The organism is Stappia taiwanensis (assembly GCF_014635285.1).
GTDB lineage: Bacteria > Pseudomonadota > Alphaproteobacteria > Rhizobiales > Stappiaceae > Stappia > Stappia taiwanensis.
Genome location: NZ_BMCR01000011.1, coordinates 57,672 through 147,368, shown reverse-complemented (window position 1 = coordinate 147,368; position 89,697 = coordinate 57,672). Strand labels below are relative to the sequence as shown.

Annotated in this window: 94 protein-coding genes and 2 tRNA genes (1 of these 96 cut by a window edge); 37 read left to right on the top strand and 59 right to left on the bottom strand. The window is 66.9% G+C overall.

Annotation, left to right across the window (positions count from 1 at the left end):
* The 6 genes from IEV83_RS19555 to IEV83_RS19530 form a co-directional block, all read right to left on the bottom strand.
* Positions 1–425 (bottom strand): electron transfer flavoprotein subunit beta/FixA family protein (locus IEV83_RS19555; protein ID WP_188478621.1); only part of this gene is annotated, 425 nt, incomplete at its 3' end.
* Positions 426–670: 245 nt separating this feature from the next.
* Positions 671–1,363: a rhomboid family intramembrane serine protease gene (locus tag IEV83_RS19550; RefSeq protein ID WP_181761046.1), complete on the bottom strand. Its 693-nt coding sequence runs from the start codon at positions 1,361–1,363 to the stop codon at positions 671–673.
* A 39-nt stretch (positions 1,364–1,402) separates the two neighbouring features.
* On the bottom strand, positions 1,403–1,984 hold the full coding sequence (locus IEV83_RS19545; RefSeq protein WP_181761047.1) for a cob(I)yrinic acid a,c-diamide adenosyltransferase: 582 nt from the start codon (positions 1,982–1,984) through the stop codon (positions 1,403–1,405).
* 25 nt (positions 1,985–2,009) lie between these two features.
* Positions 2,010–2,207: a twin transmembrane helix small protein gene (locus IEV83_RS19540; RefSeq protein WP_181761048.1), complete on the bottom strand. Its 198-nt coding sequence runs from the start codon at positions 2,205–2,207 to the stop codon at positions 2,010–2,012.
* Between the two features lie 48 nt (positions 2,208–2,255).
* Positions 2,256–3,134 (bottom strand): SDR family NAD(P)-dependent oxidoreductase, encoded by an 879-nt coding sequence (locus tag IEV83_RS19535; protein ID WP_181761049.1) that lies wholly within the window; start codon positions 3,132–3,134, stop codon positions 2,256–2,258.
* Between the two features lie 104 nt (positions 3,135–3,238).
* Positions 3,239–4,483: a ubiquinone biosynthesis hydroxylase gene (locus tag IEV83_RS19530; protein WP_181761172.1), complete on the bottom strand. Its 1,245-nt coding sequence runs from the start codon at positions 4,481–4,483 to the stop codon at positions 3,239–3,241.
* A gap of 208 nt (positions 4,484–4,691) precedes the next feature.
* Here IEV83_RS19530 and tesB point away from each other — a divergent pair, with 208 nt between their 5' ends.
* Positions 4,692–5,558 carry an acyl-CoA thioesterase II gene (gene tesB / locus IEV83_RS19525; RefSeq protein WP_181761050.1) on the top strand — a complete coding sequence of 289 codons (867 nt, stop codon included), beginning with the start codon at positions 4,692–4,694 and terminating at the stop codon, positions 5,556–5,558.
* Between the two features lie 48 nt (positions 5,559–5,606).
* Here tesB and IEV83_RS19520 read toward each other — a convergent pair whose 3' ends face one another.
* Together IEV83_RS19520 and IEV83_RS19515 are read right to left on the bottom strand one after the other, a co-directional pair.
* Complete coding sequence (locus tag IEV83_RS19520; RefSeq protein ID WP_209003255.1) at positions 5,607–6,839, bottom strand: CobW family GTP-binding protein; 1,233 nt, start codon at positions 6,837–6,839, stop codon at positions 5,607–5,609.
* A gap of 37 nt (positions 6,840–6,876) precedes the next feature.
* Positions 6,877–8,274 (bottom strand): D-alanyl-D-alanine carboxypeptidase family protein, encoded by a 1,398-nt coding sequence (locus IEV83_RS19515; protein ID WP_209003254.1) that lies wholly within the window; start codon positions 8,272–8,274, stop codon positions 6,877–6,879.
* Positions 8,275–8,671: 397 nt separating this feature from the next.
* Between IEV83_RS19515 and IEV83_RS19510 the strand changes: the two genes are divergently transcribed.
* The 10 genes from IEV83_RS19510 to acs all read left to right on the top strand — a co-directional run bounded on the left by IEV83_RS19510 (position 8,672) and on the right by acs (position 17,248).
* Positions 8,672–9,541: an urease accessory protein UreD gene (locus IEV83_RS19510; RefSeq protein ID WP_181761051.1), complete on the top strand. Its 870-nt coding sequence runs from the start codon at positions 8,672–8,674 to the stop codon at positions 9,539–9,541.
* A gap of 16 nt (positions 9,542–9,557) precedes the next feature.
* Positions 9,558–9,860, top strand: a complete 303-nt coding sequence (locus IEV83_RS20310) for an urease subunit gamma (RefSeq protein WP_181761052.1) — start codon at positions 9,558–9,560, stop codon at positions 9,858–9,860.
* A gap of 12 nt (positions 9,861–9,872) precedes the next feature.
* Positions 9,873–10,178, top strand: a complete 306-nt coding sequence (locus IEV83_RS20305; protein ID WP_181761053.1) for an urease subunit beta — start codon at positions 9,873–9,875, stop codon at positions 10,176–10,178.
* Positions 10,179–10,210: 32 nt separating this feature from the next.
* Positions 10,211–10,633, top strand: coding sequence for a lysozyme inhibitor LprI family protein (locus IEV83_RS19500; RefSeq protein WP_308683748.1), 423 nt, complete (start codon positions 10,211–10,213; stop codon positions 10,631–10,633).
* 46 nt (positions 10,634–10,679) lie between these two features.
* Entirely contained in the window at positions 10,680–12,392 is a 1,713-nt protein-coding gene (gene ureC / locus IEV83_RS19495) for an urease subunit alpha (RefSeq protein ID WP_181761054.1), read from the top strand.
* A 67-nt stretch (positions 12,393–12,459) separates the two neighbouring features.
* Entirely contained in the window at positions 12,460–13,068 is a 609-nt protein-coding gene (locus IEV83_RS19490; protein WP_181761055.1) for a glutathione S-transferase family protein, read from the top strand.
* Positions 13,065–13,589: an urease accessory protein UreE gene (locus IEV83_RS19485; RefSeq protein ID WP_181761056.1), complete on the top strand. Its 525-nt coding sequence runs from the start codon at positions 13,065–13,067 to the stop codon at positions 13,587–13,589. Before IEV83_RS19490 ends, IEV83_RS19485 begins: the two co-directional genes overlap by 4 nt.
* The gene (locus IEV83_RS19480; protein WP_181761057.1) at positions 13,567–14,310 is read left to right on the top strand and encodes an urease accessory protein UreF; all 744 of its coding nucleotides are present in this window, start codon (positions 13,567–13,569) and stop codon (positions 14,308–14,310) included. The genes IEV83_RS19485 and IEV83_RS19480 overlap by 23 nt, the downstream gene beginning before the upstream one ends.
* Positions 14,311–14,395: 85 nt before the next feature.
* A complete protein-coding gene (gene ureG / locus IEV83_RS19475) occupies positions 14,396–15,019 on the top strand; it encodes an urease accessory protein UreG (RefSeq protein ID WP_181761058.1) in 624 nt (207 codons plus the stop codon).
* A gap of 291 nt (positions 15,020–15,310) precedes the next feature.
* Positions 15,311–17,248: an acetate--CoA ligase gene (gene acs, locus IEV83_RS19470; protein ID WP_181761059.1), complete on the top strand. Its 1,938-nt coding sequence runs from the start codon at positions 15,311–15,313 to the stop codon at positions 17,246–17,248.
* A 125-nt stretch (positions 17,249–17,373) separates the two neighbouring features.
* Here the strand turns inward: acs and IEV83_RS19465 are convergent, their stop codons facing one another.
* From IEV83_RS19465 to IEV83_RS19420, 10 genes are all read right to left on the bottom strand, one after another.
* Complete coding sequence (locus tag IEV83_RS19465; protein WP_181761060.1) at positions 17,374–18,759, bottom strand: TadE/TadG family type IV pilus assembly protein; 1,386 nt, start codon at positions 18,757–18,759, stop codon at positions 17,374–17,376.
* Positions 18,760–18,970: 211 nt separating this feature from the next.
* On the bottom strand, positions 18,971–19,528 hold the full coding sequence (locus tag IEV83_RS19460) for an HNH endonuclease (protein WP_181761061.1): 558 nt from the start codon (positions 19,526–19,528) through the stop codon (positions 18,971–18,973).
* A gap of 253 nt (positions 19,529–19,781) precedes the next feature.
* The gene (gene leuC / locus IEV83_RS19455; protein WP_181761062.1) at positions 19,782–21,194 is read right to left on the bottom strand and encodes a 3-isopropylmalate dehydratase large subunit; all 1,413 of its coding nucleotides are present in this window, start codon (positions 21,192–21,194) and stop codon (positions 19,782–19,784) included.
* Between the two features lie 394 nt (positions 21,195–21,588).
* Positions 21,589–22,881, bottom strand: a complete 1,293-nt coding sequence (locus IEV83_RS19450) for a TRAP transporter large permease (protein WP_181761063.1) — start codon at positions 22,879–22,881, stop codon at positions 21,589–21,591.
* An 18-nt stretch (positions 22,882–22,899) separates the two neighbouring features.
* Positions 22,900–23,397, bottom strand: a complete 498-nt coding sequence (locus IEV83_RS19445; RefSeq protein ID WP_181761064.1) for a TRAP transporter small permease — start codon at positions 23,395–23,397, stop codon at positions 22,900–22,902.
* Entirely contained in the window at positions 23,394–24,407 is a 1,014-nt protein-coding gene (locus IEV83_RS19440) for a TRAP transporter substrate-binding protein (RefSeq protein ID WP_181761065.1), read from the bottom strand. Before IEV83_RS19440 ends, IEV83_RS19445 begins: the two co-directional genes overlap by 4 nt.
* A 41-nt stretch (positions 24,408–24,448) precedes the next feature.
* Complete coding sequence (locus tag IEV83_RS19435) at positions 24,449–25,987, bottom strand: class I adenylate-forming enzyme family protein (protein ID WP_181761066.1); 1,539 nt, start codon at positions 25,985–25,987, stop codon at positions 24,449–24,451.
* Positions 25,987–27,258, bottom strand: coding sequence for an acyl-CoA dehydrogenase family protein (locus tag IEV83_RS19430; protein WP_181761067.1), 1,272 nt, complete (start codon positions 27,256–27,258; stop codon positions 25,987–25,989). Before IEV83_RS19430 ends, IEV83_RS19435 begins: the two co-directional genes overlap by 1 nt.
* On the bottom strand, positions 27,255–28,046 hold the full coding sequence (locus IEV83_RS19425; protein WP_181761068.1) for an alpha/beta fold hydrolase: 792 nt from the start codon (positions 28,044–28,046) through the stop codon (positions 27,255–27,257). Before IEV83_RS19425 ends, IEV83_RS19430 begins: the two co-directional genes overlap by 4 nt.
* Positions 28,043–29,089 carry a 2,5-dihydroxypyridine 5,6-dioxygenase NicX family protein gene (locus tag IEV83_RS19420; protein WP_181761069.1) on the bottom strand — a complete coding sequence of 349 codons (1,047 nt, stop codon included), beginning with the start codon at positions 29,087–29,089 and terminating at the stop codon, positions 28,043–28,045. Before IEV83_RS19420 ends, IEV83_RS19425 begins: the two co-directional genes overlap by 4 nt.
* Positions 29,090–29,223: 134 nt before the next feature.
* Between IEV83_RS19420 and IEV83_RS19415 the strand changes: the two genes are divergently transcribed.
* The 7 genes from IEV83_RS19415 to IEV83_RS19385 all read left to right on the top strand — a co-directional run bounded on the left by IEV83_RS19415 (position 29,224) and on the right by IEV83_RS19385 (position 36,095).
* Positions 29,224–29,715 carry a flavin reductase family protein gene (locus IEV83_RS19415; protein ID WP_209003253.1) on the top strand — a complete coding sequence of 164 codons (492 nt, stop codon included), beginning with the start codon at positions 29,224–29,226 and terminating at the stop codon, positions 29,713–29,715.
* Positions 29,712–30,155, top strand: a complete 444-nt coding sequence (locus tag IEV83_RS19410) for a MarR family winged helix-turn-helix transcriptional regulator (RefSeq protein WP_181761071.1) — start codon at positions 29,712–29,714, stop codon at positions 30,153–30,155. The genes IEV83_RS19415 and IEV83_RS19410 overlap by 4 nt, the downstream gene beginning before the upstream one ends.
* A gap of 371 nt (positions 30,156–30,526) precedes the next feature.
* On the top strand, positions 30,527–30,787 hold the full coding sequence (locus IEV83_RS19405; RefSeq protein ID WP_181761072.1) for a DUF4212 domain-containing protein: 261 nt from the start codon (positions 30,527–30,529) through the stop codon (positions 30,785–30,787).
* Positions 30,788–30,803: 16 nt separating this feature from the next.
* Positions 30,804–32,591, top strand: coding sequence for a sodium:solute symporter family protein (locus IEV83_RS19400; protein ID WP_181761073.1), 1,788 nt, complete (start codon positions 30,804–30,806; stop codon positions 32,589–32,591).
* Positions 32,592–32,691: 100 nt separating this feature from the next.
* Entirely contained in the window at positions 32,692–34,542 is a 1,851-nt protein-coding gene (locus IEV83_RS19395) for a DUF294 nucleotidyltransferase-like domain-containing protein (protein ID WP_181761074.1), read from the top strand.
* A gap of 67 nt (positions 34,543–34,609) precedes the next feature.
* Positions 34,610–35,122 carry a hypothetical protein gene (locus IEV83_RS19390; RefSeq protein WP_181761075.1) on the top strand — a complete coding sequence of 171 codons (513 nt, stop codon included), beginning with the start codon at positions 34,610–34,612 and terminating at the stop codon, positions 35,120–35,122.
* A gap of 34 nt (positions 35,123–35,156) precedes the next feature.
* Positions 35,157–36,095, top strand: coding sequence for an Acg family FMN-binding oxidoreductase (locus IEV83_RS19385; RefSeq protein ID WP_181761076.1), 939 nt, complete (start codon positions 35,157–35,159; stop codon positions 36,093–36,095).
* 36 nt (positions 36,096–36,131) lie between these two features.
* Here the strand turns inward: IEV83_RS19385 and IEV83_RS19380 are convergent.
* From IEV83_RS19380 to hemC, 5 genes are all read right to left on the bottom strand, one after another.
* A tRNA-Thr gene (locus tag IEV83_RS19380) sits at positions 36,132–36,207 on the bottom strand.
* 204 nt (positions 36,208–36,411) lie between these two features.
* Positions 36,412–38,268, bottom strand: a complete 1,857-nt coding sequence (locus IEV83_RS19375) for a heme biosynthesis protein HemY (protein WP_181761077.1) — start codon at positions 38,266–38,268, stop codon at positions 36,412–36,414.
* Positions 38,269–38,383: 115 nt separating this feature from the next.
* Positions 38,384–40,291: a COG4223 family protein gene (locus tag IEV83_RS19370; protein ID WP_181761078.1), complete on the bottom strand. Its 1,908-nt coding sequence runs from the start codon at positions 40,289–40,291 to the stop codon at positions 38,384–38,386.
* A gap of 104 nt (positions 40,292–40,395) precedes the next feature.
* A complete protein-coding gene (locus IEV83_RS19365; RefSeq protein WP_181761079.1) occupies positions 40,396–41,094 on the bottom strand; it encodes a uroporphyrinogen-III synthase in 699 nt (232 codons plus the stop codon).
* Between the two features lie 13 nt (positions 41,095–41,107).
* The gene (gene hemC / locus IEV83_RS19360) at positions 41,108–42,097 is read right to left on the bottom strand and encodes a hydroxymethylbilane synthase (protein ID WP_280633832.1); all 990 of its coding nucleotides are present in this window, start codon (positions 42,095–42,097) and stop codon (positions 41,108–41,110) included.
* Between the two features lie 87 nt (positions 42,098–42,184).
* Between hemC and tsaD the strand changes: the two genes are divergently transcribed.
* The 11 genes from tsaD to leuB all read left to right on the top strand — a co-directional run bounded on the left by tsaD (position 42,185) and on the right by leuB (position 51,624).
* Complete coding sequence (tsaD, locus tag IEV83_RS19355; RefSeq protein ID WP_181761081.1) at positions 42,185–43,309, top strand: tRNA (adenosine(37)-N6)-threonylcarbamoyltransferase complex transferase subunit TsaD; 1,125 nt, start codon at positions 42,185–42,187, stop codon at positions 43,307–43,309.
* Complete coding sequence (locus IEV83_RS19350; RefSeq protein ID WP_244628254.1) at positions 43,309–43,821, top strand: NUDIX hydrolase; 513 nt, start codon at positions 43,309–43,311, stop codon at positions 43,819–43,821. The genes tsaD and IEV83_RS19350 overlap by 1 nt, the downstream gene beginning before the upstream one ends.
* On the top strand, positions 43,818–44,819 hold the full coding sequence (locus tag IEV83_RS19345) for an NAD(P)H-dependent glycerol-3-phosphate dehydrogenase (protein WP_181761082.1): 1,002 nt from the start codon (positions 43,818–43,820) through the stop codon (positions 44,817–44,819). The genes IEV83_RS19350 and IEV83_RS19345 overlap by 4 nt, the downstream gene beginning before the upstream one ends.
* A gap of 116 nt (positions 44,820–44,935) precedes the next feature.
* Positions 44,936–45,223 carry a YciI-like protein gene (locus IEV83_RS19340; protein ID WP_181761083.1) on the top strand — a complete coding sequence of 96 codons (288 nt, stop codon included), beginning with the start codon at positions 44,936–44,938 and terminating at the stop codon, positions 45,221–45,223.
* A gap of 1 nt (position 45,224) precedes the next feature.
* Positions 45,225–45,647, top strand: a complete 423-nt coding sequence (locus IEV83_RS19335; RefSeq protein ID WP_181761084.1) for an EVE domain-containing protein — start codon at positions 45,225–45,227, stop codon at positions 45,645–45,647.
* Positions 45,644–46,300, top strand: coding sequence for a class I SAM-dependent methyltransferase (locus IEV83_RS19330; protein ID WP_181761085.1), 657 nt, complete (start codon positions 45,644–45,646; stop codon positions 46,298–46,300). Before IEV83_RS19335 ends, IEV83_RS19330 begins: the two co-directional genes overlap by 4 nt.
* Positions 46,301–46,468: 168 nt before the next feature.
* Positions 46,469–47,638: a M20 aminoacylase family protein gene (locus IEV83_RS19325; RefSeq protein WP_181761086.1), complete on the top strand. Its 1,170-nt coding sequence runs from the start codon at positions 46,469–46,471 to the stop codon at positions 47,636–47,638.
* Between the two features lie 111 nt (positions 47,639–47,749).
* A complete protein-coding gene (locus tag IEV83_RS19320) occupies positions 47,750–48,544 on the top strand; it encodes an AlbA family DNA-binding domain-containing protein (protein WP_181761087.1) in 795 nt (264 codons plus the stop codon).
* Positions 48,541–49,311 (top strand): sulfite exporter TauE/SafE family protein, encoded by a 771-nt coding sequence (locus IEV83_RS19315; RefSeq protein ID WP_181761088.1) that lies wholly within the window; start codon positions 48,541–48,543, stop codon positions 49,309–49,311. Before IEV83_RS19320 ends, IEV83_RS19315 begins: the two co-directional genes overlap by 4 nt.
* Positions 49,312–49,348: 37 nt before the next feature.
* Positions 49,349–50,305 carry a threonine/serine dehydratase gene (locus tag IEV83_RS19310; protein ID WP_181761089.1) on the top strand — a complete coding sequence of 319 codons (957 nt, stop codon included), beginning with the start codon at positions 49,349–49,351 and terminating at the stop codon, positions 50,303–50,305.
* Positions 50,306–50,514: 209 nt separating this feature from the next.
* On the top strand, positions 50,515–51,624 hold the full coding sequence (leuB, locus tag IEV83_RS19305) for a 3-isopropylmalate dehydrogenase (protein WP_181761090.1): 1,110 nt from the start codon (positions 50,515–50,517) through the stop codon (positions 51,622–51,624).
* Between the two features lie 41 nt (positions 51,625–51,665).
* Here the strand turns inward: leuB and IEV83_RS19300 are convergent, their stop codons facing one another.
* The 5 genes from IEV83_RS19300 to IEV83_RS19280 form a co-directional block, all read right to left on the bottom strand.
* A complete protein-coding gene (locus tag IEV83_RS19300) occupies positions 51,666–51,875 on the bottom strand; it encodes a Trm112 family protein (protein WP_181761091.1) in 210 nt (69 codons plus the stop codon).
* A 74-nt stretch (positions 51,876–51,949) separates the two neighbouring features.
* A complete protein-coding gene (locus tag IEV83_RS19295) occupies positions 51,950–52,633 on the bottom strand; it encodes an LON peptidase substrate-binding domain-containing protein (RefSeq protein ID WP_181761092.1) in 684 nt (227 codons plus the stop codon).
* Positions 52,634–52,723: 90 nt separating this feature from the next.
* Positions 52,724–53,725, bottom strand: coding sequence for a thioredoxin (gene trxA / locus IEV83_RS19290; protein WP_181761093.1), 1,002 nt, complete (start codon positions 53,723–53,725; stop codon positions 52,724–52,726).
* 114 nt (positions 53,726–53,839) lie between these two features.
* Positions 53,840–54,361 carry a prolyl-tRNA synthetase associated domain-containing protein gene (locus IEV83_RS19285; protein WP_181761094.1) on the bottom strand — a complete coding sequence of 174 codons (522 nt, stop codon included), beginning with the start codon at positions 54,359–54,361 and terminating at the stop codon, positions 53,840–53,842.
* The gene (locus IEV83_RS19280; protein ID WP_181761095.1) at positions 54,304–54,621 is read right to left on the bottom strand and encodes a hypothetical protein; all 318 of its coding nucleotides are present in this window, start codon (positions 54,619–54,621) and stop codon (positions 54,304–54,306) included. The genes IEV83_RS19285 and IEV83_RS19280 overlap by 58 nt, the downstream gene beginning before the upstream one ends.
* Positions 54,622–54,668: 47 nt before the next feature.
* On the opposite strand from IEV83_RS19280, the gene IEV83_RS19275 reads away from it, so the two are divergent.
* Positions 54,669–54,743 (top strand) — tRNA-Gly (locus IEV83_RS19275).
* 246 nt (positions 54,744–54,989) lie between these two features.
* On the opposite strand, the gene IEV83_RS19270 is transcribed toward IEV83_RS19275, so the two are convergent.
* From IEV83_RS19270 to IEV83_RS19205, 14 genes are all read right to left on the bottom strand, one after another.
* Positions 54,990–56,270 carry a TRAP transporter large permease gene (locus tag IEV83_RS19270; protein WP_181761096.1) on the bottom strand — a complete coding sequence of 427 codons (1,281 nt, stop codon included), beginning with the start codon at positions 56,268–56,270 and terminating at the stop codon, positions 54,990–54,992.
* Positions 56,271–56,282: 12 nt separating this feature from the next.
* A complete protein-coding gene (locus IEV83_RS19265) occupies positions 56,283–56,765 on the bottom strand; it encodes a TRAP transporter small permease (RefSeq protein WP_181761097.1) in 483 nt (160 codons plus the stop codon).
* An 84-nt stretch (positions 56,766–56,849) separates the two neighbouring features.
* A complete protein-coding gene (locus IEV83_RS19260) occupies positions 56,850–57,830 on the bottom strand; it encodes a sialic acid TRAP transporter substrate-binding protein SiaP (RefSeq protein WP_181761098.1) in 981 nt (326 codons plus the stop codon).
* A gap of 101 nt (positions 57,831–57,931) precedes the next feature.
* On the bottom strand, positions 57,932–58,771 hold the full coding sequence (locus IEV83_RS19255; RefSeq protein ID WP_181761099.1) for a fumarylacetoacetate hydrolase family protein: 840 nt from the start codon (positions 58,769–58,771) through the stop codon (positions 57,932–57,934).
* A 31-nt stretch (positions 58,772–58,802) separates the two neighbouring features.
* Positions 58,803–59,531: an SDR family oxidoreductase gene (locus IEV83_RS19250; RefSeq protein WP_181761100.1), complete on the bottom strand. Its 729-nt coding sequence runs from the start codon at positions 59,529–59,531 to the stop codon at positions 58,803–58,805.
* Between the two features lie 10 nt (positions 59,532–59,541).
* The gene (locus IEV83_RS19245; RefSeq protein ID WP_244628253.1) at positions 59,542–60,729 is read right to left on the bottom strand and encodes a UxaA family hydrolase; all 1,188 of its coding nucleotides are present in this window, start codon (positions 60,727–60,729) and stop codon (positions 59,542–59,544) included.
* The gene (locus IEV83_RS19240; protein WP_181761102.1) at positions 60,722–61,045 is read right to left on the bottom strand and encodes a UxaA family hydrolase; all 324 of its coding nucleotides are present in this window, start codon (positions 61,043–61,045) and stop codon (positions 60,722–60,724) included. The genes IEV83_RS19245 and IEV83_RS19240 overlap by 8 nt, the downstream gene beginning before the upstream one ends.
* Positions 61,046–61,053: 8 nt before the next feature.
* Positions 61,054–61,722 carry an RraA family protein gene (locus tag IEV83_RS19235; RefSeq protein ID WP_181761103.1) on the bottom strand — a complete coding sequence of 223 codons (669 nt, stop codon included), beginning with the start codon at positions 61,720–61,722 and terminating at the stop codon, positions 61,054–61,056.
* On the bottom strand, positions 61,715–62,044 hold the full coding sequence (locus IEV83_RS19230; RefSeq protein ID WP_181761104.1) for an L-rhamnose mutarotase: 330 nt from the start codon (positions 62,042–62,044) through the stop codon (positions 61,715–61,717). Before IEV83_RS19230 ends, IEV83_RS19235 begins: the two co-directional genes overlap by 8 nt.
* A gap of 29 nt (positions 62,045–62,073) precedes the next feature.
* Entirely contained in the window at positions 62,074–63,183 is a 1,110-nt protein-coding gene (locus IEV83_RS19225) for a mandelate racemase/muconate lactonizing enzyme family protein (protein ID WP_181761105.1), read from the bottom strand.
* Positions 63,184–63,186: 3 nt separating this feature from the next.
* Complete coding sequence (locus IEV83_RS19220; RefSeq protein WP_181761106.1) at positions 63,187–64,278, bottom strand: ABC transporter ATP-binding protein; 1,092 nt, start codon at positions 64,276–64,278, stop codon at positions 63,187–63,189.
* A gap of 3 nt (positions 64,279–64,281) precedes the next feature.
* Positions 64,282–65,127, bottom strand: a complete 846-nt coding sequence (locus tag IEV83_RS19215; protein ID WP_181761107.1) for a carbohydrate ABC transporter permease — start codon at positions 65,125–65,127, stop codon at positions 64,282–64,284.
* Positions 65,127–66,035, bottom strand: a complete 909-nt coding sequence (locus IEV83_RS19210; RefSeq protein ID WP_181761108.1) for a carbohydrate ABC transporter permease — start codon at positions 66,033–66,035, stop codon at positions 65,127–65,129. Before IEV83_RS19210 ends, IEV83_RS19215 begins: the two co-directional genes overlap by 1 nt.
* Before the next feature lie 123 nt (positions 66,036–66,158).
* Positions 66,159–67,475 carry an ABC transporter substrate-binding protein gene (locus IEV83_RS19205; protein WP_181761109.1) on the bottom strand — a complete coding sequence of 439 codons (1,317 nt, stop codon included), beginning with the start codon at positions 67,473–67,475 and terminating at the stop codon, positions 66,159–66,161.
* A 120-nt stretch (positions 67,476–67,595) separates the two neighbouring features.
* On the opposite strand from IEV83_RS19205, the gene IEV83_RS19200 reads away from it, so the two are divergent.
* The 3 genes from IEV83_RS19200 to IEV83_RS19190 are packed head-to-tail and all read left to right on the top strand — an operon-like array spanning position 67,596 to position 70,209.
* Positions 67,596–68,387, top strand: a complete 792-nt coding sequence (locus IEV83_RS19200) for an IclR family transcriptional regulator (RefSeq protein ID WP_181761110.1) — start codon at positions 67,596–67,598, stop codon at positions 68,385–68,387.
* Positions 68,384–69,388, top strand: a complete 1,005-nt coding sequence (locus IEV83_RS19195) for an aldo/keto reductase (protein ID WP_181761111.1) — start codon at positions 68,384–68,386, stop codon at positions 69,386–69,388. The genes IEV83_RS19200 and IEV83_RS19195 overlap by 4 nt, the downstream gene beginning before the upstream one ends.
* Complete coding sequence (locus tag IEV83_RS19190; protein WP_181761112.1) at positions 69,385–70,209, top strand: amidohydrolase family protein; 825 nt, start codon at positions 69,385–69,387, stop codon at positions 70,207–70,209. Before IEV83_RS19195 ends, IEV83_RS19190 begins: the two co-directional genes overlap by 4 nt.
* Positions 70,210–70,239: 30 nt before the next feature.
* On the opposite strand, the gene IEV83_RS19185 is transcribed toward IEV83_RS19190, so the two are convergent.
* From IEV83_RS19185 to IEV83_RS19160, 6 genes are all read right to left on the bottom strand, one after another.
* The gene (locus IEV83_RS19185) at positions 70,240–71,559 is read right to left on the bottom strand and encodes a TRAP transporter large permease (RefSeq protein ID WP_181761113.1); all 1,320 of its coding nucleotides are present in this window, start codon (positions 71,557–71,559) and stop codon (positions 70,240–70,242) included.
* Between the two features lie 39 nt (positions 71,560–71,598).
* The gene (locus tag IEV83_RS19180; protein WP_181761114.1) at positions 71,599–72,192 is read right to left on the bottom strand and encodes a TRAP transporter small permease subunit; all 594 of its coding nucleotides are present in this window, start codon (positions 72,190–72,192) and stop codon (positions 71,599–71,601) included.
* 81 nt (positions 72,193–72,273) lie between these two features.
* A complete protein-coding gene (locus IEV83_RS19175; protein WP_244628252.1) occupies positions 72,274–73,350 on the bottom strand; it encodes a C4-dicarboxylate TRAP transporter substrate-binding protein in 1,077 nt (358 codons plus the stop codon).
* A gap of 87 nt (positions 73,351–73,437) precedes the next feature.
* The gene (locus IEV83_RS19170) at positions 73,438–75,813 is read right to left on the bottom strand and encodes a xanthine dehydrogenase family protein molybdopterin-binding subunit (RefSeq protein ID WP_181761115.1); all 2,376 of its coding nucleotides are present in this window, start codon (positions 75,811–75,813) and stop codon (positions 73,438–73,440) included.
* Positions 75,807–76,316, bottom strand: a complete 510-nt coding sequence (locus IEV83_RS19165; RefSeq protein WP_181761116.1) for a (2Fe-2S)-binding protein — start codon at positions 76,314–76,316, stop codon at positions 75,807–75,809. The genes IEV83_RS19170 and IEV83_RS19165 overlap by 7 nt, the downstream gene beginning before the upstream one ends.
* Positions 76,309–77,184 (bottom strand): FAD binding domain-containing protein, encoded by an 876-nt coding sequence (locus IEV83_RS19160; protein ID WP_181761117.1) that lies wholly within the window; start codon positions 77,182–77,184, stop codon positions 76,309–76,311. The genes IEV83_RS19165 and IEV83_RS19160 overlap by 8 nt, the downstream gene beginning before the upstream one ends.
* A 129-nt stretch (positions 77,185–77,313) precedes the next feature.
* Here IEV83_RS19160 and IEV83_RS19155 point away from each other — a divergent pair, with 129 nt between their 5' ends.
* Positions 77,314–77,976 (top strand): TetR/AcrR family transcriptional regulator, encoded by a 663-nt coding sequence (locus tag IEV83_RS19155; protein ID WP_244628251.1) that lies wholly within the window; start codon positions 77,314–77,316, stop codon positions 77,974–77,976.
* A gap of 234 nt (positions 77,977–78,210) precedes the next feature.
* On the opposite strand, the gene IEV83_RS19150 is transcribed toward IEV83_RS19155, so the two are convergent.
* The 3 genes from IEV83_RS19150 to IEV83_RS19140 all read right to left on the bottom strand — a co-directional run bounded on the left by IEV83_RS19150 (position 78,211) and on the right by IEV83_RS19140 (position 80,349).
* Positions 78,211–78,870 (bottom strand): SRPBCC family protein, encoded by a 660-nt coding sequence (locus IEV83_RS19150; protein WP_181761118.1) that lies wholly within the window; start codon positions 78,868–78,870, stop codon positions 78,211–78,213.
* A 115-nt stretch (positions 78,871–78,985) separates the two neighbouring features.
* The gene (locus IEV83_RS19145) at positions 78,986–79,696 is read right to left on the bottom strand and encodes a 4'-phosphopantetheinyl transferase family protein (protein ID WP_181761119.1); all 711 of its coding nucleotides are present in this window, start codon (positions 79,694–79,696) and stop codon (positions 78,986–78,988) included.
* The gene (locus IEV83_RS19140; protein WP_181761120.1) at positions 79,693–80,349 is read right to left on the bottom strand and encodes a DNA-3-methyladenine glycosylase family protein; all 657 of its coding nucleotides are present in this window, start codon (positions 80,347–80,349) and stop codon (positions 79,693–79,695) included. The genes IEV83_RS19145 and IEV83_RS19140 overlap by 4 nt, the downstream gene beginning before the upstream one ends.
* 99 nt (positions 80,350–80,448) lie before the next feature.
* Here IEV83_RS19140 and gluQRS point away from each other — a divergent pair, with 99 nt between their 5' ends.
* The gene (gluQRS, locus tag IEV83_RS19135) at positions 80,449–81,324 is read left to right on the top strand and encodes a tRNA glutamyl-Q(34) synthetase GluQRS (protein ID WP_181761121.1); all 876 of its coding nucleotides are present in this window, start codon (positions 80,449–80,451) and stop codon (positions 81,322–81,324) included.
* Here the strand turns inward: gluQRS and IEV83_RS19130 are convergent.
* Complete coding sequence (locus IEV83_RS19130) at positions 81,319–82,272, bottom strand: AEC family transporter (RefSeq protein ID WP_181761122.1); 954 nt, start codon at positions 82,270–82,272, stop codon at positions 81,319–81,321. The genes gluQRS and IEV83_RS19130 overlap by 6 nt on opposite strands.
* 231 nt (positions 82,273–82,503) lie before the next feature.
* On the opposite strand from IEV83_RS19130, the gene IEV83_RS19125 reads away from it, so the two are divergent.
* Complete coding sequence (locus IEV83_RS19125; RefSeq protein ID WP_181761123.1) at positions 82,504–83,652, top strand: ATP-binding protein; 1,149 nt, start codon at positions 82,504–82,506, stop codon at positions 83,650–83,652.
* A gap of 28 nt (positions 83,653–83,680) precedes the next feature.
* On the opposite strand, the gene IEV83_RS19120 is transcribed toward IEV83_RS19125, so the two are convergent.
* The 7 genes from IEV83_RS19120 to ccmA form a co-directional block, all read right to left on the bottom strand.
* On the bottom strand, positions 83,681–84,568 hold the full coding sequence (locus IEV83_RS19120; RefSeq protein WP_181761124.1) for a cation diffusion facilitator family transporter: 888 nt from the start codon (positions 84,566–84,568) through the stop codon (positions 83,681–83,683).
* A gap of 167 nt (positions 84,569–84,735) precedes the next feature.
* Positions 84,736–85,461, bottom strand: coding sequence for a DUF1223 domain-containing protein (locus IEV83_RS19115; protein ID WP_181761125.1), 726 nt, complete (start codon positions 85,459–85,461; stop codon positions 84,736–84,738).
* Positions 85,462–85,604: 143 nt separating this feature from the next.
* A complete protein-coding gene (locus tag IEV83_RS19110) occupies positions 85,605–86,210 on the bottom strand; it encodes a DsbE family thiol:disulfide interchange protein (RefSeq protein WP_181761178.1) in 606 nt (201 codons plus the stop codon).
* 8 nt (positions 86,211–86,218) lie between these two features.
* A complete protein-coding gene (ccmD, locus tag IEV83_RS19105; RefSeq protein ID WP_181761126.1) occupies positions 86,219–86,413 on the bottom strand; it encodes a heme exporter protein CcmD in 195 nt (64 codons plus the stop codon).
* The gene (locus IEV83_RS19100; protein ID WP_181761127.1) at positions 86,410–87,168 is read right to left on the bottom strand and encodes a heme ABC transporter permease; all 759 of its coding nucleotides are present in this window, start codon (positions 87,166–87,168) and stop codon (positions 86,410–86,412) included. The genes ccmD and IEV83_RS19100 overlap by 4 nt, the downstream gene beginning before the upstream one ends.
* A 69-nt stretch (positions 87,169–87,237) precedes the next feature.
* The gene (ccmB, locus tag IEV83_RS19095; RefSeq protein WP_209003370.1) at positions 87,238–87,909 is read right to left on the bottom strand and encodes a heme exporter protein CcmB; all 672 of its coding nucleotides are present in this window, start codon (positions 87,907–87,909) and stop codon (positions 87,238–87,240) included.
* Positions 87,906–88,532 carry a heme ABC exporter ATP-binding protein CcmA gene (gene ccmA, locus IEV83_RS19090; protein ID WP_181761180.1) on the bottom strand — a complete coding sequence of 209 codons (627 nt, stop codon included), beginning with the start codon at positions 88,530–88,532 and terminating at the stop codon, positions 87,906–87,908. Before ccmA ends, ccmB begins: the two co-directional genes overlap by 4 nt.
* A 403-nt stretch (positions 88,533–88,935) precedes the next feature.
* Here ccmA and acnA point away from each other — a divergent pair, with 403 nt between their 5' ends.
* Positions 88,936–89,697, top strand: partial view of an aconitate hydratase AcnA gene (gene acnA, locus IEV83_RS19085; RefSeq protein WP_181761128.1) — the start only. Its footprint extends 1,986 nt past the window's final position; only the first 762 of its 2,748 coding nucleotides appear in the window; the start codon lies at positions 88,936–88,938; its stop codon lies off the right edge, out of view.

The window sequence follows — 89,697 nt, the reverse complement described above, 5'->3', positions numbered from 1 at the left end:
AAGGTGCCTTGCGCCCAGCCCAGGAGCGCTGCCAGCATCTGGCCGGTCTGGTTGCAGTCGTCATCGATCGCCTGCTTGCCCAGGATCACCAGGCCCGGCTCTTCCTCGGCAACGATCGCCTTCAGGATCTTGGCCACCGCCAGCGGCTCCGTCGTGGCATCGGTCTTCACCAGGATGCCCCGGTCCGCGCCCATCGCAAGACCCGTGCGCAGCGTCTCCTGCGCCTGCTGCGGACCCACCGAGACCACAACGATCTCCGACGCCTTGCCCGCTTCGCGAAGACGGATCGCCTCTTCAACCGCGATCTCGTCAAACGGGTTCATCGACATCTTAACATTCGCAAGATCAACGCCTGAACCGTCCGACTTCACCCGAACCTTCACGTTGTAGTCAATAACCCGCTTTACGGGCACAAGGATCTTCATCGGTTTTTCAACCTCCCGCTCGATCAACCCGCGCACGCTCGACCGCCATCGCGTTGATCTCTTCCAAAACGCCCGACCGGACGCCCGTTCCCCCTGTCAGGGGGCGTGCGCCCTGCCGCAAGGATACCTGTTTCTGACGGTCGCCGCCCGCAGGTTTCAGCCATCGGGCGGCGACCGTAATGATGCTGCGTTGCGGTGTCAACGGCGCGCTCGGTCACGCCCGAGAGCGTCCCCCGCGCGCCCTTTCAGCCTGCCCGGTCGAACAGCGGCACCCCACGGCGGCGCATCACCACCACCAGCGCCGCCCCGGCCGCCGCGCCAGCCACATGCGCCCACCAGGCGACACCTTTCTCACCATATCCGAGCGCCATCAGCAGCTGAAAACCGATCCAGGCGAGCAGCACCCAGCTCGCCGGCAACCGCAAGGGCACGCGCCCGAGCGCCAGCACCCAGACCCGCACATGCGGATGCAACACCAGATAGGCACCGATCACCCCGGCGACGGCGCCAGAGGCGCCGATCAGCGGGATCGTCGAGGCCGGATCGAGCAGCGCATGGGCAAACCCGGCCGCGGCCGCGCACAGGAGGTAGAACGCCAGGAACCGGAAATGGCCCATGGCATCCTCGACATTGTCGCCGAAGACCCAGAGGAACAGCATGTTGCCGCCCAGATGCATCCAGCTCCCGTGGACGAAGGCATAGCTCACCAGCGACGCTTTTTCCGGAAACACCACAAGGTTCGGAGCAAGATCACGCAGGTCGAACAGCACCGCCGGTATCAGCCCATAGGAGAGGCTTGAGGCCTGCATCGCCGGTTCCGACAACCCGCCCTGCTGAACGAACAGAAACACCAGCACGTTGAGCACGATCAGACCCCAGGTGACATATTGTCGCCGGACATATTCAAGCCCGTTGTGATCATGCAAGGGGATGAACATGCGCCCCGCCTCGTCCTTGGGTCAGCCCTGCCAACCGCATCACCGGTTCTTGCCGGGCACCCACAGCACGTCGCCAGCGCCGCTATCGGCATGATTGACCCAGCGGGCGGCGACGAAGAAGAAATCGGACAGCCGGTTCATGTAAATCACCGCCTGTGGATTGATCGTCTCACGCTCCGCCAGCGCCGTCATCAGCCGTTCGGCCCGCCGCGCCACCGTGCGTGCATGGTGCAGATGTGCCGCCGCCGGCACTCCGCCCGGCAGCACGAAGGAGCGCAGCGGTGACAGATCGGAATTCAACCGGTCGATCTCCGCCTCCAGCGCGCTCACCTGCCCATGGGTGATGCGCAAGGGCTCGTAGCCCAGATCCTCGCCAGTGTCCGGCGTCGCCAGATCGGCTCCCAGATCGAACAGATCGTTCTGGATCCGCGCCAGCACCGCATCGAGATCGGGAAACGCTTGCGCCGTTACCAGACGCGCGAGCCCGAGGATCGCGTTGGTCTCGTCCACCGTACCATAGGCGTCGACACGCGGGTCGTGTTTCACCCGGCGCTCGCCAGAGCCGAGCGCCGTGGTGCCCGCATCGCCGGTCTTGGTATAGATCTTGTTGAGTACGACCATCACCGCCTCCCTAAAGGTTCCCGCGTCACGGCCGGACCCCGGACACATAGAGCAACGCCATCACCAGAACGATGGCCAGGAACTGCAGCCCGACCCGCCAGCGCATCAGGGTCTGCGACCGGGAGGACGAGCCGCCCCGCACCATGTTCCACAAACCCAGCAGCAGCACCACCGCCACCGCCCCGACAGCGAACGGCACGAGCGTCCGCAACACCTCTCCCATCCTTACGTCCTCTCCTGGAAACAAACCATAGGTGCTCAGTCCCGCCGACTACTCTTCGGTGCGCGCGGCACGGCGCAACACATGATCGAAAGCGCGGGTGGGCAGCAGCCGCTTCACCGCCGCCATCACCTTGGTCGGCAGGGTCACCCGGTAGCGCGCACGCGGGCGCGGCGCCTCCAGCGCATGGACGAGCTGTTTGACGACCGCGCTGGCCGGCAGCTTGAACGGTGAGGGCTCGCCCGCACGCATCCGCGCCAGCCGCCGCTCATAGATGGCGCCAAACCGGGACCTGGCGATGCCCTCCGGGCCAATCACCCGCTCGAAATTGGCCAGCGCGTTTTCGGTGAACCGGGTTGCGATCGGTCCGGGCTCGATCAGCGAGACATGAACGCCGGTGCCGGCGAGCTCGAGCCGCAGGGTGTCGCTGTAGCCCTCAAGGGCAAATTTCGAGGCGTTATAGGCGCCGCGATAGGGCATGCCGATGAAGCCGAGGATCGAGGAGCATTGCACGATCCGTCCCTGCCCCTCAGCCAGCATCGCCGGCAGCACCGCCCGGGTCAGCGTGTGCCAGCCGATGAAGTTCGCCTCGAACAATCCGCGCAGCGCTGCGGTCGGCAGGTCCTCCAGCGCTCCGGGAATGGCGTAGGCGCCGTTGTTGAACAGCGCGTCGAGCCGGCCGCCGGAGCGCTCCAGCACCGCGTCTGCCGCCGCCGTGATGCTGTCCTCATCCTCATAGTCGAGACGGAAGCTTTCAAACCCCTTGTCGCGCAGGATCTCCACATCGGCTTGCGCCCGCGCCGTGGCGATCACCCGCCAATCCCGGCCGCGCAGCGCATGGGCGGCCGCCCGGCCGATCCCGGAGGAGCAGCCAGTGATCAGGATGATCCGCTGCGGCTGGTCGCTTACCGCCGTCTCTGACCCGGGCATCACTCCGATCTTCCCCCTCCCGTGCCGAAGTCAGAGTCCCGATCTCCGGAATTCCCCCAGGTCAATCGCTCACAGCCAGGACCTTTCCCGAGAAAGACCCTTCGTCAGATCGGCTGCCCCGTCAACAGGCGGGGCGCCTCTCCCTGAAGCCCTGCCGCCTGGCGGATGAAGAACTTCTTCAGCGACGGCATCCGGTCGACCAGACCGAGCCCCACATCCCGCACGGCGCGAACACCATCCATATCGTTGGAAAACAGGCGGTTCAAGACATCGGTGACGACGCCCATCTGGAAGGTGTCGAAGCGGCGCCAGCGTTCATAGCGCTCCAGCACGTCGAGCGCACCGACATCCTGGCCGAGCCGGCGGGCTTCCACCAGCACCTCGGCCAGCGCCGCCACGTCCTTGAAGCCCAGGTTCAGCCCCTGACCGGCGATCGGGTGAATGCCGTGTGCCGCGTCGCCGGCGAGCGCGAAACGCGGCCGCACGAAACTGCGCGCCAGGGTCAGGCCGAGCGGAAACGCGTGGCGCGGCCCTTCCAGCGTGATCTTGCCCAGATGGTGGCCGAACCGGCGCTCCAGCTCCAGTTCGAAGGTGAAATCGTCGCCCTTGACGAGGCGATCCGCCTCGGCCCGCTTTTCCGACCACACCAGCGACGAGCGGTTGCCCGTCAGCGGCAGGATGGCAAAGGGGCCAGAGGGCAGGAAATGCTCCTCGGCCCGGCCCTGATGCGGACGCTCGTGCCGCACGGTGGTGACGATGCCCGACTGGTCATACTCCCAGCGCACGGTCTGGATGCCGGCCAGATCGCGCAACCGCGAGCGCACCCCGTCGGCCGCCACCAGCAGCCGCGCCCGGCGCCGGGTGCCCGAGGCCAGTTCCACCTCCACCATGCCGGTGCCAACAGCGAAATCCCGCACCCCGTCCGGCGCGATCAACTCCACCCCGAGCGCTTCCGCCCGCCGCGACAGCGCCGCCACCATCTGGCCGTTCGGAACCATATGCGCGAAAGGCTCGCCTTCCTCGACCTCGCCGTCGAAGGTCAGGAACACCGGCCGCACCGCATCGCGCAGCTTCGAGTCGGTGACGATCATCTCCGTCATCGGCTGTGCGTGCGGAGCGATCTCCTCCCAGACGCCGAGCTGGTCAAGCATCCGGCTGGCGGCGGCAGCCACCGCCGAGGCGCGCGGATCGGTTTCCAGCGCCGCGCGTGGCCGCTGGTCGACCACCGCCACCGACATCGCCGGATCCGCCTGTTTCAGCGCCACCCCCAGCGACAGGCCGACATATCCGCCTCCGCCCACCAGCACGTCGAGGGGCGCCGCCATATCGCCTTGCCTGTCGCCCGCCATCTGGTCGCTTGCCATCTGGATGTCCTTTTCATTCCGGCAACGCGCTGCGCTGCTATCTCCTGTCATGTGTCCCACGCCGCCGCGCGATTCGCCCGTCCCGCCCGATGATGACGCGTGACCATACGTCAGTCTTGACTTTTCGTCGCGGGCAACCGCACGGTCCCGGGCGCTCCGTCCCGTTACCTCGAAAAAACAGAGGCCTTTCCCGATGCGTTCAGCCGTCGACGATCTCCTTTCGATACTCGATTTGGAACCGTTGGAACACAATCTATTCCGCGGCATGAGCCCGCAGGCGGGATGGCAGCGGGTGTTCGGCGGCCAGGTGATCGGTCAGGCGCTGGTGGCCGCCTCCCGCACCGTCCCCGAAGACCGGCTGGTACATTCCCTGCACGGCTATTTCATGCGGCCTGGCGATCCGTTGGTGCCGATCATCTACGAGGTCGACCGTATCCGCGACGGCGGCAGTTTCACCACCCGCCGGGTGGTGGCGATCCAGCACGGTCACGCGATCTTTTCCATGTCCGCCTCGTTCCAGGTGGTCGAGGAGGGGCTGGAGCACCAGGCCGACAGGCCGGACGTGCCAATGCCCGAGGACCTTCCAAGCGAAGCGGAGCTGAAGGAAAAATTCCTCGCCGTCGCGCCGGAGAGCGTGCGCAAATACTGGGAGCGGGACCGGCCGATCGAGCTGCGCCCGGTCGATCTGACCCATTATTTCAGCCGCAACAAACTGACCCCGGCCCAGAATGTCTGGGTGCGGGCGAGCGCACCGCTGCCCGATGACAGCCGCATCCACTCCTGCGTGCTCGCCTATGCCTCGGACATGACCCTGCTCGACACCTCGCTGTTCGCCCATGGCACCAGCGTCTTCGATCCGAAGCTGCAGGTCGCGAGCCTCGACCACGCCATGTGGTTCCATCGCCCGTTCCGCGCCGACGAGTGGCTGCTTTATGTCGAAGACAGCCCCTCGGCCTCCGGCGCGCGCGGCTTCACCCGTGGTGCGCTCTATGACCGAGCCGGACGGCTTGTCGCCTCGGTGGCCCAGGAAGGACTGATCCGCGTGCGTTCGGGCAAATGAGCCCAGCGGGGCAGGTCGAAGCGCTGTCCCGCCCCCAATGTCAGGATCCTAGCCGAAGCGGCCGGAAAACCCGGTGATCGCCAGCGGGTTTTCCGCCAGCGCCTGCCGGTCCGGGGTATCGCTGGCGACGCCGCCGGTGAAAGCGGTGAACAGCCGGCGAATGAAGTCTTCCGGCAAATCGCGGGTGATGAACACCAGCCGGGTGCGGCGGTCCGCGTCGGGCCAGGCGTCGAGCCGCACCGGCGGATGGAACACATGCTGCACCCCGTGCAGCACCAGCGGCCGCTCCGGATCCTCCACAGTGTGAACGATGCCCTTCATCCGCAGCAGCTTCGGCCCATGGGCCGAGCGCAACAGGTCGAGGAACATGTCGAGCGCGGCCACCGGCACCGGCGCCTCGCTGGTCAGGGAAAAGGCGCGGATATCCGCCCCGTGCCGGTTGACGTCATGGGCATGGCCGCCATGGCCATGATCATGCGCCTCGCCGTGATGGTGGTGATGCCCGTGATGATGGGGGTGGTCATGGTCATGCGCGTGATCGTGCCCGCCCTGCCCCGCCGCATAGGCTTCCGCGTTCAGCCAGCGCCGCACATCGGCGGTCTTCGTCTCCGGATCGTAAAGGCCTGTGCCGATCAGGGTCGCGACCCCGGCCTCGCCCAGCGCCGCATCGACGACCCGCGCGCCCGGATTGAGCCCGGCGATCCGCCGCCGCAGCGGGCTGGCCGGATCGCGCGCCTCCGCGCCCGCCGCAAGGTCGGTCTTGGTCAGCACGATGCGGTCGGCAACCGCCACCTGCTTGACCGCCTCTTCCTGGGCATCGAGCGTTGCCAGCCCGTTGACCGCATCGACCAGCGTCACCACCCCATCGAGCCGGTAGCGCATCACCAGATAGGGGTGCTGCATCACCGTGTGCAGCACCGGTGCCGGATCGGCGAGACCGGTGGTCTCGATCACCACCCGCGCCAGCCGCTCGGTCCGGCCGTTGTCGACCCGGCGCAGGAGATCTTCCAGCGTCGTCACCAGATCGCCGCGAATGGTGCAGCACAGGCAGCCGGAGGAAAGCTCGATAATGCCCTCGCCGCTGCCTTCCACGAACAGGTGATCGAGCCCGACCTCGCCGAACTCGTTGATGATCACCGCCGTATCGGCCAGCGCCGGATCACGCAGCAGAGCGTTCAGCAGGGTCGTCTTTCCGGCGCCGAGAAAGCCGGTGATCACGGTCAGCGGGATCGGCGGCTTGGGACCGCGCGCGGGCGCGCCGCCGGTGGCAGTTTCGGTCACGTCAGACTCCTTGTATCGGATCGGGTTCGCGCCGGGCTCACGGACGCGGATTGGGCACCGGCACCAGCAACAGTGGCTGGCCGTTGAAGATCGCCCCGGGCGCCGGACCGGCAGCCGCCTTTCCGGCCTTATCCGCCTCCAGCGGCACCAGTGAGGCAGCGGCCGGCCCCAGCGGCTTCACCTTGGGCGTCGGCACATCCACCACGGTGAGGGTCGAGCCGGCCCCGGCGGCCACCGCAGGCGGGGCACTGCCGTTTGGCGTGCCGATGCCGACCGGGATCACCTGCAGCGCTTGCCGGCGCGGCCCGATCACCCGATCCATCACCTTGGCCCAGTCTGTCTTGCCATCGGCCTTGAGCGGCACGCCCTCGGCAGCCGGCGCCGCCATGGCGGGCATCACGCCACGCCGGATGCGCCCGCCCTCGATATCCTCACTGAACAGCGCCATCAGCGGCGAGCGCTTGGCGGTCTTCTTGCCGAAGCGGGCGAGCAACTCTTCCGCCGTCGGGCGAGAGTTGCGCTTGCAGTATTTGTCGGCCGGCGGCCCGCCGGACACGCCGGTGAGCTGCTCGATCGACCGGCCGCGTCGGCTGTCGAACCCCTTGTCGATCAGTTCGCGTGCAATCGCCACCCGTTCCACGCCCGAGGCCGCGCCCAGAATGACGGCGATCACCGTGCGGTTGCCCCGCGTCGCCGACACCGCGACATTGAGGCCCGAATTACAGATGTAGCCGGTCTTCATGCCGTTGGCGCCCGGCACGCGGCGCAGAAACTCGCGATTGGCCGATTTCAACGTGCGCTTGCCGACGCGAATACCGCCGTGGCTGAAATAGCTCCGGTATTGCGGATATTCCCGCCAGATCACCCGCGCGAGCAGAGCCAGATCCCGGGCCGAACTCACCTGCCGATTGTCGGGGAGCCCATGCGGATTGACGAAACGGGTCGCGCTCATGCCCAGCCGACGCGCCTCCGCATTCATCATCGCGATAAACGCCGGTTCCGAACCGCCGATCGCCTCGGCCACGGCCACGGCAACATCATTGGCCGACTTCACCAGGAGCATCTTCAGCGCATTGTCGAGGGTCAGCCGGGTGCCCGGCTTGAAGCCCATCTTGCTGGGCGGTTCCGCGTGGGCATTGGCGGAGATCACGACAGCGGACTTCATGCTCGCGCGGCCAGCGCCAATGGCCCGAAAGGTCACATAGGCGGTCATCAGCTTGGTGATCGAGGCCGGATACCATTGCCGCCGCGCCTGCTTCTGTTCCAGCACCGCGCCGCTTTCCGCATCAATCACGATCCAGGCGGCGACCTCCGCCCGCGCCGGGGCGACCGCCAGCATCGCCGCCAGGCCCAAACCGGCGCAGATGGCCAGCGCGCCGGCACTGCGACGCGCGCCCTGAAGTCGTTCCAGACCTGCCTTCACACTTTTCAGCACGGTGGTTCCGCCCTTCACGCTGTTGCGTTTTAGCTCTGCCCGCTCTCCCTCCTTCTTACCCGATCCAGCCGACAAAATCCAAGAAAGCCGCAAGAAACACCGCACCGACCGGCCGACCGCCCTTCCGGCTCGGCACGATCCATCGTCCTCAGATCGGTGCAAACCCGTTTCACGTAACGGCTTTCGCCCAGAAAAAATGCAACTGCTGGATTTTCAGGCAATCTGGCGACGACTTGGCCGGCCCTACCCCATCGTCGCCCCATCGCCTGCCCAGCCCGCAGGCAGCCCAATTCCCGGTTTCCCGGCCCCTCCCCCTCTCGCGCGGCGAACTGGCCCCGCTCTTGCTTCGTGCCTTCAACGCACCGCAGCACCCATCCACCTACCGGATCAGCCCCCGATGTCCGCCCATCCCACTCCGCGCCCGCAGATCTCACCAAAGGAGGTTCCGACCTCGCCGCAGCTGCAACGGGTCGAGGGACGCGCGCGGGTCACCTTTTGCCGCCACGGCGACCACACCCGCCTCGACCGTCTCGAACAGGGCGGCTCGGCCCGGGTCCGCCTGCCGAAAACCCACACCAGGGTTCCGGTCGCCGTGCTCCTCAACACCGCCGGCGGTCTGACCGGCGGCGACCGGCTGACCTATGACGCGGCGGTGGGGGATGGAGCCCATGCCATCGTCACCACCCAGGCAGCGGAGCGGATCTACCGGCGCCTGTCCGGCACCGCCCGGGTCGACAACCGGGTAACGGTTGGCGCCGACGCACTGGTGGAATGGCTGCCACAGGAGACCATTCTGTTCGACCGGGCCGGCCTTGCCCGTTGCTTTTCCGCCGATCTCGCCCCGGAGGGACGCATGCTGGCGGTGGAAAGCCTGCTGCTCGGCCGTGCCGCCATGGGCGAGAGCGTCCGTCAGCTCACCTTCCGCGACCGTTGGCGCATCCGCCGCGACGGGCGGCTTCTCTTCGCTGAAGACAGCCGCATTGAGGGCGATGCCGCCAACATCCTGTCCGGCCCGGCGACCGCCGCCGGCGGGCGGGCCTTTGCCACCCTGATCGACTGCCGGCCGGATGCGGAAGCGCAGCTTCGCTCCGCCCGCGACCTGGCCCTTGGCCTTGAAGACGGGGACCTTGGCATCGGCGCCAGCGCGCTGCCCGGGGTGCTGATCCTGCGCTTCATCGCTCTGACCGGGCAGGCGCTGCGCGAAGGGTTGATCCGGTTTCTGGAAAGCTGGCGCGCCGCGCCGCTGCCGCGCACCTGGCATTGCTGACAAGGCGGGAGACACCATGCGACTGACACCGAGGGAAAAGGACAAGCTGCTGCTGGCGATGGCCGCCGAGGTCGCGCGCAAGCGGCTGGCGCGCGGGGTCAAGCTGAACCACCCCGAAGCGGTGGCATTGATCTCCGAATTCGTTGTCGAGGGCGCCCGCGACGGGCGCTCGGTCGCCGATCTGATGGCCGCCGGCGGCCGCGTTCTGACCCGCGATCAGGTGATGGAGGGCATCGCCGAGATGATCGACGACGTTCAGGTCGAGGCGACCTTTCCCGACGGCACCAAGCTCGTCACCGTCCATCACCCGATCCGCTAGGAGGAAACCGCCATGATCCCCGGAGAGCTGTTTCCCGCCGCAGGCGAGATCGAACTCAACAAGGGACGCGCCCCAACCGAACTGGAGGTCGCCAACACCGGCGACCGGCCCGTGCAGGTCGGCTCCCACTATCATTTCGCCGAGACCAATCCGGCGCTGTCCTTCGACAGGGAGAGGGCGCGAGGGCTGCGTCTCGACATTCCCGCCGGCACGGCGATCCGCTTCGAGCCCGGCCAGACCCGAAAAATCACGCTGATCCCCTATGTCGGGGATCGCACAATCCATGGTTTCAATGGCAAGGTGATGGGCGCACTCTAGGCGAACGCCCCCTGCCACGAAAGGAACCTTCCGTGATCCGCAAGCTGCCTCTCCTCATCGCCCTTGCCGCCCCGCTGGCCACCCTGGCCGGCGTTCCCGCCAGCGCCCAGCCCAAGGTCAATTGCGCCGACCCGGTCACCCAGATGGAAATGACCTATTGCGCCGAGCTGGACTGGCAGGCCGCCGACAAGAAGCTGAACGCCGCCTATGCCACCGCCATGGCCGCAATGCGCCAGACCGACAGCTATCTCGACGGGTCGATGAAGGGCGCCGCCGATGCGCTCAAGGCCGCCCAGCGCGCCTGGATCCCGTTTCGCGACAAGGCCTGCGCCTCCTATGGCTTTCTCGCCCGGGGCGGCACCATGGAACCGATGCTGATCTACCAGTGCCGCGCCGACCTGACGCGGGAGCGGACGGCGGATCTGAAGGAGCTGGCCACAGGCCTTGGCAACTGACCGGTCGCGGGCCGGCCGGCCCGCGTCCCCCACCCAGGAGACCCTGATGCCCCATATGATGTCCCGCGCCGCCTATGCGGACATGTTCGGTCCCACCACCGGCGACCGCATCCGCCTTGCCGACACGGAACTGATCATCGAGGTGGAGCGGGATTTCACCACCTATGGCGAGGAGGTGAAATTCGGCGGCGGCAAGGTGATCCGCGACGGCATGGGCCAGTCCCAGCGCGGCCGGGCGGAGGGCGCGGTCGATACGGTGATCACCAATGCGCTGATCATCGACCACAGCGGGATCTACAAGGCCGATATCGGCCTGACCGACGGGCGCATCTCCGGCATCGGCAAGGCCGGCAATCCGGACATCCAGCCCGGGGTCGATATCGTCATCGGTCCCGGCACCGAGGCGATTGCCGCCGAAGGCAAGATCGTCACCGCCGGCGCGCTCGATGTGCATATCCACTTCATCTGCCCGCAGCAGATCGAGGAAGCGCTCATGTCCGGGGTGACCACCATGGTCGGCGGCGGCACCGGACCGGCGACCGGCACCAACGCCACCACCTGCACCCCCGGCGCCTGGCACATCGGCCGCATGCTGCAGGCGGCGGACGGCTACCCGATGAACCTGGCCTTTGCCGGCAAGGGCAATGCCTCGCTCCCCGCAGCTCTTGAGGAACAGGTGCTGGGCGGCGCCGCCGCGCTGAAGCTGCACGAGGACTGGGGCACGACCCCGGCGGCCATCGACTGCTGCCTGGCAGTGGCCGATGCCCATGACATCCAGGTAATGATCCACACCGACACGCTGAATGAGTCCGGCTTCGTGGAAAACACCACCGCCGCCTTCAAGGGCCGCACCATCCATGCCTTCCATACGGAAGGGGCCGGCGGCGGCCATGCGCCGGACATCATCCGCCTGTGCGGCGAGCCCAATGTCATTCCCTCCTCCACCAACCCGACCCGCCCCTATACGGCGAACACCATCGACGAGCATCTCGACATGCTGATGGTCTGCCATCACCTCGACGGGTCGATTCCGGAGGATGTCGCCTTCGCCGAAAGCCGGATCCGCCGCGAGACCATCGCCGCGGAGGACATTCTCCACGACATGGGCGCCTTCTCGATCATCGCCTCTGACAGCCAGGCCATGGGCCGGGTCGGCGAGGTGATCATCCGCACCTTCCAGACCGCCCACAAGATGAAGCAGCAGCGCGGACGGCTGACCGGTGAGACCGGCGAGAACGACAATCTGCGGGTGCGGCGCTACATCGCCAAGGTCACCATCAATCCGGCCATCGCCCATGGGCTGTCCGCCCATGTGGGCTCGGTCGAAACCGGCAAGCTGGCCGATCTGGTGATCTGGGACCCCGCCTTCTTCGGCGTCAAGCCGGATCTGGTGCTCAAGCTCGGCAGCATCGCCGCCGCGCCGATGGGCGATCCCAATGCCTCGATCCCGACCCCGCAGCCGGTGCATTACCGACCGATGTTCGCCGGGCTCGGACGCGCGGCGGCCCAGTCCGCCGTGACCTTCGTCTCCCAGGCCGCCCTGGACGATGGCATCAAGGAACGTCTCGGGTTGGAAAAAACGGTGCTGCCGGTCACCGGCACGCGGGGCGGGCTTTCCAAGACGTCGATGATCCTCAACGATGCCCTGCCGACCATCGAGGTCGACCCGGAAACCTATGAGGTGCGTGCCGATGGTGCATTGCTGACCTGCGAACCGGCCACTGTGCTGCCGATGGCACAGCGGTATTTTATGTTCTGACCGACACCGACGCCGGCGGCAGGCATGCCACGTCCTGCCCGCCCCCATTCGCAATGAAAGGACCTTCATGTACACGGTCATCGGATATCCCCGCACACGCGCCATGCGCGTCATCTGGATGCTGGAGGAGCTGGGCGAGCCCTATGAGCTGATCCCGGCCATGCCCCAGAGCAACGAGGTGCGGGCGCTGAACCCCTCCGGCAAGGTGCCGGTGCTGAAGGACGGCGCCTTCGCCATCACCGATTCCGTGGCGATCTGCCAGTATCTCGCCGACAAGCACGGCAAGCTCACCTTTCCCGCCGGAACCCCGCAGCGCGCCCGGCAGGATGGCATCACCCAGTTCGTTGTCGACGAGATCGAGGGCGCGCTCTGGACCGCCGCCAAGAACACCTTCATTCACCCCGAAGAGATGCGCGTGCCCGAGATCAAGCGCGTCTGCCGCATGGAATTCGACAAGGCGATGCAGCTGCTGAAGGAAAAGCTCGGCGGCAACAGCTATGTCATGGGCGAGAACCTCACTGTCCCCGATATCCTGATCGGCCATGCGGTCGGCTGGGCCCGGGTCGCCAAGTTCGATGTGCCAGACACGGGACCGCTTGCCGCCTATTTCGAGCGGCTGCTTTCCCGCCCCGCCTTCCTCCGGGCGATGGCGCGCGGCGAAGAGGCGGTCGCGTGAACCGCGTCGCGGCGATCCTTCCGGCCGGAAGCTGGGAAGGTGCACCGGCCGACAGCATCCTGCTCGACCGGGAAGACCGGCATCGCCGCCGCGCCGTCCTCGACTGCGCCGGCGGCACCCGGGTGCTGCTCGACCTGCCTCAGGCCCGGCATCTGCATCATGGCGACGGCCTGCAACTGGAGGATGGGCGCATCGTCGCCATCCTCGCTGCCGCCGAGGATCTGGTGGAGATCGAAGCGGCAGGCGCGGATGCGCTGGTCCGCATCGCCTGGCATCTGGGCAACCGCCATCTGCCGGTGCAACTGCTGCCCGGCGCCCTGCGCATTCGCCGCGATCATGTGATCGAGGACATGGTCGCCAGGCTCGGCGGGCGGATGACCACGCTGGCCGCCCCGTTCGATCCCGAACACGGCGCCTATGGCGAAGCGGGCGTGCACGGCCACGACGGCCATTCCCACGGCGCGCCCCATCACCCGCCGCATGTCCCCCAGGGCACCCATGACCATCAGCCGGACCGGTGAGACCACCGGCCCGGCCGGCTATCTCTATCCGCTGCTCGCCTGGGTGTCGCCGGCCTTCCCGATCGGCGCCTACACCTACAGCCACGGGCTGGAATGGGCGGTCGAGGAGGGAAGCGTGCGCGATGCCGGGACGCTGGAGGCCTGGCTGCACGATGTGCTGCATCACGGTGCCGGCCGCACCGACGCGATCCTGCTGGCGCGCGGACAGGAGGCCGCCCATGCGGGCGATGCGGACGGTTTTCGCGAGCTGCTCGACCTATCGCTGGCGCTGCAGCCCAGCTCCGAACGGCGGCTGGAAACCACGGCCCAGGGCGATGCCTTCATCGCCGCCATCGCCGCCGCCTGGCCACCGGCTGGCGACGGACCGCCCCAGCGGCTGTTCGCCGCGCTTGCCACCGGACCGCAGGCGATCCCGCGCAGTGGCTGGAGCTACCCGCTGGCGCTGACCCTTGCCGCCGCCGCCTGGCAGATGCCGCCCGGCCCGGTCGTCACCGCCTGTCTTCAGGCCTTCACCGCCAACCTCATTTCCGCCGCCGTGCGCGCGGTGCCCCTCGGCCAGACCGCCGGCCAGAACGTGCAGCAGCGGCTTGCCCCGGCGGTCGCCTCTCTTGCCGATCTGGCGCTGACGGCTCCGGTGGAGGAGATCGGCGGCTGCGCCTTTGCCGCCGATATCGCCTCCATGCGCCATGAAACCCAATACACGCGGCTGTTCCGCTCATGAGCAGGTGCGCCCCTGCCCCGTCCCTCGCGCTTCACCGGCCCCGCGCCGCAACCGACACTCTCAGATCAGCTTCCGGAGGTTTCAGATGATCCATCCAAACGGCCCCTTGCGCGTCGGCATCGGCGGTCCCGTCGGATCCGGCAAGACCGCGCTCATGGACGCCTTGTGCAAGGCGCTGCGCGACCGGTTCCAGCTCGCCGCGATCACCAATGATATTTACACCCGCGAGGATGCGGAGTTCCTGACCCGCTCCGGTGCGCTTCCAGCCGAGCGCATTCGCGGCGTGGAGACCGGCGGCTGCCCGCATACGGCAATCCGCGAGGATGCCTCCATCAACCTGGCCGCCATTGCCGATCTTGGCGCCGCCTTTCCCGACCTCGACCTGGTGCTGATCGAATCCGGCGGCGACAATCTCGCCGCCACCTTCTCCCCCGAGCTCGCCGACCTCACCATCTATGTCATCGACGTCTCCGCCGGCGACAAGATCCCGCGCAAAGGGGGACCGGGCATTACCCGGTCGGACCTTCTGGTGATCAACAAAACCGATCTGGCGCCCCTGGTCGGTGCCTCGCTGGAGGTGATGGACCGGGATGCGGCGATGATGCGCAAGGGCCGCCCCTTCGTCTTCACCAATGTCCGCGATGGCACCGGAGTGGAGAGCGTCACCCGCTTCGTCACCGAACGCGGCGGATTGCGACCGGCGACCTGATGAAAGGCGCGAGGCTGCCCCTTGCGCCGGTCCGGATCGGACCGGCGCGGCCTGCCAGTTCCCGCAGGGCTTTGAAAGCCGGACGTTTTCCAAATCCGGTGCAAAACCTCAGGACCGACTGACGCAGGGTCTTCCGCGCCCGCCCTCGCCCTTCCCTCGGGTAGGATCCCGAACCTACGAAAGAACGAGCGGGTCGCGGTGGACGCGCTATGCCGCGATCCTCATAATGCGCTCGACCATCAGGGCCGGACCGCAAGGCAGCCGGCTGCTATACAATTTGGGAGGGTCCGTATGTCCGAAACACTTTATCCGGTTCCGGCGGACATTGCCGCCGCCGCCTACATCGACGACGCCAAGTATCAGGAAATGTACAAGGCATCGATCACCAACCCGGACGGGTTCTGGGGTGAGCATGGCAAGCGCATCGACTGGATCAAGCCGTTCACGAAGGTGAAGAACACCTCATACGACCCGCACAACGTGTCGATCAAATGGTTCGAGGACGGCACCTTGAACGTCTCGGCCAACTGCATCGACCGGCATCTGGAAACCCGAGGCGACAAGCCGGCGATCATCTGGGAGGGAGATGATCCGTCGGAGCACAAGGTCATCACCTACCGCGAGCTCTATGCGGAGGTGAACAAGTTCGCCAACGTGCTGCACGCCATGGGCGTGAAGAAGGGCGACCGGGTCACCCTCTATCTGCCGATGATCCCCGAGGCGGCCTACGCGATGCTCGCCTGCGCCCGGCTTGGCGCGATCCATTCGATCGTTTTCGGCGGCTTTTCCCCCGACAGTCTGGCGCAGCGGATTTCGGGCTGCGATTCCAAGGTGATCGTCACCGCCGACGAGGGCCTGCGCGGCGGCCGCAAGGTGCCGCTGAAGGCCAATGTCGACAAGGCCCTGGAAACGCTCGACGTCGACAAGGTGGTCGTCGTCCGGCGCACCGGCGGCGACGTGTCGATGACCGAAGGGCGCGACGTCTGGTACCATGAGGAAGCGGAACGGGTTTCCGACCATTGCGAACCGGTGGAAGTGAACGCGGAGGATCCGCTGTTCATCCTTTATACCTCCGGCTCGACCGGACAGCCCAAGGGCGTGCTGCACACCAGCGGCGGCTATCTGGTCTACGCCTCGATGACCCACCAGTATATCTTCGACTGCAAGGACGATGACATCTACTGGTGTACGGCGGATGTGGGCTGGGTCACCGGCCACTCCTACATCGTCTATGGCCCGCTCGCCAACGGTGCCACCACCCTGATGTTCGAGGGCATCCCCTCCTACCCCAGCCCGTCGCGCTTCTGGGATGTGGTCGACAAGCACAAGGTGTCGATCTTCTACACCGCGCCGACGGCGATCCGCGCCCTGATGGGCGCTGGCGTCGAGCATGTGGAGAAGACCGACCGCTCGTCCTTGCGGATTCTCGGCTCGGTCGGCGAGCCGATCAACCCGGAAGCCTGGCAGTGGTTCTACGATCATGTCGGCAACAAGCGCTGCCCGATCGTCGACACCTGGTGGCAGACCGAGACCGGCGGCATCCTGATCACGCCGCTGCCCGGCGCGACCGCCCTGAAACCCGGCTCGGCAACCCGCCCCTTCTTCGGCGTACAGCCGGCGCTGGTCGACGCGGAAGGCCAGATCCTCGAAGGCGCGACCGAAGGCAATCTGGTGATCCTCGACAGCTGGCCGGGGCAGATGCGCACGGTCTATGGCGACCATGAGCGCTTCGTGCAGACCTATTTCTCCACCTACAAGGGGATGTATTTCTCCGGAGATGGCTGCCGCCGCGATGAGGACGGCTATTACTGGATCACCGGCCGGGTGGACGATGTCATCAACGTCTCCGGCCACCGCATGGGCACGGCGGAAGTAGAATCGGCGCTGGTTGCCCATCCCAAGGTGTCCGAGGCCGCCGTGGTCGGCTATCCGCATGACCTCAAGGGCCAGGGCATCTATGTCTATGTCACCCTGATGGATGGCGAGGAGCCGAGCGAAGATCTGGCCAAGGAACTGCGCGGCTGGGTGCGGCAGGAAATCGGCCCGATTGCCTCGCCGGACCTGATCCAGTTCGCCCCCGGACTGCCGAAGACGCGCTCGGGCAAGATCATGCGCCGGATTCTGCGCAAGATCGCCGAGGACAGCTTCGACAATCTCGGCGACACCTCGACCCTGGCCGATCCGGCGGTGGTCGAAGACCTGATCGAGAACCGGCAGAACCGGGCCTGATCCGGAGGGGCGCTGCCGGGGCCATCCCGGCGGCACCGCCACGCCAGCGACCAAACCGACATCGACAAAACCGGTGGGCCCTGCGGTCCGCCGGTTTTTTGTTGCCCCACCGCTTTTGGCAAATGTCAGCGGATCAGGAAGGTGGATTTGATCTGATTGGCGATCTTGGTGAATTCGGCGATCAGCGCCGCGTTGCTGTCGGCCTTGTAGTAATCGGCGGCGGACGAGGCGCAACCGCGCATCAGGGTGTCGGCGCTGGACCCGCTGGCGATCTGAAAGCCGACCGTGATGATCTTGATGCCCGAGGCCTTGATGGCCGTGCACAGCGCCTGCGCCCGATCGTCGGAGGCATTGCTGCTTTGGGCGATCCAGTCGTAATTGGTCCAGTTCACCTTCCGCGGGCCGAACACGGTGTTGAAATTGCCATCGGTCATGATGACGAGATATTTCAGCACGCGCTGATCCGAATAGCTCGCCGGCTTGGAGCCGGTTGGCCACAGCGCAGCCCAGTTGGCCGACAGGGCATACCAGCCCCAGGCGATGCCGGTCTGGCCGGCGGTGTTGCCACGCGCCCGCAGATTGGCAATCTCATAGAGCAGTGTCCCCGACCGTGACGCACTCCCCGGATCGCGTGTCAGCGGCACCAGCGCCGAATCCGGACAGATGTAGCTGCGCGAATAGACCAGGTTGCCATCCCATCTGACGAAGCGTCCGCGCTTGTAGCTGTATTGGTTGGTCCCCGGACCGACTGGCGCGGTGGTGTAGCTGGCATCCGTCGCCGCCTCAGCCCCCGTTCGTTCCGAGACGCAATAGGGAAAGCTCGACCGGCTGGCATTCGCGCCATTGGTCGCCAGCGTTGCCCGGGTCGTGCCGATATTCACCCCGGTGGCATAGGGCACGAGCGCGATCCGCATCTTCTCGTTGCTATCGGCCGTCTCCGGCGGGATCAGGGTGTTGACGAACCCGGCCGCCGCATCCTGTAGCGCTTCGATCTTGCTGCCGCCCATCGAGCCGGTCACATCGACCACCAGCGCCGCTTCAACACTCTTGGGATAGATCGCTTGCGCCGAAACCGCCACCTTCAGCGTATCGGGCCCGAGGCCGGCCAGGTTGATGAAATAGGTCGGCACGCTGGAACTGGCCGACACCTGAACCCGCCGCGCCAGCGGGTCGACCACTGGCGCGTCGACCACCACCTCGACACCGGGAATGAGCGAGCCGGCCGCATTCGCACCGAAATAGGCCGCATAATTGCTATCAAGATACGCCTGGACCTCCGCGGCGGTCATGTTGCGGACCGACAGCTCCCGGGCCACCGCCAGCATCGCCGCATCGAGGCTTTGGGAAATACCCTGTTTCTGATTGATCGCCCGCGCGAAATCGAGCCCCGCGCCGGCAACCACGATCAGAAAGACCAGCACGATCGCCACCAGCGGCAACACCGCGCCGCGCCGGTCGCCGCCAAAACGGCAAACCAGGCGCCGACCGCACCCTGGCCCGGGTTTGTCCATCACACCATCTTCCCTCTTCGCCATGCCACCTGCCACCAGTGTGGCCCGAGCGCGCCCGGCAGGCCTGACCATCGCTACCAGGCGACCTTGCCACAGCACCACTGCCGTAGCGTTAAGATCCCCAACCGGGAGCAGACCGAGTTCGCGAAGAGGTTAATGAAGCACCAACAGGCGAGAGCCAGCGCTCTTTTGCGGACAGATGCTCGCCCGATCACGGCTCCAGTTCGGTGTCCCAGTAGAGGAAGTCGAGCCAGCTGTCGTGCAGGTAGTTGGGTGGGAAGAGCCGGCCATTGCGGTGCAGATCCTGCACCGTCGGCGGGAACGGCATCTGCATCGGCCACATGCCGATCTCGGCACAGGATTTGTTGGCTTTTCTAAGATTGCAGGGGGAACAGGCGGTGATCACATTGGCCCAGGTGGTCTGTCCACCCTTCGAACGGGGCACGAGATGATCGAAGGTCAGTTCGTCGCGGGCACCGCAATATTGGCACTGAAATCTGTCGCGAAGAAAAACATTGAAACGGGTAAAGGCGGGAAAACGACTTGGCTTGATGTAACTCTTGAGACTGACAACGCTCGGAAGCCGGAACTCGCAACTCGGACTTCGGACAACATGGTCATATTCCGAGACGATGTTCACCCGATCAAGGAAAACGGCCTTGACCGCATCCTGCCATGCCCACAGGGACAGCGGATAATAGGTAAGTGGACGATAGTCCGCGTTAAGCACCAGGGCCGGATGAGCACCTGGAGAGACGGCGACGTTCACACCTTCGCTCCTCATGCATAAGTCCGCCGACATCACGCAACGACGTTGCGTCTCCCGACGGCCCCCATAGTGTAGAGCGACAGTGACAGTCTTGTGAAGCCCGCAAAAAAGACAAGCGGGCAGCGGTTTTTTTGCCGCTACCCGCCCCGTTTCTCATGAAAGTCTTGTCTGGCTCAGATCGAAGCCTTTGAAAAACAAACAGTACTTCGATCCGAACCGGCGCCTTTCCGCGTCAGGTCGACGCGGCAACGGCTCAGGCGGTCGGCCAGTCGCGAATATCGACGAAATGACCGGCGATCGCCGCCGCCGCCGCCATTGCCGGCGACACCAGATGGGTGCGGCCCTTGAAGCCCTGCCGACCCTCGAAGTTACGGTTCGAGGTGGAGGCACAGCGCTCGCCCGGCTCCAGCTTGTCGGCGTTCATCGCCAGACACATGGAGCAGCCCGGCTCGCGCCATTCGAAGCCGGCCTCGCGGAAGATCTTGTCGAGGCCTTCGGCTTCCGCCTGCGCCTTGACCAGACCGGATCCCGGAACGACCATGGCGCTGACGCTGTCCTTGACCTTATGCCCGGCGACCACCTTCGCGGCGGCGCGCAGATCCTCGATCCGGCCGTTGGTGCAGGAGCCGATGAACACCCGGTCGATGGTGATATCGGTGATCGGCGTGCCCGCCTCAAGACCCATGTACTGCAGCGCCCGGCGCTTGGAGGCGCGGCGGTTCTCGTCCGCGATCTCTTCCGGATCCGGCACGCACCCGGTCACCGAAATGACGTCCTCGGGGCTGGAGCCCCAGGTGACGATCGGCGGCAGGTTGGCGGCATCGAGCCGGATCTCGCTGTCGAAGGTCGCGCCCTCGTCGGTGAACAGCGTCTTCCAGTAGGCCAGCGCCTGATCCCAGGCAGCGCCCTTCGGCGCCTTCGGCCGACCCTTGATATACTCGAAGGTCTTCTCGTCCGGTGCGATCAGGCCGGCGCGGGCACCAGCCTCGATCGACATGTTGCAGACGGTCATCCGCCCTTCCATGCTGAGCGCGCGGATCGCCTCGCCGGCGTATTCGATCACATGGCCGGTGCCGCCGGCGGTGCCGATCTCGCCGATGATGGCCAGGATGATGTCCTTCGCGGTGACGCCTTCGGGCAATTCGCCGTCGACGGTCACCCGCATGTTCTTGGCCTTCTTCTGGATCAGCGTCTGGGTGGCGAGCACATGCTCCACCTCCGAGGTGCCGATGCCGTGGGCCAGCGCGCCGAAGGCGCCATGGGTCGAGGTGTGGCTGTCGCCGCAGACGATGGTCATGCCCGGCAGGGTAAAGCCCTGCTCCGGCCCGACGATATGAACAACGCCCTGACGCTGGTCGGTCTCGCTGTAATACTCAACGCCGAATTCGCTGGCGTTCTTGGCCAGCGTGTCGACCTGCAGAGCCGATTCCGGATCGTCAATGCCATGGCTGCGATCGGTCGTCGGCACGTTATGGTCGACCACCGCCAGCGTCTTGGCCGGCTGGCGCACCGCGCGCCCGGTCATGCGCAGGCCTTCGAAGGCCTGCGGGCTGGTCACTTCGTGCACCAGGTGGCGGTCGATGTAGAGCAGTGCCGTGCCATCGTCCTGCGTGTCGACGACATGGTCGTCCCAGATCTTGTCGTAGAGGGTTCTCGACGTGCTCATCGGTGTCTCCTTGGGAACAGGGGGAATGCGGGCCGGATGCGCCGGCCGGGGCTCGCGGGCAACTCAGCCGGCGAGCCGCGTTCCGTACGCCGCGCTCAGCCTGGCGTGGAAGCGCGAGGGCAGACGTCGCCGATCCTGCATCACGACGCGCGATGCAAGGCGCGTGGCCTGGAAGGCCCGCCTGTCGCGTGTTGATATGCCCGTGATCCGCATCCGCTCCAAACCTTTGGGTGGATCTATCGCACCCACGCCCTTCAATGGCGCAGAAACGCGATCCGGGTCAAGATTGGAGTTGCCGCAAATGCGCCCTTCAGCCGTCAAACCGGCCTCTCCGACCCGGCAAATCATCGTGATTGACGCCAGAACCGGCACTCCTGCCCCGCGCGCCTTGCCGCTACCGCATCAGGTCCGGCAGGAAGAGGACCAGCGCCGGGACCGCCGCCAGCAAGGCCAGCCGCACCACATCGGCGGCGACGAACGGCAGGATGCCACGGAAGATCGTCGACAGCGGTACGTCCGGCAGCACCGTCTTCAGCACGAAGACATTGAGACCGACCGGCGGGGTGATCAGGCTGATCTCCGTAACCACCACGACGATGATGCCGAACCACACCAGATCGTAGCCGAGCCCGGCCATGACGGGCGCGAAGATCGGCACGGTCAGGAGCACCATCGACAGGCTCTCCAGCACCATGCCGAGGCAGAGATAAACCAGGAGCACCGCCGCCAGGATCGCCCAGGCCGGCAGCTCGGAGGTCCGCGCCAGCTGCGACAGGAAGTCGGGCAAGCCGGCGATGTTGACGAAATTGGAAAAGATCAGCGCGCCGATCAGCACCATGAACATCATGGTCGTCGTCGCCGCCGTATCAGCGAGTGTTTCCAGGAGGGTGCGCAAGGTCAGCCGGCGCCGGGCCAGCGCAATGACGAAGGCGCCGGTGGCGCCGATGCCCGCCGCCTCGGTGGCGGTGAAAATGCCGGCGTAGATGCCGCCAATCACCAAGACGAACAGCGAGAGAATGCCGGCGACCCCGCCAAGCGCCGCGAACCGGTCGCGGTATCCCATGCGCTCAGCGCGCGGCCCCGCCTCCGGACGGCGCCAGCACACCACCTGCACCGCCGCCATATAGCCGAGGACGCCGAGCAGTCCGGGCACGATGCCGGCGATGAACAGCCGGGCGATGTCCTGCTGAGCGGTCACGCCGTAGAGCACCAGAATGACACTTGGCGGAATGAGGATGCCCAGCGTGCCGCCGGCGGCGATCACCCCGCTCGCCAGCCCGTCGTCATAGCGGTAGCGCCGCATCTGCGGCAGCGCCACCTTGCCCATGGTCGCCGCCGTTGCCAGAGAGGAGCCGCACACCGCCGAGAAACCGCCGCAGGCAACCGCCGTCGCCATCGCCAGACCGCCGCGCCGATGCCCCAGCCAGGCATGACAGGCGGCGTAAAGCTCGTCCGACAGCCCGGCGCGCGTCACCAGATTGCCCATCAGCACGAACAGCGGCACCACCGAGAGCGGATAGGACAGGCCGGTATCGAAGGTGGTCTGGCCGACGATGGTCATCGCCGGCTGGAAGCCGAGGATCACCGCAAGGCCGAGACCGCCGACGGCGGCCATCGCCATGGCGATGGGCACGCCGGCAAACATCACGATCAGGAGGATGACAAGGCCGGGAAGCCAGGTTTCCATGGCAGAGAGGTCCAGGTTTCAGCGCCGGAACAGCGCCAGAAGAGCGGCGAGCGCGGACATGGCGGCCAGCACCGCCATCACGGCGGCCACGGGGCCGAGCGGGATCTTCAGATTGACGGTGGTGTCGCCATAATCGGTGAAGTCGACGGCCAGAAGCCCGAGCCGCCAGGCCAGCACCGCCAGCACCAGGAGCATCACCACCCCGGCGAGCACCGCAAGGCCCCGACGCAGCACGGAAGGCAGCCGGCTGGTGACCAGATCGACGGTGACATGCTCGCGGCGAAAGGTGACGATCGGCAGGCCGATGAACACGACCAGCGCCAGCAGCACCTCGGTCAGTTCATAGGCACCGGCGAGCGGCGCGTTGAAGACATAGCGCCCGACCACATCGACAAAGGTGACGATCATCATCGCCAGCAGCAGCAGGGACGCGGCGAGCCGCAAGCCCCAGGCAAGCACTCCGGCAACGCCCTCGGGATCGCTCGACCCCGGGGTTCTGGTAGAAGAGGCGCTCATTCGGCCGCGTCGACTTCCGCCCGCAGCATTTCCAGCGCCGCCTTGCCGTCGATGCCCCGTTCCTGCGCGGCGGCAAGGAAGCCGTCCTCGATGCCGGTCAGCGCCTCGGCCAGTTCCGCCGTCATGGCGTCGTCGGCCTCGGTCAGGGCAACGCCCTTCTCGGTCATCACGGAAAGCCCGGCCTCATCCGCCGCATCCCAGGCGGCGCCTGCCAGCCGTGCCATTGCCTCGCCGGAGACGCTGTCGATCGCGGCCTTGTCCTCATCGGACAGCCGGTTCCAGGTCTTGGCGTTCATGACCACGAAGAAGGAGGTGTTGTAGAGCCCGCCAGGCACCGATACCCCGTGCCGAATGACCTCCTCGATGCGGAAGAACGGAACGGATTCGGCCGGAAACAGGATGCCATCGGCCACGCCATTGGCGAGAATTTCATAGACCTGCGGCGAGGGCGCCGGAACGCCGACCATGCCAAGCCGCTTGGCCACTTCGGCAACGATACCGCCACCGATCCGCATCTTCAGCCCGGCGGCGTCGGCCAGCTTCGCCACCGGTTTGGCGGTGGTGTAGATCATGCCCGGGCCATGGGTGAAGACGGTCAGAACCTTGACGCCCTTGTGCTCCTCCGCCTTGGCGAGCATCGCCTCATGCACCTTCCAGTAGGCGACGGACAGGGCCTCGGCGCTGTCGGACAGGAACGGCCCCTCGACCAGCGGCGTCAGCTTGAAGCGGCCCGGCGTATAGCCGTGCACGCCATAGCCGATATCGGCCGCGCCGGAGCGGATCAGGTCGAACTGAGCCGGCGGCTTGCCGATCGGCGAGGACATGATCTCCACCTTGACCCTGCCGTCCGTTGCCGTTTCCACCTGCTTGCCCCAGGGCGCGAGGATGTCCTTGACGATCGGATGCGAGGGCGGAAGCCAGTTCGAAACCCGCAAGGTGGTGTCGGCAAGAGCCGCCGGTGCCAGGCCAAGCGTGACCGCCGTCGCCAGCGCTGCAATGACTTTCCGCATGAAGTTCCCTCTCCTTGTTATCGTTCCGCGACCGGCGCAAATCAGGCTTTTTTTGTCTCCGTCCCGGATGCAAGCGCATCCTCCGCCATATTTCTTACCCGGTCCAGCCTCACTTTGCCGAGGGCATTTCTCGGCAACTCCTCAACGAAAACAACCGATTTAGGGTGCTTGTAGCGGGCAAGACGGCCGTTGAACCCCTCCAGCACCGCCCGCGCGTCCCGTTCCTGCGGTGCGCGGGCAACCACCACCGCGACGGGACATTCGCCCCATTGCGGGTCCTTGACCCCGACCACCGCCGCCTCGGCCACCTGGGCAAGCTCCCCCAGCACCCGTTCCAGTTCGGCAGGGTAGATGTTCTCGCCGCCGGAGATGATCACGTTCTTCAGCCGGTCGCGAAACCAGAACACACCCCGCGCGTCGATGCTCCCAAGATCTCCGGTGCGAAACCACCCGCCGGTGCGAAAACTCTCCGTTCGTGCCTCCGGCCGGTTCCAGTAGCCTTCGGTGATGTTGGTGCCGCGCAGTTCGATCTCGCCGATCTCGCCGACCCCCGCCGGCTCCCCGTCCCGGGTGATCCGCGCTTCGGTGTGCAGACCCGGCCGGCCAATGGCGCCGAATTCCTCCGCCGCATCCTGCACCCGTTGGTAGATTGCCACCGGACCGGTCTCGGTCGAGCCGTAGATCTGGATCACCGGCACGCCGCGTTCGCAAAACGCCTGCATCAGATGCCGGGGCACATCGGAGGAGCCGGTGGCAATCGCCCGCAAGGAGGACAGATCCGCGTCGCTCCAGCGCGGATGGGCGATCAGCGCCGACAAGGTCGCCGGCACCAGCACTGTGAGGTCGGGCCGCTCGCCGGCAATCGCCTCCAGACAGCTCTCGGGATGGAAACGCTCATGCAACAACACCGTAGCCCCGGCATAGAGCGCCGGTGTGGTCTGGATGTTGAGCCCGCCCACATGGAACATCGGCAGCACGGTCAGCACCAGGTCCCGGCTGGTCATGTCATGCATGTGCAGGGCGTTCAGCGCATTGGCGGAGATTGCCCGCTGGGACAGCACCGCCCCCTTCGGCCGGCCGGTGGTGCCGGAGGTGTAGACGATCAGCAGCGGATCTTCCGCCCCGCCTTCGCCTTCTTCAGCCGACAACCCGGCGCCGCCGGCCAGGAGCGTGGCAAGCCCGCCGGAGCGGGCATCGCTCACATGGACCCGCGGCGCCGCGCCAAGCCCCGCCATCTCCGCCACAGTTGCGGCAAATGCCGGCTGGTGCACCAGCAACGCCGCCCCGCTGTCACGGACCGCATGAGCCAGTTCCGGCGGTGCCAGACGCCAGTTGAGCGGCACCAGGATCGCGCCGAGGCGAGCGGCGGCGAACAAGAGCACCAGCATGTCCGGCGCGTTGGTGCCGAGAAACGCCACCCGGTCGCCCCGGCCGATGCCCTGGGTTCGGGCCAGCCAGTGCGCCGCCCCGCCAATGGCATCGGCGAGCTGTGCATAGGTCAGGTCGCCCGACGCAAACCGGATCGCCGCCTTGTCCGGCGTGAACCGTGCATGGGCCTCGATCCAGCTGTCGATCGACATCACGTGTCGTCTTCCCCCGGCAGGTAAAGGCTCTCCCGGCCGATCCGGTCAAGGCAGATTTCCGCCGTCCAGGGCAGCATCAGCGCGCCGCAACGGCTGTCGCGGTAAAGCCGCTCCAGCGGCAGGGTCTTCAGCATCGACTGGCCGCCGCAGGTGCGAATGGCGAGCTGGCAGATCTCGTTGGCGTTTTCCATCACCGTGTAATGGGCGGCCCAGGCGCGCAGCATCTGTTCGCGCGACGGATCGGGCCCCGCCTCGGTGATCGCCTGGAACCACAGCGCCTTGGTCTGCTCCAGCATCAGGTGCATCTGGGCGACACCCATCTGCTTGGTCGGGAACATCCGCCGCTTGACCGGCGGCAGGCCCGGCCATTCGCCGCGCAGATACTTGACGGTGAAGTCGAACGCCGCCTGGGCAATGCCCATGTAGGTCGGCGACAGGGTCATGAACATGTGCGGCCAGCGGCTCGCTGCCTGATAATAGACGCCGCGCGGCATCAGTTGCTCATCCTCGGAGACGAACACATCCTTGAACAGCAGGGTGCGCGAGACCGTGCCGCGCATGCCCAGCGGATCCCAGTCGCCGACGACCTCTACCCCCTCGGCCCGGGCCGGCACGGCGATATACATGGTGTCCCGGCGCGAAGGCCGCGCCCCCTCCTTCATCTCGCCGCACAAGACGCCGTAGTAGTCCGCGTGACCGGAGAGCGAGGCGAAGATCTTCTTGCCGTTGATCAGCCAGCCGCCATCGACCTTCCGGACACTGGTGGAAAACGGCACCGCGCCGGCCGCCGCCGCGCCGCCCTCGGAAAACGGCTGGGAGTAGATCGCCCCCTCATCGAGAATGCGCGCGTAGTGAACGGCCCGCCGCTCCATGTGCTTGGCGCGCTGCTCCGCCGTCATGTCGAGATCGTCGGTCAGGGCGCCGGTCCACAGGCAGGAACACACATGCATGTTCCAGGTCAGCGCGGTGGAGCCGCAGTAGCGGCCGATTTCCGCCGCCGTCATCATATAGGTGCGGAATGGCGCCCCGTGCCCACCGTTTTCCTTCGGCACGCAGGCGCCCAGCAGGCCCGCCTCATGCATGTCCCGGTAGTTCTCGGTGGGAAAGCGGGCATCGCGGTCGAACTCCGCCGCGCGCGGGGCGAACCGGGCCTTGCCGGTGCGCCGGGCCAGCGCCGTCAACTCCCGCTCCTGATCGGTCAGACGAAACGCATCCGGATCGAAAATCGGGGCATCCAGGTCGAACGTATCTGGGTCGGCGGCGTTCATGATCGGCTCTCCTCCTCCGGCAGGGACGCTAGAAACCCCCGCAAATGATCGGTAAAGACCTCCGGGCATTCCAGCGGGGCGAGATGACCGATGCCGGGCAGCACCACAAGGCGCGCGCCGGCGATCCGTTCGGCCATCTTGCGCATGGTCGGCTCCGGCGCGTTGCGGTCCTCCTCCCCGGCGATCAGCAACGTGGGAACGCAGATCCGGGGGAGATCCGCCCGCCGGTCGAATGTGGCAAGGCAGCGGATCCCCGCGCGGAAGGTGTCGTCCGGCACCCGGCTCATGGCGGCCATGGCCGCTGGCACCGCATCCGGGTGCGCCGCCGACCCGACGAGGCCCGGCACGAACTGCCCGGCGAGCTCCGCCATGGTCCGGCCCGCATCGAGCGGCGCCAGCCGGTCGGCAACGAATTTCTTCTGAAAGGCCCCGTCGCGGCTGCCGAAGGCGGAGGTGGTGGCCGACAACACCAGCGCCCGCACCCGCTCTGGATAGCGGGCGGTGAACTCCTGCGCCACCATACCGCCGATGGAATGGCCGACGATCACCGCTTGGGTCAGCCCCAGCTCATCGAATAGCGCCAACAGCCCGTCCGACAGGCTCTCGAAGCTCATCGACCCGGCAAGCCTGGTGCCGCCGTAGCCCGGCAGGTTCCAGCCGATCACGTCATGGCTGGCCGCAAGACCGGCGAGCTGCGGCGCGAACATCTCAGCGCCCGCACCGATGCCATGCAACAGGATGACCGGCGACCCGCCAGGCGCGGGCCGCACGATCCCGGCCACGCTCACCGCAAATCCTCCACCAGATTGCCGTCCTTCACCACCGGCACCCCGTCGAGCGCGATGGTGCAGCCGCGCACCGGAATGTCGAAATGGCCCTTGGTGTAGCGGCCGGCGAATTCATTGGCGCCGGTGGAGAACAGGAAGTTGCCGGCAAAGGCCCGCACCTCGGTGCCGTTGGTCTCGCGCTGGTCGTACATGGCGAGCGCCTCGTAGCGGGCGCCCTCGTTCATGCCGAACCCCACATGCGACACCGCATAGGCGTCCTTGTCCTTCCAGGCGGCGAAATAGCGCCGGGTCAGCTCCGCGTCCGTTCCCTCGCCGTCGATTGCAGTGACATAATCATCGGCGATGGTGAGCGTGACCGGCCGCTCCAGATAGCGCTTGAAGGTGAGATTGACGTCGCCCGCGTCGAGCACCAGCGTGCCATTGACCTTGCCGGCGGCGGGGAAACTGACCACCAGCCCGGCCGGCCAATGGGCGACGCTGCCCGGCCGGTCGCACCAGCCCCAGACACCGACCGTGCTGGCGCCGTCCATGTCGATTGTCAGATCGGTGCCGGCGGGAGAGGTAACCCGCATGCGCGCCGCGCCCTTGCACAGGGCAATCGCCTTTTTCACCCGCTCCTTGTCGCGCACGGCCGGCACCAGCCGTTCCAGCGCCTCCGGATGCTCGTTGGAGATCATCAAGAGCCGCGCGCCCTGGGCAATGACCTGCGGCAATTCCGGTGCATGCAGCAGCCCATCGACCGTCAGATCGACCACCATGGAACTGGCCGCCAGCCCGGCAATCGCCGCCTCCTGCCCGGTAAGCGCCGAGGAGGCACCGGTGGAGCGCACCGGCACCGGCGCGTCCTGGCGCGGCGTCGGCACCACCACATGAAACACCTTTGCTCCGAGCCGCTGCAACGCCAATTCGGCGAGATGCACATTGAGTTGCCGCGACTGGGTTTCCGACAGGATCGCCACGGTCTCGTTCTCAGTGACCTTGCACAGACGAAACACCGCCGCGAAGGCCTCGATCCACTTGCCCTCAATCCGGTCTGCCAGCATCCACCCCTCCCAATATTACGCGGAACCCCCATTCCGCGCAGGATGCAGAAAGAATTTTGCAGATCGTAGCAATATCATTATTATATGAAAAGGAATATTTTGAACTCTGAACGAACTCGAGGATCCGGATGGCGATGTCGACCGATCACCGCAGCCTGCGCCGCGCATTGGGCCGCTTCGTCACCGGGGTGACGATCGTTACCACCGTCGACGCCTCGGGCCGGCCGCTGGGCCTGACCGCCAATTCCTTCAACTCGGTGTCGCTCGACCCGCCGATGGTGCTGTGGAGCCTTGCCCGCAGCTCGCGAAACATGGCCGCCTTCGAGAACGCCGAGCATTACGCGATCAACATTCTCGCCTCCGACCAGACCGGGCTGTCAAACCGCTTCGCCCGCCCGGCGCAGGATCGTTTCCAAGGTGTCGACTGGCACCTGGGCACCTGCGGCGTCCCGGTGCTGGCCGGCGTCACCGCCGTGTTCGAATGCCGCAACAACACCCGGGTGGATGGGGGCGACCACGTGGTGTTTCTCGGGCAGGTCGAGGCCTTCGACCACGCCGATCGCGAACCGCTGATCTATCATGGCGGCCGCTATGCAACGCCGCACTATGGGATTTCCAGCCCATGAGCACAGAGCACCGGTTCGTCGACGGCTATCTGCTCTATCTTCTGGCCCGCGCCTCCAGCGTCGCCAGCGCCGAGTTTCACGACCAGGTCCGCGCCAGCGGGGTCTCCGTCGCCGTCTGGCGGGTTCTTGCCTCCTTGAAGGGAACCGACGGGCTGACCATCGGCGAGCTTACCAGCAGTTGCCTTGCCAACCAGCCGGCGATCAGCAAGACGGTCGACAAGCTGGTCGGCCAGCAGCTCCTCACCCGCACCACCGACCCCGACGACCGGCGCCGGGTCTGGGTCGAGCTCACCCCGCAAGGGGAAGCCCGGGCAGACGAACTGATTGCGCGCGCCCAGAAACACCAGGACCGGTTGATCGCGGCCATCGGTCTTGAGGAAATCGACACCCTGCGCACCGCCCTCACCCGGTTGATCGACCGCGCCCCGGCCAAGAAGTAGTTTTTCTCGAAAATTCAATGACCTGAATGGGGCTTTCTCCACTCGCCCCTGCGCGACTCCCGGTCCTCTTGTCACTGCCGTATTACCCGAATGTCGCGGTTCGCCCGCTCCGGACTTGCCTGTATTGTCGAGATCATGGTGATGACCGTGCGGCAGTTGCGCGGTCCATTGCTGGCCGGTCGAGCGGAGCGGATCCATCAATCGGCACGTGTGGACAAGGGCGATGACGCATGGCGAGAGGAGCGCCGATTGCGTCGGGCGGATCGGGACCTTGGAAGGTGGCGCCAGCGCTCCCTCCGGCCCAGTCGCCGCAAACCATGCAGATGCCCTTCCCCCCGCGCGAACGGAAAGAACAAAGTGGAGGAAATTGCATGAGCAGCGAAAGTGACTCCGGCCAGGCCTATTGGAAGGCCAATGTGAGCCTGATCCGGAACTGCCTGATCGTCTGGGCGTTTGTCTCGTTTGGCCTGGGCATTCTGTTCCGGCCCCTGCTGACTTCGATCAAGATCGGCGGCAGCGATCTCGGATTCTGGTTCGCCCAGCAAGGATCGATCTACGTCTTTCTGGTCCTGATCTTCTTCTATGCCTGGCGCATGAACGCCATGGACAAGAAGTACGGCGTCGAAGAATAGACCGGGGGGAAATTCGATGGATCTCAGGACACTTACCTATATCGTCGTCGGCGCGTCCTTCGCGCTTTATATCGGCATCGCCATCTGGGCCCGTGCCGGATCGACGAGTGAATTCTATGCCGCCGGCCGCGGGGTTCACCCGGTCACCAACGGCATGGCCACCGCGGCGGACTGGATGTCGGCCGCCTCCTTCATTTCCATGGCCGGCATCATCGCCTTCAATGGCTATGGCGCCTCGCTCTACCTGATGGGCTGGACCGGCGGCTACGTGCTGCTGGCCATGTTGCTTGCGCCCTATCTGCGCAAGTTCGGCAAATACACCGTGCCGGAATTCATCGGCGACCGCTTCTACTCGCAGACCGCCCGCATCGTCGCGGTGATCTGCCTGATCGTCGCCTCGATCACCTATGTGATCGGCCAGATGAAGGGCGTCGGCGTTGCCTTCTCGCGCTTCCTGGAGGTGGATGCCTCCACCGGTCTCCTGATCGGCACCGGCATCGTCTTCATCTACGCCGTGCTTGGCGGCATGAAGGGCATCACCTACACCCAGGTGGCGCAGTATTGCGTGCTGATCCTTGCCTACACCGTTCCGGCGATCTTCATCTCGCTGGCCCTGACCGGCAATGCTCTGCCGCAGATCGGCCTGTTCTCCGACCACGTGGGCAGCGGCCAGCCGCTTCTCGCCACGCTTGACCAGGTGGTGACCGATCTGGGGTTCAATGAGTACACAGCCCAAAGCGGCGATCCACTCAGTGTCCTCAACATGACCCTCTTCACCCTGTCGCTGATGATCGGCACCGCCGGGTTGCCGCATGTGATCATCCGCTTCTTCACGGTGCCGAAGGTGGCCGATGCCCGCTGGTCCGCCGGCTGGGCGCTGGTCTTCATCGCCCTTCTCTACACCACCGCTCCGGGCGTCGGTGCCATGGCGCGGCTCAACCTGATGAACACCATCCAGACCGGCGAGATCGGCGCTCCGGATGGCAATCTTGCCTATGACGAGCGTCCGCGCTGGTTCAAGAGCTGGGAGACCACCGGTCTTCTCAAGTTCGAAGACAAAAACGGCGACGGCCGGATCCAGTACTACAACGACAAGAACGAGGCCTTTAACGCCAAGGCAGCCGAGTTCGGCTGGAAGGGCAACGAAATGGTCAAGGTTGACCGGGACATCATGGTGCTCGCCAACCCGGAAATCGCCAACCTGCCCAACTGGGTGATCGCCCTGGTGGCCGCCGGCGGTCTTGCCGCGGCGCTGTCCACGGCGGCCGGTCTCCTGATGGCCATTTCCTCGGCCGTGTCGCACGATCTGATCAAGAGCATCTACAATCCGAACATCTCGGAAAAGGGAGAGCTTCTGGCGGCCCGTCTGTCCATGGCCGTGGCGATCATGATCGCCGCCTATCTCGGCCTCAACCCGCCGGGCTTCGCGGCACAGGTGGTGGCACTGGCCTTCGGCATCGCCGCCGCGTCCCTGTTCCCGGTGCTGATGCTGGGCATCTTCTCCAAGCGGATGAACTCCAAGGGGGCGATCGCCGGCATGCTGTCGGGTCTGATCATCACCGTGGTCTACATCTTCATTTACAAGGGCTGGTTCTTCATTCCGGGAACCAATATGCTGCCCAACAATGCATCCAACTGGCTGCTCGGCATCTCGCCGGAGGCCTTCGGTGCGGTTGGCGCGATCATCAACTTCGCCGTTGCCTATTTCGTCTCCAATGCGTCGGAAGCCCCGCCGCAGGAGATCCAGGAACTGGTGGAGAGCATTCGCGTTCCCTCCGGAGCCGGGGCCGCCGTCGACCACTAAGGCCGTCGGTCACCGTGACAAGCCTGAACCCCGCCCATGGGCGGGGTTCACCCCTCCCGGACCGGCCTGCCCGATCCGCTTTCCGGCGAAAGGCGCATTCATGACCGCAGATCCGGCCGCGCTGCACAGCTTCATTTCCCGCCATCACCCCTTCGACCTGCTGCCCGCCTCCGCGCTGGACACCCTCTCCGGCCTGCTCGATCCGCAGAGCTATCCGGCGGACGCCGAGATCCTCGACATCGACGCCCCGCTGGACGCGCTGCACATCGTTCGTGACGGCGTGGTCGACCTTTATTCTCCCGAAGGACGGTTGATTTCCCGCTCCGTGCCCGGCGAAATCTTCGCCGCCCGCAGCCTCTTGCGCGACGGTCGGTCCGCCCATCGGGCGGTCGCGGAAAGCGACACCACCATCCTGCGCCTTCCAGTGACCGTGTTTCGCCAGTTGCTGGAGCGCCACCCCTCCTTTGGCGCCTATTTCGACCGGCTGCGCAACACTCCCCAGCGCCGCCCCGCCGCCAACCCCGACAACGGCGCCGCCCTGGGGCTCGCCGAGATCCGCGATGTGATGATGCCTGCACCGGTGATCCTGCCGGCGAACACCAGCGCCAGGGCCGCGGCGGAAGTGATGCGCGACCGGGGCATCTCCTGCGTCCTGGTCGGCGCGAAGGACCACCTCGACGGCATCCTGACCACCAGCGACCTCACCACCCGGGTGCTTGCCGAGGGCCGCGATCCGCAATTGCCGATCGGCGAGGTGGTCACTCCCACGCCCCTGTCCCTGGCCCCGGGAGCCTTGTTGTTCGAGGCACTGCTGGCCATGAGCTCGCACGGCATCGGCCATCTGCCGGTCGTCGATGATGGCCGGCCCATCGGCATCCTGACCCGCACCAACCTCATTCAGCGCCAGTCCCTGTCGGCGGTGGCGATCATTTCCGACATTGGCGGTCTGACCGAGATCGCCGACCTTGCCGCCGTGGTCGGAACGGTGCCGCGCCTGCTTGCCAAGCTCGTCGGCCTTGGCGTCGAGGCGCATCGGATCGGCCATCTGATCACCAGCGTCACCGATGCCCTGACCCGCCGGCTGATCCAGCTGGCCGAGGCCGATCTCGGCCCGCCGCCCGTGCCCTATCTCTGGCTTGCCTGCGGCTCGCAGGGACGGTGCGAGCAGACCGGCGTGTCCGACCAGGACAATTGCCTGATCCTCGACGACGCCTTTGTTCCTGAAGAGCATGACGCCTGGTTTGCTGACTTCGCCCGCTTCGTCAGCGATGGGCTGGACGCCTGCGGCTACTATTATTGTCCGGGCGACATGATGGCGACCAATCCGCGCTGGCGGCAGCCGGTGTCGGTCTGGAAGGGCTACTTCGACGGCTGGATCGCCCGGCCCGATCCGATGGCGCAGATGCTGGCCAGCGTCATGTTCGACCTGCGGCCGATCCATGGCGAGGAAAGCCTTTATGCCGGCATGCACCGCGCGACCCTGGACAAGGCCCGGCGCAACTCGATCTTTCGCGCGCACATGACCGCCAATTCCCTGAAACACACCCCGCCGCTCAGCCTTTTCCGGGGCTTTGCCCTGATCCGCTCGGGCGAGCACAAGCACACGGTCGACCTGAAACACTCCGGTGTCGTGCCGATCGTCGATCTGGCCCGGCTCTATGCGCTGCAAGCAGGGCTCGAACCGGCCAACACCCGCGACCGGCTGATCGCCGCGCGCGACACCCCCGTGCTCAGCCCTTCCGGCGGCAGCGATCTTCTCGACGCCTATGACCTGATCTGCAACATTCGCCTCGCCCATCAGGCGCGGCAGGTGCGCGCCGGCCAGAAACCGGATAACTTCATGGCTCCGAACAGCCTGTCGGAGCTGGAGCGCAACCATCTCCGGGATGCGTTCGGCGTGATCAAGACCATGCAGTCGGCCATCAGCTACGGTCATGCCGCGCTGAGCTGACCGCACGGCCCCGAGCCCCGCACCGCATCCCGACACCGGCGAACAACCACGAAAGACGGCACAGAGCATGATTTTTACCCTGATCGGCACCTTTGTCCTCGGTATCGCCGTTGCCGGCACTTTCATCATCATCAATCGCACCACCGGTCGGCGGATGCCGGGCTGGATCGCCCCCTTCGCCGCCGCCATCGCCATGATCACCTTCACCATCTGGTCGGAATACACCTGGTTCAGCCGCACCGCGCAGGAATTGCCCGACAGTTTCACGGTGACTCAGACCTACGAGACCTCGAACCTGCTGCAGCCCTGGACCTATCTGGTGCCGCGCATCAACCGCTTCGCCGCCGTCGACATTGGCAGCGTGCAGATCAACGCCAAGGCCGCCCGCTATCGCCAGGTAAACCTGCACCTGTTCACCCGGCTGATGCCGCCGCGCGAGTTGCGCCAGGTTTATGATTGCCAGGGCCAGCGGCGCATCGACCTGATGCCGAATGAGACCGTCGACCCGGTCAGCCTGCCCGAGAACGCCTGGGAGCCGGTGGCCGGCGATCTTGCCACCGCCGCCGTCTGCGGCGTTTAAGCGCCAGCACTGACCGGAGCCCGAAAGGGAAGCCATGCCGCCTCGCGACCTGATCGAAGCCCTGCTCCGTCAGGCGGTGCGCGCGCCCTCCAGCCACAACACCCAGTCCTGGGCGTTCGAGCTTCACGCGGACCGGATCGGCCTTTCGGCTGACCCGGCCCGCGCTCTGCCGGAAAACGATCCCGACAATCGTGAACTGACCATCAGCCTTGGCTGCCTGACGATGACCTTGCGCGTGGCCGCAGCCGGCGCCGGGCTTGGCGCGCATCTGGTCAAGACCCCCCGGTTTGATGGCAGGGGGCATCTCGGCAATCTCCATTTCGGCGGTGATCCGGAGGCTGCGCTTGCCCCGCTGACACGTGCGATTGCCACACGGCGCACCCACCGTGGCCGGTATGAGGCCCGGACGCTTTCACCCGATATCCGCGACCGCCTGACCGCCGCAAGCAGCGAAGAAGGAGCATGGCTGGAGCCAATCCTCGACCCGGAGCGGCGCACGGCGGTGGCCTCTCTGGTTGGCGACGGCGACAAGGTGCAATGGGGCAACCGACGCTGGCGGCGGGAACTGGCCACCTGGATGCGCCCCAAAAGCGTCGGCGACGGTCTGACCTTGCCCGCTGCGGCAGTGCCGCTTGCCCGATATCTTGTGCGCCATGTGGATCTTGGCCGGGTGGTTGCCGCCGGCGACCGGAAGCGCGCGGCGACGGCGCCTTTCCTTGCGGTGCTCGGCACGGATGCCAACACCCCATCGGATTGGCTCAAGGCGGGGCAGGCCCTGCAACGCCTGTTGCTGGTCGCCGCAAGCCTTGGTCTGCAGGCCTCGTTTCTCAATCAACCCGTTCAGGTGGCGCCACTGCGGCCAAAGCTTCAGGAGCTTTGCCGGCACAAGGGCGCGGCGCAGATCCTGTTGTGTCTGGGATACCCGCAAGGGGAAAGCCCCGCCGCGCCGCGACGGCCGCTCGCGGAGGCCTGACAGCGAAAGTCTGATCTGAAAGAACGTTTGGGGAAGTGGTGCCGGTGAACGGACTCGAACCGCCGACCCCATCATTACGAATGACGTGCTCTACCAACTGAGCTACACCGGCGCACCAAATCGGGGCGGTAAGGCCCCGTATGTTTCCCTCATCGTTCAAAATCACCGCCCGCAAACCGGTTTGGTCCCGCACGCGAAGAACGACCGAGGTGGCCGCTTGATAGCGGACCGGGCGGCCGGGCGCAAGAGGGTTTTGCGCCTGACCCCATCGGTTTTCACCCGCCGCCGAAAAGGCGCCCGGGCCCCGGGCCGCCCGTCAGTTGAAGAAGCGGAACCCCGGCTTGCGCGGCGCCTCGTCATCCTCCTCCCCCGAGGCCCCATCCGGCCCCGGATCGTCCGGCATGTGCTTCAGCGGAAACTCGATTGGCCGCGAGGCGTCGCCGCCGGCGATCACATCGGCGACCGAGCCCGGTCCCTTCGCCGAAGCTGCCTTGCCCGTCCCGGATTCCGGCGCGGGCTTCGCCTCGTCCCCCACCTTGGCCCCGCCGTCACCGGTCGCCGCCTTCTTCTCCGGCGCGGGCTCCGTGCTCTGCGGCGCCTCGGTCTTCGCAGGCGAAGCATCGCCAGCCGTGGGCTTGGCCTCGGCGGGTTTCTCCATCTCCGTCTTCGCGGTTTCAGTCTTAGCGTCTTCCGCCGCTACATCGGCGCGCTCGGGCTGCGGTGCGGACGTCACGGCAGGCACTTCCGCATCACCGGAGGACTCGTCTTCCGCCTCCGTTGGCGTCGACGGCAGGATCACCAGCGCATCGTCTTCCGCCCCGCCGACCGGCTCGGGCAGTGCTTCCAACAGTGCATCGTCAATCGCCTCAAGCGCATCGCCATGATGGTCGAGGGTTGCCGGCGGCGTGGTCCATTCGAACGCATCGAGCCGCCCATCCACCGGGGACACCGGCGCCCAGGTCTCGCTCACCGCGCCATCCGCGACCCACATGGGATCCGCCGGTGCCCGTACCGCCCGGGCCAGCCATTCGCGCACCCGGCCCCGGTCGCCGTGTTCCTTCTCTTCCAGATCGGCCATCATCAGGAACACCCGCTGGGTCGGCGCATTGCGCAGCGCGCCCTTGAGCTGGGTCCGGGCCAGGGCGAAATCGCCCGCCTCGATTGCCGCCCGGGCCAGCGCCAGCGTGCCTTCCGCGCTATGGGCCCGCAGCGCCGCCAGCGTCTTGACCCGCTTCAGCCGGTCCTGCGCCGAATCGCCGGTGCGCGCATGCGCGTAGGCCTCGGCCAGCTCCGGATGCGGCGTCACCTTCCAGGCCGCCTCGACCACCTTCAGCGCCTTGCGGATATCGCCGCGCCGGGTGGCCAGCCGCGCCGCCAGCACCGCCGCCGGAACCAGCCCCGGCGCGAGGCCCGCCGCCTCGTTGGCCAGCGCCCGCGCGCCGTCCGGATCCCGGTCTTCTTGTTCGAGCGCATGGGCGGTGAGCAGCACCGCCTTGTGCCGGCGGAAGGTCTTCTTGTCGACCAGCTTGGCCGCGTAGTTCTTCTCCAGCGTCTTGATCGCCTCGGCCCAGTCGCCGGCCACCGCCTGATAGCCAAGCACCGCGCGCCCGGCCCAATCGAGACCGGGCACCAGCGCCGCCGCCTCTTCCGCATAGTGGCGCGCCGCCACCGGCTCGTTGAGCCGCTCCGCCTCCACGTAAAGCCCGTGCAGGCCAACCGGACGCAGTGCCGGATCCTCCAGCATCTTCTCGAACCGGGCCCGCGCCTCGTCATGACGACCGGCGAGCTGCGCGGTCTGGGCCAGCAGCAAGGCGCTGGCCGGCTCATCCTTCAGGAGCTTGGCCGCCTCGCCGCCATAGCGGGTCGCACCCGCCGCATCGCCAACGCCCAGCGCCAGCATGCCCTTGGAGAGGGCGGCATAGCCGCGATCCTTGCGCCGCCGGCGCCAGAACCGGCCGAGCAGATCGGGCGAGCGCAGGATGACCAGCACCACGTTCCAGACGATGATCGCCAGCGCCACGAACGCCACCAGCGCCACCGCCGCGGTCATCAGACCGGTTTCGATCCGGTAGCCCTGCCAGTCCAGGGTCAACATGCCGGGACGGTCCGCCACCCAGGCGAGACCGAGCGCCGCGGCAAACACCAGGGCGATGAAAATCAGTACACGTATCATGGCCTTGTTCTCCCCCTGAGGTCACCGACCGCCCGGCGCGTGCCGCGTCCCGGGTGATCCGGCGCACACCGGACATATCTTGGGCTCGGCGGCAACGCCTGCCTTTCGCATTCCCTTAGCCTCCGGATCCGGACAGGGAGGACAGCACCTCCCCGGTCACCTGATCCAGCAGCCGGTCGGCGGCAAGCCGCGCCCGCGCCGCCGCAGCCCAGTCGGCACCGGCCGAGCGAACGTTTTCCGGAAGGCTGTCATAGGCTTCCAGCGCGCCTGCAAGATCGCCCCGGGCGACCCGCGCCTCCATGCGGCCCAGCGCACCCTCTGGCGTTGCTGCATCGCTCTCACCCGGCTGCCGGATCGACACCAGAGAGCGGGCGTTGGACAGGAAGCTGTCGACGAAATCGCCCTGTGCCGGCTTGTCCAGCCGCGCCGTCATCGCCCGCGCCACCGGCGGGAACTCGGCAAGTAGCGCCTGCCGGGTCGCGACACCGGTTTTCGCCACCGCGCGCAGGGCACTGAGGTCGGTGTCCTTCGGCAAGGCCGAGGCGACGGCGGCAAGCTCGGTCTCGAACGGCCTGCTCTGATCGAGTGTCGCCTTCAGCGTCGATACGGCGATGGCGCGGGCGGCGGTTTCCCGCGCGCCGATGCCGCCAAGCTGTTCTTCCAGAGGTGCGAGACGACCCTCCAGGGTGGCAAGCCGTTCGCCAAGCGCCTCGCGCGCCGCGCCCGCTTGATCGCCCAAAGTGGTGACACGGGTGGCCAGGCTGGCCATCTCGCCGGCCCGTTCTTCCAGTTTCGTGCCGAGCGACGCGGTCTTCTCGCCAAGTTCCGTCACCGTCTGCGTCAACCCGGCGAGCGCGCCGCCGGTCTGGTCGAGACGCGCGCCAAGCGGCTCGACGCTGGTTGCCAGCGCCGCGATCCGCTCGCCCTGTTCGCCAAGGCTCTTGCGCATCGCGCCAAGGGTCTTGTCCATTTCCGCCTGGCTCTCCTGCAGGCTGGCCAGCCCGGCGGTTTCGCCGGCCCCGCCGGAGGAGACGAAGCGGCGCAATTCGCCAAGGCCCGCCTCGACCTCAGCCACCCGCGCGGCAAGCTCCTGCGCACCGGCGCCCTCCGCCGACTTCACTGCGGCTTCAAGCGCGGCAACCCGGGTCGTCAGCGCGGTCAGCGCCGTGCCGGTGTCACCGCCCTTGGCCAGCTCCGCAAGCCGATCCTCAAGCCCGGCGATGCGACTTTGCGTGGCCGCGACCTCCGCCTGCATTTCCTGCCCCGCTGGAGCGGAGCCTGTCGGCAGATATCCGCCCCGCTGCAGCCCGTAGGCACCGCCAAGCGCCACCGCACCGCCGGCCAGAGCGGCAATCAGAAGACCGCCGATGCCACTGCCGGATTGCCGTGCTGCCGGCTCTGTCTTGACCGGCTCCTTTGCCGGCGCAGCACCAGAGGATGTCGGTTTTTCGGCAGCGGCTGCACTCTTGTCGTCCTTGGTCGTCTCTGTCTGACCAGCGCCCGCCGCCTTGGGGGAGGACGCCGTGCCGGAGGCAGACGTGCCAGAAGCTGAAGTACCGGAGCCCGGCTTTGTCGAAGCGCCGCTGGCACTGGCCGCCGCACCGGTCGCGGCGGATTGCCCGACGGTCGCAGCCGGTTTCGCAGAAGCGGCCTGAGACGAGGCCTGAGCGCCCGTCGGTTTTGCCGCTGCCGGCTTGTCGCTCGCCGGCTTTTCAGCCGTCGTCTTGCCACCCGCCGCCTTACTGGCTGTCGTCTGGCTGGTTGCCTGGTCAGTGGTCTGGCCGGTGGTCGGGGAGGCGGCCTTGCCCTGAGCCGGCGTTTTGCCTTGGGCCGACGCCGATGCGCCGCGCGCCGCGGCGGCAGCCGTTGTGGAGCCAGAAGCGGTCTTGGCCGCCGCTCCGCCCTTCACTTCCCTAGCCTCCAGGTCGATCGTGACAGGTTTCCGGCCCGAAGCCGAGGCAGCCCCGGGCTTTGCCTTGCCGCTTGCGCCCTTGGAATCCGGCTTCTTGCTGTCAGCAGCCATCGACTGTCTCTCCCTTCCCGGGCGCTCGGCGCCCGCTGTCCATCCTCGCCCGTCCCGGCCCTGCCTTCAGGATCGCCGGTTTCGCAGCGCAAAACAAACCCTGCTTAACATGCAGCGTCAAAAAGCGCGATCAACGCCGCCTCGCTCGGGTTTTCGGCGACCGCCAATGCGCCGAAGGGCCGCAGCGGTGCCCCTGCGTTCTCCGACAGCGCATAGATCCGCAAGGGCGGCGGCGGCCGGTCGAAGCGCCCCAGCACATCGGCCAGCGCCTGTCCGCCCCGCCGCGAATACACCAGCACATGCCGCAGCGCGCCCGAGGTGAGTGCCTCGCGCACCCGCGCGGGCGGATCACCGGCCCGCTCCATGGCGTAGACCTCGCGCATCATGCAGCCAATTCCCGACCGCGCCAGCGCGGCGCACAGATCGCCTGAGCGGTGCCGCCCGGCAAGATAGAGCACCGGCCGCGCGGGACGCGCCATTGTGATCGTCTCGGCCAGCGTGTCCATGGTACCACCGGCAACCGTCACACGCGAACAGCCAGCGGCCTGCGCCGCCGCGCCGCAGGCCGGACCGACCGCGAACACCGGCAGGCCGGCGAGCCGTGGCCAGATCGGACGTGTCTCCATGGCCGCGATCGCCCGCGCGCTGGTCACCGCCAGCGCCCCGAGCCCCTCAGGCTCCGGCCAGTCGGTCACATCCAGATCGAACGGCTCGAACAGCGGCGCAACGACAGGCTCGTGGCCGTGGCGGCGCAAGAGTTCCGCCGTCCGCGAGGCGGCCGGTTCCGGACGTGTGACGAGCACCCGCGCCACCGGGTCAGACCTTGAAGAAATCCGGTCCGCCACGCCGTTTCAGCTCCGCGCCCGCATCCTGGCCAAGGGCCGCCGCCTGCGCCGCCGGCCCCTCACGCTCGGTCTCATGCGCCTCGCGCCCATCCGGCGACAGGATCAGCCCGCGAAACGACAGGGTGTCGCCCTCAAGCCGCGCCAGCCCGCCGATCGGCGTGCGGCAGGAGCCATCCAGCTCGAACAGGAACGCCCGCTCAGCGGCAAGGCAGATTTCCGTCTCCCGGTGATGAATCGGCGCCAGAAACGCCCGCACAGCCTGATCGTCGCCCCGGGCCTCGATGCAGATCGCCCCCTGTCCCACCGCCGGCAGGAACTCCGAGGTCTCGATCACCGAGGTGATCACGTGGGCCATGCCGAGCCGGCGCAATCCGGCATTGGCCAGAAGGGTCGCATCGACCACGCCCTCGGCCAGCTTTTCCAGCCGCCGCTGCACGTTGCCGCGATACATCACCACCTCGATATCCGGCCTGAGGCGCTTGATCATCGCCTGGCGGCGCAGGCTCGACGAGCCGACCACCGCCCCTTGCGGCAGATCCTGCAGCCGCGCGGCCTTGGGCGAGATGAACGCGTCGCGCACATCCTCGCGCGGCAGGAAGGCGACCAGCTCCAGCCCGTCGGGCAGCACCGTGGGCATGTCCTTGGAGGAATGGACGGCGATATCGATCTCGCCCGCCAGCATGGCGTTTTCCAGCTCCTTGGTGAACAGCCCCTTGCCGCCGGCTTCCGACAGAGGCCGGTCGAGAATCCGGTCGCCGGAGGTCTTGATGACGACGATCTCGAACGCTTCTTCGCTCAAGCCGTGGGCGGCCATCAGACGGGCGCGGGTTTCATGCGCCTGGGCGAGCGCCAGCGCGCTGCCGCGCGTGCCGATTCGAAGGATGCGGCCGGCGGGCCAGGCCTCGTTGCCTGCGTCCGGCTGCCCGGATTGTTGCGTGTGCCCGGATTGTTTTGTTTGCAAGGAGATCGTTCCTGGTGTTAGGCGGTGATGTCCGGTAGGCGGAGTGGAATGATAAGCCCTGACCTGTCGTCGGCCGATGCGGCCGGCATGATATCCCAATCGAGCGCCCCGGCGCCACTGACCGTGCTCGGCATCGAGACGAGCTGCGATGAGACCGCGGCCGCCGTGGTGCGTCTTGACGCCGACGGGCGCGCCCATGTGTTGTCCAACATCATACGCTCGCAGGCAAGTGAACATGCGGCATTTGGTGGCGTCGTGCCGGAAATCGCCGCCCGCGCCCATATCAGCCTGCTGGACCGGATCGTCCAGAGCGCCATGGAAGAGGCCGACACCGGCTGGGACGACCTTGATGCGGTGGCCGCCACCGCCGGCCCCGGGCTGATCGGCGGAGTGATCGTCGGCCTGATGACCGCCAAGGCGGTGGCCATGGCCGCCGGCAAGCCGCTGGTGGCGGTGAACCATCTGGAGGGCCATGCCCTCACCGCCCGGCTGACCGAGGATCTCGCCTTCCCCTATCTGTTGCTGCTGGTCTCCGGCGGCCACACCCAGTTCCTGCTGGTGGAGGGCGTCGGCGCCTACCGCCGCCTCGGCTCGACCATCGACGATGCGGTGGGCGAAGCGTTCGACAAGACCGCCAAGCTGCTCGGCCTTGCCTATCCAGGCGGACCGGCGGTGGAACAGGCCGCCGCCGCCTCAGTCGATCCGACCCGTTTTGCCCTGCCCCGGCCGATGCTCGACCGGCCCGGGATCGACATGTCCTTTGCCGGCTTGAAGACCGCCGTGCGCACCACCGCCCACGCCGCCGCGCCGCTGTCCCCGGCCGATGTCGGCGACCTGTGCGCCGCCTTTCAGAGCGCGGTTGCCGATGTCATTGGCGAGAAGAGCCGGCGGGCGCTGTCCCTCTTTTCCGAGGCCTACCCCGACACCCCGCCCGTGCTGGTGGTGGCCGGCGGTGTCGCCGCCAATGGCGCGATCCGCCAGCGCCTGTCGCAGATGGCCAGCGAGGCCGGCGCCCGCCTCGCCGCCCCGCCGGCGCGGCTGTGCACCGACAACGCGGCGATGATCGCCTGGGCCGGGATCGAACGGCTTCGCGATGCCGCCGCCCGGGGCGAGCGCATCGACGACCGCGCCGTGCCGCCGCGCCCGCGCTGGCCGCTCGACGCCAATGCCGCCGCCCTCCTGGGCTCCGGCCGCAAGGGAGCGAAAGCCTGATGGATGCCCGCTTCCTTGAAGGCGTCGTCGTCACGGCCATGCCGGAGCGGATCGACCGGATCAAGCACAAGGCCTATGTCTACCTGACCGTGGGCCGGGATCTCTTGGTCTTCCGCCAGCCGGACCAGCCCTATGTCGGGCTCCAGGTCCCCGGCGGCACCGTCGATCCGGGCGAAAGCCACCTGCAAGCGGCCTTGCGCGAGTTTTCCGAGGAAACCGGCCTCGCCTTGCCGCACGCGCTGGAGCCGATCGCCGAACAGACCGTGTTGTTCGACAACGACCAGGGGCGGGATGTGCATCTGCGCCGCCTCTACCATGCCCGCGCCCCACGCAAGCCGCATGCCTCCTGGGAGCATTTCGAGATGAGCCCCTCCGCCGGCGGCGACCCGATCCGCTTCGAACTGTTCTGGCTGGATATCGCCGAGGCCGCCGCCTCGCTGCCCGCCCGTTTCTTCACCGGCTTTCATGCCCCGCTGCCGGCGCTGTCGGACCGGCTCGGAGCCGGCGCATGAGCGAGATCCGGCGGATTGCCGTTCTGGGGGGCGGCGCCTGGGGAACGGCGCTTGCCCTCGTCGCCGCCCGCGCCGGCCGCGACACCGTGCTGTGGGCACGCGATCCGGCCACCGTCGCCGCGCTCAACGCACGCGGCGAGAACCCGGCCTATCTGCCCGGCCTGACCTTGACCCCGCGTCTTCCCGCCACCTCCGATCTTGCCGAGGCGGTGACCGGCGCCGATGCGGTGCTCTTGGTCACCCCGGCGCAGACCACCCGGACGATGGCCGCCGCGCTTTCCCCGCTGCTCGCCCCGGGAACCCCGGTGGTGCTCTGCGCCAAGGGCATTGAACGCGACAGCGGCCTCCTGCTGACCGACGTGCTTGGCGAAACGCTCAAGGCGGCCCGGCCGGCAATCCTCTCCGGGCCGAGTTTTGCCACCGACGTTGCCGCCGGCCTGCCGACCGCCGTCACCGTCGCCGCCACGGATGGCGCCCTCGCCGACGCCCTGTCCCAGGCCCTCGCCAGCCCGCAGTTTCGCCCCTACGCGGCCACCGACATCGCCGGGGTGCAGATCGGCGGCGCGCTGAAGAACGTGCTGGCCATCGCCTGCGGTGCCGTCGCCGGCAAGAAGTGGGGCGCGAGTGCCCTTGCCGCGCTGACCGCGCGCGGCTTTGCGGAGCTGACCCGCCTCGGCCTTGCCCTTGGCGCCCGGCGCGAGACGCTGACCGGGCTGTCCGGCCTGGGCGACTTGGTGCTGACCTGCGCCTCGCCGCAATCGCGCAATTTCGCCTTCGGCATTGCGCTCGGCGAAGGGGCGACGGTCGCCTCCCTGACCGAGAAGGGGCAGAAGCTGGCCGAAGGGGTCTTTTCCGCCCCCGTCGCCGTGGCGCTTGGCCGCAAGACCGGGGTCGACCTGCCGATCTGCGAGGCGGTGGCCGCCGTTCTGGCGGGCGAGCTCGACCTTGACGATGCGCTGACCCGGCTGATGACCCGGCCGCTCCGGCGCGAGACCTGATCGGCCCGGTTTCCCCATCTTGAAGACCGCGCCGTTCCGTCTATCCTTCCCGCCAGCGGCGATCGCCGATCCGGCGTCCCAGACAGACCGGCGTCCACGACAGACAAGGACCTTCCATGCTCTACGCCTTGATTTGCACCGACAAGCCCGGTGCCCAGCAAATTCGCCTCGACACCCGCGCCGACCATCTCGCCTTCCTCACCGCCATGGGCGACCGGCTGAAGGCCGCCGGACCGTTCCTCGATGACGATGGCGGCATGACCGGCAGCCTGGTGGTGATCGAGGCCGAAAGCCGCGACGAGGCGCTCGCCGTCTCTCAGGAAGACCCCTATGCGCGGGCCGGCCTGTTCGAAACCGTCGAGATCCGGCCCTGGAACTGGGCCCTCAAGAATCCGGAGGCCTGAGGTGCGGTACTGGCTGTTCAAATCCGAACCCGACAAATGGTCGTGGGAGATGCAAAAGGCCAAGGGCGACGCCGGAGAGGAATGGGACGGCATCCGCAACTATCAGGCGCGCAACAACATGCGCGAGATGAAGATCGGCGACCGTGGCTTCTTCTACCATTCCAACATCGGCAAGGAAGTCGTCGGCATTGTCGAGGTTTGCCGCGAGATCCATCCGGACAGCACCACCGACGATCCGCGCTGGGAATGCGTGGACGTGAAGGCCGTGCGCGACATGCCCAAACCGGTCACCCTGGCCGCCGTCAAGGCCGAGCCGCGCCTTTCGGAGATGTCGCTGGTCACCTCCATGCGCCTGTCGGTCCAGCCGGTGACCGCGGAGGAATGGGCCATCGTCTGCGAAATGGGCGGCCTCGACCCGGAATGAGCGCCATCACCGATCCGGTGCGCTTCATTCGCGAGAACACCCGGGTGCACCCGGTCCCGCACGCACCGGAACTCCGCCTCCATCTGGCGGACGAGGCCGTCGCCCTCTGGCAGAAGACCGAGGACGATCTGGGCGAACTCGGCCTGCCGCCACCGTTCTGGGCCTTTGCCTGGGCCGGGGGGCAGGCGCTCGCCCGGTTTGTCCTCGACACGCCGGAGTTGGTCGCAGGCCGCCAGGTGTTCGATTTCGCCACCGGTTCCGGTCTCGTCGCCATCGCCGCCGCCCGGGCCGGGGCGGCCAGCGTTGCCGCCTGCGATATCGACCGCTTCGCCCGCGCCGCCACCGCCCTCAATGCCGAGCTCAACAATGTGCGGATCGACTTCGCCGAGGGCGACCGCCTGAAGGAACCACCACCGCAAGCGGATATTCTGTTCTGCGGCGACGTCTTTTACGAAAAGCCGATGGCCGATCAGGTGCTTGCCTGGCTCGACCCGGTGCTCGCCGCCGGCAGCGAGGTCTATATCGGCGATCCGGGCCGTACCTACCTGCCGACCGACCGGCTGCGCGCTGTCGCCACCTACGAAGTGCCGGTCAACCGCTCGCTGGAGGATCTGGCGATCAAACGCAGCAGCGTCTACCGGCTGCTGGCCTGACCCCCTCCCGATTTGATGGGCCCTGTCCCGTCGCGAACGGGCGAATTGTGCCCGGCAGGCGCCGGGAAGGGCTTGCGCCCGGCCGGTTGTCCGCGTCAGATATACACCTCTCGCCACGCGCCGTTCGGCGCCTGGCGCCAGCCGTCTATCGACTTCACCGGGGACCCCATGCCGACAATCAACCGCTTTGCCGACCTTGCCGAGGAAATCACCGAATGGCGCCGGGATATCCATGCCCATCCGGAGCTGCTCTACGACACCCACCGCACGGCGGAGCTGGTGGCCGACAAGCTGAAGGCCTTCGGCGTCGATGAGATCGCCACCGGCATCGGCCGCACCGGTGTTGTCGGCGTGATCAGGGGCCGCGCCAACGGCTCCGGCAAGGTGATCGGCCTGCGCGCCGACATGGACGCGCTGCCGCTGGAGGAAATCACCGGCAAGCCCTATGCCTCGACCATTCCGGGCAAGATGCACGCCTGCGGCCATGACGGCCACACCGCCATGCTGCTTGGCGCGGCGAAGTATCTGGCCGAAACCCGCAATTTCGACGGCACGGTCATCGTCATCTTCCAGCCGGCGGAAGAAGGTGGGGCCGGCGCCAAGGCGATGATCGACGACGGGCTGATGGACCGGTTCGGCATCCAGGAAGTCTATGGCATGCACAACCTGCCCGGCGCGCCGGTCGGCACCTTCCACATTCGCCCCGGCTCGATCATGGCCGCCGCAGACCGGCTGCAGATCGACATCGAGGGCAAGGGCTGCCATGCCGCCAAGCCGCATGAGGGGATCGACACCATTCTGGTCGGCAGCCACATCGTCCAGGCGGTGCAGTCGATCGCCAGCCGCAACGCCGATCCGCTGAAGTCGGTGGTGGTGTCGATCACCACCTTCAACGCCGGCTTCACCGACAATGTGATCCCGCAGACCGCCACCCTGCGCGGCACGGTGCGCACCCTCGATCCGGATATCCGCGATCTGGCCGAAGCGCGGCTGAAGGCGCTCGTCCCGACCATCGCCGAAGCCTATGGCGCCAAGGCCACCGTCACCTATCGGCGCGACTATCCCATCACCGCCAATCACGCCGACCAGACCGACTTCGCCGTCTCCGTCGCCCGTGACATTGTCGGCAAGGACAATGTCAACACCGACATCGCGCCGACCATGGGCGGCGAGGATTTCTCCTTCATGCTGGAAGAACGGCCCGGCGCCTTCATTTTCGCCGGCAATGGCGACAGCGCCGGACTTCACCACCCGGCCTATGACTTCAATGACGAGCTGATCCCGGTTGGCTGCTCCTATTGGGTCAAGCTGGTGGAAACCGCCATGCCGGCCGCCTGAGGCCAGAACCGACGCGGACCGGGGAAGGCAGAAGGCCACCTCCCCGGTCCGGTGCCTTGACACGGGCGGGCAGGCGGTTTCCATTGCCCACCCATCATCCAAGAGCGGTTCATGGCTCTCCTAAGTTCACGCCTGTCTCTTCTTGTCGTCTACGTGCTTGCCGGCGCGTTGATCGGCATCGTTCTGCTGCATCCGGCGGTGCTGACCATTGTCTGGCTGGAATACCGGGCGATCCAGCCGAATGTCCCCTCGCTGGGGGACTTTCTCACCGACCGGCTGCTCCTGCTGGTAGTGCCCCGGCACCTGCATATGGTGATCGCCTTCGCCTTCGTCGGCGGGCTGATCGGCCTCGGTTTCGGCCTCTTCACCCGTTCCTACCTCGAAACCTCCCGCCGCCTGCGCTTTCTCAGCGCCGCCCATGGCGAGCAGATTCCCGAGTTCATCAGCGGCGGCGAAACCGCCGAGGTGGAATTCAAGTCGACCATGCGCTGGGATCTGAAGGAGCGGAACATCAACAAGGGGCTGGAAACGGTCATCGCCAAGACCATCGCCGGCTTCTTCAATGCCCATGGCGGCCGGCTGCTGATCGGCGTGGCCGACGATGGCACGGTGCTCGGGCTTGAGGCCGACTACGCCACCTTGCGCCATCCCAACCGCGACGGTTTCGAACGGACCATCAACGACATCGTCACCCGCTTTCTCGGCGGCGACCTCTGCCCGGCGATCCAGACCACCTTTACCGTCATCGACGGCAAGGATGTGTGCATGGTGCTGGTCCAGCCGGCGCCGCGCGCGGTCTATCTGAGCGAGGGCGGCAAGCTGCATTTCTATGTCCGCAGCGGCAACTCCACCCGCAAGCTCGATCTGCGCGAGGCCATGGACTACGCCCGGACCCGCTGGACATGAGCCTGGCCGCCTGGCTGCCGCCGGACATGGCGCCAGCCATTGCCCTGTTGCTGATCGCCATCAGCCTGCTGACCTCGGCGCTGTCCGCCGCCCTCGGTCTTGGCGGCGGAATTACCCTGATCGCGGTGATGGCGCAGGTGCTACCGGTGCCCGCGCTGGTGCCCGTCCATGGGGTGGTGCAGCTTGGTTCCAACGCCGGACGGGCGCTTGTCCTGCGCCGCCATGTCAACTGGCCCGCCGCCCTGTGGTTCGCCCTCGGCGGGCTGGCCGGCGCCCTGCTCGGCGGTTCGATCGCCATCACCCTGCCGGCACCGGTGCTGCGGATCGGTCTCGGGCTGTTCCTTCTGTGGATGGTCTGGGGTCATGGTCCGCGCCTCGGCCACGTGCCGAAACGGGCAATGGCCGCCGCCGGCCTGGTCGCCACCACGCTGAGCATGTTCTTCGGCGCCGCCGGCCCCATCGGCGGCGCGGTCCTCTCCGCCCTCGATCTGACCCGCCATGGCTTCGTCGCCACTCAGGCGATGACCGCGTTGATGATGCATGTCCTGAAGATCGTCGTCTTCGGCCTGCTCGGCTTCGCCTTCGCCCCCTGGGCCGGGCTGATCGTTCTGATGATCGCCGCCGGGTTCATCGGCACCTTGCTTGGAACCCGGCTGCTCGGGCGCATGCCGGAACACGGTTTCCGCATCGGCTTGCGCCTTCTGATGACCGGGCTGGCCGTCAGTCTGGTGTGGCGCGGCGCGATGGCGCTCGCCGCCGGCGGATGATATCGCGCTGATGGCGCAACAGGAGAATGACCCGGACATGACAGTGGATCGGCAGGATATCGAAGCGGCCTGGCAACGGGTGCGAGAGCGGATCCGGCAAACGCCGGTGATGGAGAGCGGTGGCGGCAGTTTCGGGCTGCCCTGTTCGGTCTCCCTCAAGCTCGAATTGTTCCAGCATTCCGGCTCCTTCAAGGTGCGCGGCGCGTTCAACACCCTCCTGTCGCAGGACATTCCGGCGGCCGGCGTTGCCGCCGCCTCTGGCGGAAACCATGGCGCGGCCGTCGCCTATGCGGCCCGGGCGCTCGGCGTGCCGGCCGATATCTTCGTGCCGGAAACCTCCTCGCCGGCGAAGATCGCCCGCATCCACTCCTATGGCGCCCGGCTGCATGTGGGCGGCGCGCGCTATGCCGATGCGGCGGAGGCCTGCGCCCGTCACCGGGCCGAAACCGGCGCCCGCGACATCCACGCCTATGATGCCGCCCCGACCATCGCTGGCCAGGGCACCACCGCCGCCGAATGGGAAGAGCAGACGCCGGATCTCGACACCGTGCTGATCGCCGTCGGCGGCGGCGGCCTCATCTCCGGCATGGCCACCTGGCTGCACGGGCGGGTGAAGGTGGTGGGCGTCGAGCCCAGCGGCTCCGCCGCGCTCCACACCGCGCTCGCCGCCGGCGGGCCCGTCGACGTGCCGGTGGAAAGCATTGCCGCCGACAGTCTCGGCGCCCGGCGCTGCGGCGATCTGGTCTACCGGATCTGCGCGGACCGGCTCGATCACAGCGTTCTGGTCGAGGACGAGGCGATCCTTGAGGCCCAGGCCCGGCTCTGGACCGAGGCGCAGATCGCCGCCGAACCGGGCGCGGCAACCGCCCTTGCCGCGCTGCTGTGCGGCGCCTACCGGCCCGCGCCCGGCGAACGGGTCGGCGTTCTCGTCTGCGGCGGCAACGTCGCGCTCAAAAGCCTCGCCGCAACCGTTGGAACCGGCGAAGCGCGGTGATGCCATCGCATCGGCCGGGCGCCCTTCGCGCCCGTCCCGCGCTTGCCAAGGCCGGCGCAACGTTTTAGAGCAACCTTCGTCCCATCGGACGTCAGGTTGCTCCGGCCGCCCCGGGCGAGCGGCCCTCATTTTACGAGCGCAACGCTCCCTCGCCTCTCCCGATCCGGCAGAGCGACCCATCGTCAGACTTTCAAGAGGAAACGCATAATATGTCCACCCACAAGCTCCTCCTCCTGCCGGGCGACGGCATCGGCACGGAAATCATGCAGGAAGTGAAGAAGGTCCTCGCCTGGTTCAACGCGCGCGGCACCGCGCAGTTCGAGACCGAAGAGGATCTTGTGGGTGGTGCAGCCTATGACGCACACGGCGCGGCGATTTCCGACGCGGCGATGGACCTGGCCCAGGCCTCCGACGCGGTGATCTTCGGCGCGGTTGGCGGTCCGAAGTGGGACGGCGTTCCCTATGACGTGCGCCCCGAGGCGGGCCTCCTGCGCCTGCGCAAGGATCTGCAGCTCTTCGCCAACCTGCGTCCGGCGATCTGCTACCCGGCGCTGGCCGGTGCTTCCTCGCTGAAGCGCGACGTGATCGAGGGGCTCGACATCCTGATCGTGCGCGAGCTGACTGGCGGTGTCTATTTCGGCGAGCCGAAGGAGGTCACCGATCTCGGCAACGGCCAGAAGCGCGCCGTCGATACCCAGGTCTACGAGACCTACGAGATCGACCGCATCGCCCGCGTCGCCTTCGATCTGGCGCGCACCCGGCGCGGCAAGGTCACCTCGATGGAAAAGCGCAACGTCATGAAGTCCGGCGTGCTGTGGAACGAGGTCGTGACCCAGGCCCATGCCGACTATGCCGACGTGGAGCTGGAGCACATGCTGGCCGATGCCGGCGGCATGCAGCTCGTGCGCTGGCCCAAGCAGTTCGACGTGATCGTCACCGACAACCTGTTCGGCGACATGCTGTCAGACGTGGCGGCGATGCTCACCGGCTCGCTCGGCATGCTGCCCTCCGCCTCGCTCGGCGCGCCCGATCCGGCGACCGGCAAGCGCAAGGCAATGTATGAGCCGGTGCACGGGTCCGCTCCGGACATCGCCGGTCAGGGCAAGGCCAACCCGATCGCCATGATCGCCAGCTTCGCCATGGCGCTGCGCTACTCCTGCGAGTTGATCACGGAGGCCGATCTGCTGGAGAAGGCGATTGCCGCCACGCTCGACAAGGGCCTGCGCACCGCCGACATCGCCGAGGCTGGCGATGCGACGATCTCCACCACGCAGATGGGCGATGCGATCATTGCCGAGCTGAACGCGCTCAGCGCCTGATAGCGGCCTTAGGGTCGAGAAAAACCGCCGCCGGCCCCGCTTCAGGTGGCCGGCGGCACATCCTCGTCAAGCACCCGCGCCTCGTCCGGCAGCATGATCGGAATGCCGTCGCGGATCGGATAGGCGAGCTTCGCCGCGCGGGAGATCAGCTCCTGCGCTTCGGCGTCGTATTCCAGCGTGGTCTTGGTCACGGGACAGACCAGAAGCTCCAGAAGCTTGCGGTCGAGCTCATGCCTGGCGTCAGCGGCCATGATGTTTCTCCGATTGTCGCACGATCCTTGAGGCGGCGCCGAAACGCCGTCCCATCAGCAAGGGCGGGCCGGCCTCATTGCAGGGTCACCCCGTCGTCGCCCCCGCCCTGCCGGGCAAGTTCCACCTCTGTCAGCGCCACCAGCGTGTCGGCGCGGGTACGCAGATCCGGCGCCTCCAGCAGCGCCTGCTTTTCCGCCGGACCGTAAGGGCTCATCATCGCCAGCGCGTTGACCAGCACCTCGGTCGAGGCCCGCTCGATGCTGTCCCAGTCAGCCTCCAGGCTGTTGGCCTCCAGATAGTCCTTCAGGGTCTTGATCAAGCCCTCGCGGTCGACGGTTTCCTCGCCGAAACCGGCGCGGAAGTCATCGGCGAAATCCTCCGCCGAAATCACGCCGATGCGGAACGGGGTCACGCTGTCCAGCTCCTCCACGAGGGTGAAGCGGGCAATGCCGTTGAGGGTGACGAGATAGCGCCCATCGCCGGTTTCCTGATAGGCGATGATCCGGCCGACGCAGCCAACCCGCATCAGCGGCGGCACCTCCGCCTGTTCGGCGCCCGGCACCGTGTGGTCGGGCTGGATGATGCCGATCAGCCGGTCGCCCTGCAGCGCCGCATCGATCATCGCCACATAGCGCGGCTCGAAGATGTTCAGCGGCATCTGCGTCTGCGGCAGCAGCAAGGCCCCGGACAACGGGAACAGCGGCACGGACCGCGGCAGATCGGCCGGCTCGGAGTAGATGGCATTTCCCGCGTGCATTCCGCTGTCCCCTGATGCGTGTGTTGCTCCGGATGGGATTTCCGGCCCGCTCACGGCGGCCCGGACGCCCTTTCCTGGAAGATCATACGCTCACGAGAACAGAACGGACGACAACCGGCGCCGGCCATGCTTGGTCGCCGCGTCCTTCGCGCCCCAGGCCTCGAAGAACTGCAGCAGCTGCTTGCGCGCGCCATCCTCGTTCCACTCCCGATCCCGGCGAACGATCTCGATCAGATGATCGACGGCAGCAACCTTGTCCGCGCCCGATCCCAGCGCCACCGCCAGATCGAAACGGGCCTGATGGTCCGCCGGGTTCACGTCGATCCGCGCCTGAAGCTCGGCAAGATCGCCGAGCGCGCCGGCCTGTTCGGCAAGCTCCAGCGCCGCGCGGGCCGCCGCCACCGCCGGGTCTCCGGTCGCAGCTTCCGGCACCATGTCGAGAACGGCGCGGGCCTTCTCCAGGTCCTCCAGCGCCACATGGCACTGAGCCAATCCGCTGAGCGCCTGCGCGTTTTCCGGCTCCATCGACAATGCACCGCCATAAAGCTGGGCGGCACGGGCGAGATCGCCGGCCTCGCGCGCGGCCTCGGCCTCGGTGAGGATCTGCTCCAGATCGCTCGGCCCGACCGGACCGGCCACCCGCTCGATGAACGCCTTGATCTGGCTTTCCGGCTGCGCGCCCATGAAACCATCGACCGGCTGACCGTCCTTGAAGGCAATCACCGCCGGGATCGACTGGATGCCGAGCTGGCCGGCCACCTCCGGATGGTCGTCGATGTTCATCTTGGCCAGCCGCACGGCGCCGCGGGCATCGTTCACCGCCTTTTCGATGATCGGCGTCAACTGTTTGCACGGGCCGCACCAGGGCGCCCAGAAGTCGACCAGCACCGGCTGGCTGCGCGAGGCTTCGATCACCTCCGCCATGAAGGTCTGGGTGGTGACATCGCTGATCAGCGCGGCCGGAGGGGTCGCGCTGTTGCCCCCCATCGCCCCGCCATTGGCCGGGGCGCCATTGGCTGCCGCCGGTCCGCCCATGCCACCGCCGAACGCTCCGCCAAAGCTGCCGCCAACCGAAAACCCGTCATTGCTCATCGCACCATCCCCAAGTAACGCGCGCGGCTCTCGGCCTCTGGCGCGATCCAGTTCCAATTGGCCCTAACATGGGCACCTCGCCGGCAAATATCAAACCGCCTGTCACCCCGCGGCTCAGGCCTCTTGCCGGGCACTCTCCTCGCTGACCGCGATCACCTTCGGCTCATGGCCGCACCCTTGCACGAAACGCAGCAGGTCGTCCCGTCCGACGGTGGTGGTCGCGGTGTTTTCCAGAGGATGAAAATTCAGCGGATCGACCTGCATCATCGCCGCATCGAGAATCGGCGTCACCCGGTGCGCCTCCCGGTCGTTGATCAGGGCGAAGGGCGTCACCGAACCGGGCTGAACGCCAAGCACCTCTGCAAGAAGATCGCCCTTGCCGAAGGACACGCGCCCCTGCGCGCCGATCTTCTGGTGGATCGTCTTCAGGTCGATCACCGCGTCATGCAGCGCCACGACCAGGAACAGACGCCCCTTCTTGTCCTTCAGGAACAGGTTTTTCGTATGCCCCCCCGGGATCCGGTCATGCACTGCGACCGACTCCGAAACGGTGAAGACCGCCGGATGGTCCTCGGTGGTCACCTCGATCCCCAGATCCTCGAAAAAGGTGAAAAGATCCGCCCGCGTCGCTGCCATTGAAAGCCCTCCCCTTGCGCTTTCGCGCCCATTTCCCTGCCGGTCACGACCAGTGCCCCGGCGCACCGAAATGGGAAAAATCCGCCATTTTCCGGTCTATCCGATGCCACCCGCCCGGCACAAGCGGACACCTGAAAGGGCGCGGAAAATCCTTGATTTTCGGCCACTTCCGGCTCCGTAATCCACTGTTCATCCACAATTTGCGGCGCAATGTCATCAGATGAAAAAACAGTGTTGCAATCCCAATCGGCTTGGTTCATATACACATCACCTCAGGCGCCGGCCTCGACCGGCGACCAACATGGATGCGGGCGTAGCTCAGGGGTAGAGCACAACCTTGCCAAGGTTGGGGTCGTGAGTTCGAATCTCATCGCCCGCTCCAATCACTTCAGAGTCCAGCCGCTCAGGCAGCGCCAAATGGACCGAAGTGCTTCTGACTGATCTTTCCGAAAATCAGAAATAATGTCGCTGAACGCGCCTGTCTCGCGCAGCATTCCGGCATGCCGTCCGCCACGTGGCTTGCACGGCGCGCCTCGGGCGACGCTGTTGCTGCCCGCGATTCTGCGCGCGATTCGCACACCGGCGCCCCACGCCCCGATTGCGGGACGCGGGGGCCGATAGGCTGCGCCTATTGCGGACCGAGGACCATGTCCGGCAGCCAGGTAACGAGCTGCGGCACGAACATCAGCAACAGCAGCACCGCCGCCAGTGGCAGCAGGAAGGGAACCGAGGCGCGGGCCAGGGTTTCCAGCCGGATGCCGGAGACGCCGGAGACCACGAACAGCCCCACCCCCATCGGCGGCGTCATCAGCCCGATCATCAGGTTGAAGATGAAGACGACACCGAAATGCACCGGATCGATGCCCGCCGCCATCAGGGTCGGCGCCAGTGCCGGCACCACCAGGATCATGATCGCCAGCCCTTCGATGAAGAACCCGGCGATCAGGATCGCGGCGTTGATGACAAGCAGCAGCACCAGCGGATCCTTCGACAGGGTCAGCAGCCAGCCGGCAAGCCGCATCGGCGCCTGATTGGCGGCAAGGATCCAGGCGAACACGCTGGCGGTGGCAACGATCAGACAGACCATCGCCGTCATCCGCACCGTCTCCAGCACCACCCGTTGCAGGTCCCGCCAGGTCATTTCCCGATAAACGCCCATCGACAGCACCAAGGCGTAGAGCGAGGCGACCACCGCCGCCTCTGTCGGCGAGAAGAAGCCGAAGGCGATACCGGCGATGATGATCCCCGGGGTGATGATCGGCAGAAGCGCCCGCTTGAAGGCGCGGCCGACCTCACTGAGCGTCGGCACCGGATCGCGCGGATAGTCGCGTTTCTTCGAAATGAAGGCGATCATCGCCATCAGCGCGCCCGCGGTCAGCAGCCCCGGCACCACACCACCGAGAAATAGCCGGCCAATCGACACATCGGCAAGCACCCCGTAAAGCACCATCGGGATCGACGGCGGGATCATCGGCCCGATCACGCAGGAGGCGACGGTGACGGCGCCGGAAAACCCCGCGTCATAGCCGGCCGAACGCATCGCCTTGATTTCCATGTTGCCAAGACCGCCCGCATCCGCCAGCGCCGATCCGGACATGCCGGAAAAGATCACCGAGGCGAGCACGTTGACATGGCCGAGACCGCCGCGAAAATGCCCGACCAGCACCCGGGCGAAGGTGAAGATCCGCTCGGTCACCCCGCCACTGTTCATCAGGTTGCCGGCGAAGATGAAGAAGGGCACCGCCAGCAGCGGGAAGGAATCGGAAATCGACTTCGTCATCCGCTGGGCCATCACCACCATCGGCGTGCCATCGGCCCAAAGCTGCACCATCGAGGCGACACCGAGCGTCAACGCCACGCTCATGCCCAGGAGCAGCAGCAGCATCCAGAGACCAAACATCAAACCCATGGGGAGGCGCTCCTACATCAAGGTGGCGGCGCCGTCGCGCGGCAGGCCATGGCGATAGACCTGCCAGGCCGCCCGCAGCGACCGAACGCACATCAGGGCGCAGGCGGCGGGAACCGCCGCATATTCGAAACTGGAGGAGATCCCCATGGCGATGGTCGGCAGCTTGGCGACCTTGATCGCCAGGAACAGGCCCGTCCAGGCGACAACGGCGAGAAACAGCGCGCCGAAAAGATGCATGAGGATGGCGACCGCGTCGCGCAGCCGGTCCGGCAACAGGTCGGCCAGCATGGTCACCGCGACCAGCCCACCGCGCCGCATGGCATTGGCCGCGCCGAAGAACACCAGCCAGAGAAACAGGAACCGCGCCAGCTCCTCTGTCCAGGGAAACTGGTAGGGCAGGAAGTAGCGGCTGGCCAACTGGGCGGTGAGCGCCCCCAGCGCGACCAGGAAGAGCCCGAGGAGAAACGCATCCTCGGCCCGGTGCAGCCATTTCATGGTTGAAGTCCCCCGATGGCGTCCCGCCTGTTGTGGCGGTGTGCGGGGGACGGGCGCGGCAGGCGCACCCGTCCCCGAAGCGGATCAGTCGATTTCCGCGAGCGCCCCGTAGGTGTCGGGGCCCCAAACCTCGGCGAACTGGCCGAAGATCGGCTGTACCGCCGTGGCAAAGGCCTCCCGGTCCGGCCGGGTCACCGCCATCCCCTTTTCCTCAAGGGCCGCGACCAGTTCCTTCTCCAGCGCGATCACGCTGGCGTTGTAGTCGTCGCCAACGGTCTGCAGCACCTCCATCACCACCGCACGGTCGCCTTCCGAGGCGGCGTTCCAGGCATCCTCGGCCACCAGCGGGGCGACGAACTGCACCAGATGCCCGGTCAGCGCCAGATGGGTCTGCACCTCGTAGAACTTCGCCGCGTTGATGGTCGGCAGCGGGTTCTCCTGCCCGTCGACGACCCCGGTCTGCAGCCCGAGATAAAGCTCCGGGAAGGCCATCGGCGTCGGCCGGCCGCCCAGCGCCTTGACGAATTCCAGGCTGAGCGCCACCTCCGGCACCCGCAGCTTCAGCCCCTCAACATCCGCCGGCGTTTCGATCGGCCGGGCGTTGTTGGTCATGTGCCGCGTGCCGTAGTACCAGACATCGAGCAGGCGCAAGCCGTGCTCGGTGCGCAAGGCCTCGACCAGCTCATGCCCCTTCTTGCTGTCGATGAGACGCTCAAGATGGCGGAAATCCTTGGCAAGATAGGGCGCCTCCAGCACCCCCAACTGGCTCGACCACTGGCTCAGGATCCCCGCCCCGTCGAAGGCCATCTGATGGGTGCCGATGGTCATTCCGGTCAGGATTTCCTTGGCACCGCCGATCTGGCCGGCGGGAAACACCTTGATCTCGATCCGGTTGTCGGTGCGCTCGGCGATCTCCTCCGCCGCCCGTTCCAGCGCCCGGTTGCCCGGATGATCCGGCGGCAGGATATGGCCAAGCCGCCATTCCACGGCCGAGGCACCGGTTGCCATCAGCGCCAGCGCGGCACCGGCGAGAAGAAGGGACTTGCAGCTCGTCTTGATGCTCATGAGATTTCCTCCGGTTTGTTGTTATGCGCGCCGGCCTGTGCCTTGCCGGCGGCAGCGCGGCCGAACTCCTCCCGGTCGCGCCACCTTGTCGTTCGGGCCGGTCAGGCGTCCGCCACCACCTCCTGGCGCTGGCTGCCCAGGCCCTCGATGCCCAGTTCGACCACATCCCCGGCTTTCAGGTACTGCGGCGGGGTCTGACCCATGCCGACGCCCGGCGGCGTGCCGGTGGAGATCACGTCTCCCGGCTGCAACGTCATGAACTGGCTGAGGTAGCTGATCAGATGGGCAACGCCATAGACCATGGTGGCCGATGAGCCGTCCTGCTTGGTCTCGCCATTGACCTTGAGCCACATCTTCAGGTCCTGCGGATCGCCCGCTTCGTCCGGGGTCACCAGCCAGGGGCCGATCTGGCCGTAGTTGTCGCAGGACTTGCCCTTGGTCCACTGGCCTTCGCGCTCGATCTGGAAGGCCCGCTCGGACACGTCATTGGTGATGGCATAGCCGGCCACATGTGACAGCGCCTCGGCTTCCGAGACGTATTTCGCCGGCTTGCCGATGATCACCGCCAGCTCCACCTCCCAGTCGGTCTTCTCCGATCCGCGCGGGATGACGATTGGGTCATTCGGACCGCAGATTGCCGAAGTCGCCTTCATGAAGATCACCGGCTCGGACGGCACGGCGAGGCCGGATTCGGCCGCGTGGTCCGCGTAGTTGAGGCCGATACAGATGAACTTGCCCGTACCGGCGACCGGCGGCCCGAGGCGCGGCGTGCCGGCGACCTTTGGCAGCGCCGCCACATTCATGCCGGCCAGCGCATCGAGGTTTTCCAGCACCGGACCGGCGAGATCGCCGATCAGCCCGGACAGATCGCGGATGCCGCCCTCGGCATCGAGAACACCCGGCTTTTCCGCCCCGCGCGGCCCAAAACGTACGAATTTCATGGATGTCTTTCCTTGTCTTGTCGGCCTGGCTCTAAACGGCCCAGCCGCCATCGATCACATGAGTTTGCCCTGTTGTGAAGGCGGCCTCATCCGAGGCGAGGTAAAGCGCCAGCGCGGCGATTTCCTCCGCCCGGCCGATCCGCCCCATTGGTTGGCGAGCGATGAAGTCGCGCATCGCCTGCTCATAGTCGCCGGTGGCGCGCAGCCGCTCATGCAGCGAGGGACTTTCCACCGTGCCCGGACAGATGGCGTTGCAGCGGATGCCCCGGGTGACATAGTCGGCGGCGACCGATTTGGTCAGCCCGACCACCGCCGCCTTGGAGGCGCAATAGGCAAAACGGTTCGGCACGCCCTTCACCGAGGAGGCGACCGAGGACATGTTGATGATCGAGCCGCCGCCCGCCTCCAGCATCCCCGGCAAATAGGCGCGGATCATCCGGTACATCGCCTTGGCGTTCAGCTCGAAGGCGAAATCCCAGTCCTCTTCCAGGCAGTCGAGCAACGCCCCGGCGTGGACCACGCCGGCGCAGTTGAACAAGACATCCACCGGCCCGGTCTCGGCCAGAAGCGCTGAAATCGCCTCGACGCTGGTGACATCGAGCGCCCGCGCCCGCGCCCCATCGATCGAGGCCACCGCGTCGCCGTTGATATCGGTCGCCCAGACCGTCGCCCCGGCGGCGATAAAGGCCTCCGCCGTCGCCCGGCCGATCCCCTGGCCCGCGGCCGTGATCAGACAGGTCTTTCCGCTCAATCGTCCCATGGTGTTCTCCTCAACTGGGCAGGCAGGCCGGCCCGATGGGCTCGAAGCTCTTGTAGGTCAGGATGAATTCGGCATGGCCGAGCTGTTCGGACGCAGTCTTGCGGCCGGAGGCGACGGCCAGCGTCAGGTCGAAGATCTCCGCACCCACCTCGGTCAGGCTGGAGCCGGACAGGATCCGCCCGGCATTCACATCCATGTCCTCGCTGAGCCGGGCGTAGGTTTCCGGATTGGCGCAGATCTTGATCACCGGCGCGATGGCCGAGCCGACCACCGAGCCGCGCGCGGTGACGAACAGGGTCAGATGCGCGCCCGAGGCCATCATCTCGGCGATTTCCGCATTGTCGCTGATGTTGGGAAAGCCGAACCGCACCTCGCCATCGGGCACCACATCCATCAGGTAGAGCCCACCCTTCGGCGGCAGGTCGCCGGGTTTGATCAGACCGTCGATCCGCGCGGAACCGGATTTGGCATAGGCGCCCATCGACTTTTCCTCGATGGTGGAGAGCCCACCCTCGGCATTGCCGGCGGCAAAGCTGCCATAGCCGAGGGTGGCGTAGTAGCGGGCCGCCTTTTCCACCGAGCGGGTCAGCTCGCGGCCCAGCTCCGGTGTTGCCGCCCGGGCGGCCATCACCTCCTCGCAGCCGATCAGTTCGCCGGTCTCCTCGAAGATGCAGGTGGCGCCCTCGCCGACCAGCCGGTCGAAGGCAAGCCCCACCGCCGGATTGCCGGTGATGCCGCTGGTGCCGTCGGAGCCGCCGCAGACGGTGCCGACCACCAGTTCCTCAAGCCCCATCGGCACCCGTTCGGCCCGGGACAGCTCCTCGATCCGCGCCGCCACCCAGGCCTGGCCTTCGGCCACCGAGGTTCGGGTACCGCCGGCCTTCTGGATGACGATGGTCTCCACCGGCCGGCCGCTTTTGGCAATCGCCTCGGCAAGCTGGAACCGGTTGAAGCTCTCGCAGCCGAGCGAGACCAGAAGCACCGCCCCCACATTCGGATGGGTGCACAGCCGCTCCATCATCTTCTGAGCGTAGTCGTTAGGAAAACAGCCGGGAAAGCCGATCACCTGCGCGCCCGCCTCGCGGTAGGGCAGCACGATCTCGCTGGCCACATGCCGCGCGCATTCCACCAGATAGGCGACCGCCACATGATTGCGGATGCCCTTGCGCCCATCCTGTCTCAGGAACCCCTCAATCACCGCGGCCTCCCTGCGATGTCTCGTCCAGCACATAGGTCGGCGTGTAATCGCTCTTCATGTTGTGGGTGTGCACATGACTGCCGCTGGCGATCGCCGCCGTCGCCGAGCCGATCGGCACGCCGTATTTGACGATCTTCTCTCCCGCCGCGATGTCGCGGGCAGCCACCTTGTGCCCAAGGGTCACCGGCCGCTCGACGGTGAGCACGCCGCCGCCGGTGATGCGGGCCGGGCCCGCCGGAACGGGGCCAAGGGCCACCAGAACATTGTCGCTGGCCGCAAGCCGCAACAGCTGCGGCGCTTCGCTGGTGTCGGACATCGGCCCCCTCAGAACTTGCCATATTGCAGATAGGCCTGTTGCGGATCGGTGCCGGCGAGGATCGCCGTGCGCACCTTGTTTTCCGTCTGCATCGCCTCGACGGATTTTTCCGTCACCTCGGCGGCCAGCGCACGCGGCACCCGCACCATGCCGTCCCGGTCGCCAAGCAGATAATCGCCCGGCTGGATCAGCACATCGCCGATGTGGATCGGCACGTCGAAGCCGGTCGGACGCCAACGACCGACCACATCGCGCGGGGTATGGAACCGCCGCCAGGTCTGGAACCCCAGATCCATCAGGAAATGAGTGTCGCGCGCGCCGCCATCGAGCACGCAGCCGAGCACCCCCTTGCGCTGCAGGGTTTCCGCCGAAAGCTCGCCCATCTGCGCGATGGTGTCGTCATGCGGCTGGCTCACCCAGATGTGTCCCGGCTTGGCCTTCGACAGAAGACCGGTCCAGTCCAGCAAGGTCTGGTGCGGATCGGCGGTCTCGTCGCTGCATCCCTCGATGGTGAAGACCGGGCCGCACAGGGTCTTTTCCGGCATCAAGGGCGCGATCTCGCGCGGCAGGATGAAATTCGCCAACCCCATGGCCCGCATCACGTCATGCACCACGCCGCTGTAGCAGGTGGACAGGCGTTCGGTGATCGGGTCCAGCGCCGTTTGCGTGTCAGTCATGGTGAAAAACCTCCTCCATCATCGCCCACCATTCGCCCTCCGCCCGGGTTTCCAGCGGCTGCTGGCACGGGTCGGTCAGGGCCCACCAGTCCCGGGTCACCGGGTCGGCGGCAATGGCGGCGGCATCGGCGGAAAAATCCGCGCCGTGGTACTCCCAGTAGCCGAACAACAGGTTCTCCGGCTCCTTCAGGAAAATCGTGTAATTGCGGATGTTGCTGCGGCTGATCCGCTCCAGCACCTCGGGCCAGACGACCGCGTGCAGCCGCTTGTACTCCGCCAGCTTTTCGGCCTTCAGGCCGATTACCATGCCCATGCGCTGCATCGCCTTCCTCCCATCCGTCCCCCCATCCGTCATGCGGCAAGCGCGATCGGCGTCATCACGCCGCGCGCCAGGATCTCGTCCCAGTCCCAGGCAATGCCGAGCCCCGGCGCGTCGGAAGGAAATGCCTGCCCGTTCTCGATCCGCATGCCTTCCGGAGCGATTAGATCGAGCTGCGGGATGTATTCCAGCCAGGGGGCGTTCTCGACCGCGCAAACGAGGCTGACATGCAGCTCCATCAGGAAATGCGGGCAGATCGCCACGTTGTGGGCCTCCGCCAGATGCGCAATCTTCAGCCAGGGGGTGATGCCACCGACCCGGGCGACATCGGCCTGAACCACCGAGCAGGCGCCCGCCTGCAGGTAGTCCTTGAACTGGCTCAGGGAATAAAGGCTCTCGCCAACGGCGACGGGCACGAAGGTGCCGGCGGCAAGCTGCCGATGGGCAGCCACATCATCGGCCGGCAGCGGTTCCTCGAACCAGGCCACGCCGGCCTCCTCCAACACCTTTGCCCGGCGCCGCGCCTCGGCAAGGGTGAAGGCCTGATTGGCGTCGGTCATGATCTCGTAATCCGCCCCAAGCGCTTCGCGCATCGCCAGCAGTCGTGCCCGGTCCTCGGCCAGATGCGGCTTGCCGATCTTCACCTTGGAGCCGCGAAAGCCTGCCTCCCGCGCCGCCAGCGCGTCCTCCACCAGCGCCGTGGTCTCGATATGCAGCCAGCCGCCCTCGGTGGTGTAGAGCGGGACGGAGGCGCGCGCCCCGCCGGCCATCTTCCACAGAGGCAGTGCCGCGCGGCGGCAGCGCAGGTCCCACAGGGCGGTGTCCACCGCCGCCATCGCCAGCGAGGTGATCGCGCCGACGGCGGTGGCATGGGTGCGAAACAGCATCGCATGCCAGATGTCCTGAATGCGGTCCGCGTCGCGGCCGATCAGCAGCGGCACAAGGGTTCGCTCCAGCAGCGCGATCACCGAGGGACCGCCGGTGCCGATGGTGTAGCTGTAGCCGGTGCCGGTGGCGCCATCCGCGTCGGTGATGCGGACAATCGGCGTCTCCTGACTTTCGAAGCTCTGGATCGCGTCGGTGCGGCGCACCTTCGGCTTCAGGTCGACCATGAAGATCTCGACCTTTTCAATGCGGGCCATGGTCTAGGTCCTGAGGCTGGCGCCGGTTTCGGCGTCGAACAGATGGGCGTGATCAAGGGCGAGCAGGCAAGAAAGCCGCTCGCCGGCGGCCACCGGGCGGGGGTTGTACATCTTGCCCTGGATCTCCACCCCGGCGAGCTCCGACAGGAGAATGGTTTCCGCGCCGAGCGGTTCGGCCAGGGCGATGGTCAGGTCGATCTCGGCCGTCTCGCCGATCCCGGTCATGGCATGGCCGGCCGGCATCAGGTTGTCGGCGCGAAAACCGTAGGTGACCCGCTGGCCCTCCTGCACCCGGCCGCGAAAGGCCGGCGGCACCGGCAGGCTGACATCGCCGGCAAAGCGCACCGCACCGCCCGCGACCACGCCATCGACCAGGTTCATCGGCGGCGAGCCGATGAAGGTGGCGACGAAGGTGTTGGCCGGCCGCTCGAACACCTCCAGCGGCGTCCCGGTCTGGACGATATGGCCGTCCTTCATGATGACGATCCGGTCGGCCAGGGTCATCGCCTCCACCTGATCGTGGGTGACATAGACGATTGTGGTCTTCACCTTCTGATGCAGCTTCTTGATCTCGACCCGCATCTGGGTGCGCAGCTTGGCATCAAGGTTCGACAGCGGTTCGTCGAACAGGAACACATCCGGATGGCGGACGATGGCCCGCCCCATCGCCACCCGCTGGCGCTGGCCGCCGGACAATTCGCCCGGCGTGCGGTCCATGTAGTCGGCAAGCCCGAGGATCGCCGCCGCCTCGTCGGTGGCCTTGTCAATCTCCGCCGGCGGCCGGCCGGCGATCTTCAGGCTGAAACCGAGGTTCTCGCGCACCGTCATATGCGGGTAGAGCGCGTAGTTCTGGAACACCATGGAGATGTTGCGGGCGCGCGGCGGCAGGGTGTTGACCACCCGCCCGCCGATGGCGATCTCGCCGCCGGAGACCTCCTCCAGCCCGGCGATCATCCGCAAGGTGGTGGACTTGCCGCAGCCGGACGGACCGACCAGGACGACGAATTCATTGTGGGCGATGTCGAGGTCGATGCCATGCACCACCTCCAGCGCGCCGTAGCTCTTGACGATTTTCCTGAGGGTGACCTCGGCCATGTCCTATCCCTTCACGCCCCCGAATGTCAGCCCGGCGATCAGGTGCTTCTGCACCAGGAAGGTGAGGATCAGCGCGGGAATGATGATGATGACGGCCATGGCGCACATGCCGGCCCAGTCGATGGTGAACTGCGCGGTGAAATCCATCAGCCCGACCGGCAGGGTCTTGCTGTCGGTCGACCGGGTGAGCTGGCTGGCCAGCGCGTATTCGTTCCAGGAGGTGAGGAAGGCGAAGATACCGGCGGAGGCGATGCCCGACCGCGCCAGCGGAAACTCCACCTTCCAGAACGCCTGCCACGGGGTGCAGCCGTCGATCTGCGCCGCCTCGCTGAGATCGCGCGGCACCTGGCGGAAGAAGCCTTCGGTCAGCCAGACGGTGAAGGGCACGTTGATCGCCGTATAGACGACGATCACGCCCAGCTTGGTGTCGATCAGGCCGATCCAGCTCCACAGGATGAACAGCGGCAGCGACAGGGCGATGCCCGGCACCGTGCGCGACAGCATCAGCCAGAGAAAGGCGCCGCTCTTGCCGGGAAAGCGATGGCGGGCGAAGGCGTAGCCGCCCGACATGCCGATCACCACCGCCAGCACCGTGGAGGTGACGGAGATCACCAGCGAGTTGAGGAAATAGGAGCCGACCGGGATCGCCAGCACGTTCTCGCCGAGCCCGAAGATGGCGCGAAAGTTGTCGAGGGTCAGATTCTGCGGGATCCACACCGCCGGCTTGGTCAGGATTTCGCCATTGGTGCGGAAGGCGGACAGCACCACCCACAGCCCCGGCAGGCAGATGATCAGCATGACCAGAAAGGTCACCGCCCAGATCAGCCGGTCCTTCATCGCCCGCGACATCAGAACGCCCCCAGATGGCGCCGGGCGGCCATCAGCTTGCGGAAGAAGAACCAGGTGAAGAAGATCGACAGCAGGATCGAGAAATAGGCCATGGCGTTTGCCCGCCCCATGCGCGCATCGTCATAGGCGGTGCGCGCGATCAGGGTCCACAGAAGCTCGGTTCGCCCCGCCGGTCCGCCGCCGGTCATCACGTCGACGATGTCATAGGCGCGGGCCACATCGAGCGAACGGATGGTCATGGCGATGTAGATGAAGGGCATCAGGAACGGCAGGGTGATGTGACGGAACACCTGCCAGTTGGAACAGCCATCGACCCGCGCCGCCTCGATCGGATCCTTCGGCATGGCGAACAGCCCGGCCAGGATCAGGATGGCGAAGATCGAGGTGCTCATCCAGATTTCGGCGAAGGAGATGGCGGCGAAGGCCAGCCAGCGGTCGACCAGAAACGGGATCGGCTCGCTGGCCAGCCCCAGCGACTGCAGCGCGTTGTTGACCAGGCCGATGGTGTCGTTGAACAGGTACTTGAACTGGAAGCCGACCAGGATCGGCGAGAACATCATCGGGAACATCATGATGGTGCGCATGGTGCGCTGGCCCCAGGTGATGCGGTTGACCATCAGCGCCAGCCCGAGCCCCAGCAGCATTTCCAGATTGAGCGCCACCGTCAGGAACAGCACCGTGCGGCCGAAGGCGGACCAGAAGTCGCCATCGCCCAGCACCCGGGCATAGTTGCGAAAGCCGACCCAGTCCCAGAGCGAGTCCGGCCGGATCAGCCGGTAGTTGGAAAAGCTGGTGTAGAAGGAAAACAGCAGCGGCAGCAGCACCACCAGCAGGATCACCAGCACAGCCGGCGACAGCAGCGCCAGCGGTACCGCATGATCCCTGGCATATCGGCGAAATCTGGTCATCGGCGCGGCAAGCTCCTGACGGGTGGCAGCGGTTCGGCCCGGTCTGGCGAAGGCAAAGGCAGGGTGAGGTGAGACAAGGGGCCTCCCGCCGGACACAGCGGCGGGAGGAAGACCGGTCGGCGGTCAGAGGTAGCCCGCGTCTTCCATGACTTCGCGCACCTCGTCGGCAGCCTCATCGAGCGCGGCCTGCGAACTCATGTCGCCGAGGATCGCCGCCTGCAGCTTCGGCCACAGCGCATTGGCGATCTCGCCCCATTCGGGAATGAGCGGCGGGGTGAAAGCGTGCTCGGCCATGGACTGGCCCCAGACGTCGAACACCTCGACCATGAAGCTGTCGCCCTTGGCGGTGAACTCCGCCCGCGCATCGTCCCAGACCTTGACCCGGGTCGGCAGCAGGCCGGTGCGCGCCTCCAGCATTTGCGCGTCATGGCCGGTCAGGAAGGTGATGAAGCTGGCGGCGGCCGGTTTGTTGTCGCATTGCTTGGTGATGGAGAAGCTGTGCGAGCCGGACCAACCGGTGCGCTTGCCGCTCGATCCCTTCGGCGCCAGCGCCACGCCGACATTGCCGCCGATCTTGGAATCCGCCCCGTTGAAGAACGCCGCCCATCCGGCCCAGTCGAGATCGAAGGCAACATTGCCGGTGGCGAAGCCGAGACCGAGATCGTCCCAGACATAGTTGGTGGTGCCGGCGGGAACGGCCTTCTTGCTGTAGAGATCGACGAACCAGTTGAGCGCCCGGACACCGGCCTCGCTGTTGAAGGTCGGGTTCCAGTCGTCGTCGAACAGCGCCCCGCCCTCGGCGACCAGCATTTCGTAGAAGCGGCCGGCGATGCCCTCGTCCTTGCCGGCGAAATGGGTGCCGTAGCGGTTCGGCGGGGCGGTGAAGAACACCGCCTGATCGCTCGCCTGGGCCCAGGTTTCCGGCGGCGCCAGGTCATAGCCGTACTCGGCCTTGAAGCGCGCCTTGTTGTCCGCGTCCTCATAGAGCGACTTGACGTAGAACAGGTTGGAGACGTCCGAATGACGCGGCAGCGACATCAGCTCGCCATTGACGGTAGCGTGGGAAATCACCAGCGGCGCGAAACCGGCGATGGTGTCCGCCGCGATCAGATCGTCGAGCGGCTGGTTCATCACCGCGTATTGCGGCGCGAAATTGGTGTGACTGGAAAAGGCGCAATAGTCGATGTTGCCCGAGGCGATGTCCTGCTTCATCTCCCGGTCGAGCTCGAAATGGCTCTTGCGCGAGATCACCTCGACCTTCGCCCCCGTCGCCTTCTCCCACTGCGGAATGAGCGTGTAGAGCGGCTCGTACTGGGCGCCGCCGATCAGCTTCACCCGCAATGTGTAGCCGTCGAACTTTTCCCCATCCGCCGCCGCAGCCGGAAGCGTCAGGGCGCAGCTCGCCACGGCGGCGAACAGAGCAATCTTCAACTGTCTCATCGGCTCCTCCCAAAGCGCATATTCATTCTTATATGAATGATCCATTCATTGACGAATAATTTGATTGTGTCAACCGATATGCTGTGTAACCGTGTCGGTCGAAACAACGGGGGCGACGCGATGGCAGAAGGCAGCGCGGACAAATACCGGGCGCCGGCGCTCGACAAGGGGCTGGACATATTGGAACTCCTGGCCGCGTCGCCGGTCGGCCTGACCCAGGCGGACATCGCCAAGGGGCTTGGACGCGGCGCGAACGAGATCTACCGGATGCTCGACACGCTGGTGCGGCGCAGCTACGTGGTGCGCGCGGAGGATGACAAGTACATGCTCAGCCTGCGCCTGCTGGTGCTGGCCAACATGCACCCGCCGCGCCGGAGACTGCTCGACATTGCCGATCCGCCCATGCGCCATGCGGCCCAGAAGGCGGAACAGTCGGTCCACCTCGCCCTTTGGGAGGATGGCGATATCGTTATCGCCTCCTCCTTCTCCGCGCCTGGGAACTGGCGGCTGTCGCTGCGGCCCGGATCGCAGATCGGCCTTTACAACACCGGCTCGGGACTGGTGCTCGCCGCCTTCCAGGACGAGAACATGCGCGGCCGGATGTTGCGCGAGCACACCCTTGTCGGCGGCGAGGAGCTGATGCCGGAGCCGGCGTTCCTCAAGATCCTGCAGGAGACCCGGGAGCTGGGCCATGCCTGCGAGCCGAGCCGTCACACGGTCGGCGTCGTCAACATCTCCTTTCCGATCCTCGACCCGTTCGGCCATGCGGTCGCCGCGCTCACCTGCCCCTATCTGGAGCGCATCGACGCCTATGCCGCGCCCCCGCTGGAAACGGTGACCGGGATCATGGGCGAGACCGCCGCGCGCATCAGCCAGCAGCTCAACGGAACCTTGCCGGAGGCGCCCGAATGATCGCCAAAACCCCGGTCGGCCGCACCGGCCTGGAGCTCACCGAACTTGGCCTCGGCGCTGCGTCCCTCGCCGGCATCTTCACCCCCGTGCCCGAAGGCGACGCCCGCGCCACCCTCAAGGCTGCCCGCGATGCCGGCATCGCCTATGTGGACACAGCCCCCTTTTATGGCCACGGGCTGTCGGAACGGCTCGTCGGCGATGCCCTGCGCGGCGACCCGGGCTATGTGCTGTCCACCAAGGTGGGCCGCCTGCTGCGTCCGGGCACGGCCGCCGATCCGGGCGCCTGGGTCACGGCCCTGCCCTTCACTCCCGTCTATGACTACTCCTACGAGGGGGTGATGCGCAGTTTCGAGGCGTCCTTGCAGCGGCTCGGGCTCGACCGCATCGACATCCTCTACATGCATGACATTGGCAACCTGACCCACGGACCGGAGGCCGGCCCGGCACTGTTCCGCATCGCCATGGAGGGCGGCTACCGGGCGCTCGACGAGCTGCGCCGCAGCGGTGCGATCCGCGCCATCGGCCTCGGGGTCAACGAGCGCGAGGTCTGCCGCGCCGCCCTCGACCATGGCGACTGGGACCTGTTCCTGTTGGCCGGTCGCTACACCCTTCTGGAGCAGGCCCCGCTCGACGACCTCTTTCCCGCCTGCGCCGCCGCCGGCACGGACATCGTCATCGGCGGCCCGTTCAATTCCGGCGTGCTCGTGGGCGGCGACACCTTCGATTATGGCGCCGTGCCCGAGACAATCGCCGCCAGGGTCCGGACCATGACGGAGATCTGCCGGGCGCATGATGTGCCGCTGCCCGCCGCCGCGCTGCAGTTCTGCCGCGCCCATCCGCTGGTGCGCAGCACCATTCCCGGCCCGCGCAGCCCCAGTGAACTGGCTGATATCCTCACCTGGTGGCACACCCCCGTTCCGCCGGCGCTCTGGCGCGATCTGAAGGCGGCCGGCGTGCTGCGCGCCGATGCACCGGTCCCGGAGGAAGAGAGCGTGTCATGAAGATCGACAGTCACCACCATCTCTGGTCCCTTACCCGTGGCGACTATGGCTGGATGAGCCCGGAGCTCGGCCCGATCTACCGCGACTTCGCCCCCGTCGATCTGGCGCCGCATCTCAGGGCCGCCGGCATCGAGCGGACCGTGGTCGTCCAGGCCGCCGACACCGTGGCGGAGACCGAATACCTGCTCGACCTTGCCGAGGCGACCGACTGGATCGCCGGGGTCGTCGGCTGGATCGACATGGAAGCGCCCGATGCGGTGGCAACCCTGACCCGCCTTGCCGCGCGGCCCCTCTTCAAGGGCATCCGGCCGATGATCCAGGACCTTGCCGACGACGACTGGATCCTGCGCCCAGCGCTCGACCCGGCGTTCGACGCGCTGATCGAGCTCGGCCTGAGTTTCGACGCACTGGTGCTGCCCCGGCACCTGCCGCAGCTTTCCGCCCGGCTTGAGCGCCATCCGCAGCTTGCCTGCGTCATCGACCATGCGGCCAAACCGGCGCTTGCCAGCGGCGATCTTTCCCAGTGGCGCGCGGACATGACCCGGCTGGCGCGCGAGACCCGGTGCTCTTGCAAGCTCTCCGGCCTGCTGACCGAGGCCGGCGACCATCCCGAGCTTGCCACCGTCCAGCCCGCGGCGGAGCATGTGCTGCGCGAATTCGGCCCGGACCGGGTGATGTTCGGCAGCGACTGGCCGGTTCTGAACCTGGCCGCCGACTATGCCGGCTGGGCGGCGATGGTCGACACCTTGCTGGCGCCGCTGTCGCCGGAAGACCGCGCCCGGGTCTGGGGCGGCACGGCCCGCGCGTTCTACCGGCTCTGACCGGCCACCTTCCGGCCGGCTCCGCGTTTCTTAGAAGCTGCGGGCCAGCCAGGTGGTCGAACCGGGGACAAAGACGATGAAGGCCAGCACCAGCAGCATGATCGCCACATAGGGCAAGGCGCCGAGGAAGATGGTCTCGACCTTGATGCTGTTATCATCCAGCGAGGATTTCACCGTGAAGGCGGAGATGCCGAACGGCGGCGTCAGCAGGCCGATTTCCACCGCGATCACCGAAATCACGCCGAAATGGATCAGATCGAGCCCCATGCTCTTGGCGATCGGCGCGGCGATCGGCACGACGATCAGGAGGATCGAAGTGCTGTCGAGGATCATGCCGAGCAGCAGCACCAACAAGATATAGACCGCCAGGAAGCCGTAGACGCCAAGGCCGAGATGGGCGATCAGGTTGCCCACCTCCATCGGAATGCCGGCCATGGTCAGCATCCGCGAATACATGCCGGCGGCGATCAGCAGGAACAGGATGCCGACCGAGATATAGCCGGTCTCGCGCATCACCTGCCGGCTGTTCTCGCCGGTGAGCCGGCGACGCAGCACCGTCACCACCAGCGCGCCGGCCGCACCCACCGCCCCGGCCTCGGTCGGGGTGAAATAGCCGCTGTAGAGCCCGCCCAGCACCAGAACCACCAGCGCCACCAGCGGCACGAGCTTGACCGTGGCCGAGCCCAGCGTCTCGTGATGATCGACCCGCCGCTGATGCCCGGGCACGATCACCGTGTCCGGCGCGAGGCGCGCGGCGATCAGGATCATCGCCATGAAGGCGGCGGCCATCAGCAGGCCGGGAATAACGCCGGCGACGAACATGCGGCCGATGGATTCCTCCGCCAGAACCCCGTAGATGATCAGGAGCAGGCTGGGCGGAATCAGCATTCCGAGGATCGAGCTGCCGGCCACCGTGCCGACAGCGAATTTCGGCTGGTAGCCATGACGGATCATCTCCGGCACGGCGACCCGGGTGAACACCGCCGCCGAGGCGATGGAAATGCCGGTCACGGCGGCGAACACCGTGTTCGACAGCACCGTCGCCACGCCGAGCCCGCCCTTGATCTTGCGCAGCGCCCATTCGGCGACATCAAAGGTGTCCTTGCCCACATTGGAAATGCTGATCAACAGGCCCATCAGCACGAACATGGGAATGGTGGCGAAGATGTAATCGGAAATGCCGCCATAGACGGTCATCGACACCAGCTTGGTCGCCAGTTCGAAATTTCCGCGCATCATCCAGACGCCGACGAAGGACAGCAGCATCAGGGCGATGCCGATATGAAGGCCGATCAGGATCAGCGGCAGAAGCAATCCGATCAGGACGAGGCCGATTTCAAGTGCGCTCACCGCGAAGGTCTCCTTATCAGTCAGGCTGGCGCGGCGCGATCAGGCGCGCACGCCCGTGCGGCAGGCACGAAGATGGACAAGAACGCGCACCAGAAAGGCGACGATCGACGCGGCTGTTCCGATCACCAGGATCAGCCGCACCGGCCAGGTCGGGAAGGTGAACACCCCTTGCACGCCGTAGAACTCGGAGGAGGCGAGGCTCTTTTGCAGGAAGGCAAGGCTGCCGTAAAAGATCACGGCAAAGACCAAAAGCCCGGCAAGAGCGAACAGCCCCTCCAGCAGCTCGGCGCTCCGGGGCAGCCACCTGCCAAGCGGTTCGATCAACAGATCCGTGCGCGTCAGCCGGTTGTGCAGCACCGTTTCGGGAAGCTGCAGGCTGACGATGCCGATCACCGAAAAGGCGGCGATCTCGGCAACGCCGGTGATCGGCGCGTTGAAGAAGGACCGGCCGATCACATCGCAGCAGATCAGCAGCATCAGCCCGACAAGCCAGAGCCCGCCGAGCCAGGCGAGCCCGGTCAGGGCCAGTTCCAGGAGCCGATAGGGCAGGCTCGGCCCCGCCAACGGGCGCGCGCGCCCCGTTTCCCCTGCCCCGACTTCCCGTGCCCCGACGTCCCCTGCCTCGACGGTCATCCGACCCTCCCTTCGCTTTAAAGGCGCTTCGGTCCTCCGCCGCGAGGGGAACGCCCCCGCCCGGCGAAGAACCGCAGACGATCAGTTGGACAGACCCGCCGACCAATCGCGGGCCGGCTCCTGACCGGCGGCGCGCAGGCGCGTCATGTATTCCTTCATCACGAGCCCGGCCGGAAGCCCGGCCGCCTCGTTGGTATCCACCCATTTGGCGGCGATGTCCGGCAGGCCCTCGACCCACTTGCGGCGCTCGGCCTCGGGAAGGGTGCTGATCTTCGCACCTTCCTTTTCCATTTGCGCCATCGCCGCCGCGCTGTTTTCGGTGATCTCCTTGGCCAGCGCATCGCGGTAGAGCTTGCCGGCGGCCAGGATCGCTTCCTGTACATCGGCGGGCATGCTGTCGAACCGGTCCTTGTTCATGCCGACCGCGCCCAGATACATCGCGCCGATGTTCACCCGGGTGATGTAGGGGGCGACCTCATGCACCTTGGTCGGCAGGATGCCGGTGGCAAACGACAGGGTGCCTTCCGAAACGCCGGTCTGGATGTCGGTGTAGTAGGTGGTCAGGCCACCATCGACCGGGATCGCCCCGGTGCCTTCCAGCCACGTCGCTGACACGCCCGGCGCGGAGATCTTCCGGCCCTCAAGATCGGCAACGGAATTGACCGGGAAGGTGGTCAGAAGGTCGTAGCTGTCCGTGCCGGCACCGCCGAGGAACACAACGTCGTTGTTTTCCCAGGTCGCCTTGATCTCCGGGAACTCCTCCTGAATGCTGTCGACCACCGACAGCACCGTGCCCAGATCATCGGTGGCGAAGGGGGCGAAATAGGTGACGTTCTGCAGCGGCAGGGCCGAGCTTTCCCACAAGGTGCCGATCCAGCCGATATCGGTGATGTTGTTGGCAACCGCGCTCAGGGTCTCCCGGTACTTGTAGAGCGAGCCGCCATAGGCCTCGGTCCAGGCGACGCGGTAATCCGAGCCCTTTTCTTCCAGCAGCCGGTTCACCGCCGGCTTGAACACCCGGTCCATCACCCCGACCCAGTGGATCGTCTGCGGATGGCTCGAGGCAATGGTCAGATTGATGGTTTCGGTTGCCGAGGCCCCGGCCACCGGCAGCGCCAGCCAGGCGGCCGCCGCGACAATCAGGCTTCTTCCGTTCATGGCATTTCCTCCGTTCGCGTCCGTTTCGTTTTCGGGGTCTTTGGCGCCCCGTCTTTTTTGCAAGACCGCCGTGTCGCGGTTTCGTCGTTACACCTTGCCCAGCGCCGTCAGGATCCGTTCCGGGGTGAAGGGCATCTGCGTGACCTCCGCCGAAAACGGCGCCAGCGCATCGTTGATCGCGTTCATCACCGCAGCCGGCGCGGCGGCGGTGCCGGCCTCGCCAACCCCCTTCGCCCCCAGCGGCGAGGTCAGCGTCGGCGTTTCCACATGCGCCATGTGGATGTCCGGCATTTCCCCGGCCATCGGCGTCAGGTAATCGGCCATGGTGCCGCACAGGAGCTGGCCTTCCGGGCTGTAGAGACATTCCTCGAACAGCGCCCCGCCGAGCCCCTGGACAACGCCGCCGCGGATCTGTTCTTCCACCAGCAGCGGATTGATCACCTTCCCGCAATCCTCCACCACCCAGTGATCGAGCAGCCGGACCAGCCCTGTCTCCACATCCACCTCCAGATGCGAGGCCTGAATGCCGTTGGTGAAGGCGAAGGGATAGCCCTGCGGCACGTAGTGGCGCGCGGCGGTCATCTCGGGATGGAAATCGCTGGGCAGCGTGTCCGGCCGGAAATAGGCGATCCGCCCCAGCTCGGCGAGCTTCATGCGCTGGGTGCCGTCACCGCGGTTGACCACCGCCCCGCCGCGAATGTCGAGATCTTCGGCCTCCGCCTGCAGGATCACCGCCGCCGTTTCAAGGAGATTGGCCTTCAGCGCCAGCGCGGTCTTCATCACCGCCGGGCCACCGATGCCGGCGCCGCGCGAGGCCCAGGTGGCCCCGCCATAAGGAGAGGTCTGGGTATCGCCGGTATAGACCGACACCCGGTCGAGCGGCACACCGAGATGGGTGGCCGCGACCTGCGCCATGATGGTTTCGGTGCCCTGCCCCTGCTCGGTGACGCTGACCATCACCCGGATATCGCCGGAGGGCTCCATCTTCATCACGCAACCGTCCTGCGCGGAAATCCGCGCCCCGCCAACGCCATAGAACGCCGGGCCGGGGTTGGTGATCTCGATGAAGGTGGCAAGGCCAATGCCGCGATAGACGCCGCGCTGCCGTGCCTCGGCCTGCTCCCGCCGCAGCCGCTCGTAGTCCATCAGGCTGGCGAGACTGGCAATGCATTCCTCATGCGACAGCCGCTCGAACACATAGCCGGTCGGCGAGGTGTGCGGATACATGTCGGCGGTGACCACATTGCGCTGGCGCACCGCCAGCGGGTCGAGCTTCAACGCCCGCGCGCCCTTGTCCAAAAGCCCCTCGGTCACCGCGCAGGCAATCGGATGCCCGACCGCCCGGTACTGACACATCGGCGTCTTGTTCTGGAAGACGATGTTCAGCTCGCCGCGATAGTTCGGCATCCGGTACGGGCCGCCCATCAGGCGAATGGCCTGGTTGCCCTCCACCGCGCTGGTGCGCGGATAGACCGAATAGGGGCCGATCCCGGTCAGGTCATCGACCTCCATGGCCAGGATCTCGCCGTTCTGCGACAGCGCCATGCGCGCCTTCACCCGGTGATCGCGGGCGTGAATGTCGGTCTGGAACGCCTCCAGCCGGTCGGCGATGAACTTCACCGGACGGCCGAGGCGGATCGACAGGGCGCAGGCCGCCATTTCCTCGCCATAGACATGCAGCTTCAGCCCGAAGGAGCCGCCGACATCCGGGGCGATCACCCGCACATTGCCCTCCTCAAGGCCGAAATGCCGGGCCAGCACATCCTGCATCTGGAACGGCGTCTGGGTCGAGTGATGCACCGTCATCTGGCGCAGGGAAGGATCGAAATCGGCAACGATGGAGCGGGGCTCCAGCGTCAGCCCGGTGTGCCGGCCAAAGCGGAACTCCTCCTCGGCGATCACCGCCGCCTCGGCGAAGGCGCTGGCGGTATCGCCCTGCCCGACCTCCAGCCGGAACGCCCGGTTGTCGCCGAGCTCCGGATGGATCGCGGGCGCGTCGCCGGCGAGCGCCGCCTGTGCATCGACCACCGCCGGCAGCTCTTCCCACGCCACCTCGACGAGATCGGCACCATCCTCGGCCAGCGCCCGGCTTTCGCCGACGACCGCCACCACCGGCTCACCATGCCAGCGGGCCACCTCGACGGCGAGCGGATATTGCTCGGCCGATTTCAGCCCCGGAAAATGGGCAAGAACGCCGACCCAGGGAGCACAGAGCCCCTTCAGATCCTCGCCGGTGACCACATCGACGACGCCGGGCAGCGCCCGCGCCGCATCCGTGTCGATCGACAGGATCCGCGCATGGGCATGAGGGCTGCGGACAAAGGCGACATGAGCCAGATTGCGAAAGGCGATGTCATCGACATAGCGGCCCCGCCCTTGCGACAGGCGGCGGGCGTTCTCGCGCGGCACCGGCTGGCCGACATAGGCGCCATCGAGGGGCTTGGACGGATCGGGCTTCAGCATGCGGCCTCGCCTCCCGTTGCCACAGCGGCGGCATTCAGCTCCGCCGCCGCATCGAGGGTGGCATCGACAATCGCGTGATAGCCGGTGCAGCGGCAGAAGTTGCCCGAAAGGCTCTCGCGCACCTCCTCACGGCTGGGGTCGGGCGAGCCCTCCAGAAGCTGATGGGCGGTGGCCAGCATGCCGCTGGTGCAGAAGCCGCATTGCAGCGCGTTGCGCTCGTGGAAATGCCGTTGCAGCACCTCCATCCGCCGGTCGCCGGCAAAGCCTTCCAGCGTGCGAATGTCCCGCCCCTCGGCCTGGATGGCGAACATCAGGCAGGCCCGGGCGATGCGCCCATCGACAAACACGGTGCAGGCGCCGCACACCCCATGCTCGCAGCCGATATGAGTGGCGGTCAGCCCCACCGTCTGGCGCAGGAAATCGGCCAGCGTGGTGCGCTGGGAAACCTCATGGGTCGCGGTGACGCCGTTCAGGGTCAGCGTGACCGGAAACAGACTATCCATGCGTGCTTTTCTCCCCGCTCAGCAGGCGCTGCAAAAGGCGGCCGGCCAGCACCTTCATCAGGTGGCGCTTGGTCTCGGCCCGGTTGTGCAGATCGGCGACCGGCGTGATCTCCTCCGCCAGCGCATCCAGCACCGGCGCCGGATCGACATGCCCGAGCCGCTGGCCGCACAGGGCGGCGGCGGCCTTCTCCGCCAGCACCGCCCGCTCGCAGACGGCGAAGAACGCCAGCCGGGCGCCAGCGACCGTCTCCCCCTCCAGGTCGATTGCGAAGGCCGCGCCGACGGCGGCATAATCGCCGGAGCGGCGCACCACCTCGTCGATGGCGCCCCGGCGACCGACGGGCGCGGCCGGCAGGGTAATGGCGGTGATGATTTCGCCCGGCCGCAGGGCGGTCTCATAGGTGCCGATGAAGAACTCCGCCGCCGGGATCCGCCGCGCGCCATTGCTGCCGGCAATGGTGATCACCGCGCCGAGCGCCAGCATCACCGCCGGCATTTCCGAGGCCGGATCCGCATGGGCGAGATTGCCGCCAAGGGTTCCGCGCGAGCGGATTGCCTCATGGGCGATCAGCGGCACGGCGGCGCTGACGAGCGGCGCATGGGCCGCCACCAGCGGCGAAGCGGCCAGTTCGAAATAGCGAACCATCGCCCCGATTTCGAGACCCTCCGGGGTCAGGCGGATATCGGCGAGACCGGGCAGATCGCACAGATCGAGAAGCAGTTTCGGACGCGCCATGCGCATGGCCATCGCCGGAACGAGGCTCTGCCCGCCGGCGATCACCTGGGCGTCGTCGCCATAGGCGGCGGCAAGCTCGCCCAGCTCATCGAGGCTGGAGACGCGCACATAATCGAATGGCGCTGCCTTCATCGCTTCCTCCCCATGGTGCATTTGTTTATCGTTTGATAAATAACATCACCGCCGCGACGGAATGTCAATCCGGTTTTTCGCCGCGCTTGCTGCCGGGAAGGCCAGCCGATAGGAACGGGGAAGACGCAGATGGGACGTGACCAGGCGATGACCGAAAAGAAACGGCTGTCCCCGCAGGAGCGGGAACGGCAGATCGTCGACGAGGCCATTCGGTTTTTCGCCGAACAGGGGTTCGGCGGCCAGACCCGGGAACTGGCGAAACGGCTGGGGATCACCCAGCCGCTGCTTTATCGCTATTTCTCCAGCAAGGAAGCGCTGATCGAGCGGGTCTATCAGGATGTGTTCGTCGGCCGCTGGAAGGAAAACTGGCAAAGCCTGATCACCGACCGGTCGCGGCCGATCCGGCAGCGGCTGCTGCGCCTTTACGGCGAATATGCCGAGGTGATCGACAATCGGGAATGGGTGCGCATCCTGATCCTCGCCGGCATGAAGGGCGAAAGCCTCAACCGCCGCTACCTCGACCAGGTCCGCGAGAAGATCATCGAACCGCTGTGCCGGGAAATGCGCTTCGAGGCCGGCCTGCCCGATCCCGACACCCTGCCCCTCGACGAGGCGGAGCGCGACCTGGTCTGGTCCTTCCACGGCACCTTCATCTATCGCGGCATCCGCAAATGGGTCTATGGCATCCCGGTGATGGAAGACAGCGACACCATCGTCGAGACCGCCGTGACCGCCTTTCTGGAAGGGGCGCCGGCGGCGCTGTCAGAGATCCTCGCCGACCGGCTCGACTGAGGCGCATGAGCCCCGTCCAATCTTCCGCCTGAGTGCGATGACGTCGCCTCGCGCTCCGCGTCCTCCCGGACGCCGCAAAGCGGCGATCCGGGACCGGAGAGCCACGGCCTGTCGGTTCCAGCCCCATGAAAACCCATGCCTTTCGGCTCCCCGATCCCGGCCCGGGGGCCGGGATAACGCCGAGGCGCGGGGCATCGCCCCCAATTCAGATGGATCGGCCGGATTGGACCGGGTTCAGAACCCCGACGACCAGAGACCGAGCGCCGGCCCCAGCAGCAGCGCGGCGATCAGCGCCAGCAATCCGGTCTGGAGACGCCCCTGGCGCAGCAGCGTCGCCAACAGGGGTTCACTCGCCGCCGACACCGGCGCACGGGCAGTGACGGTGCGAGAGACCGCCGGAGCCGCACCGGCCGACACCGTGCCGGGAGCCTCTGACGCGCCATCGCAGGCGCTGGCCACTTCCCGGGCCAGCCCTTGCATCATCAGCTCGATATTGCGCGCCGAAACCGCTTCCACCAGACGCCCGCCGAGCGCGGCAAGCTTGCCGCCGATATTGGTTTCCGCCTCATAGGCGATACGGGTGCGCGCCCCATCGTCGAGCGGATGGAGGACGATCCGCGCCGTGCCCTTGGCGTGGCCCGAGGCGCCGCCGTCGCCCTCCCCCGCCAGTTGGAAGGACACAGGCTGGACCAGATCGGTCAGCGCCACCTTGCCCCGGAACCGGGCGCGGATCGGCCCGACCTTGACGGAGACCACCGCGGCGAACCGGTTTTCGCCGGTCTCTTCCAGATGATCGCAGCCGGGCAGGATCCGCGACAGGCTGTCGGCGCGCGTCAGCGCCTCCCAGACAACCGTGGCCGGTGCATCTACTTCATAGGTCCCGTCGAGCTTCATCGCATCCTCCCAGGTTTCGCCTTTATTTATCAAACGATAAATAAAAGATCAAGCGGAAGAGGATGCCAGACCACGCTCGCGCTCCTGCGTCATTTTCCTGATGAAAATCAGGACCCTAGCCGGGCCCCGGAACCACCGCAGCGGCGTAGACATGATCGCCGGCAAGCGCCCAGCGCCCGGCAACCCTGTCGGCAAAACCGCTCGCCCGCAAACCCGGCTCCCGGGCGATCACCCGGAAGCTGCCCGTCTCGCCTCCGGGCGCGGCGAAGAAGCGGATCGCCGCCGCATCATGATCGAGAAAGCGGCGATGAAGCGGATAGAACGCCTTGTAGAACGCCTCCTTGGCGGAGAACACCAGGAGCGGCCCGGTCTCGGCCAGCCGGCCCCTGCCGCCGGCGAGGAAGCGGCGGTCCTCCTCGGTGCACACGGCAGCGATGATCTCCGGCTCCAGCCGGGCCACCGCCTCCGCATCGATGCCGAGCGCTGCGATCTCCCGCTCCCGCGCCACGGCGGCCAGCACCAGCGCCGGGCTGTGCGAAATGCTGCCCACCACGCCGCCCGGCCAGCAGGGGGCCCGGTCGGCGGCCACAGGGATCGGACAGGGGCCAATATCGAGCCCAGCGAGCGCCCGGCGCGCCGCCGTCCGGCCGGCGATGAATTCGCGCCGGCGCTGCGGCACCGCCCGCGCGATGGCCGCCTCCTCTTCCGCAAAGAGCGGTTCGGCCAGTCGGAAGCCGCGATCCTCGACCACGTGGACGCATCCAACCCAGTCGGCGAACAGCCCCTGTGCGGCGGCCACGCCATGCCCCGGACCGCCCCCGCTCATTCCGCCCCTGCCGCCGCAACCGGCAGCCCGGACCGTCCGGACACCGCCCGATAGTAGGACCAGAACAGCCGGGCGGCGATGCCGCGCAGCGGCGCCCAGCGCTGCGCCAGCCCGTCGACCGCCTTCGGCCCCGGGCGCTCGGGCATGTCGAAGGCCTGCCGCACCGCCTCGCGCAAGGCCAGATCGCCGGAGGGAAAGATATCCGGGTGCCCGGCGCAGAACAGCAGGAAGATATCCGCCGTCCAGGGGCCAATGCCCCGGATCTCGCAAAGCCGCCGATGCGCGTCTTGCGCCGGACATTCGGCGAGCGCGGCAAGATCGAGCCCCTCGCCCATCGCCGCGACCACCGCGCGCAAGGTCCGGATCTTTGGCCGTGACAGGCCGGCGGCGGTCAGCTCCGCATCCTCAAGGCGCGCCAGCGTGTCCCGCTCGAACGGATCGATCAGCAGCCTCAGCCGCTGGAAGATCGCCGCCGCACTTGCCACCGAGACCTGCTGCGCGGTGACGATCTGCACCAGCCCGGCAAGATCCGCCGGTTGCCGGCGCAAGGGCAGCGGACCGGCAGCCCGCGCGACCGGGCGAAGGCGCGGATCGAGCGCGAGCAGCCGCTCAAGCCCCTCCACCAGATCCGCTTGCGTGGCGATCACCTGCATCGCCGATCCTTTCCCATGTCTCCGCCGCGTCCTGCCGCGCGCGCCGCGAGCCATCGCGGCCATTGACCTGTCTTCCGTTTTACCGGAAAGACCATGGCCATGACCACGCCCGTCTTTCGCTTCGCCCCCTCCCCCAACGGCCAGTTGCACCTCGGCCATGCCCTGTCGGCGATCCTCAATTTCGAGGCGGCGCGGGCAGCCGGTGGCCGGTTCCTCCTGCGCATCGAGGATATCGACCGCGCCCGCTGCACACCGGAGCTGGAAGCGGGCATCTTCACCGACCTTGCCTGGCTCGGCCTTCACTGGGAAACCCCCGTGCGCCGCCAGAGCGACCATTTCGGCGACTATCGCACAGCGCTCGACCGGCTCACCGCCCTCGGGCTGGTCTACCCGGCCTATCTCACCCGGGCGGAAATTGCCGGCGCGGTCGCCCGGGCGGAGGCGGCGGGCAAGCTCTGGCCGCGCGATCCCGATGGCGCGCCGCTTTATCCCGGCGACGCCGCCGTGCTTGGCCCCGAGGCGCTGCACCAGCGGATCGCGGCCAGCACCGGTCACGCCCTTCGGCTCGACATGAAAAAAGCGCTGCGCGTGGCGGGCGGGCCGCTTTTCTGGGAGGAGACCGGCGCCGGTCCGGACGGGGAGCGTGGGCGGATCGCCGCCGATCCGGCCCGCTGGGGCGATGTGGTGCTGGCGCGCAAGGATACGCCCACCAGCTATCATCTTTCCGTGGTGATCGACGATGCCACGCAAGGGGTGACCCATGTCATGCGCGGCCAGGATCTCTTCCAGGCAACCGCCGTCCACCGGCTGTTGCAACAGCTTCTGGACCTGCCGCGGCCGGTCTACCACCATCACCGACTGGTGCTGGACGAAACCGGGCGGAAACTGTCGAAATCGCGCGGCGACACCGCCCTTGGCGCCTTGCGCGAAAGCGGCGCCAGCCCGGATGACATTCGCCGGATGATCGGCCTATAGGCCGAGGAAGGCCATCCAGCCGCCGGTGACCACTACGGCGGCGGCGGTGGTGAAGGTGATCGAATTGGCCGACATGGCATGGCCGGTGCCATAGCGGGCGGCGAACAGAAAGGCATTGACCCCGGTCGGACAGGCGGCGATCAGAGTTGCCACCGACACCCAGAGCGGCGACATGCCGACCACATGGGCGGCCATGCCATAGACCACCGCCGGCATCGCCACCAGCTTCAGCGCGCTCAGCAGCACCGCCGGTCCGATGTTGCCGCGCACCCCGTAGGCCACCATGCTCATGCCCAGCGAGAACAGCGCCACCGGCACCGCCGCCCCGGCGATACGGCCGAGAACATCGGCAAGAATCCCTTCGACCGGCCAGCCGAGGATCCGCCAGGCGCCGCCGGCGAGGATGCCGATCACGATCGGGTTGGTCGCCAGGCTGGCGCCGATTTCCCGCAGCATACCGCCCAGCGGCTTCGGCGCCTGGGTGCCATCGAGCACCGCCGCCCGCTCCATCAGCACCGCACAGGCAATGGTCATCACCGGCAGATGCACCGAGATCAGGAGAAACAGCGGCACCAGCCCCTCTTCGCCGTGAATGGCCGTGATCAGCGGAATGCCCACCAGCACCGTGTTGGCGAAGCCGGCGGAAATGCCGGCAATCACCCCGGCGCGGGCATCGCGGCCGAACGCCAGCCGGACGATCAGCGTGCCCGCCGTCCAGATCACCGCGACACCGGTGAAATATGAGATCCAGAGCCCCCAGGGCGACGCCCCATCGAGCGAGCTGGTGGCGAGCGTGCGGAAGATCAGCACCGGAATGGCGATGACGAACACGAACTGACCGAGCGCGTCGCCAATCGACGGATCGAGCAGCCGACTGCGCGCGGCAAGGTAACCAAGGCCGATCAGGGCGAAGACCGGCAGCACGATGGCAAGGATTTGCTGAACCATCCCCGCTCTTTCGCATGGGGCGGGGCGGACGGCAAGCGGCCGCGCGCCGAGCACGCCTTCAGGTGGCGGCGCCGTCGAACCTTGCGGCACAGGGCATGGACTCGGCACCACTCATGGCCGGATAAGCGATGGAATGTCTTGATTCCTCCGCCCGCAGCGGCAAAAGTCCCCCAAGGGCAGAGCCCGAGCGGATGCCCCCTTGCGAGGGGCCTTGAACCGGATGAAAGCGGAATGAACAAGCAGGACAAAGGCCCGATGTCGGCGAGCGACGGCTCGGGCGGGGTCACCGAGCGCGAAGCGGCGCTTGTTCATGACCTGCGCACGCCGCTCGCCGCCATGCGCACCGCGTCCGAAATGATCGGCTGCGAGCCGACCACCCGCCGCCAGGCCGCCGCACTGGAAACCCTGATCGCCGCCATCGACGCCATGCTGCAGATGACTGGTGATCTGATCGGCGCGCCGCCGCCCGGACCGCAGGCCGCTGGCCCGCTGATCGCCGGCGTGGCGGATCTGTTCGCCGGCCATGCCCGCGCCCGTGGGCTGACCCTGACCGTGGAGATCGACCCGGCCCTTCAGGCGCATGAGACCTCGGAGCCGCTGGCGCTGCGGCAAATTCTCTCCGCCCTCATCGACAATGCGGTGAAATACACCCCCGAAGGCGGGCTCAGGCTCGATGCCCGGCGGCAGGACGACCGGTTGACGGTGGAACTCACCGACACCGGCATCGGCATCCCACCTCAGGAAACCGCCTGGATATTCGAACCGCGCGCCCGCGCCGGCAATGCCGACGGCACCGCACCCGGCACCGGTCTGGGCCTGTGGAGCGCGGCCCGGGCTGCGGCGCTGGCCGGCGGGCGGCTCGATCTGGTGGAAAGCACCCCCGCCGGCAGCCGTTTTCGTCTGACCCTGCCACTGGCCGCCGAAACCGAGACACCTCCGGTGACCGACAACGAGCCCCTCGCCGGTCGGCCCAGCACCGCATCCGGCGCACCGATGGCCGGGCGGCGCTATCTGGTGGTGGATGACAACGCCGCCGGCCGCGAGGTGATCGCCACCGTGCTGCGATCCTTCGGCGGTGAAGCGGTGCTGGCGGCAAGCGGCCGTGAGGCATTGGACCGGATCGCCGATGGCACCTTCGATCTCGTCCTGATGGATGTGCACATGCCGGAGATGGACGGCTACGCCGCCCTGTCGCGGATCCGCGGCCGCTCGGCGCAACCGAACCTGCCGGTGGTCGCCGTCACCGCCGATCCGAACCGGGCAGAGCTCGAAGCGGCCGGGTTCGACGCGGTGCTTGCCAAGCCGGTCTCCCCCCGCCAGGTGCTGGAGCTGCTGCGCCATTTTTCCCCGGCCAGGCCGGCAGAGGCGCTCGCCGGTTGACCGCAGCGCGCTCGTACGGCGCGTGGGCTCAGACGACGACGATGCCCGCGTGCTTGGCCTTGTGTTCCGGCTCCACATGGATCGTCGTTCGCGCACCGGGTACATCCCGCGAGATCGCTTCCTCGATCCGGTCGCAGATGTCATGGGCGGTTTCCACGGTCATGGTGCCCGGCACCACCAGGTGAAAATCGACGAACACCACATGGCCGGCCGAGCGGGTCCTGAGGTCATGGGCTTCCAGCGCGCCTTCGCCCGCCGTGGAAATCATCTCGCGGATCCGCTCCTGCAGCGCCGGCGCCACCGCCTCATCCATCAGCCCGCCGACGGATTCCTTCATCAAGCCCCAGCCGGACCAGAGAATGTTGAGGGCAACGATGCCCGCCAGCAGGGAATCCAGCGCCTGAATGCCGGTCAGAAGCACCAGCACCACGCCGAACAGCACCCCGACCGAGGACACCACATCGGTGACCAGATGCTTGCCATCGGCCACCAGCGCCAGCGAACGATGCGCCCGCCCGACCCGGATCAGCACGAAGGCCCAGGCGCCATTGATCAGGCTCGCCGCACCGTTGATCAGCAACCCCTCGACGGAGAAGATCACCGGCTGCGGCGCCACATAGGCAAGCCAGGCCTCGCGCACGATCGACAGGGCGGCGAGCACGATCATCACGCCGACCAGCACGGCGGCGAAATACTCCGCCTTGTCATGCCCGTAAGGGTGATTGCTGTCCGCCGGCTTGGAGGCGAACCAGACGGCGACGAAGGCCGCCACCGCCGAGGCGACGTTGACCACCGATTCCAGCGCATCGGAATAAAGCGCCACCGATCCGGTCCACCAATAGGCGACGAATTTCAAGCCGAGCACCAGAAGCCCGACGGCGATGCTCCCAAGGGCGATACGCAGTCTGAAAGTCATGGAAAGCGGCCCTCGTTCGCCACGGATGCCCGGGATCGGAACCATTGGGCCGGTCATCCGGGCCGGGGTTCCGCCGACGGCAAAGGCCTACCATCATCGCCGGCGAACACAAAGCCGCCGGCGCAAAAAACGAAAGGGATGGAGGAAAACGGGCAAAACCGCCCGCCTCAGAGGAACCCGGCGCCGAGGATCGGGCCCGGCCGCCCCCGAACCTCCACCTGCACCAGCGCGGCGCAGTTGGAGGCACCGCTCTTGCGCACCTCACTTGCCGGCAGGCGAAAGACGGCGCGTCCGCCCTCCCACATGCCGACCGCGCGAATGTCGCGCACCACATTGGAGTAGGCGATCCTGCGCCCGGTATTTTCGCCCCGGCCGATTGCCACCTCGACCCGCCTGCCGATGCCGAGAAAATACACCGTCGCCATCCGCACCGCCGGCGGCAGCGTGCCGCTCACCCGGATCTCGACCAGATCGCCCTGGCGCTTCAGATCCACCCGCGCCGACAGCGCCGGCGCCTCGGCCAGCCCGCGCGTCAGCGCCTGCCGGTCGCTGCCGACCAGATGCCGGACACCGTTGACCACCATTTGCGGGGTGTAGACCGTCCTATCGCCGCGCGCCTCCGCATAGCCCCGCTGGCGAGCGCTGTTGGCCGGCGTGGCGAGCGTGTCCTTCCAGCCGAGATAATCCCAGTAGTCGACCGAATAGGACAGCGCCACCAGATCCTTGCGGCCGACAAGTTCGGAGAACAGCCGGTCCGCCGGCGGACAGGAGGAGCACCCCTGGCTGGTGAACAGCTCCACCACCGCCCGCGGCCGCTCGGTAGCCGCCGCCGGCACTGTGGCGGCAAACGCGGCAAGCGCAGCGCAAAGGGTGAAGACAAGAGCCTGTCGCATGAGACGGATCATCGGTTCGCGGGCGGGAAGGCCGGATCCGGTCCGGCTTTCTTCGCCCCGACCATACGGAGCCCATCGTTCAATGGCGAGTCACGAGCGCTTGAAACCGCCCCGGGATCAGGGGCCCAGATCCCAGTCAGAGATCAGGGGCGCGGGTCGGCCAGCACCTTTTCCAGCTCCGGCAGGAACACGGCGCTATAGCTTTCTTCCGACAGCGGGCCGATGACCTTGTAGCGGATCGTGCCGCCCGCATCGACGATGAAGGTCTCCGGCACCCCATACACCCCCCAGAGGATGCCGGCCCGGCCGTTGTCGTCGGCGCCGACCCGGTCATAGGGGTTGCCGAGCGTGCCGAGAAACCGCCGGGCGTTCTCCGGCTTGTCCTTGTAGTTGAAGCCGATCATCTGCGCCCGCCCGTCCCGGGCCAGCTTTTCCAGAAGCGGATGCTCCTGCCGGCAAGGCACGCACCAGGAGGCGAAGACGTTGACGACACTCACCTTGCCCAGAAGATCGGCGCGGGACACGCCGGGCAGCGGCTTGCCGTCATCGACCAGTCCTTCCACCGGCGGCAGGGAAAACTCCGGCGCCGGCTTGTCGATCAGCGCCGAGGGCACCTGCGAGGTGTCGCGGCCACTGAGGATCTGCATCAGGAACAGCACCGCCAGCAGTCCGAAGACGATCAGCGGCAACAGCGCCACCAGCGGGATCCGGCGCCGCTTCGGGGCCGGGCCGCCGCTCGCCCCGTCCATGCCCGCGCTCACGAGGGCGTTCCCGAAGGCCGGGCGCCAGAGCGGCGGCGCACCCCTTGCCGTTCGAGCTCCGCCAGCTTGCCCTTCAACGCCGCATGATCGGCCAGGATCCAGCCGAACAGCGCGGCGATGACGACGGTGGTGATGCCGAAGCTGGCGAGGATGAATCCCGCGTGCGGGCCGAGATCGAGCAACTGGGTCATTCCGCGGCCTGTGGTGTGGCGACGCCGTGCCGGGCACTGGCGGCGTGAAGTTGCAGGGTCCGCACCCGGCGGCGCAGGATCTCGTTGCGCATCGCCATCAGGTGCATGACGAGGAACAGCAGGGTGAAGGCCAGCGCCATCACCGACAGCGGCCACAGGATCGAGGCATGGATGGTCGGACCGTCCATGCGGATGACGCTGGCCGGCTGATGCAGCGTGTTCCACCAGTCGACGGAAAACTTGATGATCGGCAGGTTGATGGCGCCGACCAGGGTAAGCACGGCGGCGGCCTTGCCGGCGCGGATCGGATCCTCAATGGTCCGCCACAGGGCGATCAGCCCCAGATACATGATGAACAGCACCAGCACCGAGGTCAGCCGCGCGTCCCACACCCAGTAGGTGCCCCACATCGGCTTGCCCCAGAGCGAGCCGGTGATCAGCGAGACGAAGGTGAAGGCGGCCCCGATCGGCGCCGCAGCCTTGGCCGAGACATCGGCCAGCGGGTGCTTCCAGATCAAGGTGCCCAGCGCCGACAGCGCCATGGTCGAATAGCACAGCATCGACAGCCAGGCGGCCGGCACATGCAGATACATGATCTTCACCGTCGCGCCCTGCTGGTAGTCGTCCGGCGCGACGAAGAAGGTGAGATAGAGCCCCGCCACGAAGGCGGCCACGCAAGCGACCGAGACCCAGGGCAGCAGGCGCTGCGCCAGGCTCAGGAACCGGGTCGGGTTGGCGAGGTCGAGGATAGCCATGTCACCGTTCTAGTGTTGGATGCCCGCGCTTTCAATGCACCGATGGGCGGCATAATGCCTTGACGAGCGTCAATCGCTTGAAAACCGCAGCGCCAGCGCCGAGGCAACCGGCCCGACCACCAGTGCGATCAGGCTGAGCGCGCACAGAAACAGAAAGGGTGTCAGGAACGGCGCCGGCTCCCGCGTCACCGCCCCGGCGGCGCTGACGCCGAAGATCAGCACCGGGATGCTGAAGGGAATGACCAGCACCGCCAGAAGCAGCCCGCCACGTCGCAACGACACGGTAAGCGCCGCGCCGATCGCTCCGATCAGGGTCAGCGCCGGCGTGCCGGCCAGAAGGGTCAGTGTCAGCGCGCCCACCGCCAGCGGCTCCAGGTTGAGGAAGATCGACAGCACCGGCGCGGCAAGCACCAGCGGCAGGCCGGTGCCGAGCCAATGGGCGGCGCATTTCACCAGCACGAGCAGTTCCAGCGGCCGTCCGGCCATCAGCATCAGATCGAGCGACCCATCGTCCCGGTCTGCCTGAAACAGCCGGTCGAGCCCGAGCAGGGTGGCCAGCAGCGCGCCGATCCACAGGACCGCCGGGCCGATCAGCGCCAGAAGATTAAGATCCGGGCCAACGCCAAAGGGAATGACGGTGATCACCGCCAGGAAGAACAGAACGCCGATCAGCGCCCCGCCGCCAACCCGCACCGACAGTCGCAACTCGCGCAGGAACAGCGCGCCGATCCAGCCGCTCATGCCGCCCGCTCCAACCGCAAGCTCGCCACATCCGGCAAGTCCAGATCCTGGTGGGTCGCGGCAAGGATCATGCCGCCGGCGGCAAGATGATCGCGCATCAAGCCGGTCAAGGTGGCCTCCGAAGCGCTGTCGAGCGCCGAGGTCGGTTCATCCAGCAGCCAGATCGGCCGCAAGGTCACCATCAGCCGCGCCAGCGACAAGCGCCGCCTTTGGCCGGCGGAGAGATAGGCGGCCGGAAGGTGGGCGGTATGCAGGATGCCCAGATGGTCCAGCGCCGCCTCAGGCGTGACCGAGGCCGGCTCGCCCGGCAGCGGCGCCGGCTGCACGAAGCGGGTCCAGAAGGTGAGATTTTCCAACACCGTCATCGCCGGTTTCAGCGCATCCTGATGGCCGAAATAATGGCAGTGTTCGCCGACACTGTGCTCCGGCAGCCCGTTCTCGACCGCAAGCTGCCCGGCGGCGGGCTGCACCAGCCCGGCGATCACCCGCAACAGGCTGGACTTGCCGACCCCGTTCGGCCCGCGCACCACCAGGGCATGGCCGGAGGCGAGGCTCAGCGACAGATCGGAGAACACGCGGCGGCCGCCACGATCGCAGGCTAGGGTGTCGGCAACGAGGCGCATGGCGATCCGGAACGGTTTCGGGAAACGAACAAGGCGACCCACAACGCGGGTCTTCTCCGCATCGCATGCCCGGCGGACTTCGATCAAGAGGCAATCCATCGCACCCCTATCGCAGCCCTGCTCCGCCGGGCTGCCGCAGGGGCGCCGGCCAGCGCGGCAGCCTATCCTATTTGCCGACACCACACCGGCGCGTATCCGCTGGCACCGCGCGATAAAATTCGCTATACGGGCGCCAACTCGCGTGCTGATCGCACCCCGGTGCGGCAGCGCGGCGTAATCGCACGCCGCCGGCACGCCGCCGGACTTCGCCAGAAGTCGACAGGGGCGGTGACCGGATCGCGCATCGAGGGTACGCCCGGCCGCCGGCCGGGCCGCACCGAGTTCAGGAAGGGGATCGCCAGTCGTGACCAAATCTCTCGACAGTTTCAACGCCAAGCAGACCCTCAAGGTCGGCGACAAGACCTACACCTACTTCTCCATTCCCGAGGCGGAGAAGAACGGACTTGAAGGTGTTTCCAAGCTGCCGTTCTCGCTGAAGGTGGTTCTGGAGAACCTGCTGCGGTTCGAGGACGGACGCACGGTCACCAAGCAGGACATCCTCGCCTGCGCCGAATGGCTGAAGACGCGCAAGTCCAGCCACGAGATTTCCTACCGTCCGGCCCGCGTGCTGATGCAGGACTTCACCGGCGTTCCCGCCGTGGTCGATCTTGCGGCCATGCGCGATGCCGCGGTCAAGCTCGGCGGCGACCCGAAGAAGGTGAACCCGCAGGTGCCCGTCGATCTGGTGATCGACCACTCGGTGATGGTCGACTATTTCGGCACCGGCGATGCCTTCAAGCAGAACGTGGAGCTGGAATACGAGCGCAACGGCGAGCGTTACGAGTTCCTGCGCTGGGGCCAGTCCGCCTTTGACAACTTCCGCGCGGTTCCCCCGGGCACCGGCATCTGTCACCAGGTCAACCTGGAGTATCTCGCCCAGACCGTCTGGACCAAGGACGAGGACGGCGAGACCGTTGCCTATCCGGACACGCTGGTCGGCACGGACAGCCACACCACCATGGTCAACGGCATGGCCGTTCTCGGCTGGGGCGTTGGCGGCATCGAGGCCGAAGCGGCCATGCTCGGCCAGCCGATCTCCATGCTGATCCCCGAGGTCGTCGGCTTC

Coding starts and splice junctions, on each gene's coding strand:
- IEV83_RS19550 (WP_181761046.1), bottom strand. CDS start 1,363: ATGTTCATCCCCTTGCATGATCACAACGGGCTTGAATATGTCCGGCGA.
- IEV83_RS19545 (WP_181761047.1), bottom strand. CDS start 1,984: ATGGTCGTACTCAACAAGATCTATACCAAGACCGGCGATGCGGGCACC.
- IEV83_RS19540 (WP_181761048.1), bottom strand. CDS start 2,207: ATGGGAGAGGTGTTGCGGACGCTCGTGCCGTTCGCTGTCGGGGCGGTG.
- IEV83_RS19535 (WP_181761049.1), bottom strand. CDS start 3,134: ATGCCCGGGTCAGAGACGGCGGTAAGCGACCAGCCGCAGCGGATCATC.
- IEV83_RS19530 (WP_181761172.1), bottom strand. CDS start 4,483: ATGGCGGGCGACAGGCAAGGCGATATGGCGGCGCCCCTCGACGTGCTG.
- tesB (WP_181761050.1), top strand. CDS start 4,692: ATGCGTTCAGCCGTCGACGATCTCCTTTCGATACTCGATTTGGAACCG.
- IEV83_RS19510 (WP_181761051.1), top strand. CDS start 8,672: ATGTCCGCCCATCCCACTCCGCGCCCGCAGATCTCACCAAAGGAGGTT.
- IEV83_RS20310 (WP_181761052.1), top strand. CDS start 9,558: ATGCGACTGACACCGAGGGAAAAGGACAAGCTGCTGCTGGCGATGGCC.
- IEV83_RS20305 (WP_181761053.1), top strand. CDS start 9,873: ATGATCCCCGGAGAGCTGTTTCCCGCCGCAGGCGAGATCGAACTCAAC.
- ureC (WP_181761054.1), top strand. CDS start 10,680: ATGCCCCATATGATGTCCCGCGCCGCCTATGCGGACATGTTCGGTCCC.
- IEV83_RS19490 (WP_181761055.1), top strand. CDS start 12,460: ATGTACACGGTCATCGGATATCCCCGCACACGCGCCATGCGCGTCATC.
- IEV83_RS19480 (WP_181761057.1), top strand. CDS start 13,567: ATGACCATCAGCCGGACCGGTGAGACCACCGGCCCGGCCGGCTATCTC.
- ureG (WP_181761058.1), top strand. CDS start 14,396: ATGATCCATCCAAACGGCCCCTTGCGCGTCGGCATCGGCGGTCCCGTC.
- acs (WP_181761059.1), top strand. CDS start 15,311: ATGTCCGAAACACTTTATCCGGTTCCGGCGGACATTGCCGCCGCCGCC.
- IEV83_RS19465 (WP_181761060.1), bottom strand. CDS start 18,759: ATGGACAAACCCGGGCCAGGGTGCGGTCGGCGCCTGGTTTGCCGTTTT.
- leuC (WP_181761062.1), bottom strand. CDS start 21,194: ATGAGCACGTCGAGAACCCTCTACGACAAGATCTGGGACGACCATGTC.
- IEV83_RS19450 (WP_181761063.1), bottom strand. CDS start 22,881: ATGGAAACCTGGCTTCCCGGCCTTGTCATCCTCCTGATCGTGATGTTT.
- IEV83_RS19445 (WP_181761064.1), bottom strand. CDS start 23,397: ATGAGCGCCTCTTCTACCAGAACCCCGGGGTCGAGCGATCCCGAGGGC.
- IEV83_RS19440 (WP_181761065.1), bottom strand. CDS start 24,407: ATGCGGAAAGTCATTGCAGCGCTGGCGACGGCGGTCACGCTTGGCCTG.
- IEV83_RS19435 (WP_181761066.1), bottom strand. CDS start 25,987: ATGTCGATCGACAGCTGGATCGAGGCCCATGCACGGTTCACGCCGGAC.
- IEV83_RS19430 (WP_181761067.1), bottom strand. CDS start 27,258: ATGAACGCCGCCGACCCAGATACGTTCGACCTGGATGCCCCGATTTTC.
- IEV83_RS19420 (WP_181761069.1), bottom strand. CDS start 29,089: ATGCTGGCAGACCGGATTGAGGGCAAGTGGATCGAGGCCTTCGCGGCG.
- IEV83_RS19415 (WP_209003253.1), top strand. CDS start 29,224: ATGTCGACCGATCACCGCAGCCTGCGCCGCGCATTGGGCCGCTTCGTC.
- IEV83_RS19410 (WP_181761071.1), top strand. CDS start 29,712: ATGAGCACAGAGCACCGGTTCGTCGACGGCTATCTGCTCTATCTTCTG.
- IEV83_RS19405 (WP_181761072.1), top strand. CDS start 30,527: ATGAGCAGCGAAAGTGACTCCGGCCAGGCCTATTGGAAGGCCAATGTG.
- IEV83_RS19400 (WP_181761073.1), top strand. CDS start 30,804: ATGGATCTCAGGACACTTACCTATATCGTCGTCGGCGCGTCCTTCGCG.
- IEV83_RS19395 (WP_181761074.1), top strand. CDS start 32,692: ATGACCGCAGATCCGGCCGCGCTGCACAGCTTCATTTCCCGCCATCAC.
- IEV83_RS19390 (WP_181761075.1), top strand. CDS start 34,610: ATGATTTTTACCCTGATCGGCACCTTTGTCCTCGGTATCGCCGTTGCC.
- IEV83_RS19385 (WP_181761076.1), top strand. CDS start 35,157: ATGCCGCCTCGCGACCTGATCGAAGCCCTGCTCCGTCAGGCGGTGCGC.
- IEV83_RS19375 (WP_181761077.1), bottom strand. CDS start 38,268: ATGATACGTGTACTGATTTTCATCGCCCTGGTGTTTGCCGCGGCGCTC.
- IEV83_RS19370 (WP_181761078.1), bottom strand. CDS start 40,291: ATGGCTGCTGACAGCAAGAAGCCGGATTCCAAGGGCGCAAGCGGCAAG.
- tsaD (WP_181761081.1), top strand. CDS start 42,185: ATGATATCCCAATCGAGCGCCCCGGCGCCACTGACCGTGCTCGGCATC.
- IEV83_RS19350 (WP_244628254.1), top strand. CDS start 43,309: ATGGATGCCCGCTTCCTTGAAGGCGTCGTCGTCACGGCCATGCCGGAG.
- IEV83_RS19345 (WP_181761082.1), top strand. CDS start 43,818: ATGAGCGAGATCCGGCGGATTGCCGTTCTGGGGGGCGGCGCCTGGGGA.
- IEV83_RS19340 (WP_181761083.1), top strand. CDS start 44,936: ATGCTCTACGCCTTGATTTGCACCGACAAGCCCGGTGCCCAGCAAATT.
- IEV83_RS19330 (WP_181761085.1), top strand. CDS start 45,644: ATGAGCGCCATCACCGATCCGGTGCGCTTCATTCGCGAGAACACCCGG.
- IEV83_RS19325 (WP_181761086.1), top strand. CDS start 46,469: ATGCCGACAATCAACCGCTTTGCCGACCTTGCCGAGGAAATCACCGAA.
- IEV83_RS19320 (WP_181761087.1), top strand. CDS start 47,750: ATGGCTCTCCTAAGTTCACGCCTGTCTCTTCTTGTCGTCTACGTGCTT.
- IEV83_RS19315 (WP_181761088.1), top strand. CDS start 48,541: ATGAGCCTGGCCGCCTGGCTGCCGCCGGACATGGCGCCAGCCATTGCC.
- IEV83_RS19310 (WP_181761089.1), top strand. CDS start 49,349: ATGACAGTGGATCGGCAGGATATCGAAGCGGCCTGGCAACGGGTGCGA.
- leuB (WP_181761090.1), top strand. CDS start 50,515: ATGTCCACCCACAAGCTCCTCCTCCTGCCGGGCGACGGCATCGGCACG.
- IEV83_RS19300 (WP_181761091.1), bottom strand. CDS start 51,875: ATGGCCGCTGACGCCAGGCATGAGCTCGACCGCAAGCTTCTGGAGCTT.
- IEV83_RS19295 (WP_181761092.1), bottom strand. CDS start 52,633: ATGCACGCGGGAAATGCCATCTACTCCGAGCCGGCCGATCTGCCGCGG.
- trxA (WP_181761093.1), bottom strand. CDS start 53,725: ATGAGCAATGACGGGTTTTCGGTTGGCGGCAGCTTTGGCGGAGCGTTC.
- IEV83_RS19285 (WP_181761094.1), bottom strand. CDS start 54,361: ATGGCAGCGACGCGGGCGGATCTTTTCACCTTTTTCGAGGATCTGGGG.
- IEV83_RS19280 (WP_181761095.1), bottom strand. CDS start 54,621: ATGAACCAAGCCGATTGGGATTGCAACACTGTTTTTTCATCTGATGAC.
- IEV83_RS19270 (WP_181761096.1), bottom strand. CDS start 56,270: ATGGGTTTGATGTTTGGTCTCTGGATGCTGCTGCTGCTCCTGGGCATG.
- IEV83_RS19265 (WP_181761097.1), bottom strand. CDS start 56,765: ATGAAATGGCTGCACCGGGCCGAGGATGCGTTTCTCCTCGGGCTCTTC.
- IEV83_RS19260 (WP_181761098.1), bottom strand. CDS start 57,830: ATGAGCATCAAGACGAGCTGCAAGTCCCTTCTTCTCGCCGGTGCCGCG.
- IEV83_RS19255 (WP_181761099.1), bottom strand. CDS start 58,771: ATGAAATTCGTACGTTTTGGGCCGCGCGGGGCGGAAAAGCCGGGTGTT.
- IEV83_RS19250 (WP_181761100.1), bottom strand. CDS start 59,531: ATGGGACGATTGAGCGGAAAGACCTGTCTGATCACGGCCGCGGGCCAG.
- IEV83_RS19240 (WP_181761102.1), bottom strand. CDS start 61,045: ATGTCCGACACCAGCGAAGCGCCGCAGCTGTTGCGGCTTGCGGCCAGC.
- IEV83_RS19235 (WP_181761103.1), bottom strand. CDS start 61,722: ATGACTGACACGCAAACGGCGCTGGACCCGATCACCGAACGCCTGTCC.
- IEV83_RS19230 (WP_181761104.1), bottom strand. CDS start 62,044: ATGCAGCGCATGGGCATGGTAATCGGCCTGAAGGCCGAAAAGCTGGCG.
- IEV83_RS19225 (WP_181761105.1), bottom strand. CDS start 63,183: ATGGCCCGCATTGAAAAGGTCGAGATCTTCATGGTCGACCTGAAGCCG.
- IEV83_RS19220 (WP_181761106.1), bottom strand. CDS start 64,278: ATGGCCGAGGTCACCCTCAGGAAAATCGTCAAGAGCTACGGCGCGCTG.
- IEV83_RS19215 (WP_181761107.1), bottom strand. CDS start 65,127: ATGTCGCGGGCGATGAAGGACCGGCTGATCTGGGCGGTGACCTTTCTG.
- IEV83_RS19210 (WP_181761108.1), bottom strand. CDS start 66,035: ATGACCAGATTTCGCCGATATGCCAGGGATCATGCGGTACCGCTGGCG.
- IEV83_RS19205 (WP_181761109.1), bottom strand. CDS start 67,475: ATGAGACAGTTGAAGATTGCTCTGTTCGCCGCCGTGGCGAGCTGCGCC.
- IEV83_RS19200 (WP_181761110.1), top strand. CDS start 67,596: ATGGCAGAAGGCAGCGCGGACAAATACCGGGCGCCGGCGCTCGACAAG.
- IEV83_RS19195 (WP_181761111.1), top strand. CDS start 68,384: ATGATCGCCAAAACCCCGGTCGGCCGCACCGGCCTGGAGCTCACCGAA.
- IEV83_RS19190 (WP_181761112.1), top strand. CDS start 69,385: ATGAAGATCGACAGTCACCACCATCTCTGGTCCCTTACCCGTGGCGAC.
- IEV83_RS19180 (WP_181761114.1), bottom strand. CDS start 72,192: ATGACCGTCGAGGCAGGGGACGTCGGGGCACGGGAAGTCGGGGCAGGG.
- IEV83_RS19175 (WP_244628252.1), bottom strand. CDS start 73,350: ATGAACGGAAGAAGCCTGATTGTCGCGGCGGCCGCCTGGCTGGCGCTG.
- IEV83_RS19170 (WP_181761115.1), bottom strand. CDS start 75,813: ATGCTGAAGCCCGATCCGTCCAAGCCCCTCGATGGCGCCTATGTCGGC.
- IEV83_RS19165 (WP_181761116.1), bottom strand. CDS start 76,316: ATGGATAGTCTGTTTCCGGTCACGCTGACCCTGAACGGCGTCACCGCG.
- IEV83_RS19160 (WP_181761117.1), bottom strand. CDS start 77,184: ATGAAGGCAGCGCCATTCGATTATGTGCGCGTCTCCAGCCTCGATGAG.
- IEV83_RS19155 (WP_244628251.1), top strand. CDS start 77,314: ATGGGACGTGACCAGGCGATGACCGAAAAGAAACGGCTGTCCCCGCAG.
- IEV83_RS19150 (WP_181761118.1), bottom strand. CDS start 78,870: ATGAAGCTCGACGGGACCTATGAAGTAGATGCACCGGCCACGGTTGTC.
- IEV83_RS19145 (WP_181761119.1), bottom strand. CDS start 79,696: ATGAGCGGGGGCGGTCCGGGGCATGGCGTGGCCGCCGCACAGGGGCTG.
- IEV83_RS19140 (WP_181761120.1), bottom strand. CDS start 80,349: ATGCAGGTGATCGCCACGCAAGCGGATCTGGTGGAGGGGCTTGAGCGG.
- gluQRS (WP_181761121.1), top strand. CDS start 80,449: ATGACCACGCCCGTCTTTCGCTTCGCCCCCTCCCCCAACGGCCAGTTG.
- IEV83_RS19130 (WP_181761122.1), bottom strand. CDS start 82,272: ATGGTTCAGCAAATCCTTGCCATCGTGCTGCCGGTCTTCGCCCTGATC.
- IEV83_RS19125 (WP_181761123.1), top strand. CDS start 82,504: ATGAACAAGCAGGACAAAGGCCCGATGTCGGCGAGCGACGGCTCGGGC.
- IEV83_RS19120 (WP_181761124.1), bottom strand. CDS start 84,568: ATGACTTTCAGACTGCGTATCGCCCTTGGGAGCATCGCCGTCGGGCTT.
- IEV83_RS19115 (WP_181761125.1), bottom strand. CDS start 85,461: ATGCGACAGGCTCTTGTCTTCACCCTTTGCGCTGCGCTTGCCGCGTTT.
- IEV83_RS19110 (WP_181761178.1), bottom strand. CDS start 86,210: ATGGACGGGGCGAGCGGCGGCCCGGCCCCGAAGCGGCGCCGGATCCCG.
- ccmD (WP_181761126.1), bottom strand. CDS start 86,413: ATGACCCAGTTGCTCGATCTCGGCCCGCACGCGGGATTCATCCTCGCC.
- IEV83_RS19100 (WP_181761127.1), bottom strand. CDS start 87,168: ATGGCTATCCTCGACCTCGCCAACCCGACCCGGTTCCTGAGCCTGGCG.
- ccmB (WP_209003370.1), bottom strand. CDS start 87,909: ATGAGCGGCTGGATCGGCGCGCTGTTCCTGCGCGAGTTGCGACTGTCG.
- ccmA (WP_181761180.1), bottom strand. CDS start 88,532: ATGCGCCTCGTTGCCGACACCCTAGCCTGCGATCGTGGCGGCCGCCGC.